Genomic DNA, 88,384 nt, shown 5'->3' with positions numbered 1-88,384 from the left:
GTAGATTTGTCCCATAACAACACCTTATACAGGTGTTGCACTTCGTTTGTGAATTTAGGGAATCCAAAATTTTAAAAACGCAAAAACAAAGCCAATTCCGTGCAAGCAAAAGAAGGCATAAAGCTTACAAGGGATTTTCGGTCACAATCGGTGGGGTCACTACATCAATTTGATGGTAATTCGGTCACAGAATGCCATGTGTGCATTTGATAATGGATTCCCGTCGGAGTTTATCCGCCAAGGCGGGCGGGAATGACAATATTGGTACGGGAAAACCTGATTACTTCACGAAGGCGGTCGGGTCGGTGATGACACCCTTGACGGCCGAGATGGCCGCCGTCGCCGGCGACACCTGATAGATCTCGGGCTCGCCCGCTTCCGTTTGACCGGAACTGCTGTTGGCTGTCGTGGCGAGACATCGCTCCCCCGAAGCCAGCATGCCGCGGGCCGATCCCGGGCAGGCGCCGCATCCGGGCCCGAGCACCAGTGCGCCCGCTTCGACAAAAACGCGGATAAGGCCTTTTTTCAAGGCTTCCAGATATATCGAACGGGATCCGGGATAAATGAGGAGCCGCACATCGGAATGCACGTTCTTGTCCTTGAGAATATCGGCGGCGATGCGCAGATCATCGAAACGCCCGTTGGCGCAGGAACCGATTACGACCTGATTGATCGGCAGACCGGCGATCCGGGCGACATCATCGACACTGGCAATCCCCGAGGGCCCGGCAATCTGAGGTATAATATGATCGATATTGAATTCATACGTCGCTTCGTACTCGGCATCCTTGTCGGCGATAGCCGGACGATACGGCATTTTGGTCCGCCCCGCCAGGAATCGGCGCGTAATCGAATCAAAAGAACAGACCGCCGCCCGCGCGCCCAGCTCGGCCGCCAGGTTGGTCATGGTAAACCGTTCCGAAACCGACATCTGCGATACGGTCGTGCCGTAAAACTCGATGGCTTTCGCATCGGCCACATTTTCCGTCAATTTCCGGGCGACAAAAAGGATTATATCGCGGGCAAAAACGCCGCGCGGTACTTTGCCGTTGATGATAATTTTTATGGTGGACGGTACCGTAAACCGCATTTTCCCCTGTGCCCAGAGGGACGCCATCTCCGCGGCATCGATGCCGACCGCAAAAGAATCAATGCATCCATAAGAAGTCGTCCGCGGGTCGGTCCCGACCGCCAGTTGCCCCGGAAGAATATGCCCTTTCTCCACGACCACCTGATGGCAGGCACCTTCATATATATCATAGAAATATTTAATACTCTGTCTTTTGACGAAGTCACGAATCAATTTATGCGTTTCGGGCAGGCTGTTCGACACAGTGGGCGCGCCATGATCGAGAACGATGACAACCCGATTCGGGTTCCAGATGTAATTCAGACCCATCTGCTGAAACTGTTCGATGACCGCGCCGGTGTTATCATGCGACATGGCCAGATCCGGCTCGACCTCGACAACTTCGCCGACTTCGATTTTGTCCAACCGGCCCCGCTCGGCAAGAATTTTCTGAACGATGGTCTGATGCCCGTATTGATGCTTTCTGACGGTCGTTTTGCCCGGCCCGCCCAGATCCAGTTCCAGCTGCTCCAGCTTAAGGAAAGCCGGTTTATCCTTCAGATCATATTTCCTTCGCCAATTATAGAAGGCCGCTTTGGAAATACCCAGATCCAGACCGCAGCGGTAATCATCGCCGTACCGTTCCCACAAATCCTTGATATCCTGACGGGAGAATTTCGGAAAGGAATGTTTCGGGATATTTTTCTTGCGCCGCCAATATGCCACCAGCTGAGGCGAAACATTGCCCAGCCTCTCGGCAATCTTCTCGTCGGTCTTATACAGCTTTTGAAGCTGAATTAACTCCGATTTGGTCGGGATTTTCCGCCGCGGCATACTTGATCAAATCCTTTTTTCAGTTTTTCATAAATCATATCCAGCGGAAACGAAACCACCTCGGTATCGCCAATGACCGGCATGAAATTGGTATCCTCGGTCCATCGAGGCACCACATGCATATGGATATGCTCGGGCACGCCGGCGCCGGAACCGCGCCCCATATTCATCCCGATATTGAACGAGTCCGGGTGAAATATGGCTTTGGTGGCTTCAACCGTCAATCTGACCACATTGAAAAACTCGGCGGCCTCGACATCGGTCAGATCGCTGAGACAACTGATATGCCTTTTGGGCACCACCATGCTGTGCCCGGAATTGTAAGGAAATTTATTGAGGATGACAAAGGTGTTGTCACCTCTATAAACAATCAGATTTTTGGCATCCGAGCGTTTCTTGATGCGGCTGCAAAATATACACCCTTTTTCTTTCTTGCCGAGAATATACTCCGCCCGCCACGGCGCCCAGATTAATTTTCTGCTCATAACCCAATAATATAAATAAAATCTTCAGGAATTCAATTGGTTTCTCAAATTTGCCCGGTCATAGATGGAAATTTAACCGGGCCAAAAAAAGGCTCCCATCCGAGGGAGCCTCAATATAACAGGAAAAAATACCCTATTTTTCTTTTTTTTGTTTTTTCTTGGGTTTTTTCTTTTCCTTCTTTGGGGGAACTTTACCAGCCATAGGTTTCACCTCCTGTTTAGCGATTATACAAATAACCGGCACAGGCAATCAATATAAAAAATAAACTTTTCAGGATTTTTTTTAAGCGTTGGTGCTGATTTTATCGATATCGATGTTGTACTGCTTTATTTTCAGACGAAGCGTCGATTCGGGTATATTCAGGATTGATGCCGCATGCTTCTTTATGCCGCCTTGCTCGCGAAGCGCCTTGATAATAAATCTTTTTTCGTATTCCGCCAGGTAGTCATACAGAGAAAATTCTTCGTTGAAGTTAATATTGGTATCAAGATTCAATCCCGCCGTCTCAACCCGGCCGCTTTGCTCGAGAATCTTGCCCGATAATAGATCGACATTGATAAGACCGTTCTCTCCGGAAAGCAACACCAGTTTCTTGATTTCATTTTCCAGTTCGCGGACATTGCCGGGCCATTCAAAGGCCACCAGCTGCCGCAAGGCATCGGGCGAAAACCTTACCCGGTCGCCGGCAAAATGTCTGATCAATAGCGGGATGTCTTCCCTTCGTTCCCGGAGCGGAGGAATCCTGAAACAAAGCGCCGTCAGGCGGTAATATAAATCCTGGCGGAAGCGCCCCCCTTCCATTTCCGTCTTAAGATCCTTATTGGTGGCCGATATAATTCTGACATCCACTTTCAGCGGTTTGGTTTCGCCCAGCGGGACGATTTCCTTCTCTTCCAGAATCCGAAGTACTTTGGCCTGGATGGATAAGGGCATGTCGGCGATTTCATCCAGGAAAAATGTCCCGCGGTCGGCTTCCTCGAATAAACCCACTTTGTCTCGATCGGCCCCGGTAAAGGCACCCCGCTTATGTCCGAACAATTCGGATTCCAGCAATGTCTCCGGCAGGGCGGCGCAGTTTACCGATATAAAGCGCTTATCCTTGCGGTTGGAATTATAGTGAATGGTCTTGGCCAGCAAATCCTTGCCGGACCCGGTTTCACCCTCGATCGAAACCGAAATATCCGAATTGACGACCTGCTGCACCCGGGCCAGCATTTCCAGCATTTCCTTATTTTGCGTAATAACATTCGGAAAGGCCGTCTCCTCCATCAATTGCGCTTTCAAACGCTTGTTGTCCTCTTCCAGCGTCAGCCGATCATATTCGGACAGCTTGAGCGAAATCAGATCGGCAAAACCGACCGCAAAATTGAGTTCTTTCTGGCCAAACGGACTGAAGTCACCGTTGGAGGAGACGCGGTCAAGATAGACATAACCGCTGATATCTTTGCCGAGCATCAATGGTACGACAATAACGCTCGAAACCACATTGCCATTCTGGCCGTTAAGAAGATCATTTATGAAAGGATCGCGCCGGCTGTCAAGAATCAGGGTTGGGCCATTCTGGCTGAATTCTTCACCAAGCAATTCTTTGAACTGCTGCAGGAATTTCAACTTCTGGTGCGCCGTCAGACTCATGGTAGTAACCACATCCTGCGAACTGGAAGCTGCGTTGTAAATTAATACCCGATGAGCTTTGGTTCTCTTGCAGAGAATATCGATGATTTCCTGAATCTGCCCTGATTTGAGATTCGAGTATTCGGAATCGCTGAAATAATTGCCGAAAATCTTGAATTCGTTTTCCTGTGACAGCGACGCCTGAACCGCCTGCTTGGATAATTCATTCTTGAAAATACCGATACTGCGAACCTTGGCCTTTTCGGAAATATTGGAAAATATCTTTTCGCTTTCCAGAAGGAACTTAAACCCGGCCGAGATTCTTGAAGTCTGGCAGCAGAAGACCGCCTGCCGGAACCTGACTTCTCCCGACCAGTAGAATAATTTCAGTTTATTGAAAAGTCTGAAGGCCTCATCATATTTTTTGTCGATTCGATTGAAATTGATTTTATTGGATCTGGTATAGATATCGGTAACAGTCATAAGGGCGCGGGCAATATCATACGGATCGCCGACCTCGCGCAGATTATCCAAGCCGTTTTGAACATATTCGATGGCGCTGTCATAATTTTCTCTGGCGGCAAAAATCTCACCGATAATAATCCGGGATAAGCCGATTTCACTCTTTTCACCGATTTTAGTGGCAATATCAAGAGCTTTCTGCGCGAGCCGCAGGGCCTCATCCAGATTGTCCAGGATCAATTCAACCTGAGCCAGCCGACGGTTTATTTGTGAACCAAGCGCCGATTCGGGTCCAAGATCCCGGGCCATTCCCAGGGCCTTACCGAGCGTTCTTTTGGCCTGAACCACATCGCCCATCTCCAATGAAAGCTCACCCTCATATTCGTACATGATGGCTTCATCACGCTGAGCATCGCTTGCCTTAAATACAACCGAAGCAGCGCGGAATTCCCGAAGAGTATCCGTAAATTTACGCTGACGCAGATAAAGGAAACCCAGCGACAGATGATTTCTGGCAACAGTCAATTTCAGATCAAGATGACTGCCCAGCTTTAATGCCGCCTGCAGATGTTCTTCAGCAGAAATCCAATCGCCGTTTAATATTTCAATGCGGCCCAGATTACCGATTTCTTCAGCCAAACGAATGTTGTCACCCTTGGAATTATCAATGGCCTCATTAATGAATTCAATTGCCTTGCCATAATCGCAACGAATAAAGGCGATACGGGCCAGGCCATTCAAGGCACCAACCATTCCGACAGAATCATTACTTCTGCGGAAAAAGGCCAAAGCATCAAGAGCATATCTTTCTGAGAGTTTTAGATCACCGACTGCATAATAATTTCGATAAAGAGTTAAATATAGGCTTCCCACCCAAAAGTGGAACGCCGTTGAAGTTAGAAGCCGGCTGGCCTCGAGTCCGATTTTGATAGAATCCAAATACTTGCTGGAGTAGTACAAAGAAGCCGATTGGAGCGTTTTGTAAACCCCCAACTCCGGTCCCTCGGGCCCAAAACCCGATTCGGCCAGCGATTTCAATGATTCATCAGCAAGTTCAGGCTTTCTTTGGCGGTATAGCTTTTCAATTTCATAAAGCCTGTTATCAAAATCGCCGTTTTGATGTGAGGTAAGGCTCATATTAATGCTTTAGTTAAAGTTTACTACCCTGGTTTTTACTTAACCTCACTGTTTGCATTTGCCCCAAAAGCTCCCAATACTTCAGTATAAAATCCCGGCATGTCATGATAGACAAACAACAAATGTACAGCAGTCACAAAAGTCCCTAAACCCGAGACACCGCCGCCTTGATTCCCCGAAGGCGAAATAGTCAAGAGGACCTTGGTACCACCGTTTGACGTTGTGTCAATAATGATATTGTCACCACCGCCATCGCCACTGCCATCACCATCCCAAGGATGATCACGGGTGCCGCCATCCCAGGAATTAACCACGGGAGCATTGAAGCAAATGACAACCAGGACGACAGCAAATAATATTGCCAAAGTCTTGGTTACCTGCATGGCTTTTGCCTCCATTTAATACTGCCCTGACCTATAGAAAGAGGAACTCTCAACGGTCAAAGCTTTCATTAAAAAAAACACGTTTAAATCATAATATGTTCAATCGGTAATCGCAAATCTTGCTACAACTTTAACTTATTAATCTTCAATTGATTTGTCAAGCAGAATCTGCGTCGGCGCAATATTTGCGCCCAAGAGCGCTTCATCTTATAAATTTACGGGCCAACCATGATTTTCTCACAGCTACAGCCTTTTCCGGACAAAGCTCATGACAGCACCAGCAATTGATGCATAAATCATAATTGAAACCGGGTGTCTTATCCCCATTTAGACGTAATGCACCTGTGGGACAAGAACTTACACAAATTCCACAACCGCTGCAAAAACTCCTGTCTATAGCCGGACGAATCCAGATAAAGGGATCTATAGCCCTGACAAAGATGTTGGGAAGCAATTCCATTTTACGATTCGAGGTCAATTTGAAATCAGAAATCCTGACCTTTTCAAGCGGTAAACCGAGTATAGCGATCATTTCAGGCCAACCGATCCCCAATCCGGCATCCGAAGCAATCCGGGTTGTCGGGACTTTTCCGGGATCGAGACCGATAATTTCCGATGCGATGGCATCGACCGCCACCGGGTCTCGCGAGGCCAGGAGTAAATTCGTCCACCTCGGTTCGCCCGAGGAAGGACCATCTCCTTCCATGGATAAGACTGCATCCATAATGGTCAAAGCCGGGGTTTTGACCGATAGAATATCAACAATGACTTCGGCAAAATCATGCGGTTTGGGAAATTCCTTGTGATAATTACCCTTGCGAAAGCCCGGGATCAGCCCGAAGACATTCTTAACCGCACCGGTCATCAAAGTCAGGACATGGGTTTTGAGTTTGGGCAGATTAATAATTAAATCCGCCTCGACCGCGGGCATGGCCAGATAATAGGCCCGGCCGTTGCAGCGAAATCTCTGAGAACCGGCCGCCTCAAAATTAACCAGCTCCAACCCTTCCCTCTCCGCCATCGCCTTCATGCCGGTCTTCTCCCAAACGCGTTCAATCCCGACTTTGGCTCCTCCGGGAGAATCACCTATAATTGGAGTGGCTCCAAGCTTTCTAACCTCATTGGCCACGGCGGCCACAATTTCGGGATGTGTTGTAATGGCCCGCTCAGGGGCCTTGGCGGAAATCAGGTTGGGCTTCAAAAGGACTTTCATGCCCGGCTTGACATATTGATCCAAACCACCAAGCAATTCAAGAATGCCAGAAATCTTCGACTTAACAGTGTCGATGTCATAACTGTTGCACTCAACAATGGCGACTTTTGACCGAAGCTTGTCCAACATAACGAATATATTACGACGACAAGGGGTAAAATAAAAATAATAAAATTAAGCTATCACTATTATTATTGGATTTGGATTGATTTTTGCATGATGCAGGCAAACCCTTGCACGACTGGAATTCAATTTACAGGGGGGGTGAATCTACAACATCTACATTGGCAATAAGAACAAATATGGTGCGTATTATATGATGTTTTCATTTTGACGAAGACCGGGCTCTTAGCTGCCGGTAATTCGCGCCCCGGAGGAGGACATTTATGATTTACTGACTGACTGAAAGCGTGAACAAGCGTGTCAAATTAACCATCAAAGTTTCAATCCGTAAATCGGATAGTTGGGGTCGTCGCGTTCAAGATTAAAGCCCGCATTCACGAAAAAATTCTCGGGGCCGGTCCAGAGATCATCAACCTTCAGATTCTTTCCCCGGCGGGGAAAGCCCTGGACATATCGAACACCTTTTTTTCTGAGATCCTCAAGAATTTCTTTAAGCATATGCTGACCCAGGCCGATATCCCGATATTTTGTAATAATAAAAAAACAGGTGATCGCCCAGATATCGGAATCATAGGGCAGCCGGTACTCGGTAATTAGTTTGACCAGGCGATCGCGCGGGCCGGCCTGGCACCACCCGATCGGCTCATCCCCGTCATACATCAGGTATCCGTCATATTCGCCGATTCGGAAAAGATGTTCACGCATACTGCGATTATCTTCGATACTGCGCTGGCTCCATCCTTCCCATGTCGGAACCCACCAGGCCACACAATAGCACCAGCCATGCTTATTGTCGTCGGAATGCAGGCGAAAATAATCCCCGCTGGTCTCTTCAGTCAGGGAGCGCACCTTGATATCCATATCAGCCCCTCCAAGTACGAATTAAATAGAGGAATTATAACAAAAGGCGGAACAACGTTGCAGTTCCGCCCCGAAATTCAGATCGGTTTACTCATCCGGTTTCCAGATTTTCCAGACCTTGCCGACCAAATCCGGCCCGACTTTCAGCGTCGGTTTGCCGGGTTCCCACCCTGCAGGACAGGCTTCGGCACCCTTGGTCTTGCGGACATGCTGAAAGGCGTGGATCTGCCTGATCGTTTCGCTAATCTTGCGCCCCACCGGCGGTGTCATTACTTCCATTGCCTGCACCACGCCGTCAGGATCGATCAGAAAACGGCCGCGGATATTGACCCCGCTGTTTTCGTCATACACTCCGTAAACCTTGCCGAGATGCCCGGCGGCATCGGATACCATCGGCCACGGAATACCTCCGTCGGTCATCTTTGAAAGTTCTTCCTCATCCCAAATTTTGTGTGTGAAAATCGAATCGGTACTGATGGACAGGACATTCGTATCGAGTCCCTGAAGTTCTTTATACTTGCCGGCGACCGCCGTTAATTCGGTCGGTCAGACAAAGGTAAAGTCGCCCGGATAGAAACAAATCAGGAGCCATTTGCCCATATAATCCGACAACTTGACACTGGTGAATTTGCCCTTATGATAGGCCGGGGCTTCAAAATCAGGCGCCTTGCTTCCGACTTTGACGGTCGGTCGCGCGCATCCAACAGGTTGATCTGCCATAAATAACTCCTATTGGTATTTTCTCAATCCCTGGCAAACCGGATAATAATAACCCGATTATGGTCTGTTTACTCAACAAAATATAAAACCATGCTAAACATAAGACAAGAAAATAATGAAATTACTGAAATATCAGTATGTCTATGCGTCGGTTTTTGGCCCGCCCTTCATTGGTTGTATTAGTACCGATCGGTTTATCCGGCCCGTATCCTGTAGCACTGATCCTGTCCGCGGAAATCCCCATGGCTTCACGCAAGTACTGCATGATGGCAAAGGCTCTTTTTTCGGAAAGGCGCATGTTGGTCGTGCGCTCACCGAGATCATCGGTGTGCCCTTCGACCATCAGTTTGGAATTCGGAAACATATTCAGGACCTGCTCCACTTTTTCCAATAAAGGTACATGCGCTTCGGTGATCTCGCTGGAACCGCTGGCGAATGAAAGACCGAACAGTCTGAGAACGATATCATCGGTCGCATTCAAAATGACGGTTCCTTCGGTCGGGTTCAGGATAGCTCTGGCGTTTTTAAGCCTTTCTTCCCGCTCCTGACGCTTTTCCAGTTCCGACGCCATCTGCTCGTGCGACGACTCCAGTTCCTGCAGTTTGGCCGCTTTGGCATCGAGCTGGCTGGACAGCCGGCTCTTATCGGCCAGCATTTCATTCACGGCCTTATCAAGCAGAACCGATAATTTGACGGCATCGGTTCCTTCGACACTTATTTCGAGTTTCTTGAAGGCCTCGGTTAATCTACTCGATACTTCCGAGTTGGCTTCCTGCAACTTTTGACTTTTATTTTTAAGATTGGCAACGGCCGCTTTAAGGCTGTCGGCGGCGGCCATCGGGCCGTTATCAAAAGGCAATCGTTCCATCCCCAGTTCCTTGCCGACTTTCTGCATCTCAATTTCATAGAGCAACATCAGTTTTTCCCAGGCCTGGTCGTTGCGCTCCAGCGAACGCACCGACTGCGCTATATTTGAGGCGTGGCGCGCTTCATATTCGGCCACGTGAATATCATCCAGTGATTCCTTGCGGTTATAACGATCCTTGGTGAGGGTATTGTCGCAGCGTGTGTACGCGGTCCGGGCCCTATCAAGAGTGGACAAAGCATACTTGCCCGCTTCATCGGTCACGGCTTTCTCGACCAATCGCGCCGCTCCGCCCATTATATCGGTCTTGATTGCCTGTAATTCAGCCTCGCTGAAAAGGGGTGAAGATTTTTCCGCTTCCTTGAGCCCGCCCTTGACATCGCCATCCTCAACCCTGGTTGTCGCTTTTACGAATTGAGCTTCGGCCTTTTGATACAGTTCCGGAACCAGCACCGGGGCGTTGGCCTTCTTAGCCAGATTCCTCGGCTCAAGATAATCGGCCAGAGTCAGCTTGGCGACTTCAGCGGCTTTCAGGGCATTCTCGGCATACTCGCGTGATTCAGCGACAAGATTATCGACGCTGCCCTGTTTCTTTTGTAGCTCTATGGCGCGTTTGGCCTCGGTGAGTTTGCCCTCGGCTTTTTCATATGCCTTCGGAGCAAAAATATGCGCCTCGACCAGCAAAGTCGAATCAATCAATAATTGCAGGTCTTTTAGTTGCGTAGAACTTTGAGCCCAGCCTGAATTGGACAATACCAGCGCCAGGGTCAAAATACCAAATATGATCATATTCTTTTTCATGGCTTTCCACCTCTTTAAATTATTGCGGATTTTCCACTATTTAATTTTATCGGAATAATTTTGCAACTAAAAAACCATTATGGAAAAAACAGCTACTTTTTTCGAACTGGGACGGAAAGTGGCCTTTTTTGAACCATATAAACACCGGAAATAATCAATATCGCCCCAATTATTAAAAAAATGGAGAGCTGTTCACCCAAAATCGGGATGGCGGCAACAGTAGTCGCAATCGGCTCAAAATACAGAAATACCCCGACATCGGTGGCCCCCTTTCTAGATAAACCCTCGAGCCAGAGCCAGTGCGCCAACCCGAGACAAATAACACCGAGGAATACCAGAACCAGAAAGATATGCCAGGGCAGATGCAGAAATTTCGTAGGGGGGGTTGCCCCCAGAGTATATATGATTAAAATTATTGCCGGCGGCAGCAGAATACCCAATGACACCGCCAGCGGGTTGACCCTTCGAGTAATGTTGCGCGTGATAATAGTATAAACCGACCAGGTAACGCAACTGGCCAGGATGATCCAGTCTCCGGTTGACCTGATCCACCCGAAATCGCTAAAATGACCGTTCGAAATTAATAGAAGAACGCCCACGGTTGCGACCGCAATCCCGCTTATCTTGAAAATATTCAGCTTTTCCTTTAGAAACAGATAGGAAAGAAAAGCTATAAAAATTGGAATTGTCGCAATCAGCCAGGCGGTGTTGGTGGCGGTGGTATAGATCAGCCCTTTCGCCTGAATTAGAAAATGGATACCAAGCAGCATCGATGCTATCAGTATAATCACATAATCGCCTTTCTCGAAATGAAATGCGATCCGCTTGAACCTCATGATAAGAAACAGAACCGGGACACCCAGGAACATTCGGGCGGTGACAATTTCAATCGGCGTCAGGTACGCCAGGGCTATTTTGGTCCCGACAAACGACAGTCCCCAAAAAGTTACTGCCAGCAACAGAAGAAAATTTACCATTATATATCTTCAGCAAATTTCAAAAGGGTGCTCACTTTGCGACATAATTTAGGCCTGTTGAGCAATTATGTCGACATATAAAGTTTACATACGTATATTGCCTGTCAATTAACAGGAAGTCTTATGGTAAAGCAAGGTACGATATATGCCACCCTGTTCGTGGCGACTTTCGCTGTCTCCTGGGCCGCAATACTCATCAAACTGTCCGGTGCCGGCCCGCTTCCAACCGCCTTTTACCGGATGGCCATTGCCTCGATAATACTGGCGGTCCCGGCCTTCCCGGCGCTGAGAAGAGCCATGAAAACGCTGACCGGCCGGCAAAAAATTCTTCTTCTTACTTCCGGTGTGGTTCTGGGTCTTCACTTTGCCGTCTGGGTGACTTCACTTTTTTACACAACCATATCCAATTCGGCTATTCTGGTCGCCACCCAGCCGGTCTGGGTGTTGATTCTGGAAGCATCCCTCCTGAAAGAACGCATCCCCTCGCGCTCGATTATCGGGATGCTTATCGCGCTGGTTGGCATAATTATTATTTCAGGCGCTGATTTTGACATGGGCCGAGACTATATTATCGGCGACCTTCTGGCGCTGGCCGGGGCCGTTTTCGCCGCCCTCTACCTGTTCATCGGTCGGAAGCTGCGCGCCAATCTCGATAATCTCGGCTACATCTTCCCGGTTTATTCGATCGCCGCGATAACTTTGGTCATTATCGCGCTCTTTTACCATGTCAACCTGACCGATTACCCGGCGCGGACCTGGTTCATATTTTTCCTGCTGGCCCTGATCCCGACCGTGGTCGGGCACTCGCTTTATAACTGGCTTCTGAAATTCGTTCAGGCACATATCGTGGCGACCACCGTCCTGGGCGAGCCGATCGGCGCCACCGTCCTGGCAATATTTTTCTTTGACCAGATTCCAGGCTGGTGGACCCTGATTGGCGGCATTTTGATTCTGTCCGGCATTTTCGTGGTCCTGAAGAGAAGAAAAAAAGATAAAATTATTATACCGGAATAACTCATCATTTTATTTATTATCTGCTTATGATGGAATTTCCGATCAGCGGCGTCGAAACATACTGGTGGCTGCCCATGCTGGTGGCCTTCGGCATTTCGACCCTTACTTCAATGGGCGGTGTCTCCGGCGCTTTCTTGATTCTTCCCTTCCAGGTCAGTATTCTCGGTTTCACCGGGCCGGCTGTCAGCCCGACCAATCTCGTGTTCAACATCGTTGCCATTCCCAGCGGAGTTTATAGTTACTGGCATGAAAAGCGCATGGTCTGGCCGCTGACCTGGACCATAATCATCGGGACCCTGCCGGGAGTCTTCCTGGGCGCCATTATCCGCATCAAGTATCTCCCCGACCCGCGTGCCTTCAAAGTTTTCGCCGGACTGGTGCTGTTATACATCGCGATCAGGCTGGTGATTGACTTCATAAAAAAGAAAACCGCCAGGGCATCAGCCGGTGGTAAATTCGAAGTGACGCCCATTGAAAGCAATCTCAAATGCATCGGCTATGAATTCAACGGCGAACCATATAAGGCCTCGACCATGGGCCTGCTGGCTCTGAGTTTTGTGGTCGGTATTGTCGGCGGCACTTACGGCATCGGCGGCGGCGCCATTATCGCCCCGTTTCTGATCGCTGTCTTCGGACTGCCGGTTTACACGGTGGCCGGGGCGGCCCTGCTCGGCACTTTCATAACCTCGGTGGCCGGAGTTGCTTTCTATGCCATCATTGCCCGGTTCTATGGAGATACCGGTCTGGCCATTTCCCCCGACTGGCTGCTGGGCGGGATGTTCGGAATCGGCGGCGCGGCCGGGATGTATGTCGGGGCGCGCATACAGAAATATATCTCAGCACGGGTCATCAAAGTGATCCTGGCCGCGGCGATGCTGTTCATCGCCGTGAAATATATTTCGGGTATATTAAGATAAAAAATTCGTCATTACACAGCCCTGTCAACAGAAAATAAAATCTAATTCAAAACATGGCCGCATTATGCTCATGACAGTTATTGTCACGTTCAAATAAAAGATATTGACATATTGGATTAGGCATACTACATTTATTTGAATCTTTCATTATACACTGTCGAGGGAGGTATTATGCGCATGTTCTTGCGTCTGTCCTTTGTGGTGACTCTAGTTTTAATGACAACCGTTTTTACGTCCGACATATTTGCGAATGACAGCACAGGTTACAGGGGAACTTTCAACTTGAAAGTAGGGCATTATGGCGCCGGGACGATGAAAATAAATGACCGGGAATATGAAACCGATGACGGATTATGTTTCGGCAGTAGCGTGGATTTCCCCGTATCCGGCGATTTTTACCTGGGAGTTGCCGTCGATGCTGCTCAAATCAAAATGTGGCACGAATCTGAATATCTTCTAAATGTCGGTTTGATTTTGAAAAAACGATTTTCCGTGAATAATGGAAGCCTGCTTATCCGGCCGGCGGCCGTAATCGGGCATGCGATGCTTAATGAAATTGCATGGGTGGACAACACTACATATTTGACATTTCAGATTTTCAACGAAGTGGTGGTGGTGTTCGATGGCAAAGTCGGTATGCTCTGGGATGTGGGTCTATTCTGGGCGCTTTCTGGCGGCAACGATAAAAATGATATTTCCGGCGGGCCGTTTTTGTTGATTCGATTTGGCCTGTCGATATAAATTGCTGTTAATCAATCTTTCAAAATATGGGAGGCAGATCATGTCTTTTAAGGTGGGTCGCTTTTTCATTTATCTTTTCATGTTATTTTTTCTGACAGCATCCTGTCATGCAGATAATGTCCCCAAAAGTAAATCTGTATTCGGAATCAAAGTCGGGCTTTGCGGCGAAGCCGACATCAGGATTGATAATCATCGCTATTCGGCGGAATCCGGCACCATCTTCGGCGCCTTTCTTGATTTGCCGGTTTATGGAAAATTTTACGGTGGATTTGCGGCGGATATCGGTAGTTTTGACGTCAGGGTGGAGAACAGTCAATTCCTCGACCTGAGCCTGGTCTTAAAGGCAAAACTGGGTAATTCTGATCAAAGATTATTTTTCCGTCCTGCGATTGCATTTGGGTATGGGATGGTCAACAAAGTTCTTCTTCTTGATGAAACACGATATTTCACTTTTCAGATTTTTGCCGAGATGCTTTTCATGTTTGATGAGCGTCTGGGATTGCTTTGTGATATCGGATGGATGTCGGCGCCTTCGGGTGGTGACGGCACCTATAGTGTCACGACCAGTCCCAGGCTCATGTGGCGGGGCGGGATCGTGTTTTAATATGCAATGATCAAAATTATTCGAATGTTATCTCAAAATAAAGCGGGAGCCGATTAGCTCCCGCTCTTTTTTAATCTTTACGGGCACAGTGGCGCCGGGCCGCCTTTATACAAATAACTGATAAGATATGTCGCATCCAGTATATTGATGGCGCCGTTTCCGTTGGCGTCACCCGCCGGAAGCGGATCGGGCTCCGGGCCGCCCTTATACAGATAGTTGATCAGGTATGTCACATCAAGTATATTTATTGACAATGATCCGTTGGCATCGCCGCAGACAAAATTGATAAGGCTTAAATCGGCCGTTCCGCAATCGGTATAGCCGGGATAAATAGTTCCCCCGCCCATCGCCGAAAAAATGAAATTCCCTGCGGGCGCGACAAAAACAGAATCGAAATCAATGGTCTGTTCGGTGATCCCGGCCGGAATCCGGACCTTAAGCCTGGCCAGCAAACCGCCGGATTGCGCCGGTATTTCATTCGTAACTTCGGCATAACCAATGTGCACCTGCTTTCCGGCGACATCGATCCGATAGCTCGGATCTTCAGGCGCAATGGTCCCCGTCATATCGACCGAGATAATTTCAATGTCATCTGAACTATAACTGAATCCCAGCGAAAATCCGGTTATCGCAACGTCGTTGGTAATATAAATCGGGATCGATACCGTATCATCCACCGAAGGAATAGCTACCGTCATCGGACATCCCAAGCTGACACTGTTGCCTCCGGTCGGCAGGACGCAATCACCGGTCATCTCGCACGGCCCCGGCCCGCCGTTCAGAAAGGCATCCATGAGATAAACCACATCCGAGACATTGATACTGCCGCAACCGTCGACATCACCCTGTCCCAAAAACTCCGGGGCGGGACCATTCAAAAGGATATATTGCATCAGGAAAACCGCATCCATAACGGTCACATAACTGTCGCCGTTGGCATCACCGCAGAAGAATTCGGGCGGGTTGCCGACCGTGACCTTCTGCATTTCCGAGAAGGCGCCCCATTGGTCATCGGCGTCCATCGCGCGCGCTTTGTAATAATAGAAATCCTCGGCTTTACCGCCGATAGCGTACGATGTATCGGTGATGTTCGATGAAAGCACGCTGATCGTTTCGAAATGCATGACCGGATATATATCATCTATAAAAATACCGTACCAGGCATAGTACAGACTGTTATCTTTGTAGGAGAACCTGACATAGACATTTTCACCTTCATAGTCGGTCAGAGGATACAACCCTTCAACCCATTCCGGCGGCCAGGAAGCGCCTCCGGACACGCCGCTTATCCCATGCCCGCGATTATGCCACCAGGGATCAATATCGGTACTCAGGTTGCCGTCAACTGGGATGAAATGGACGCCGTCGGTCGATATCTCGACATAGGCAAAATCAAAGTTATTTTGTATTTCATAATAGGCCCAGAATTTCAGGGTGTCGTCCGGCTTGACAGTATATGGTGTAACGGTCTGTATATATCTTTCCGTCGTACTGGGGTCGCCTGACCAGAAACTCTTGTAGCCCGAGTGATAAGTATATGATTCAGGCACGAATCCGTTGTTGACCCAGTTTCCGAAATTTTCGGCGGCATCGGTAACCTTGGTAAGGTTTGTCATCTCGCACAGTTCATATTTCACGGCCGGGTTATTGGTATCGGCATGCGACCAGTTAATCTCATAGGGAGTAAGCACATCGACCGAATCGGGCACCGTCAGCAGCGGCGCGTCGGGAGCCATCACGCCCTGAATATTACCGACCGCATTGGCCAGATAATAATTGAAGGGCAGGTTTTCCGTCAGAAGTGCCGGGATCCGGCTCGTCTCCGGCCAGAATCCGTCATCATAACCGCCGACCTCTACCGTCATTGAAAGGTTCTTGTTCTTGATCGTCTGCTCGCCATAACCCCAGTCATCGCTGTCGCCGTTGGTCGTATAGAGAATCCACCCCGGCCCCGGCGTATATCCGTTAATCGCCTTGATTTCCTCACCCATGGCATAGTAAATATTCTCATCCGGCGTATAAAGACCGCGCTCATAACTCCACGGCCAGAGAAGAAGGTTCGAATAAGAATGATAATACAACGTGACCACGAACTCATGTGCGCTGATAAAATCACGCATGGCCTGGGTTTCAAGCTCCGAAAAAGGCCCGCTGCCGCGATACAGCGGATCATCGGTATATGGGGATGAACCCTCGTCATCATACCCCCACATATATCCATAATTACGATTAAGATCGATTCCGAATGTCCCATCCCCATTGTTAAAGCGGTTCTTCCGCCACATCCCACCGCCGCCCGGAGTGTTCCAGTCGTTATAGGCATATCCATCAGGATTAATAACCGCCACGAACCACATCTCGCGGTTATCGACAAGGTAAGTCGCCTCGGGATCGGTGCCGTAATTCTCCAGGAGATGCGTAATGAAATCCAGAATAATCAGCGGTGTGATACCTTCGCGGGCGTGGATCGCCCCGGCGTATAAAATTTCCGGTTCATCTTCATCGACATCAGGATTGTCCGAAACTTTCACCGCATAAATGTTCCGGCCTTCATAAGTCGTTCCGATGCTGATCTTGTCGGTAATCAAATCAGGATAAAGAATTTTAAGAAACATCAGTTCCGATTCGATCGAAGATAATGACAAGTATCCGGTATAATCCTTGTCAGCAAAACGCGAACGATAAAATTCGCTTAAATCCTCATGCACGATCTCGACTTTCAATCCAAGTTTCTGCAAATCGGCGATTTCGTCGGCATCGGTCACGATATCGACAGAATGATCACCCTGCCAGACAATATCCAGATGGAGACCTCGGATCAGAAGTATCTGATCCGGCGTTTCAAAAATGATTTTGGCCTGGATATACTTGTCCGCAGAAACAGCCGTTTGGACCATGAGCAAAACCGATAAAATGATTACAAATAGTGAAATCTTTTTCCCAACCATGATGTCCTCCCGGGAAGGTAAATATTTCTATTAGTATATGGGTATGACTTTCAAACCATGAATAATATACAAAATTTACTCATTTTATCAAAGCAGTTTTTTAGCTGAATGCCGGGATTATATGCAATATATGCGATGTAAATAGAAATGATTATCGCTATTCAAACAGCTTCTGCTGATCCGATTTATCGATTTTCAGGCCGAGATGTTTGACCGCCTCGCTCGATACCATGCGGCCCCGTTTAGTGCGCTGGAGAAAACCGATTTTAAGCAGAAATGGCTCGACAACATCGACCAGGGTATCCAGTTCTTCGCTGAGAGTGGCCCCGAGCGCCTCAATGCCAACCGGCCCGCCCTTGTAATATTCGATAATTACCTTCAGGAATTTTCGGTCAAGATTATCCAGCCCGATCGAATCGATACCTTCGGCATCAAGCGCCTTGCGAGCCAGTTCGACTGTTATTTTGCCATCCCCTTTGACCTGCACAAAATCCCGAACGCGCCGCAACAGTCGATTAGCCACGCGCGGGGTCCCGCGCGACCGGCGGGCGATTTCGAGCGCCGAGTCATCATCGATGGAAACCTCAAGCAATTTTGCCGAACGGATGACAATCTCTTTCAATTCTTCGGGTGGGTAAAAATCAATATGGTGGTATAAGCCGAAACGGTCGCGCAACGGCGGCGAGAGCAGCCCCGCCCGCGTCGTGGCGCCGATCAGAGTAAATCTTTTCAGGGGGATATTGATTACTTTTGCGAATGCGCCTTTATCGACCACGAAATCAACCTTGAAATCCTCCATAGCCGGATATATGAACTCCTCGATGGCCGGAGACAGGCGGTGGATCTCGTCGATAAATAAGACATCCCCCTCCTTAAGATTAGTGAGTATCCCCATCAAATCGCCGGTCCGGCTGAGTGAAGGTCCCGAGGTCGCCACCAGGCTGCTGCCCATTTCGTTGGCAATAATATATGCCAGCGTTGTCTTTCCCAGACCGGGCGGCCCATAGAATAAGGTGTGCTCGCAGGCTTCTCCCCGCTTTCTGGCGGCTTCGACCGAAACGCGGAGTTTTTCCTTGAGTTTTTTCTGGCCGATATATTCGTCAAGCTTCTTGGGCCGCAGTGAAAGAATAAAAGATTCTTCTTCCGGCGATATAATTTCTCCCGATACAATTCGTTCCCGGCTCACCTGTTAGTACCCCTTTCGCAAGGCCGCTTCCTGACTGAATATAATGGAAATGAGCTTTTCCGTAGCATCTATTTTCGGATTGGCCGCAATGGCCTTCTCGACCATTCGTTCGGCATCGGCCCGGTGGTATTGAAGCTGCATCAAAACTTCGACCGCCTCGGCAAAGATATCGGCTTTCTCTTTCCTGATTGTTGTCAGCGGCTTGCCTTCTTTGGCCAAAGCAAACCGGGCCATTCGCCCGTTGAGTTCGGCCACAACCTTTTCCGCCAGACGATTCCCAAATCCGGGCAACCGCACCAGCGTGGCGACATCCTTTGTCTCGATAGCCGTCGCGATTTCGTTAATGGGAAGAGTCAGTGATTTCAGTCCTTTTTTGAAACCCAATCCCGACACCGTCGTGAACAGCTGAAAAAACTCCTTATCAAGCATTCTCGTGAACCCAATCAGCCGCGGATAATGATATGACTTCCGGTCGCCGGCCTCGATATAATTCAGGGCATAAAGCGATATTTCGGCGTTGATCGAGCGCGCTTCTTTCAATTCATTATAGAGGCCGGAGGGGATCATCAATTCATAATACAATCCATTAAGCTCCAGAGTCACCTGGTCTTCGGTAAGGTTGCTGATTTTTCCTCTGATTTGAGATATCATTGTTTCCCCAGTAATGCATTATGGTGGCAGAGTGCCACCGCCAGGGCGTCGGCGGTGTCGGCGGAGGCAATATCCATCTTGAGCTTCAATATGGTTTTAATCATTTTCTGAACCTGGCTCTTGCTGGCCCGGCCGTTGCCGGTCAGCGATTTCTTAATGCGTGTCGAAGCATATGACACCACCGGGATTCCTGATTGGGCCGCCTGCAGAAACACCACGCCCCGGGCATGTCCCATGATTATAGCCGTTTTGGGATGAGCGTAATGAGAGTACAACTCCTCGACTGCAATATAATCAGGTTTGAATTGACTGATGATTTTTCCGATCTCGGCGTGTATTTCATTCAATTTGAGTTCGAAATCCCGATTCTGATTGGTCTTAATCACTCCCGCTTCCAAAACCCGGGTTCTGGTCCCGGATGATTCAATTACCCCATACCCGGTAATATGCAACCCCGGATCAATGCCAACAATAACCATCAGGTCAATACATCAAATCAGCCGATCCTAGCCGACCAACTTCTCCATCACCGAGTCGTCGATGTCAAAATTGGCATAGACACTCTGGACATCGTCGTGCTCTTCCAGTGCTTCGTAGAGCTTCAGCATTGTCTCGGCCGGTTTATCCTCGAGCTTTATGGTGTTTTGCGGGATCATGGTCGCCTCGGCGGAAGCCACCGGAATTGATTTCGCCTCGATTGCGGCCCGTACCGTTTCAAGTTCGCCCGGAGGTGTGATGATTTCATATATATCCCCGTATTTGGCGAAATCTGAGGCGCCTGCCTCGAGGGCAATTTCCAGCAGCGAATCTTCGTCGGCAACTTTGGCATCGACATTGATGACGCCTTTCTTATCGAACATCCAGGCCACACAACCATTCTCGCCCAAATTACCGTTATAGCGTGCAAACAAATGCCTGATTTCGGACACGGTTCGCTTTTTGTTGTCGGTCAGGCATTCAATGTAAACCGCCACCCCATTGGGACCATAACCTTCATAAGTGATTTCTTCATAGGAGACACCGGGAAGTTCGCCCGTTCCTTTTTGCACTGCTCTCTTAATATTATCCGCAGGCATATTGGCCGCTTTGGCCGTGGCTATGGCCGTCCTTAGACGCGGATTACCGTCAGGATCACCACCTGCCGCGCGCGCGGCAACGGTAATTTCTTTTATAAGCCTGGTAAACATCCGACCGCGCTCGGCATCGGCTTTGCCTTTTTTACGCTTGATTGTCGCCCATTTTGAATGGCCGGACATTGTGACCTCCTGATATATTTAAATATTTTTATCTTCGACGTAACTTTACCCACTAATTCTAATGTATTTATACCTTTTTATCAAGCGGATAATATCAAAATGATAGAAGAAAGCGGGCGAAAGGCCCGATAATCCTGGTATTTTTTATTGAAATTTAAGGGTCGGTCTTATTTCAGGCTTTTCGGTAAGTTTCCGCGATATCCTCGTTCAGGACAATAATAACGACCCGGCGATTTCGGGGATCCAGCGGGTCATCGGGATAACGGGGGCGTTTATCGGCATTGCCTCGAATTTCGACAATCTGATCCTGTCGCAGACCGGCCGAAGCCATCAATTTTCTGGCGCTGTTGGCTCGATCGGCAGAAAGCTCCCAATTGGAGTAACCATATGTCCCGGAATAGGGCTTGCTATCGGTATGCCCCTCGACAATGATGGAGTTGGGCAGTTTACCCAGTTCGGAAGCTATCGCCGTCAAAAGCAGACTGGTTTGGCTCTTCAACCGGGCGCTGCCCAGATCGAAAAAGTCCGAACCATCCCCTTTTCCCGATTCAATCAATTGAATGCGAAGGCCTTCCGGCGTCATTTCCATTTCGACATTGTCCTTCAAACCGGCCAGTTCCGGAATATTATCGATAGCCGTCTTGATATTATTGCTGGCTGCCAGGAGCAGTTCCCGCTCCTGTTGAAGCTTGCTGGCCAGAACCGACTTGCCGTCCTTGGCCTTAACGGGCGAGGAATCGCCATCATTAAGACCCTGGCCTTTGGATTTCATAAAGCCAACCGGGTCCTGAAAATACCCCTGGACCGATTCCTTGACATCCTCCGATTGGGAAACCAGCCACATCACCAGGAAAAAGGCCATCATGGCAGTCACAAAATCGGCATAGGCCACTTTCCAGGCCCCGCCATGGTGACCGCCATGGTTATTCTTCTTCTTAACTACGATAACCGACTTATTGTTTTTCGATTCTTCCGAAGACATAGACAAAAATCAGCTAAATTATTTTTTGGAGCCGCGGCAGGCTTCTTCCACCTCGATAAATCCGGGACGAACGTCAGAGGGAATGACCCGGCGGGCGAACTCCACCGCGATGGAAGCGGCAAAGCCCTTATGAAATGCCAGAAGCCCCTGTTTCAGACAAATATAATATTTGGATTCTTCTTCGCTCATGGACTGAAGATTCACCGCCAGCGGCTGAACAAAGCCATAGGACAGCAGGACACCGAGAAAGGTCCCGACCAGCGCCGCCGCTACTTTATGTCCGATGACTTCGGGAGGGCCGCCGATCGCGCCCATGGTGATTACGACTCCAAGTACGGCCGCGACGATTCCCAGGCCCGGAAGGGCATCGCCGATACGATTCAGATGCGATGACGGCTGGAGGTTTTCATGATGATGCGTTTCAAGATCCATGTCCAGCATGGCATCCAGATCATGCTCCGGAATACCGCCCATGATAATCAATCGCATGGTGTCCGAAAGAAAATGAAGGGCGTGACTATTCTTTATGAAATAGGGATATTTGGTCAAAATCGGGCTTTCCTCGGGTCGCTCCACATGAGATTCCAGCCCCACCAGGCCGTCTTTCCTGGCCACATTGAAAAGCTCATACATCATAACCAGCAAGTCAATATACTTCTGTTTGCCGGGGCCGGAACCCATTATCTTGGACAACTGCCGGAGCAGCGATTTCATTACTTTGACAGGCGAACCGATTAGGAGTGAACCAAGCGCCGCCCCGCCAATTATAAGAAACTCGGCCGGCTGCATTAACACCATTAAATGCCCCTTTTCCATCATATAACCACCCAGGACGGCGCCGGCGACGACAAGGATCCCAATAATAGCTAACATACTACCCCTAACCGCAAGATATAATTTCTGTTACAATTATCGTCATTTCCCGGGGAAACTGAAGGAATGGACCAAATCTCCCGTAAACCTTAAAAATTGTTGGAAATTATAAGACAAAACGCTATTTTGAGGCCATGGAATGTATATTTTGCCAGATAATCAGGGGTGAAAAACCGGCCCGAAAATACCTTGAAAATAATGAAGTTATCGTTTTCGCCGATATTCTGCCACGGGCTTCTATTCATCTGCTGATCTGCCCCAAGGAACATTTCACCAGCCTCCTGGAACTTCCCGATAAATTGGCGGTTCAGATGTTGGAAACCGCACGCATAATAGCCAAAGATCTTGGATTGGAGAAAAACTTCAGGCTGGTGCTGAATAATGGGGCCGCCGCGGGGCAGATTGTTGCGCACATCCATTTTCATTTTATGTCAAATGCCGGTGGTATTAAAATAAATTACAAACAGGACCAATTTTAGTCGATTTTTCTCTAATCCCGCCGAAATATTATATTGACATCAGGGGTTAAATTGTTATACTTAAATGTTATGGAATATTTTAACCAAATGAGAGTCCGAAGGGAGGGATATAGATGACAGGTGTCAGGGTTCGTGATGATGAATCATTTGAGAGAGCCCTACGCCGCTTTAATAAGTTTTGTGAGAAGACCGGAATCCTCACTGACATAAAAAAGCATCAGCACTTTGAAAAACCGTCGGAAAGGCGTAAAAGAAAACTGAATGCTGCGCGGCGAAAAATGCGCAAGTTGCAACTTTCTGAAGAGTAGCATCTATGTCTCTCAGTAAGAAGATTGACGATGATTTGATAAAAGCCATGAAGGGCGGTGAAAAGGACAAGGTTACCCTCCTCCGGGGCTTAAAATCTGATATCAAATATAGACGCATTGAAAACGGCGATGATTTATCCGAGCAGGATATCATCGCCGTTTTATCAAGTGCGGCCAAGCGAAGACGGGATTCGATTGAGCAGTTCCGCAATGGCAACCGGATGGATCTCGTCGAGAAGGAAACTTTCGAACTGGAAATTATCCAGTGTTATTTGCCCAAACAGCTTTCCGAGGATGAGTTGCGCGACTTGATCACGCAGTCGATTGCGGCCGTGAATGCCGACTCAGCCGCTAAAGTGGGAATGGTCATGAAGGACCTGATGCCGAAAGTAAAGGGTTTGGCTGACGGAAAGCTGATCAGTCAACTTGTCAGCAGGATGCTGTCGGGAGAAAAAGAATAACAGGTGCATGTTTCCCTCGGCACCTGGGAGGAGGTTGAATCATGAATTGGGTCGATATTATCTTATTAATACTGCTGGTGGCGGCGGTCATTATTGGTTCCAAAAAGGGCCTGATCCGGGAATTGATGGCTCTGGCGGTCCTCACGGCAGCCGTGATCGTTTCAATCAACTATATCGACATCATTGCCACGAAAATATATGCACAGTTGGGCGGCTCGCCGCTGATAACCGCGATACTGTCTTTCATAATTCTCCTTGCCTTTATTTATGCGGTATTTAAAATTCTCGGCATCATGTTTTACAAATTTGCCAACTTGCAGCGCCTGGGCAAAAAAGATCAGCTTGGAGGCGCTCTGGTCGGAGCCATCAGGGGCTGGATAATAATCAGCTTTCTGGTTTTCATGATTTTCCTTTTCCCGATGCCGGATAAGTTTTACGTGGAGTTCGACAATTCTTTTCTCGGCTCAACTTTTGCAAAAACCCTCCCGATGCTTTATGAAGGCTCTTCCACCCTGCATCCCAGGAATCCCAATTTTATGGAAAAAGTCGAAAACACGCTTTTACAACGGCCGCCGAGCGATTTGTCCGGCGATGATCTCGCCGATTTATCGAAAAACCGCGAGCAGGTTTACCGCGTTATATATCGGATGGATAAAGTATTCGGCAGCGGAGAAAAAGGAATATAAAATAAGCTGTTTCCCTTTTCGTTACAAATTTTTATATTCAGGCCGGTGGAAATACCGGCCTTTTTATTGTGAATTTATGTTATGCAAGATTTTGACCTACATAGCCTGGAGGTTCTTGAGTACTTCAAGATTATATCCATCTTGAAGGGGTTGTGCGTTACCGCATACGGTATCGACAATGTCGAAAGAGTCGCTCCCGGAACCGACATCGAGGCTATCCGCGAAAGGCTCGATGAAGTCTCCGAAATGAAGGATATTATCCTTTTCGGCGATGCCATTCCGCTATACCGCCTTGATGACGGCCGCGAGATGATCAGAAGGTCCCGAACCGAGGGAATTCATCTTGACCCGGCCTCGATTCTTCGTGTCCGGGAACTGATCGATCTCTCATCCCATCTTCATGACTATGCCAAATCGGAACGTGAACATTTCCCGCTGATCGAAAAATATCTGGCCGAACTTCACCCCTTTCCGGAAATCAAAAAAGAAATCGATCGGGCCATCGATAAAAACGGCGAAATTCTGGACAGCGCTTCGCAAAAACTGAAGCGGATCAGGATGGATCTATACGACCTCAAGCGGAAAATTACCGGCCGGTTGAGTGAGTTGCTCGCCCAAAGGCACAAAACCCCGGGCTGGCAGGATGACACCATCACCGTCCGCGACGGCCGCTATGTTATCCCGGTCATTGCCGGACAGTTTCAATCCGATTCGGGAATAATTCATGATCGCTCCAAATCCGGCTCAACTCTTTTCGTGGAGCCCAATGCCATTGTTGAGGCCAATAATCGGCTCGGTCAGTTGTTCCAGGATGAGCAGCTGGAGATCGATCGGATCCTGCGTCATCTTACCACCCTGATCGGCGAAGCGGCCGACCGCCTTCTGGCCAACTGCGAAATTATCGGCATCCTCGATTCGATTCATGCTTCGGCGAATTTATCGATCAAAATCGGCGGCAATAAGCCGTTAATGAGCAAAAACAGCAAAATCGAGTTGATTAAGGCGCGGCATCCGCTTATGGCCTATCGGGTCGGGAAAACCGATGATATCGTCCCGAACGATTTTTCGCTCAATGACTCCCGGCTGGCCATGATTATAACCGGCCCCAATACCGGCGGAAAAACGGTGGCCCTGAAAACGGTCGGCCTGCTGGTGCTGATGGCCCAATCCGGGCTGCATATCCCAACCGAGGCAAAATCCGAAATCGGAATTTTCAACAGTGTCATTGCCGATATCGGTGATGAACAGTCCATCGAATTGTCGCTCTCGACTTTTTCCTCGCATGTGCGGCAAATTATCTTTGCCGTCCGGAATGCCCGGGAATCAAGCCTGATTTTACTTGATGAAATCGGCGCCGGGACCGATCCCAAGGAAGGCTCCGCGCTCGCCGAAGCCATCATCCTTAAAATGGTGGAATTGAAGGCCAAGCTGATCGTGACCACCCATTACTCACAGTTGAAAACACTGCCGATGATTCAGCCCGAAATCGAGAACGCCTCATTTGAGTTCGACCGCGAATCGCTGGCGCCAACATTTAAGCTGTACACCGGCATCCCCGGCGGCTCCTACGCGGTCGAGATCGCCCAGCGACTCGGCATGCCGCGGGATATCGCGGCTCATGCCGCCAATCTGATCGGCAAAAGCGAGCGCTCTCTGACCGGCCTAATCGAATCACTCGAAAAGGACCTCTCCGTCCTGAAAAAAGATAAAGTCGAACTGGAGGAAAAACTCCGTAATGCCGCCAATCTCGAAAATCATTACAATGAAAAAATCGAGAAGCTGGAAAAGGAAATTGACGAAATCAAAAAACGGCAACTTGAGGAACTCGAAAGGACCCTAAATGAAACCCGCAGCGAGGTGGAACGCATCGTCAAGGAAATCAGGGAAAGCAAGGCTTCAACCGGCACCGTCAAACAGGCCCATAAGTTCCTTCAGGAGAAGAAGGAGACTCTGGAAAGGCTGAAGGCGAAGCATCAACCCAAACCGGCGCCATCCGATAAACTGGAGCCGGGCGACCCGGTTCTGGTCATTTCCCTGCGGGCCGAGGGCGAGTTTGTCGGCATGGCCGGCGATAATAAAGGCAAAGTGCGGGTCGGCAACATCATGAGTACCGTGGATATAACCGACCTTAAAAAAATCATCACGGATGCATCCGACAAAAAGCTGAAAAGCGCCGGCGGCCTGAGAGAGATGTCCGCTCCCGGCCCGGAAATCGACTTGCGCGGCATGACGGTCGAGGAGGCCCGCGAATCTCTGGATAAATTTCTCGATTCGGCCATGCTGTCGGGACTGCAGCAGCTTTATGTTATCCACGGCAAGGGCACGGGTAAACTTCGCAAGGAATTAACCGAATTTTTGAAACGGCATTCCGCCGTCGATTCTATCCGCCTCGGCGACTGGAACGAGGGCGGGGCCGGCGTAACCGTTGTAAAGTTGAGATAATGGCTGGAACCATCCCGGAAAATATCATCGAGCAGGTCCGACAGACCAGCGACATCGTTGACATCATCGGGCAGTACGTCCGCCTGAAAAAAAGAGGGCGGAATTTCCTGGCCCTCTGCCCCTTTCACACCGAAAAGACACCCTCGTTTTCAGTTTCCGCCGATAAACAGATTTATCACTGTTTCGGCTGCGGCAAAGGCGGGAATGTTTTCACTTTTCTCATGGAACATGAAAACATGAGTTTCGTCGAGGCGGTCAAGCTCCTGGCTCAAAAAGCGGGCATTACCATACCCGAAAGAAAAATCGACAGCTCCGCTAAAGAGGAACTGGATCGGTTGTACTATGCCCACCTGTTGGCGCTTAATTATTTCAAATCGATGTTGACCGCCCCGAAATACACGAACCAGATTACGAAGTACCTCAAGGATAACCGCCGCCTGACCGATGAATCGATCGCGTTGTTCCAGCTTGGCCTGGCCGGCGAGGAATGGGACGGCTTTTTGAATTTTGCCTTGAAAAAGGAGCTTTTTCCGAATGAACTGGTCAAGGCGGGATTGATAATTCATTCCGAAAAGCATGATAAGTACTTTGACCGATTTCGACAGCGATTGATGATTCCCATATTCAACCTCAGCGGCAAACCGATTGCCTTTGGCGGGCGCACCCTTAAAAAAGGGGAACCGGCCAAATATGTCAACTCGCCGGAAACAATGCTCTATTCCAAAAGCAATGTCCTCTATGGTCTCAATTTCAGCCGCCAGCTTATCCGCGAAAAAAATGAGGTTATCATTGTCGAAGGTTATTTCGATCTGATCTCGCTGTACCAGGCCGGAATCAAAAATGTGGTGGCTTCGTCGGGAACCGCTTTCACCGCCCAGCAGGCACGGCTTCTGGCGCGCTTTACCGATATGGCCTATTTATTCTTCGATGCCGACTCGGCCGGTCAGACCGCGGCCCTGCGCTCGGTCGATGCTCTCTACGACGCCGGCCTCGAGGTGTTGGTGATGATTCCGCCCGAAGGCGATGACCCGGATTCGGTGGCTGTCAGGGAAGGCGCCGCCGGTATCGATAAATTAAAAGAGAATGCTATGCGTTATCTGGAGTTCCGTGTAAAAAATATCGATCTAAAAAAACAGGGAATCATTGCCAGGGAAAAACTGATCAAGGAACTGGCCGAGTTGGCCGGCCGTATCGGCGATACCACCCGAAGACAGCTTTTTATCGCCGAAGCCGCCGAAATGCTGCAAACCGATGTTCGGACGTTTAACAATCTTTTGAAAATCGATATGGTCCCCAGAAAAGGATACGCCGGAGTCAGACCCCCCAAGAAAGTCGCCGATATCGAGCGGGACCTGCTGTCGCTTATTACGAATTATCCCGAATACATGGAAGATGTCAGCGACCGGCTGATGCCGGAGGATTTTCACACCGAAGCCTATGCCGGGCTTTATTCCCGGATGCTCGTGATATTGAAGGAGCATGGCTCCCTGTCGGCCGGGAGTATTATCAACTTTCTTGATGATGATTCGCTTGTCTCCGAAATGACTTTGCTGGCCGAAATCGACTGGGAAAAAGACCGCGCCCGCCCCATGATAAAAGATTATGTCGAGAAAATACTTTCGTACCGAAGGGAACGGGTTATCGACAAATTGAAGGTGGAACTTAAAGTCGCTGAAGATAAAGGCGACCATGAAACTGCCGGGAAACTGGCCGAGGAAATCGCCGGCCTGATTAAAAGGCGCAAAGAGTAGAAATGCTGAAACACCTCCATATAGAAAATTTCGCCCTGGTCAGCCGGCTCGATATCGAATTCGGGGAGGGTATGAATGTTCTGACCGGCGAGACAGGCGCCGGCAAGTCGATTATCGTGGGCGCTATCGCCCGGCTTCTCGGTGAAAAAGCGGATCAAACCGACATCCGCTCCGGTACCGGACTGGCCGTTATCGAGGCGGATTTCAATATCGGGGACAATGATGATATTATCAAAATACTCGATCAGGCCGAGATAGAGCATAATCGAAAAACGATTTCGATGCGGCGGGAAATCGTCCTCAACAAACCTTCTAAAAGTCTCATCAACGGGCAACTCGTAACCCTGACGCAATTACGCGATATTACCCGTCCCATGGCGGAACTGTTCGGCCAGCATTCGCATCAGCAACTGCTCGACGAAAAAAATCACCTGGGTTTTCTTGATCGTTTTGCGGGATTGAGCGATAAGGTCGATGAGTTGCGACAGGTATTCCATGACTGGCAAAACAGCGCCCAGCAGTTGAAGCGTCTGGAGTCACGCAAGGAAACCGAAAAAAAAGAACGGGAACTGCTGCTCTTTCAGAAAGATGAAATTGAAAAGGCCGGAATCAATATTGGCGAGGAGGAAGAACTCCTGGCCGAGCGAAAAATACTGGACTCGGCCCGGCTCCTGGGCGAAAAAGCCTCGCTTATCCTGCGCATTCTCGATCAGGATGAAAACGCCGCCCTGAATATTCTCGGCACCTGCCGCAAAGAATTATCCGATATGGCCGCAATCGATAAAAAACTTGAGCCGGAAACCGAATTGATGGAGAGCGCCATAATTAATCTTGAAGAATTGCGCACTCGCATCGAAGCTTATCTGTCATCCATTCCGGACGACCCTGATCGGCTGGAGCAGATCAATCTCCGGCTTGATGAAATCTATCGACTCAAGAAAAAATACGGCGGCTCCGAAGAAGCTATTCTGGAAACACTGAGGCAGATCAATTTCCAGCTTGGCCGCAGAATTGATGTTGAGGAGCAGTTGAAAATCCTTCGCGCCGACGAAAAAAAACTGCGTTTACGCTACACCGAAACGGCCCTGGAAATCTCTGCTATAAGACGAAAAGCCTCGCAAAAATTATCTCGGGTGGTCGAGAAAGAGCTTAACCAGGTCGGAATTAATTCGGCCAAATTCGACTTTGAATTTATTTATGAGTCCGATCCCGTCGGATTGGAATTCGAGGGAAAGAGAATTCGACCATTTCCCGAAGGCTTTGAGACCGGTCGTTTCCTGGTGTCGGCCAATCCCGGTGAACCGTTAAAGCCTTTGGCCAGAACAGCTTCCGGCGGCGAAATATCGCGGATTATGCTGGCGCTCAAGGCGGCCGATAAGCAAAAATCAGGAAAATACAAAATGCTGCTGGTTTTCGATGAAATCGATGCCGGTATCGGCGGCCGGACTGCGGCGATGGTGGCCTCAAGGTTGGCCGATCTGGCGAAATCATCACAATTGCTGGTAATTACGCATTTGCATCAGATAGCCTCCCTGAGCGATGATCATTATGCTGTGGAAAAAGTCGAATCGTCCGACCGGTCCAAAAGAAATATAGTGGCCGTCAAACACTTAGGCTCGGCCGACAGGAAAAAGGAAATTGAGCGAATGCTCAGCCTTCCCGAAAATGCCAATGTTTAACTTGACTAATTCTATTGTATTCCTGATGTTAGCCGATTATATGGCATTTTTCATTGAATAAATCAGCCTCGGACAGGTATACCAATTGAGTGTCGCGCAAGTAGAAGATAATATTTTGATTGCGGAAATCGCAGAGGGTGATAAATCCGCAATGAGAGCGCTTGTGGAAAGATATAAGCGAAAGGCATATTATCTGGCGCTGGGAATGGTCGGCAATCGGGATGAGGCTCTGGACATATCGCAGGAAGCATTTATAAGAGTCTTTAAGTCCGCCCGAAAGTTTGAACGGGACCAGAAGTTTTTCCCTTGGTTTTACTCAATTGTCGCCAATCTTTGCAAGGATGATCTTCAGCGCCGCGAAAAACGGGATTCAAAAGCCGTTGATTTGGAAGAAAATGATTTCCTGCTGGTGGATGAATCCAACCCTGAGACAAAAATGATACTTAAGGAACAAGCACAAATACTGCAAAAGGCGCTCGCGCAACTCTCTTTCGAAGACAGGGAGATAATTATGTTGAAACACTTTCGGGATATGCCATATGACGAAATTTCCAGACTGCTGAATATCCCGAAAGGAACAGTAATGTCGCGCCTGTATTACGCGCGCAAAAAATTGGCGAAATTATGTCATGAACTTGCATGAAGAAAAATTCAGTATAATGTTGTCAGGCTTTACCGACGGGGAATTAACCCCCGAGGAGAAGACCGAATTCGAAAGGCATCTTAAATTCTGCCCTGAATGCCAAAAAAAAGTGCAGGTGTTTCAACAACTTAAGGAGGTGACCGGGGCCATGAAATATGCGGATATTCCGGAACATGTCTGGGAAAATTACTGGCGCGGGACCTATCGCAGGCTGGAGCTGGGAATCGGATGGATCCTTTAATTTCTTTCTGAATCAGGCGGAGCCTTTGATTCTCAGAGTCGGAATCGGAGTTCTAATCCTGGGATCAATTTTTCTCTTGGTTTCAATCACTCGGGAACGGATATTTGCTTATCGACGCGACCGTTATAAGGAGATTCAAAGATGATAATAGTTAATACCGAAACAATACCGGGAATGAAAATTGTCAAGATGCTCGGTCTGGTCAGAGGCAACACCATCAGGGCGAGGCATGTCGGACAGGATATCAAGGCATCGTTCCGCACGATTATCGGCGGCGAAGTCGTGGAATATACCAAAATGCTTGCGGAAACCAGAGAACAGTCTCTTGACAGGATGGTCGAAGAGGCCGCCAAACTGGGAGCAAATGCCGTCGTGAATATACGATTCTCGACATCGGAGATAATGAGAGGAGCGGCAGAACTTCTGGCGTATGGGACCGCCGTCGTTGTCGAAAACGACAGTTGAAAAATATTTTATCTATTAAATAAAGGGAATAAACATGACTAAACCGCGCAAAGGATGGCTGGCGGCATTGTTGACATTGCTTATGCCGGGGCTCGGTCATCTGTATTGCGGAAAGCCAATTGAGGCGGCTGGTTTTTTTGTCGGTGCCATTACTGTCGGCTATATTGCTTCCGCAATCCTGATGTATTGGAATTCTCGCCCACTGAATTTCCTTGTTACCGCTATTATTGTCCCGGCCTATTTTATTTTTGCCATTGTACATGCCGTAAAAACCGCCCGGGCGGTCACCGACAGTTTTACACCCCGTTGGCATAAGCGCAAAGGATGGCTGGCGGCATTGCTCACATTATTTATGCCCGGCCTTGGTCACCTATATTGCGGCAAGCCGATCGCGGCCGCCATTTTCTTTGTCGGCGCTCTTATTTTCGGCAATATCGCCGCGGCAATTCTAATATATGTTAATTCCCATCCATTGAATTTTCTGGCGGCTGTCATATTAATCCTGGCATATTATATCATTGTCATTAAACTTGCCCACGGCGCCGCGAAACGGACATCCGGGAAATTTACTCCCGGCTGGTACAATCAGTCCTATGTCTATCTGGGCATCTTCCTCGTCTGCCTGTTCATATCATCCTATGCTTTCCCCGTCTTCCGGAACTACAAAGCCTTCGTCATCCCCACATCAAGCATGGAAAACGCCCTCATCCCGGGCGATTATATTCTGGCCGATTATGGTATCTATAACACGGAAGGTCCCGCCCCCAATGATGTAATAGTCTTCATTTGGCCGGTCGATAGCACGACCATGCATGTCGATCGATGTATCGCCGTTCCGGGCGACATAGTGGAATACAGAGACAAGGTGCTGTTTGTCAACGATGTCGAGGCCGCCCTGCCCTCGACTTCAAAACATATAAGTGATAATATCATCCCCCGCACCGAGGAAATGGCCAACACCCGGGATAATTTCGGGCCCTACCAGGTGCCCTCTGAATCTTATTTCGTGATGGGGGATAATCTTGACAATTCCTATGATTCCAGGTTTTGGGGAGCCGTTCCCAAAGATATGATTGTCGGCAAGGCGATGCGGATTTACTGGAGCTCGGACCTGTCCCGGCTCGGAATGGCTGTCAAATAATTCCGCCCCGAACGTCGTTTATTGTTTTAATTATGAATAAGAGCTGGCGCATGCCGGCTTTTTTCATTAATTATTAATCTTGTGAAGGCGGCAATACGATTGGAGACGAGAATAATTGATGCTTAGAAATAAATTGTCATTCCTGCCCGACAAGGCGGTCGTCTGGCTGGCCGTCTATCTCATGGGTGTCATCTATTTCGCTTTGTTCAGGCTGCTCTTTCTTCTGACTCATCTGCCCCTGGTTGACAATACCCCTCTCGCACTGTTGCTCCATTCTTTCTGGGTCGGGTTCCGCTTCGATAGTTCCATATTATGTATAATCATTCTGCCGCTGTTTTTGATATCACTGTTGCCTTTCGTAAAATTCGCACAAAGAAGGACCCGGACCATTTTCGTTACGGGTCTTTCGATTATCTTTGGAATTATCTTTTTCGCCTCGAGCGCCGACATTCGCTTTTATGATACTTTCAACAGCCGGCTGAATTACTGGGCGGTGGAGTATATCGAGTACCCGGGGCTAATGTGGTACGCCGCTTCGACCGCGGAAGGGGCCTGGTATTTGATTCTCTTGTGGTTCGCCGCCACGGTTTCTTTTATGCTTCTGACAAAAAAACTATTCAAATCTTTTTCATGGCCAGGCGATTACCATGGATGGAAATCAAAGACGGTTTCTTATGTCCTTCTTGCCGTAATCATGACTTTCGGAATCAGGGGTCGCCTGGGAATGACAGGACTTGATTGGGGCCTTGCCTTCTTCAGCGAGAATGAATTCGTCAGTCAACTGTCTCTAAACAGCGTTTTTACGCTGACTCGTTCGATTTATGAAGAGTTAAAGGACGGCAAACCGCTCTTTGGAAAAGAAGAAAACCGGTTGTCGTTTTACGATAATGACGTGGCCTGCATGACCGTCCGCGAAATGCTGGATATAAAAACCGATAGTGCCGCAGCATTTTGCGATCTGAAACAAACTATTGACTCAAACGACAAATACGGATTTCATCCCAATGTTGTCATTGTTATCATGGAAAGCTGGGGCGCCGACAAGACCGGCGCTCTGGGTTCGACACTCGGAATAACACCCGAATTCGACAAACTATGCACCCATGGCATCTTGTTTACCGATTTCTATGCCAACGGCGTCAGGACCAATCGCGGCATCACCGCCATTCTTTGTTCTTTCCCGTCTCTTCCGGGGCGATCAATAATGCAACGCTATGCCGCCGATAATCCCTTCACAAGCATTGCCCAAATCCTGGCTCCCTTCGGCTATGAATCCGTTTTTGCCTATGGCGGCGATATCGAATTCGACAATATGCGCGGATTTCTGAAAGAAGTGGGATACGACAAATTCTTCAGCGAAAGTGATTTTGGTTCGAAAAATGCCCTCGGCAAATGGGGTGTCCCGGATCACGTTGTCTTCGACAGTCTGATCAACTGGATTGATTCCACGAAAAGGCCGTTCAACCTGACCGTCATGACCCTGAGTAACCATGAACCATACCTGATTCCCGATGACAGATTTATGAAGTACGGAGAAGAGCATGAAAACAGCCGGATGTTGAATGCCTGTTATTATTCGGATTGGGCCTTGGGGGAATTCATGAATAAATTAAGGCAGAAACCGGTTTTTGACAGTACCATCTTCATCTTTACCGCCGACCACAGCCAGCATCACAGAACGATCCATCCTCTGGTCCCGGAGCGTTTCCATATTCCTCTTCTTTTCTATGCACCGGCGCTGCTGGGCGACAGCCAGACGGTTATAAGACGAACCGCCAGCCAGGTGGATATTATTCCCTCCCTGGCCGGTCTGCTTGGGATTAAGACAGAAATTTATTCCTGGGGCCGCGATCAATTTGCCCTTAACAGGAATGAGCCCGGTTTTGCCGTTATTTCCGATGAGGAAAAAACCGGGTTGATTGAAGGCTCGCTGTATTATTTGAACTGGATAAATCGTGTCAAAAGGCTTTACTACCTGACCGACGAGCCGTATCTGAGGCATAATATCCGCGATTCATTTCCGAATATTGCGGGTTATATGGACCTTCAGCTGAATTCTTACATGCAGATGGCCAATCTTCTTTCCCGGGGCGGCGGGAAACAAGGCGCCGCGCCCATAAAATAAAATCAGCCCAAAAGCCAAAATTCATTTATAAAAGCGGACTTGACCGGCTTGTTTTATAAGATTATAATATCCTATATTAATCAAACCTGATTCCGGGAAAATATGCCTGAATATCGACAGAATATGGCCACCAAGGAATGGGTGATTCTCTCGCCGGGGCGAGGAAAGCGCCCATCCGATTTTATAAAATCGGCGCCCGCCCGGGAGTCAGCCGCCCCTTATGAAGCGAAATGCCCCTTTTGTCAGGGCAATGAAGATTTGACCCTGCAGCCGTCATATGTTTACCCTGTCGATGGTAAATGGCTGGTGCGGGTTGTCCCCAATAAATTTGCCGCGCTTGATCCCGACCTGGACACACATAGAACCAGAGAAGGATACTTCGTGTCGGCCCATGGTTTTGGTATTGCCGAGGTGGTCGTGGAACACCCGCTTCACAACCCGACCATCGCCACCATGGAATCCGATCATATTCAACATATCCTGCGCGCCTACCGCGAGCGCCAGATCGAGATCAGCAGAAACCAAAAAGTTAATCTCGTCACCATTTTTCGCAATCATGGCCCCCTGGCCGGGACTTCACTGGCCCATCCCCACTCGCAGATAATAGCCACCCCGATTGTCCCGCCTCATGTCCGTTACCCGATGGAACAGGCGGTCCAGTATTATGACACGACCGGCCATTGCGTTTACTGCGATATGGTCAAAGAAGAGCTTAAGCAGGCCGAGCGAATAATTGTCGAGACCGATTATTTTGTGGCCTTTTGCCCCTATGCCGCCCGCTCCCCGTTTGAATGTCGCGTCTATCCCAAGTATCACAGCGCCAGTTACATGCTTATAAATGACAGCCTCATCATCGAGCTGGCGGGGGTCCTGCGTGAGGTGCTGGCCCGATTGTATCACGGCCTGAAAAATCCTGATCATAATTATATAATTCGATCCGCCCCGGTCGGCGACGAGGATACCCGGCATCAGCACTGGTATATGGTCATTATTCCCAAAATTACCACCGCCGCCGGATTTGAGATCGGTTCGGGTATATATATTAACACGATTTCACCCGAGGAGTCGGCGCAATATCTCCGCGAGGTGAAACTTACCGATTAGGAAGCCGCAACAATCAGCCGAATTTTGCGTTAATAGTAACATGAATAGTACAACCGCCGCCATCAGAGTTGAGAATCTCACCAAAATCTACAAGAGCGCCCTGGGCGCCAATGAGGTTCAGGCCCTGACAAATGTCAGTCTCGAGGTGCAGCGCGGCGAAATATTCGGCCTGCTCGGCCCCAATGGAGCCGGTAAAACCACGCTGGTTAAGATTCTTCTCGGTTCGCTAGGGACCACCGCCGGAGCTGCCTTTATCAACGGACACAGTATCGACGACCCGGAAGCCCGCGGGAAAATAGGCTTTCTGCCGGAAAATCATCGGTTCCCATCTTATCAAACCGGTTTGCAGATGCTTCTATGTTTCGGCGGCATGGCCGGACTTTCCAGAGACGAAATTAAAACCAAGGCGGCGCCGCTTCTGGAACTGGTTGATATGACCAAGTGGCGCGATACCGGAATAAAAAAATATTCCAAGGGAATGATGCAGCGCCTCGGGCTCGCCCAAGCGTTGATCAATGATCCCGATATCATCTTTCTCGATGAGCCGACCGACGGGGTCGATCCGATCGGACGGCACCAGATCCGAAACATCCTGATCGATCTCAAGAAACAGGGCAAAACTATATTCCTAAATTCACACCTGCTGGCCGAGGTCGAGTCGATCTGCGACCGGGTGGCGATTCTGGATAAAGGAAAAATGATCAAAGCCGGACCGGTCCACAGCCTGATCACCATGAAACCGACCTACCATGTCGAAACCGCAGAATTAAACGAAGAAATCGAGGTCGAGATAAAAATCGCTTTCCCCGATGCTCGTATCGAGGGAAATTTCATCACCGTCATTTTTGACGACAAGTATCAGATCAACGGGCTGATCGATCTTCTGCGGCAGAATTACATCGACATTCTTGCCGTGACACCGGAAAAAATCAGTCTCGAAGAGAGCTTCATGCAACTAATCAAAGGAGGCGGCGGCAATGCATAAATTCAACGCCATCTTCCTCGATTCTTTGCTGGAGATCAAGAGTCGCAAAATTATTTATATCTATGCCGCCATAACCCTGTTTATGGTTCTTCTCTTCGGATTGATGCCTTCGATCCAGATTCAGGGGCAAAATTTATTCGAAAGCGGTGTTGAGTCCAATGCGCTTCTCGACAATATGCTGGCTCATTTCTTCGATGGTTTTATCGGCTTTGTCATCTTCCTGATGGTATTCGGCTCAGCCTTTCTGATCCCGTCATATCTCGGCAAGGGCCGCGTGGAATTGATGTTTTCCAAACCGATCAGCCGCTGGAAACTGCTGACATTGAAATTTGTTTCTATCTACCTGATACACATTATCATCCTGGTCCTCATGGTTCTCCTGATCTGGCTGACTGTTTCCTTCCGCGTCGGAAATATCTCATGGGGAATTTTGTTCGGCTCGATGTTTTCTTTCGTGCATTTCCTGTTTATTCTTATTTTTGTTTTCTCGATAGGGGCCCTGACCCGCTCCGGCGCGATTGCCATCATGGCCTATTTCATTATCCGCTTTGCCTCCGGTCTGCTCGAAGGGCGGGAGGCTGTTTATAATTTCCTGGGGGAAACGGTCTGGACCAAAATTCTTGACTGGATGTATTATATATTTCCCAAATTCGGCGAAGTGGGCGCAAATTATGTTTCACTGACGAACGGTGACGGATTTATCAATTTCTTCTCAATTTATACCACCCTGATTTTCTGCGCGGTGATTTACGGCGCGACTTTGTATCTTATCTCCCGCCGGGATTATTAGCATATTTAAAAAATACCAAAATTAAAGGCGTCCCCGCATAACAGGGGCGCCTTTTGTTGAGACCTTCCTCATAAATGAGGCGAATGGGTATTATCTTCTCACGCGGCCATCGACATAGGAAATGCTCACGTCGCCCGAACCGTCATCGATAATATCAACATCTCGGCTGACGTGGCGAATGTTGATATCGCCCGAGCCGTCATCGACCGCAACACTTCCGCCGACTTTCCTTACCACAATATCCCCGGAACCGTCATCAATATCGACGTCGCCGGTGACATCCTTAATGCGGATTTCTCCCGAACCGTCGTCGATTATCACCCGGCCGTCGATATTGGACACAACCAGTTCGCCGGAGCCATCGTCTATATTAACATTGCCGTTAATAAATTCTATTTCGAGATCACCCGAACCGTCATCGAAATCGACATCACCGAAAATATTCTCGATCCTCGAATCGCCGGAACCGTCGTCAATCTTCAAGCCCATATTTTGGGGAATTTTGATAACCAGATTGATTAACGCAGACTGTCTCCCGAATGAAAACAACGTCGTCGGCATCGAATTATCGAAATAGCTGGTCAATACGGCCTTTCCCTGCTTCTCGATCAGATCCAGCCGGAGATATTTATCCATAAAATCCCGCGCCCGGCTTTCATTAATGCCCTCAATGATAATTTCAGCCTCAACTTCGATATTCGTGAGCCCCTCGACACCCCGAATATAGAGATTCCCCGCCCCGCAGTCGATTTCAAACATCCTGATATCGTCTGCAACCAGGTTAAGTTCCCGGTTTTCGGTCAGATCGGCAAAAGCCGGGGTGAACAAAATTATATTGATCGCGAGGGAAAGCATAAATCCCAATAAACTTCTCATCTCGGCTCCTTTCTTTATCGGTGATTCGCTTAATTAGACGACAATCTGATTGAAATGTTGCAGGAGCTGCAGAAATGAGAGATTAGACTTTGGGAGGAATGTTTTCCCTGATCGTCTCCGGGATATACTTGAAAGCTATTAAGGCGACTACCAGGCACAGCAGCCCGCCGGCATAAAACGGAAGCTGGAAAAATATGACGCCCAGAAAACCGGCCACCAACGGCCCGACCGCCATCCCAAGACCGAAACCCATGGTAATCACGCTCATCTGGCGCCCTTCTCCCCCAGCTTTGCCCAGATCGGCCACCAGCGCAAAGGCGGGCGCGGCGATTCCGGCCGAGGCGACTCCCTGAATCATCCTCAAAATGACCAGTTGAGTCAGGGTATTTACATTGCCTATCAGGGCCGAAGCCGGGGCCAGAAGTATCAATCCTCCGATTATCAAAGGCCGCCGTCCGATGCGGTCCGAAAGCCTCCCCAGCGGCACCTGAAGCAGTATCCGCCCGACCATCATCGAACTGATGGCAATGCTGAAGCCGAAAGCGTCGATGCCCAGCTTGGCATTGAATTCATTTTGCAGTGTGGCCAGCATCGAAAAGCAAAAGGCCATGACAAACGTGGCCAGCCCGGCCGCCGTGATGGCCGGACTCAGAAGCGACCGATCGATAATTTTGAAGCTGGTATTATTATTGTTGACCGGCACATCTTTGACCCACATCTGAACCAGAATCGTGGCCAGGAATATGAAAGATGCTCCGGTAAAAAAGACCTCGTTGAATCCGAAATGTACCAGGATAAAGCCGCCGACCAGCGGCCCGGCCGAAAATCCGATCATCCGCAGCATCGAGTAAATACCCATTGAGCCGCCGCGCGTCTCTTTCTTCGTCACCGCCGCCATAAGCGCCATCGAAGCCGGTATTGTTATGGCGATGCCTATTCCCTGTAATCCGCGCAGCGCCAGAAGATGCAGGTAGCGTTCCGCAAATACAAAACCGAGCGTGCCCAGCCCCATGATGGCCATGCCGGTTTGTATGAGAATCTTGCGCCTCCCCAGACGGTCGCTGACGGCGCCCATAACCGGCTGAAGGGATGAATTAACCAATCCAAAAGTGGAAATCAGGATTCCGACCAGAACGGGTACCGCGAAATGCAATGTCAACGACGGCAATTTTGCGACATAAAGAGGGATGGCTATAAAGAGAATACTGTTGCCCATGGCTTCGGCCATGCGGGCAATGGAGAGGGCGACCACCTGCCGATTGCCGCCGATGGAGGTAAAAAACTTCGAATTCATATAAGCGGATAATTTATTCGAAGTTTTTTAAAAAGCAAGAGGCCGAATTAACGGGAATATTCATTTATCATATCAGTAATTTTCGACAAATGGTGATCGTCGTGCTCGGCAATAAACAAAGCATGGTCGATCATCCGCATCTGCGTATCCAGCCGCCGGTGATAAGCCGACATTTTCATATGCTTATTCGTCATCTCGTCAAACCTGTTCACCAGATGCTCCCGCGACTTCCGAAAGGCCCCCAGGAGTTCCTCAACCGAAGCGCTGTTGTGATCGGCCTTATTTGTTACCGTGTTGGTTATATTGGCCGGCCGAAGTTCATCCAGATTTTCAAGGTAATCATCGATTCGCCCGTGCCAGAGAGCCTCGACATCGCCCAGATGCCCGATTACCTCAAGAATCGACCAGGCATTGCCCTCCTTATGCCGCAGGATATCATCCGGCAGCGGGGCGATTTTCTCCTCCAGACGCGCCGGCACGCCGCGCAAACGTTCGACCACAATGGGAAACATCTCGACCGGAAGATCCAGCTTGAATTTCCGTTTGACCCAGATAATTTCGTTTTTCATATTCCCCTCTGCATTGACAACAGTGTCATTGATCAGGCAAACTAATTATTGTCGTGTCAGGTCCTGATTCCGCCGAGGTCGGAATTATGACCTGACGCCATTCACGTGGACGACAGGCGTCCCAATCCACCCATGATAATTATATCCTCCCCTCTCGAGAGGGGTGCCCGAAGGGCGGGGTGTGTTCTTCAGATTGCAGCATACCTACACACCCCTGAATCCCCTCTCAAGAGGGGACTAAGACGGCGCCTAATACGAAAAAACCCGCCCTAAATTCCAATGTCATGTCAGGTCCTGTCCTAAGGTTTACCGAAGGATGTGATCTGACACCAGATAAATCCTCTACCCTTGCAATCAATGTCGTGTCAGGTCTTGATTCCGCCGAGGTCGGGATTGTGACCTGACACCAACACAAATCAACTACCCCAGCGATCCTATCTCCTTCTCGACTTCTTCAAGAATCTCGCACGATTTGACCAGTTCCTTCATCCTCGTATGATCAGGGTAAAGTGGACGGTCGATTTCGAGAAAATCGACATACTTGCGAATGATATCTTTGGCCTTCGTCGTTCCCTTGCCGAATTTATATTCGCGGAAATCGAGCGCCTGAGCCGCCGCCATCAGTTCGATACCGAGCACACCATAAGCATTATCGAGTATCTGGAAATTCTTGATGGCGGTATTCATCCCCATCGAGACAAAATCCTCCTGGTCGGCCGCGGCCGGAATCGACTGGACCGAGGCCGGCGCCGAAAGAATCCGCTGCTCGACAATTTGCATGTCGGCGGTGTACTGCGAGAGCATCATGCCCGAAAACATCCCCGCCCCTTTGGTCAGAAACGGCGGCAGACCGACACTCAGGGCCGGGTTATTGAGACGATTCATGCGGCGTTCCGACATGACCGAAACCATGGTGATACAGTAACCGGCCATATCCATCGGCACCGATACCGGCGACCCCTGGAAATTGGCCCCGGAAAGCTGTATATTTTCATCAGGGAAAAATATCGGGTTGTCGCCGACACCATTCAGCTCGATTTCGACTTGCGAACGGGCATAAGCCAGAGCATCATGGGCCGCCCCGACCACCTGCGGTGTGGAACGCATCGAGTAAGCATCCTGTACCTTGCACTTGATCCGCCCGTCAACCAGGTCGCCGCCCGCCACCATCATGAGAATCGACCGGGCCGATCTGACGGCGCCCTTGAAACCGCGCACTTCATGCAGTTTCGGCGTGTATGGTTTCATGTTGGCCTTGAGCGCCTCGAGCGACATCGCGGCCGCAATTTCGGCCTGTTTAAGCCAGCGATTGGCATCATACAGAAATATGGCACTCATCGCGGTAAGAACATTGGAGCCGTTGATTGTGGCCAGCCCGTCACGCGCTTTCAATCCCGGAATCGGAATCCCCGCCCGGTTAAGCGCTTCTTTGCCATCCAGCAATTCACCCTGATAATACGCTTTCCCCTCGCCCATCAATAACAATGCAATCTGGGACATCGGGGCCAAATCGCCGCATGCCCCGACTGATCCTTTCTGACAGACAAACGGCGTGACGCCTTTGTTGAGCATATCGATCAGTGTCTGAGTTATTTCCAGGCGGCTTCCCGAGTTTCCATGAGCATGCACATTTATACGCGCCGCCATGGCGCCGCGAACATACTCGATCGGCGCCGGGTCGCCGATACCGGCCGCATGATTGTATATTAAATATTTCTGAAAATCCTTGACCTGCTCGTCCGAAAGTACAACCTCCGAGAACTCGCCGATACCGGTATTGACACCGTACATGATTTCCCTGGCCTCGATTTTCCTCTCGAGCATGGCGCGGCATTTGTTGATTCGCGTTATGGCATCCGGGTGAAGCTCCACCTTTTCATTATACCGGGCAATCCTGACCAGTTTTTCTATGGTCAGTCCTGAACCATCCAGAACTATAGTCATTTATACCTCACAATCATTTTACACATTAAACGGAATAAATTTTCTTGGTGAATAAAGAATTTCTCAGCCGGGTTATTCATCCTGAAGACCGGATGAACTCTTCGGCTGATAACGGGCAATGTGACAAACCGGATGCGTATCCGGTTTCGGATGATCATCGTTATTGCTTTTCCATTCGTTCATAACAGATATAATATAGCGCCGCCGCACTAAAAGTCAATCACTTTCGATAAATGTAACACTATACCGCACAATCACATACCGCAACACCCAACGACAAGACCGGGCCGGACTGCGATAGATATCGCTGGTTTATTCAAAGCCATTTGATAATTAAACATTAGACATTATTCCGGTTTTTCATTATAAGTGAAACATCGATGTTGAATATTGGTTTTTTTAATGTAAATCGAGATAATCAATGGAATTGAGAATTGAATATGTCATAAAAAGTTCAATAAACATTGAAAGGAGAGAAAATGGAAAAAGCAATGGAATGGCTGTGGGCCTATGGCACGGCCTATGGTTTGAAAATCATCGGCGCCATCCTGATCTTCGTGATCGGCCGCATGGTCATCAGCGTTATCAGCCGTGTTCTCAAACGTGCTTTTGAAAAGAAGGCCACCGATAAAACCCTGGCAAAATTCGTCATAAGTCTTACCCGAATCATGCTGCTGGTCGTGGTCGCTCTGGCCTCATTGAGCACACTCGGCGTGGAAACGACATCCTTTATTGCCATCCTCGGCGCCGCCGGTCTGGCGGTCGGTTTTGCACTACAGGGCTCACTGTCGAATTTCGCCGCCGGCATCATGCTAATCATTTTTCGGCCTTTCGAGGTGGGCCATTATGTCGAAGCCGGCGGTAGCAGCGGCTCGGTCGAAACCATACATATTTTCCGGCGGTAATATTATTAATTACATTGCCGAGGAAACCCGCCGCATCGATTTGGTATTCGGTATCGGCTATGGCGACGATATCAAAAAAGCCAAAGATGTCATGGAGGGAATTATTAAAGCCGATCAGCGCATACTCAAGGATCCCGCCCCCACCGTGCGCGTGCTCGAATTGGCCGACAGTTCGGTCAATTTTGCCGTCCGCCCCTGGGTAAAAACAGCCGATTACTGGGCGGTTTATTTCGACCTGATGGAAAATATCAAAATGGCCCTGGATGCCAACAATATTTCGATTCCGTTCCCGCAGCGTGATGTTCACCTGTTCCAGGAGCAGAAAGCATAAACAATAAAGGGCGGGGTCACACCCCGCCCATTTGATTTGCTAAAATAATTCCAGTTGCTCGTTCTCGTCGATGATTTTTCTTAATACGCGCCAGATATTGCGGGCATCATCGATTCCGCGATGATGCGTCCCCGCGAACTCCAGCCCGCTCTTTCGGACGGCCCGGCTGAGACCGAATTTCCTGTTTTGATGCGCTTTCGAAAAGAACTTCTTGATATCGAAATGAGTCGGAAAGGGATATTCCATCTTATGGAAGGCACAGTCATTCTGAAACTGCCATTTGTCATAACCGCTCCATGAAGCGAAGGTATATTCATCCGGATCACCGGCCCACTCGAGAAATTTCGGAAAGACTACCGGGAATGTTTCCGCCTGATCGACATCTTCCTGTCGGATCGAGGTCAGATTTTTGCAAAAATCCGACAAAATGGAATTACGTACCGGCCGGATAAAAACATCATATTCGCGGACACTGTCGCGATCATTCAAATCGGCTAAGACTGCGCCGATCTCGATCGTCTCCATCTCTTTGAACAAGCCCTTATTCTCCCAGCAGGTCGCTTCGAGATCGACAATGAGAAGTTTGTTTTTTACCCCGGGAATCAGCATGATTCAATATAATAAGATATTGCATAGATTCCATAATTGTTTTAAATAAAGGGCAGATCGAAGAATCATGGGAGGAGTCATGCCGCACAAAATAACGATACATGATTACATCACACCCATCAAAGAAATTCTGGCGGGGAACAGCGCCGATAAAAAACAAAAATTACATAAACTGATTTATTCCCTGCGCAAAGTTAACAATCATCATCTGGAAAAACGGTACAACGTTGACCAAACCGTGGCAAAACTTCTCGAACCGAATTGGCGCGCAAAAATTAGAAAGTTCGATCCGGCCGAGTGGCAAGCCGCCGCGATTGATATCTATAAGAGAGCCGTCAGATTGCTTGGCAAAGTCACGCCACCGGAAATAATTCTTTTTCCCGGCTTCGGCGCTTTCAACGGCCGGGTGTACAAACTCGATCACAGACCTGTTATCGGATGCTCGCCTGATTTCCCCGGCACCGTCGGAAACAACCTGATGGTGCTTCTCGCCCATGAGTATGGTCATTATATCCGATGGCACAAAACCGGTATCCGCAATGACAAAGGCCCGATATATTTATTTATCTATGAGGAAGGCTTTGCGACATGGCTTTCGACAAAACTGCTGCCGGAGTATGATCTTAATCATCTCTTTATGGCGAACCTGCATAAAAGCATCAACATGCCCAACCCGAAAGGCGGCTATTTCGCCTGGTGCCGCAAGAACCTGCCCGAGTTGATCTCTGAATCACAAAAGGCGCTCCGGTCATGGGATCGCAGTGACCTCGGCCGCTTTTTCCAATGCCTGCGTTACAAGGATGATACAACGCCGATCCGCACCGGCTATTACCTGGGTTATCGTTTGATTGAAATGCTGTCTGAGGAAATATCGCCGCGCAAAATGCTCACCATCAAGCCGACCGCCAAAATGATTTCCGGCTGGTTGGAGGAATTGTGATAGGGTAACTAGATCATTATTGACGGTAGCTCTAAAAAGGAAGGTCATCGACTGTTGTATCTATTCTTATATCATAGTCAAAATTACTTTCAGATGTCATTAGTCTTAAAATACTTTTTCCTATTATTCTGTAAGAATCCTTCAACGCTTCACCTTGATATGCCCTTGCCAATATTTTTATTGCCTTGAAACTTACTTGAGCCCACGAGTTGCTTGCCATCTTGCGTATAGGTGAATTTAAAAAATGACGCTTATGAAAATCTGGAAGATCTGATTTTGCAGATGGACATAATTTATCGTCCTGATAAATATCCCAATCAGTAGACGTATAAAAGTAAATGGCTTCAATTTCGGAAGAAGTCTTTTCGAATTCGTTAAGCAAATCAATTTTAAAATAAATGGAACCCTTAGCAATGTATTCAGTTTTATCCAATTCGCCGTAAATGTTTTTTAAATGCACTTTTATCAGACTCTTCCTAATATTTTCTATTTCATTTTTGGCCCAATTAAGTTCTCTAGTCAGCGCAACCCTTAATTCCTCAATAGAATTACCATATATGATATGCCGTTTATCCTTAAGATCGAAAGGTATGTCATTAGCATCTGAGGTCAAATGAATACATAATTTCCCTTTTGCGTGGGCATAGCCAATTTCATAAAACACATTTGGATTTTGCCCCGTCATATCAGCAATTATAATATCGGCTATTTCAATTTGTCTGTAAATTCTCTCCAAAATACCTTCCTTATATATCTGTTCATCTACCCGTTCAGCCACTATATTCAGATCTTTAGCCGGTTCTTTAATACCGAATTTATATATATCAGCAAATTCTGGTGCAAATGGTATCAAGACAAATGCAAAGATAGGTTTTTCCTTCATTAATTCTTCCCGAAATTAAATATTACTAAAATAATAGGCTGCAAACCTATGATGATTATATGGTATAATCAATTACTATTTATGCTTTTTAATTGCCCGGCCCTTTGTCATTACCGCATCACCATAGGGAGTCAGTTTCCAATAAATATTCGTGTCTTTAGCGCTGCGTGGTTTATTGCCTTGGACTATTAACCCGAGTGAACGTAACTGCACTTTTATTGTCTGAAAATCATCACTGAATACTACAACATTACCTATTTCATATTCATAATCCTCTGGATCCTTCTTTTGAGAGAGATCTCTATTCAAAATCATCTCATTTAATTCTTTTATCAAATCTTGTTCCGACACTTCATCTAACATCATAGGCGCGATTCTTAGAAATATCTCATTCCATGTAAAATCATAGCTATCAGCCACATCCTTCTGATAGCCATCCACTACACTCACACCAGATACATCACACACATATCTCATTTCGAATAAATCATCGCCCTGCGCTAATTCTTCAGAGCCTAATGGTGGTTCATTTCTTAATAATTCCAACTGATTTTCAAGTTCAGCAACCTGCCTGCTTAATTCAAGTATTTCTTTGTCAGCAGATTCATCTGGCACCAAATCGGCCTTCACCCAACCAATGGCGGGATGTGCCTTGATAAGCTTGATAATGCTGCGACTTACGGCACCGCCCAATTCTGCCGGCGAAGTCCAATATTTACAGAGCTTTTTTTCCATCAGCGCCCGAAATTCCATTAGATTTCTTTTGCCTTTATCGCTCTTTTCCGTTCTCTCATTTGGAATTTTACCAATATCTTGATGCAGAAAGGCAATAACTGGTTTATTTACGGAAATCGCATACTCATATTCCATTTGAGTATAACTTTTACCATCTGCGCCAATGGAACCATAACGCCCGGCACTAATTACTATGTAATAATCACGGTCATCTATCACACGCTTTATGAGCGTCCACTGGTCTTCATCCGCCGCTGGAAATAATTCCATCCCGGACGGAATGCAATCCAATTCCAGCAAGGCCTGAATGACTTCCTGCCGCTCGGCACGCAAATCTTCATAAGTCGAACTGACAAAGACCTGATATCTCTTGTCCATATAATTGCCTCAATACCAATAACTTAATTTACACCGACATGCATCAGACTAACAAATTAGCCTGAGTCATATCTCAATTTCAAGAATTACCGACATCGCAATCTATAAACAAAAAGAACTTTATGCAAACTAATTATGATTAAAATATTAAGAAACCCAAAGCTGCAAATCCGACCCAATTATGTATGTGGCCCGCCATGTGGGCACATCTGCCAGCCTTTTATTTGCCGAATCCTCACTCCCCTCTTCCTCCCGGCGTTACGCCCTGATCCGTGATATATGCCGTCACCAGCGCCCGCGGCGTGATATCGAAAGCCGGTGAATAGACTTTGACACCATCCGGCGCTGTCTGCACCCCGCCCCAATCGGTGATCTCTGTTGAAGAGCGCTCCTCGATCGGGATATCATCACCGGTCGGAATATTGTTATCGAAGGTCGAGTACGGCAATGCCACATAAAACGGAATATTATGCTCTCTGGCCAGCACCGCCACGCCGTATGTGCCGATCTTGTTGGCTACATCGCCGTTTTTGGCCACCCGGTCGGTGCCGACAATCACTTTATCGATTTTGCCCTGTTTCATCACCATCGCCGCCATATTGTCGCAGATCAAAGTAACATCGATTCCTTCCTGCATCAATTCCCACGACGTCAACCGCGCCCCCTGCAGCAGCGGCCGGGTCTCATCGGCATAGACTTTAACATTTTTCCCCTGATTTTTGGCCGCATAGATAACCGCCAGCGCCGTTCCGATACCGCCTGTCGCCAGTGCCCCGGCATTACAATGCGTCAGCACCGTGTCGCCGTCATTGATAAGCGCGGCGCCGTTTTGTCCGATTTTATCGCACAGCTCTTTATCCTCTTTTAAGATCGCTTCGGCTTCGGCCCAGATGTGCAAGCGAAACTCCTTGATATCCTCACCCTGATAATCTTCGATCACTTTCACCACCCGGTCCACTCCCCAGCCCAGATTAACCGCCGTCGGCCGCACCGCCTTGATCTCTTCCGCCACCTGCGCCAGGATAATCTTGTACTGCCCGACACTCATATTGACATCGACTTCAGCCGCCACCGCCACCGCAAAAGCGCCGGCGATGCCGATCGCCGGAGCGCCCCGAATTTCGAGCCTTCGGATCGATTCCATGATATCGCGGTAATCGTTGTACTGCTTGTAAATCAGCTTGGTCGGAAGCTGTGTCTGATCGAGTATTTTGGCCGTTTTCCCGACCCGTTCGATTACGGTAAAATTCATCGTTAGTCTCCCATTATCTGTACTATCAGCCGGCGGCTGCGGTTACGGTTATCGAAATCAAGAAAGACGACATTCTGCCAGGTCCCCAGAAACAGTTCGCCGTCGCTGAATGGTATCGTAATATCCGGTCCGATCAGCGCCGAACGCATATGTGAAAAACCATTGCCGTCATGCCAGGTCATGTCATGATGATACGGCACTCCGGATGGAAGTATTTTCTCGAAAAACTCCGGTAAGTCTTTGAGCAATCCCGGTTCGAATTCGATCGTGGTCAGGCCGGATGTGGCTGATGGTGAAAAAATAGTCACAATGCCCGCCTTGATGCCGGACTCGCGCACAAGACCAGCGATCCGGTCGGTGATATTGACAATATGGCAATAGCCTTTTGATTCAAAGCGGATTTCTTCGGTCCTGACCATTTTCTATTGATAAAACCTTCTTTTGATTTTTCTGGTCGAAGTTTTCTCGAACTCATCGAGGCGGATTTCAAACTGGGTGATTCTTTTATAATCCGCCATCCGGCTATTGGCCGCATCGATCTCCTGCTTGATAATCTGCCTTATTCGCTCCGACGTTATTTCAGCGCCCGGCTTCCCCTCCAATAACTGGATCTGTTCCATATCGGGAACGATAACGGCCCAGATATCCTCCCCGGCCTTCTTTTCTTTGGTCCGTCCCACCACCACTGATTCGAGAATATACAGTGAGACATTCAATTCGGCCTCGATTTCCTCGGGATAGATATTTTTTCCGCCGCCGCTGATAATAATATTTTTCATACGGCCGGTTATAAAAACACGGCCATGCTTGATTTTGCCCATATCGCCGGTAAACAGCCAGCCATCTTTCAAAAGCTTGGCGGTGGCCTCCGGATTGTCGATATAACCCGGCGTATTGTTCTCACCCCTGACAATGATTTCGCCGACACCATCCGGGGCGGGGTTGTCAATTTTCACTTCAATGCCCGGAAGCGGCCTCCCGACCGATCCGAAGTCGATATCCCCCGGTCGGTTGAATGAGACCACCGGCGCACATTCGGTCAGGCCGTAGCCGCTCAGAAAAATAAAACCAACCATGGTAAACCACTCGGCGACCCGGGGCGGAAGCGGCGCGCCACCGCAAGCCATCAGGCGAATCGACTCGAGACCGGCTTTTGTTCTTAGATCCTTGAAGAGTTTTATACCCGGGCGCCTTTTGAATTTCCAGCCCACCTTGCAGACGCCATATAGCGAGTTAAACAGCGCCCTTTTAATCGGGTGTAATTCGGAGATCCGTTTATTGATGGCGGCATACATCTTTTCAAAAAGCAAGGGAACACCGATCATAAATGTAATTTTATTGTTTTTAATATCCGTCATAAGATCCCGTGACTTGAGAGACCGGGAATATTTCACCGTCAACCCGGTACAGAGTGGAAAAAGAAAACCGACCGTGGCCTCGAAAGTATGATGAAGCGGCAATACCGACAAAAGATTATCATCCTGATAGATCATCAGGCTTTTGACGATGGATTCGATATTCCTCAGAATATTGTTGTGGGTCAAAATAACCCCCTTGGGATCGCCGGTGGTGCCGGAAGTATAAATTATAACTGCAATATCACTACGACTGACCGATTTTTCGAAATATGGGTCGGAATCGGCCAGCCCTTTCAATGTTTCGCCCTCATCAAAATTCATGGCCACCGTATCCACCCGAAGACCGTTAAGGGCGATCATATCGTCCGCCTCTTTTTTCCAGCGGGGCGAGCAAATAAGAGCCCTGGCTTTGGAAACTCTTAACATGCGGCTCAGCTCATTCGGCTTAAGCGAAACATCCAGCGGCACAACAATGCATCCGGCCGCCATAGCGGCCAGGTATGAAATCCCCCATTCGGGACAATTTTCAGCGATAATTGCCACCCGGTCGCCTTTGGAAAAACCCTTTTTGCGCAGGCCGCCGGCAACTCTGCCGACCAGATCGCCGATCTCCCCAAAGGTATAGGCTTTGCCTTCACCGCCCTGGGCGACCAGGGCCGGTTTATCGGCCAATCGCCGGCATGTGTGTATGACGGCTTCATGGATAGTATCCGTGAGCCGGAAATCCTTCTCATTTAGAAGCGGCATGCCCGCAATTTAACTAAGTTTTTCGAAGAAACCACAAATTTCTGGAAAAATTTAAGGGCCATCCGCTGGCTAAGCGGATGACCCTCTCGAAACAAAACAGGAGTAAAAACTAATTGCTTATTGAAACAGTATTTGTCAGCGTTATATTTCCGCGCGGGTCGATATCCTGAACGGTCACCGTAACCTGGCTGACCGAATCGGCCGCGGGCGGCGTATTGAGCGTAAACCCTCTGGCCTCACCATACATATCGGTGGACTGGGTGCCGTTTGAGATCGAGCCGCCGCCGGTTACTGAAGCCACCAGCGTGTGATCGCCGAGCGGATTGTTCCAGCGATCCTTGATGGTCACTCCGAAGGCAACCTGGCCGTCGGCATTGGCCGAGGAAACGATATCAAGCACGCAGTTGGGCGTATAGGCCGGGCCTGTCAAAAGTGTGCACGGAATAGTTTCTACCAATAAATTGGCATAATTGGCCGTGACATAATCGATGGCGCCGATGCCATCATCCGACACGCCATTCATGGACCGATCATATTCCAGAGTCACTGAGGTAATAGAGCCCTTGACGCGCGAAGCCAGACAGCCATCCTGGACGGCGCCGCCGGAAGCGCTCAGGAGACCGGCTTCAACTTCGATTGCGGTCCCGCCGGCAACATAGTTCATATTATAATCGCGAACTTCGATATAAAAAGATTTCTTTTCCTTGCCATCGGCATTGATCGTGGTCGGAAAAACCGGGAATCCTGAGGCCGGATCGGTAATAAACCAGAAATACACCGGACTCGAAGTATTCAAAAAGTAACTGGTATCGGCCAGATCGCCGCCATTGGTTTCGGCAATAATCTCCACGACACCGTCGGCCAACGGATCATCATAACCCGAAATCCAGTAACTGGAGGCAATGCCTTCCTCGCTCTGGGTCCGCAGTAAATGGGCCATCATCGTGCCTTCATCACAGGTGAAGTAAACTGCTGTCGAATCGGCCACCGGATTATGATAAACATCGGAAACCAGGGCCACGACACCGACTCGCTCATTGATAACATTCCAGGTCGGGGAATTGCATTTTTCGGCTCCGATCGTCATGTAAGCCGGCGGGCCGGCATGAACCATAATCTGTGTCGCCGCCGAAAGAATGGTTTCGGCATAGGCGCGAATTCTTACTGTTCCAGAGACTGTCCCCGATGAAATCGGACAGGTGGCCACACCGCCGGCGTTGGTGGTGGCTATATAAGGACCATAGCCGACCGTGCCCAGATGTTCGCCGCCGCCCGGTCCGTCTGTGATAACAAACGAAATTTCGAGGCCTTCCGGTACCCGATTGCCATTGGCGTCATAGCCGGTGGCATAAAGGGTGGCCGCTTCAATACCGCCGGTAGCAACCACGGCCATATGAACCTCATCGCAGGCAAGTGATATGCTGCTGATGGAGGCATCTGGAGTAAGCTGCAGGCTGGTTTCGGTATACCCCTGGAAGTTATTTGCGGTGACTGTCGCCCGAATATAAACCGTTACCGCTTCGGTTCCGGAAATATACTGAGCGGTCGCCTGACCGTTGCTTCCAAGAACATAGGCCATTGAGGGAACGATACCGATGGGATCCCACTGATCATTGGGGATGGCATCATAAATTACGCTGTCGATCCCGGCCGAAAAATAGCCATTGCCGTCGATATCATCGAATTTTTCACCGGCGGCAAACATGACTATGGTCGATTCCGGGGCCGGATTGCCGGCGCCGTCACGAACCGTAACCGTCAGGGTCGACGATGAAAGCCCGTCCGCCAGAAGAAGTGACGGAGTCGTGGCAATATCAATATTACCGCTGCTGGGCAGCGACGAAGAATTAATCAGTACATTAACCGTCTGATAAACCGTCTCGGAAATTCTGGCGGTAACCACCGCAAGCCCGGATTGAACCGAGGTAAAGACGGTTGCGGCCACACCGTTTTCGTCGGTGGTGTCGACCGCCGGAGTGCAATATCCATATTCAGCGGGGACGGTGAAAGTGATAATCCTGTTGGGCAGCGGAGTAGAACCATCGGTGACAACCGCTTCAATAACGGTGGTGCTGCCGACTTCGACGGTGGACGGACTGGCCACAACAGTCTCAATTGTCAGACCGCTGGAGCGTTCCGAGTCATTCGAGGAACTGCTGCATCCTCCGATCAGATTGACCATAAGCATGGCACAAAACGCAAAGACAGCAATACCGAGTGAATACTTGGTGACTTTCATAATTACTCCCGATATGTTTAAAATTAGACTGAATTTCTCCCGTAATTTTCGAGATATTCTCTCATTAGTTTTATCGGAAAATCAGGGTTGTCTCTTAACCAAAAAAAACCCGCCTGAAGGCGGGTTTTTATCTGTATCTAATCAATGCGCTTAAGGAGCTGTTTCAACGCCCGCAAGATCATTCTCGACGATCGTCGGGGTCACGAAAATGACCAGGTCACGATTTTCCGTGCTTTTGGTGGTATAGCGGAAGATCGCACCCAGCAACGGAATGTCCTTCAAAATCGGTATTCCCGAGACCGCTTCCACTTCATCCTGGGTGGTCAGGCCGCCGATGACCGCTGTCTGACCGTTATTTACGACCACATTGGTCTCGGCATTATTGGTATTGATAACAATACCGCTCGGATCCGGCTCAAGGGTGCTGCGTTCCGGCATCAAATGCATAAGGATCTGATTGTCGGCCGTAATATGCGGCGTGACCTTGAGAATCGTTCCGACTTCTTCAAATTTGATTACGACATTGCCCGCCTCGTCAAACTGCTTGATCGGGACCTTTTGCCCCATCTGAATGCGGGCTTCCTTGTTCTCCACTGTGGTGATTTCCGGATGGGCAATAATCTTACCTTTACCCTCTGAGACAACTGCTGAAACAATGGCATCAACAGTCCAGCCGCGTCCAATTAGCCCAAGATCATAGGAAATAAACGGGTTGGTAACCTGATTGCCGTTTTGAGTACCGGTTTGAGTGATGGAGCGGGCATTATCGGCCCCATAGGTACTTATTCCGTTAGCCGTCCAATCAACACCGAACTCAAAGTCGTCATTACTATAGATTTCCAGAAGCTGGGCGGAGATACGGATTTGCCGCGCCGGTTTGTCCAACTCTTTAATGAAATTCACAACACTCGGGAGATTTTCCGGAACTTCCTGGATAATCAGAGAGTTGGTGTGTTCATCGGAGTCAACCTTACCCCGGTCACTCAGAAGCGATTTGACCGATTCTTTAATATCCGCGGCGGCGGTATTCGCCAGCCGGACGATTTTCACTTCCAGCTTGGCCAGCGTTACCTGCTCAAGTTTGTGCTTATTGATGTCACTCTGCTCGGAACGATATTTATCGGCCTGAAGAATCCGGATATACCCGGCTTTTTCCCAGACTACGGCCAGATTATAATTGCTGCCGATAATCTCAAGTGCCTGTTTCCAATAAACATTGCGAAGATTGATTGTAACGCTTCCCTGCACATCGGGCGCCACAACCACGTTTACCTTACCGTAATCAGCCAGGAATCTGATGACTGACCGAATTTCTGCCGCCTGAAACGACAGGTTTTCAATCGGCGCGCCTGGATCTTCAATCTGTGCTACAACCGTTCCGACCGGTCCCGAAGCAATGATAAGAACCAGGACGACCCAAAGATATTTGCTGAATTTAAGACTTTTCATATTTTAACCTGCCTTTCATTCGTTGTCTTCGAGATGAAGCGCCACGGTCCGGCTCCACCCGTATTCGAAGATTTGAAACAGTGCTTTATCGGAATAAATCTGTGAGACATATCCTTTCTTGACCTTATCTCCCGACTTGAGAATAAATCCGTATCCTTCCATATCCTCCAGCAGGGCCCGATTCTGGCCGTCGCTCGACTCCAAAACACCAACCAGATGGGTGGTTTCCACGTCCGGAATCCTTTTGTCCATCGGACCATCCGACTGCTTCGTCTCATCCATCAATGAGGCAAAGGGATCGCGGGATATTCCGGGAGTGTACTTAATAACCATTCGTTTCGGGAATTCGGCTACAATCGTACCTTTCAATTTTGCTGGAAAAGCAGGTTGACGACGGAACCGTGAGGTCGACTTTTCGTCTTCCTCATCCTGCTCCTCTTCCGGCTGTTCCTGAACCACCAGCTGGGCCGGATTTTCCTGGGCAGGAATATTATCCGCCGATTCGGGCTGCGCTTCATCGGTCTGTACCGGTTCCGGATTTACGACCGGAGCAGCCGCCTTATTATTATTCTGGGCCGGACTCGAACCTGAGGCCGCCAATTCGGTCTTGAGAGCCGCCTTTTCGGCGGGTTTATTTTCTTCCTTTTTCACCGGCTTATCAGGACTTGTCGGCTGACTTGTTTTTATCACTTCGGCGACAGGCTTGGCTGTCTCCGATGATTGAGCTGTCACTTTCTTCTCGGCGGCCGGCTTTTCTTCCGCTTTAACTACTACCGGCTTCTGTGCTTTCGGCTGCAACCAGTCTTGTTCAACAGGACCCGAACTCTGCGGTTTGTAGAAAGTAGTCTCGGGGGCAGCGGCCACTTGCGGAGTCTGCTTGGCTTCTTCCTTCGGTTTAGTTACAACTGCCGCGGTCTTCTGCGGCTTCGGCTCTTCCTTTTTGACCAATATCGGAGGTTTTTCGGCCGGGCTTTGCAGCTTTAAATTATCCACACTCGACCAAACCGGGAAATCGCTCCCCTTCGAATCGGGGATATAGACAAATACTGAATTGCCGGTTTTCTCTATTCTATAAACGGATTCCTCGTTCAAATCCAGAACCACTCGAACCGTTTTATTTGGATCGACCGCATACTGGCTGGATCTTATTGCCTTGACCATTTTCGGCGGCAGATCAAAGAATGATTTCTGACCAAGCTTGTGAATCGCCGGGAAAAGATCAATGATAACGCGGAACGGCTTGCCATCCTTGGCTTCTTCGGTCTGGTGCGTAAACTGGAACTGGGAAGAAGCGTCGATCCGGAAGACAAGTTCTCCATTCTGTCGATTCAACTGCACTGCGTCGATTTCGGCATCGGCGAAAGCCGCGGGGACAGCCAGCAATAATAGACAGATTATATAAAGTGTATTTTTCATCTTTATTACTCCTCCCGCTGCTTATATAGCCAGTTCCTGCAAACGCTCCTCCGGCTTGACAAAATAGGTGGAGAGAACGAATTTTGCATTGATGGTCTTCTTCTGACCGATAGTCTTTTTGTCATCGTTGCCCGGCGCCTTGTTGGGCGCCAGCGCCGCCGTTATCTCAACATCGGAGATATTGGCGATAAACGGGAAATTTGCCACATAACCAATGAATTTGCCGAAATCATGATAACTTCCGGTCATTTCAATCTGGAACCCGGCCACATTATAGAAATTCTCGGGCGCTGCCGGCTTGGGCTCGATCTTGGTGATTTTTGTTCCGGTCAATGAGGAAGCCGTATGCAACTGCACCAGAAATGACGGAATCTGTTTCACTTCGGGCAGAAGCTGTTCAATCTCATGATAACGACCAAGCAGGTCTTCATATTCCAGCTTGAGGGCATCAAGAGATTTAGACTTCATTTCGACATTCTTCAGATTGGTTATCATCGTGGAATACTCCTGGGTCATCTGAGTCAGACGCTGGTCATATGATGTATATAACCGGCTATACCAGAAATATGCGACAACCGCAAAGGCACAAACACCCATGAGTATTTTCTGAATTTTGGGATCTCTGAAATCCATGATGCCTCGCTAATTTATTTTTGAGTTAGGATCGGGGTCTTTTTGACCATATATCTTTATATCTTTTCCAGATCTTCGTCCGACAGATAATGAACATTACAACTTAACTTGAAATTGTATGCCTTCTGTTTTCCGAAGGTGAATTCTTCCGTATTAACAAGGTCAATATTATCAAAATAGTCCGATCTCATAAGTTTTATCATAAATGAGGCCAGGGCGTTAAGAGTAAAACCGAAACCTTCTATCTCGGCCGGTTTAATCTCTGCATTCACCTGTACCTGAGCCGCCGAAGTATCGTTGGCGGCTTTTTTCTGCTTTTGCTCCGTAAATTTCGCCAGCCAGATAAAATCCGGAACGTCTTTGGAAAGATCTTCAAGAATACGCACCCAGGCGCTGCGATGGCGATCCAGACGCTCGACGGCTTCAAGACGGTTGGTGATTTTGCCCTTGATATCCATCAAAGCATCGACCAGCCTGATATCCTTTTCAAGCTGAACCGTCCTGGCGCGGGCAATCTGCATCTGGCCGTCAAGTTCATTCATCTTGTAAAGCTGCCAGGCCGATACCGCCCCGAACATTAGCAGAATACCCACACCCGCAATAATCGTGTAGATACCGTGCTTGCCGAGTGAGAACCCGCCCGACCGTTTGCTGAACTGCTTTGGCAGAAGATTTATTTTAATCATGGTTGTCATGGCCTTACCTCACTTTTCTCATCGCCAGGCCGACCGGGACAGTCAGCATCGGTGCAATCTTCTCTGGTTCGAGGTACTGAAACATTTCCGGATCATAATCAATGTTGCGAAGAGGATTGAGAATTTCCAGAGGGATACTCAGCTTGGACTGGAGAAATTCCGGCAGATAGGGAACCAATGATCCGCCCCCGGCAAAAACCATCCAATCTATTTTATCGACTTTTGCCTGCGTTCTGAAGTAGGAAAAGGCCATTTCGAGACCGGATATCAGCTCCTCGGTCGATGATATAATCGTCGCCTTGAGCATATCCTGGTCGATCGAATCCTTCATCTCGCCCTTGATGGCCTTCCCGGCCAGCTCGGCGTTCAAACGAAATTCCTTCTGAATGGAATTATAGATTTCCCGGGTACCCGCCGAAATATCACGGGTCGAATGATACAATCCGTTGACGAGATATAAAATGTTTGTAACATCATAACCCATATTTACCAGGACCGTAATCCGCTCGGGGTCGATATCATAATTGTGCGCATAAGCATTCAATAGAGCAAAGGCGTCGATATCGACTACCACCGGACGCAGCCCGGCATCAAGAATCAACTCGATATACGAGTTGAGGAATTCGTTTCTGGCCGCGACAAGAAGTATTTCCTGCTTCTTGGTTTCTTCATCAACTCTGATTACATGATGATCCAGCGTAACATCTTCGACGTCGAAGGGCGATCGTTGCTCGGCTTCGAACAGGATAGCCTGTTCCGCTTCCGATCCGGATTTCTTGTCGATCATAAACTTATCGGTGATGACACCATACCCGGAAATCGACACGACAACATCTTTGATTTTGGGATCAACTTCGTCGATCAGGGACTGAATATTGTAGATTACCGCATCGCGATCCTTGATTTCATCCGAGACAATTGCCTCCGGAGGAAGTTCACGAATCCCAAGAGCGGTAACGGAATGGCTGCCCTTGCTTCTCTCAAGCTGAACCAGCTTGATCGAATTGGCGCCAATATCCAGCCCGACGGTGCTTTTACTACTTCGTGTGAATAACATAGGCGTCTCTTTATAATTGTCTTGTTTTATTCATCTTTACTATCTTATCGTCATCTATTTATCAAAATTTACTGCCGGATTTAACCGGCCGCCAAAATCGGCCCCAAAATTAAAGATTCTTAAAAAACCTATTTCCTTCTTTATCTTATCGGACGCGACCGTCCGTATATTAGCCCGTTTTTATCCTAAATTAAAAAAACCCCCGCATATTTCTGGCGGGGGTCTACCGGAGGATGAGAAAGAGGGAGCATCAATAATTATGAATATATTCTACCTTCGACTTGCCGGTGGATGCTAACACACTGGCAGATGAGGTGTTAACTATGCTGTTGCTGAGCGCTATCATGTAAATATAGCCGGAACCCGATGCCGACCCGTTCGGCTGGAAAATAACCGCCGAATTTGTAAATGTAGCATAGAGATAGATCATTTCCGGCGGCAGTGAATCGGCCATTATAAGAGAATCGGAGCCATCATCATAGGTGTAACTGGTCAGATTGGCCTGGTCCTGGAAAAAACTGATAATTCTTGCTTCGCTGTCAAAATAAACCCCAAAAGGCTCTTTCTTTGTAATAGCTTCGGAGCGGGCCGTCCGCAATAGCGAAACAACATCCTTGGTTTTACCGCGAAACTTTATTCTCTGAACACTTCTCTCAAATGACGGGGCCGCCATCGCCGCCAAAATCCCGATTATTACTACACTGGCCATCAATTCCAGCAAGGTTATACCGCGTTTAGATAATAGTCTCTTCATTTTCACCATTCCATCCATTTGTTATCTGTTTGATTAAGCATTTTGCATAAATTGTGCCTCGGAGCCCAAAATAATGGAGGCATCGAATGAAATAGATTAGCGCCTTGGCCGATAAGAAGTTATAATGAGTGGAAGATTAGAGAAATTCAGGAACCCTATCGGCTGGATGCCTGTTTTTCATAATATGTGTAGGACATCCCCCATATTAATTGCTTATTGCCAACAAATAATTGACAATCCGCGCATTTTATGTAAATTGATTAATATAGCCTACTTACCTGCTTGGAGATAAAGACCTGAAAGGACAAACCATGAAATCCCTTTTAAACAATTTACTCGCCGCTATTTTGATTATTATTACATATAGCGGGAGCGGTTTCTCTTTTGAAGCCGACTACCTGCAATCGGAGCCGGTTATTCTCGAAAAACCTCAAATGGTCCTCTCTGATGCCGCGGGTGATTATTTAAAAGCTATGGATAAAGCACGGGTCAAAGTATGGATCTTTTTCACCGACAAAGGAATAACCGATATCAGCCAGTTTCAAAAAGCCGCCTCCGGGATTACCTTTTCGGAACACGCCTCCAAGCGCCGGTCAAAAGTCGGACTGGATCACGTAACCTTCGCCGACCTGCCGGTTTCCACGGATTATGTCGACCGCATCAGAGATTTCGGCGGGGAACTGAAACGGGTCTCACGCTGGCTCAATGCCGCCAGTTTTGAAGTTGATATCAGTTCGCTCGAGACCATAAAAAATCTTTCTTTCGTTTATAAGATATCCCCGGTCTCAACTTTTAAAAGAGCTGAGATATCCGAGAATCAGGATGATGAACAGACCGAAAATCTAAAAATATCCCCGGACAGCAATGCACCTCTCGATTACGGGCAATCATATACACAGAATCAGATGATTAACGTTCCGGCCATGCATCTCATGGGGTACAACGGTCAGGGTGTTATTGTAGCCATGCTTGACGGCGGCTATCGGAAAACTCATGCCGCCTTCACCGGGATTATGAATGAAGGAAGAATGCTGGCCGAATATGATTTTATCTTCAACGACGGCAATACTCAAAATGAAGCCGAAGATACTCCCTCCCAGCATAATCATGGCACTTCAACCTGGTCGACGCTTGGCGGCTTCGCACCCGGAACCCTTATCGGGCCGGCCTACGGAGCCTCATTTCTGCTGGCCAAAACCGAAGATATGCGAAGCGAAACCGTGGTGGAGGAAGACAACTGGGTGGCCGGAATGGAATGGGCCGACTCGCTCGGCGTCGATGTAATTTCCACCTCCCTGGGATATTCCGACTGGTACACTTATGAGGATTTCGACGGCGTGACCGCTATCACCAGCGCCGCCGCCAGCACCGCCGCTTCGCTCGGCATTATCGTCTGTAATTCCATGGGCAATTCCGGCCCGGATTCGGGAACCTTAACCCCCCCGGCCGATGCTTTCGATATTCTTGCAGTCGGCGCGGTCAGTTCGTCGGAAATTATAGCCTATTTTTCCTCGAGGGGTCCGTCCTATGACGGTCGAACCAAACCGGAAGTCTGCGCCATGGGTGTCAGCACTCGCTGCGCCGAAGGTACCAGCGATACTTATTATACTTATAAAAACGGAACTTCGCTGTCAACGCCGCTGATCGGCGGAGCCTGTGCCATCCTGCTCTCGGCCAATCCTTCATTGACCCCGCTGCAAATAAGAAAAGCGCTGATGGAGACCGCCGACAATGCTGCGGCTCCCGATAATACTTACGGCTGGGGTATTATTGACGCCCTTCAAGCCTTTAATTGGGGCGCCAATTTCACCGCCGACACCACCCTGGGCCATGAAAATCTGACGGTCAATTTTCAGGACAGTTCAAGTGTCGATGTCATTTCCCGAAAGTGGTACTTTGGCGACGGCGATTCCTCGACTGCGGTGAATCCGACACATACGTACGACGCGGTCGGACGTTACAATGTCACCCTGACCGTTGTATCATCATCCGACGGTACCCTTACCCGTGCCAAAGAAGACTTTGTCACCGTTGTCGCCGATACCCTTTCATTCGTCAGTACTGCGGCCAATCCGGGCGATACCGCCGTCATGTCGGTTAATCTGGTCAACACCCAGGCCCTCAACAGCCTTATCATTCCGGTCAATTATGATGTCAATCCGGGTTTTCGCCTGGTCCGATTTTCTTCCGGCAACCGAACCAAAAATTTCGATACCATAACGGAATTGTACCATGACACTCTCACCGGTCAGCTCGTTTTTCAGTTAAAAGCCGATACCACCCTCAAGGGCATTCAGCTCTCCCCCGGTTCGGGCGAAGTGGCCCGTCTGCTGTTTGAAATCGCCGATGACGCCGTGCCCGGCGCCATTATTGAAGTGGATACCGGCTTCATCGACAATCAGGAGATTCTGCTGTCGAATCCCTCTCTTTGCTACGGGCCGGTTGTTTATTCCGGGGAAGTCTCTGCCATTTCCGCCCTGCGCGGCGATGCCGACAATTCCGGTGCATATAATCTGATGGACATCATTTTTCTGATAAATTATCTGTATCAGGGCGGCCCGGCGCCGGTCAGTCTGTTGGCCGCCGATGCCGATTCCAGCGGCTCAATAAATTTACTTGATATTATATTTTTAATTAATTATCTCTACCGGGACGGGCCCGGGCCCGGTGAATAATTTGCAAGAAAAAAGCCCTGTCATGCGACGGGGCTTTTTATTTGCCTGAATCAAGGCATTAAATCGTAAACTTGCCATCTTTGTAAAAGACCTTGCCGTCGGCAGCAATCTCGCCGCCCTTCTTCAGGTCGCAGACCATGTCCCAGTGAATGCCGGAGCGATTGACCCCGCCGGTTTCGGGATAAGCGGCGCCGACCGCCAGGTGACAGGTTCCGCCGATCTTTTCATCGAATAGGGTGTTCCGGGTGAACTTGGCAATCTCGTAGTTGGTCCCGATAGCGAACTCGCCCAGGCGACGCGCGCCTTCATCGGTGTCAAGCATCGCCAGCAGGAACTCCTCGTTCTTCTCCGCCGTAGCCTTGATCACTTTGCCGTCTTTGAAAGTGAAGACCACACCATCGGCCTCGCGTCCGGCCATAAAGGCAGGGAAAGTATATTTTATCGTTCCGTTGACCGAATCCTCGATCGGCGTGGTAAATATTTCACCATCGGGGAAATTCTCCTTGCCGCAGCAGTTGATCCACTTGCGCCCTTTAACACCCAGCTTCAAATCGGTTCCATCGGCCTTCAAATGAATCTGCTCGGCCCGATCGAGAATTTCGATCAGCCGCTGCTGTTCCTTTTCCATGCCCTTCCAGAAAGCCACCGGGTCATCATCATAAAGATGACCCGCGCGGTAAACGAACTCCTCATAATCATGCAGCGACATCTCGGCATCCTGGGCATGAGCTTCGGTCGGATACTGCGTCCCGGCCCAGTGCAGCTCGCCGCTTGCGGCCCGCGCAAAGAACCGGTTCATATATTTTTCATTGGCCTTGCCGAATATCTGCTGGCGCTTGGGATCGATGCCGCTGAGATACTTGGTATTGGTCGTGGCCCAGATACCCAGATAAGCATCAATTTTCTCGATTTCGAATTCACGGACGGGAGAAATATATTTCAATTGATCGTCGTTTCCATTCTTGAAGAAAAGTTCGTCGAGCTCAATCAATCGGATATCCGTATATACATTGGCGCCGATCTTCAGGGCTTCATCATATACCGCTTTGACCAGCGGCACCGCGACCGGCTCCGCCTTGATCTTGAACAACTGCCCCGGCTTGATTCCAAGCGAGTAATGCACAATAACCTTTGCAAGATTCTGCACTCTAATATCCATCATGACTCCTTTTTATATTTATTAAACTGCGCCCTCGAGTTTATTACAGGCGCTAATTGTTGTTTACGTCCCTCGATGTAATTAGTTCACAGCATTGTTTCTAAATGCACTGATTATACTCTAATATTTCATTCGTCTAATAGCGAATACCATAAATAAAGAGTGTATAAGGACCTGAATGGTGCAAACGGCCCGGCCAGCTTCTCCACCTTTTCATGAGTCGGATTATTTTTAAGCTTATACATATTTTTAACGGCCCGATGCAGACCTGAATCACCTAATGGCAGACAGTCCGCATGCCCGGCGCCCCTCATCAAAATATAATTTGCCGACCAGATACCGACACCGCGAATAGCCAATAAATCATTCAGGGCCTCATTATAATCCAACTCCCCTGATTTTTCAAGCTCCAAATTTCCTTCGGCAACTGCTTTCGACAGACCCAGCAGGTATTCCGCCTTGCGGTTCGAGAACTGCATCCCCCGCAATTGACTTACAGTCGCCTTAAGAAACTTCTCGGGCTCGGGGAATAAGGAATAGTCCCGGCCATTGATGCTTATAACTCGCCCATACTTTTGGGTGACTCTCATCTTAAGTGTGTAGGCAAAGTTAAGATTCACCTGCTGTCCCATTATGGCCCACGCCGCCGATTCAAAGATACTGGGCGTCAGGATCGGTTTTAATCCACGGAACCTGTTGATGACACTTTGCATGCGCCCTGACTTTGATGCCAGTTTATAAAACGGCCCCAGATCCAGACTGGATGAAATGATATGCCGCGCCAGTTTCAGGACTTCTTTTTTATCCACAACCCCGCCTTCAGGAAAGGACCACTCGACTGTCCCGGTCGGTTTTTCGATAGGGCCGGCAGTGGTAATAGTCAGAAGCACCGGCGTTCCGGCAATATTGATCATCCGATGAAAGCGGCCCTCGGCGCAATCGGCCTCTGATTCGAAACGGCAGGCGGTGGCAAACTTCAACGACAGTTTCATGTCGAACGGCGGATTAATCTCGATTTTCGCCCTGGCCATTACAATATTATCCGGATACTATTTAAGGATTGTCAGCAACTCGGCAAGACTTTCGATTATCATGTCCGGCCGGCTGGCCTCCAGGTCGCCATCCATGCCGAATGGCGAGTGGACCGCCATAACCGGCAATGAGGCGCCGCGCGCGGCAAAGACATCATTGGCGGTGTCGCCGATTACCACCGTATCATTCGAATTTCCGGACATCTCCCTGAGCAGCTTGATAAAAACTTCCGGATTCGGCTTGACCTTCACGACATCATCGGCCCCGGCATAAAAATGAAAAATGTCCTGCCAGTTATGCTTGCGAAGGATTTTCTCAATATGAATCCGAATCTTGGTCGTTCCTATGGCCATTTTGTAGCCGCGTTTCGACAGTTCCCGAATTACATGATCGACACCATCCAGCGGCACTGCCGAAGCCACCACTGTCTCTTTCGCTTTTTCCTGGAAATGTTTCCAGAACTCGGAATATGATCCGATCGAGAAAGCGCGAAACATGTCCTCGAGGGGATAACCGATATATTTCCTGATTTCCGGCCCCGATCTCTCTTCCTCGCCGAGTAACCGAAGCCCGTAATTGGTCGCTTCAATAACTCCTTCGGATGAATCAATAAGCGTCCCGTCAAGATCAAAAATGAGGTTTTTTATGCCGTTCAAGTTCATTTATATAACCTTTGTTTCATACTGCCGAACCTTAAAGGATTCCAAGATAGGCATGCCCGAAGGCTATGTCAACGCCGTTTCTCCATACAAAACAACTAATATATGATAAGGGATTGAACAATATTTCTGCAGATCATTGCATAATATTTGAATTTTTCATTGTCCGGCAACAGGATAATCCATTTTATATGGTGCATTTTCCATTGTTTTATTATAAGATTTATACCCGTTGCTCGGACACGGCTGCAATATCAAATATCGCAATGATTTATATTTATTGAGGGACCCGCAATAAAAAGTGAAACCAATTGTGCCTTATAAATGTTAAAAATACAAGAAGATAGAGCAGTAATATGGTGCCTATCTTGCTTGACAATAGTTATAAATAAGATAGATTGCCTTATGGCATCAAATTGGAGGTCAATGGAATGAAAAGATTCTCACTTTTGATCATATCTCTGACGGCATTCATGCTCGGTCTGATCTGGGCTGTCGGTTCCGGAGAAGCTTATCAGGGAAACCGTGCCACCGCTTCGAATAACTGGATTTTTGCGGATACGGTCAAAATCAATGTCGATGATGAAACCGCCGCCGGGGGATCAGAAGTTGAGCCCGTGGATTCCCGGGAAACCCTGCTTAAGGAAATTCGGAAATTGAACAGTGTCGTTTATGATATCAAAAACCGGTATATGGAAGAAGTTGACACCAAAGATTTGATCAATGCCGGAATCGAAGGCATGCTTCAGAATCTGGATCGTTTCTCCGTTTTGATGGAAAAGCAGTCGTATGACCGGCTGATGGAAAGCACTCACGGCAAATATGAAGGCCTCGGGATGGAAATAGATTCCCGTGATGACTATATAATTGTCGTCACTCCAATGGAAGGCACCCCCGCATATAACATGGGATTGCATCCGGGCGACCAGATTCGTGCCATCGACGGCGAATCCACCTACAAAATGACCACTTCCGACGCCTCCAAACTCATGCGCGGAACGGCCGGAACAAAAGTCAATCTCACGATTATGCGCCCGGGTCTGGCCAGCCCGCTTGACTTCGACGTCGAACGAGCCGTCATCGAACTTAAATCAGTGAACTATTACGGTGTCGTCGAAGGTACCAATATCGGTTATGTCAGGCTTTCACGCTTTGCCGAAGAGACCACCAATGAATTGATTGATGCCATTTCGGACCTTAAGAAACAGAATGTGGATGGTTTGATTTTCGACCTGCGCTCCAATGGCGGCGGACTGCTCCAACAGGCGGTTCAGGTGGCCGGTCTTTTTATGCAGGACGGGCGATTGGTCGTTTATTCCAAGGGCCAGTTCCCCGGCTCCGAAAAAAGATATTATTCCGGGATGAACGGCGCCACCACCGGTCTTGACACCACCCTCTTCCCGGAAAAACCGCTGGTGATGCTGGTTGATGAAGGAACCGCTTCCGCTTCCGAAATCGTTGCCGGCGCCATCCAGGACTGGGACCGCGGTGTCATAATGGGACATCGTACTTATGGCAAAGGCCTCGTCCAGCAGCTTTTCCCGGTCGGCGACGATGATGATAATCACCTCAAGCTGACCACCGCCCGATACTATATCCCTTCGGGCCGCTGTATTCAGAAACCGGAAGTCGAAAAGAAGGGTGATATGCATGCCGGTCTGGACGACATGGAACCGGAAGTCGATACGGTCGTTACCGATACTGTAAAATTGTCCGATAAAGAAGTTTTTTACACCAACGCCGGACGAACCGTCTATGGCGGCGGCGGAATCCTTCCCGATCTCGAGGTCGATGAGGCCCGCCCCTATGAACCGATCGAGATTAACCTCGAAAGAAAGACGATGTTCTTTGACTTCGCTGTCAAGTACGTAGCGGAGCATCCCGATGCGACCCGTAACATTGTCGTCACCGATGATATCGTGAATGACTTCAGATCGTACATTAAAGAAAAAGATTTCGCCTATAAAACCGCTTTGGAGGTTTCGCTGGATGAGATGAAGAAAATCGTCGATGAAGAAAAAAAGGACGATCTTTTCTCCGGCGCCCTGACTGAATTCTCCGGTCTGGTAGAGAAGGAAAAAGAAGCCGACTTTACCAAATCGATTGATTATATCCGGAAGGCCATCAAGCGGGAAATCGTGTCCAAGATCGGCGGCCAGCGGGCCGTTTACGAGGACGTTATTCTCAAGACTGATCCCGGCATTCTTAAAGCGGTCGAACTGCTGAAAAACAAATCGGAGTATTCCAAGATTTTTGAAGCGGGCCGTGATTACGGACGCAAGGCCCCCGATGAAAATTAAAAATTATTAGTGATAAAAAAGCCCGCCGGATGGCGGGCTTTTTTTATTTCAAATCAAATCGCTTCAGGTACCATTGCTTGTGTATCTTGACCAGGGTCATCTCCACCGGACGGCCGCCGTCGGTACTGTCCGCCAGAATACTGAATTGCACGATGGCTTTATTTTTGGTGTAATCGAAATTCCTGTTGCCGAAAGTATAGAAGGCATCGCGGCCCTGATATATGTCCTCGAGTATTTTGGTCGAATTGTATCCCTCATCATACGCCTCGGCAATGGTCATGGAATCGATCAGCGCCGCATTGTAATCTTTGACCGCCTGCTCGAATTTGGCCAGAAAATTCTTGATAATCGGAATCTCATCGCGAGGCGGTGCCTTCTCGTCACACCCAAGCGCTATCAATAACATGGAAATTGCAATCAAAACAATCGTACGTCTTGAGATACTCATTATTAATAATCCACTATTTGAAAAATGTAAAGATTAGCTTCCGGTTTTATCTTCCCGTCTTTTTCGAATTTATCAATCAGCTTTTCCGCCACATAACTCCAGAACCAGTAGCGGGCGCTCTTGGCCGCCGGATCATTGGCATTGCCGCCCCAGATATTGTTGAAGCTGGTGCGAAGCGTTTCGATATAGGCCGGGATGCCCTGTTCCAGCACCGTCAGGGCCTCATTGCACTTGACATCATTATAAGTATAGTACAACGGCTGCCGGTCCTGCGCAAACATCGAATTGATCGGATACCTGCCGCCGGCTTTAAGCTGCGGACTGCAGGTCACGTAAGAATCGACCACACCGCTGACAAATTTCTTTCCCTGGGGATCATTATCATAAAAATAAAAAGTCTTCGTCGAATATGTCGAATCGCCGACCACCAGATACATAAAGTCGCCGATCTCGACATCGCACAATCCGAGTCTCCTGTAACCGGAAAACGGCGCGCCGTTATTGAGAAAACTCTTTCCGATTCTATCCCAGAGAGAAATGGCCGTTATGACCGGGTGCTGATGATACAGCACCGAAGCGCCGTCGAAGAGATCATTGGGATCGCCCGTCATCTTACCCTGCTGAACCATTTCTTTAATTTCGTCATCAAAGGCCGGCAGATTGGCCATAATTATGTCATACAGGTTATTGATCGCAGGCGACGCCAGTTCCTTCAAGGCGGCCGCCTTATCGGTATCGATGACCGCCACGTTCGGCTTGAAAACATTGTTTTCCTGCTTAATGTAGTTCAACCCGATCAGGTCGGTAACCGTCTGCTTGACAAAGCCGGGATCGGTATTGAATGCCGCGGCGATGTCCTTGATATTCTGACCTCTTTGAAGCTGCAGGAGAATCAGCCGGTTGAAAAGATTGTCGAAGACTTCCGATTGCTCGACAAATAAGGGGATCTGAATGCCGGTATGCACCAGATTCGCCACCGGAGCAGGAACTTCCATATTAAGCGGAATATCCGTGCTGAAGATTAACTGCCTGGGCAGAGTATTATCCAGCGTATCGACGACATCATATATTGCGACTTGCACCACGCCCTTGCCGAATCCGCCCGGTATCCTGATTGGAATATCCAGCGGAAATGTCGTATCCGGGCCAATGATGAAATTCGCCTTCGAATGCCGGCTGGTCTCCTGGGACTGGCCCGAGAAAATGACCTTTGCCTCGGCATGTATAAATTTATAGTCGAGTTCATGGCTGGTTAATACGGCAGTGATTTTTTGCGGCCCCCACTGCATTCCGGATACTTTTAAATCACTGACTTCAAATTGAGAAGCAAACAGCCCCGGCGCCAGGATGAAAAAGATCATGCAGACTGTCACATTCCTGATTACACGCATCATTAACTCATGTCCTCCTCAAAATGTTGTGCCTTGCCGGCCAGTTGACCACAGGCGGCGGCAATGTCAAGCCCGCGGCTCTTGCGAACCGTAACCGCCGGAGCCAGAGGGTACAGGTACTTCCCGAAATTATCGACCTCTTCCTCCGAAGGACGTTTATAAGGCAGATTATCTATTGGATTATATGCAAGAATATTGATTTTGCAAGGAATTCCTTTGATTAATTGCGCCAGCGTGTCGGCATCCCCGGTCGAATCATTGAAATCCTTGAATAGAATATACTCGAAAGTCACCCTCTTTTTTCGCTGGTCGGCGAAATATCGGACCGCTTTCATTAATTCGTCAAGACCGTATTTCCGCGCGATCGGCATGATTTTCCGCCGTTTATCATCATCGGCCGCATGCAATGAAATCGCCAGGTTGACCTTCAGATCCGAGTCAGCCAGCGCGTAAATCTGCGGCACAATACCGACCGTCGATATCGTAATTTTCTTGGCCGAGACCGACAGCCCCAGTTCCGAAGAAATTATTTCGACCGATTTGATGACATTCTCATAATTGAGCAGCGGCTCACCCATGCCCATAAAAACAATATTGCGGAAAGCCTCTTCGCCGTACTTCTGTCTCAAAAAAAGCAACTGCCCGATAATCTCCCCGACCGTCAGATCGCGGCCGAAGCCCATCAAGCCGGTGGCACAAAAAGAACATTTAAGCGGGCATCCCGCCTGGCTGGAAATACATACCGTCCGCTTCTGCCCGTCCGGAATAAGCACCGACTCAATCAATTTTCCGTCGGACAGCCGAAATAAGTACTTCTCCGTGCCGTCCGATGATACCGCCACATCAGCCGCATCCAGGCCCTTGAAAAAATATCTCTTGGACAGCTTTTTTCTCAATTTTACCGACAAATCGGTCATCCGCTCAAAATCGCTTTCAAGCAGATTGTAGAACCATTTAAAAAGCTGGCGACTCTTATATTCCTTCTCCCCCATCTCCATCATCATTTGTCCCAGTTCGGAGAGAGAGACGCCGAGAAGATTTGTTTTTTCCATAAATAGCAATTTAAGGCCGAAAGGCCGTTTTTCAAAATATTTCGTGACTGATTACGATCAAGATATAAAAAAATGGCAGAGAATCTGCCATTTTATAAAAAATATCGGGGCTTTTCTATTTGCCCTTTTTTTCAAGCTTCTGATTAAGTTCGTCAACCTTCTTATTAAGGCGCTCCAGTTCCGCCATGATTTTCTTCTGCGGCATGTTATCGACCGCCTTTTTGATCTTGTCGAGAACTTTGCCGGCCTCTTTCTGGATCCCTGACGTCTCCTTAACGATCTTATCCTTCATTTTGCCGGTCGATTCCTCGGCCCGATCCAGAAGTTCCATAATGGCCTGCTTGCGGTCCGACTTGGAGATATCCCCTGCCTTGATCAGCGAATCAATAATCTCCTCGGCTTTTTTCTTGGTCACATTGTAAATACCAATTGAGGCCAGGAATGTGTTTTTCAAAATCGACATAGACTTTTCACCTCCTCTATTTATTACTTCGATTAAAACATCCTTCGATTCTTTAATATCCTCCCACCGGCGCACTTCTCCGACCAGAAGCTGGCTCAGGACGGCCAGCGTTATATCCGCCTCGCTTTCGCTGTCCACTATCTGAAACGGCATTCGCGAGCGAATGATATGACGCAGCTCATTATGCGTAATATACTCTTTTCGCTCGGTATCATAGAGGCGCCGGTTCTTATATCGCTTGATTATTCTCATAACAGTTATACGCTTCAGATACTAATAATATAGTGCGCCGCACAATAAAGTCAACAAAAAAAATTATTTTTAATGCTTGGCGGTCGACATCAGGATAATATTGATAATTTCGAGCAGTCTTTCGCAGGAGAACGGCTTCTTTATAAACATATCGCCGCCGACCTTGAACGAGCGCCCCTGGTCGTCGGAACGGTCCTTGCCGGTCAGAAAAACGACCGGGATATCGGCTGTCGGCGGATCACTTTTTAATTGATTGCAGATGCTGTAGCCGTCCGCGTCGGGCATCATTATGTCAAGAAGAATAACATCAGGCTTCTTTTCGCGGGCCTTCCTCAGGCCGTCCGTAGCCGTATTACCGACAATAACCTCATGACCGGCATTGGTCAAAAAAGCCTCGATTATCTCGGTAACCTGAGGTTCATCATCGATAACTAATATTCTTGACGTTTTCACTTTCTCATTCAAACTCATTGACCCACCCTTTTATTACATTTCTCTTCTGTCTCTATCGGCAAAAAAGAACTTTTATTGATAAGAACTTTCAATAATTCATAAAAGAATGGCAAAATATGAGGTTTCGATGACGGCCTGACAGGCTCATTAATAGAATTCGGGATGGCGGTCGGAAAATATCTCGTTGCGCGGTGTAATTTGTTTATTATCAGCCAGTTGAGGATCGATCTCCATCTCCAACCAGCCGACCTCATTCTCTTCAAGCCCGCCCAAAATACGGCCGTCGGGTGCAATAATACGTGATTTTCCGATAAATGTCAGTGATTGGCCGGTTCGATTCTCTGTGCCGATCCGGTTGCAGGTTATGGTAAAGACGTTATTTTCCAGCGCCCTGGTAATCATGGCGTCGGGGCAGTGCGGCAGGACCAGGTTGGACGGATGGCAGATTATTTGGGCTCCGTCAAGCGCCAGCCGGCGGGCCGCTTCGGGAAAACGCCAGTCGAAACAAATCATCAGGCCGATTTTCGATCCTTTATATTCAAACACTGAAAAACCTTCCCGGCCCGGCTCAAAAATCTCTTTTTCAGTGTTGAACAGATGGATTTTTCGGTATTTATGATAGCGCCCATAAGGAAAAACGGCTATCGCCGAATTAAATAACCGCCCCTTATCGACTTCCGGAAATCCGTAGACAACCAGCGCCTTCCTGTCGGCGGCTAGTTTTTTCATTTTCTCATAAGTGAAACCTTCGCCGGCCGGGTCGGCCAGAGACAAAGCTTCCTCGACACTGATAAATTGATAGCCGGTGGCAAACAGTTCAGGCAGAACAAGAAGATCAAAATCCCGATCCTCCGAGGCCGCCAGCATCGAATCAATGTTTCTTTCTATTTCGCCGAATGCCGGAGAGTTCTGAAATAATGCAACTTTCACCAAATACTCCCATATACAGGTCATTATATATTATGAAAACAACAATTTAATTGCAACCGCTAAGGTATAAATCTATATTGGATGGAATGACTGAAGAAAAAGCCAAAGAACGGAATATCATCACCAATCGTAAAGCTTTTCGCGATTATGAGATAATCGAAAAACGCGAGGCCGGAATTGAGTTGATGGGCAGTGAAGTGAAATCGCTTCGCGCCGGCAAAGTAAATCTGTCCGACAGCTATGCCGTGGTCGAAGGCGGCGAAGTGATTCTCTACCATTTGCATATTTCACCCTATGAATTTGCGGGCCAGGAAGGTCATGATCCGATGCGGCCCAGAAGGCTTCTCCTTCATAAAAAAGAAATCAGGCGCCTTCTGGGGGCCGTCAACGAAAAGGGCTTCACGCTGGTACCGCTGCGCATTTACTTTAAGGGGCCGCGTGTAAAAATCGAACTCGCCACCGCCCGGGGGCGTAAAAAATATGACAAACGCGACCAAATAGCCAAACGTGAGGCCGACCGGGCCATTGAAAGGGCACATCGCAGAAAATTATAAAGAGATATTCATGAGAAGATTTTTACTCCTGACAATTTTAATACCTTTATTGTCAATCGCTGTCCCGCAGGCTTCGGATATCACCGTCCAGCTATCCGGCGGCCTGGAAAAAATAGAATCTTTCGAGGAATTCAATCTCGATTATTTTTCGATTTCTCAATTATCGGAGATTCTCGGTGAGAGAATTAACTGGGATATTGTCGGTATTTCGGCCGTTTTGGAAACTGAGGGACATCGCGTCGTCTTTTTCATAAATTCGCCGTATATCAGAATCGACGACTCGGTCAAAAATCTCACTTATCCGGTCCAAACGCGCCAGGGCGCATTGTTCGTGCCGGCCGGAATATTTCTTCCCATGTTCGATGTCATCCGTCCCGAGTTAATCACCTGGGATGTAGAATCCCGCCGCATAAGAATCGATTCGGACTGGTATAGCATAACCGATCTGGCGTTGTCGCCCAAAGCCAATGGTTTGCTTATTGAGATTTTTGTCACCGAGCCGAGAGGTTATGAAATTTATATCTCCGAAGGCAACTGGCTCAACGTGACCGTGCCGGGCGGGACCGTCAACCAGCGACAGGTTCTCAGCCGTCGCAATAATAAATACCTGAGAGATATCAGCGTCTCCCAATTCGAGGAAGCCGCCCAGATTTCACTGCGGCTCCGGCAGCCGATCGGCAAGTACACCCATCGCTTTCAATCCAATCCCCCCCGTATCCAGATATCGATGATCGATACCATGGCGGCTCCGATCGTGCAAAACAAAGTTGACAACGTCGGACCCGACGAGAAAATCGATAAAATCATAATCGATGCCGGTCATGGCGGCACCGACTTCGGCGCCATCGGCCTCAAAAAAACACAGGAAAAAGAAATTGTCCTTGATATTGCCAAACGTCTGGCCAAAATTATCCGGAAAGAAAAACTCTTTGAAGTTGTCATGACCCGCGAAAACGATAATTATGTCCCCCTTGAGGACCGCACCCGCATCGCCAATAATGGCGGCGGCGATGTTTATATATCCGTTCACGCCAATGCCTCCCCCAATCGCTCCGCCCAAGGCTTCCAGGTTTTTTTCCTCGCCCCGGCCAAAAATGATGCCGGCCGCGCCGCCGCCCAGCTCGAAAACGCATCATTCCTGGCCGAAATGTCGAACAATTCCGGGCAGTCGGGCGATAATCTGAGCATCATTCTCAGCGATATGATCCAGACCGAATTTCAGGTTGAGTCGGCCGATTTAGCGGCGATGGTGGACAAGGAATTCCGGTCAAAATTATCGGATTTTACAAAGGCCCGGGGTATCGACCAGGCAGGATTCATCGTCCTCAACGGCGTTTACATGCCGTCTATTCTGGTCGAGGCCGCATTTTTGACAAATCAAAATGATGAGAAATTGCTGAAAAGCAAAAATTATAGACAGGAAGTCGCCGAGGCTATTTATGCCGGGCTTAAAAGATTTAAGGCCAAATACGAGAAGAAATAATGACACATGAAGAATTACAAAATAAACCGATCGGGGTGTTTGATTCCGGAGTCGGCGGCTTGACGGTGGTCGCCGAGATTTTCAAACTGCTCCCGGGGGAAAATATCGTCTATTTCGGAGACGTCGGCCGTTCACCTTACGGCGGGCGCTCCAAAGAAACAATTATCAATTTTGCACGCCAGGATGTCCGGTTTCTCATGGAACATCAGGTCAAGATTTTAATCGTTGCCTGTAACTCGGTCTCGGCCGTAGCGCTGGATACGCTTCAGGAAGAATTCGATATCGATATCCTGGGAGTGATCGAACCGGGGGCCGAGGCCGCCATGAATCAATCCAAAAACAACCGGATCGGCATTATCGGAACCAAGGCAACCATCGGGTCAGACAGTTACGCCCGCGCCATACAACGCCGGCGACAGGAAACCAAGGTCTTTTCGCTGGCCTGCCCTTTGTTCGTGCCGCTCGCGGAAGAAGGATATATCGAAAAAGAGGCGACGCATCTGATTGCGCACGACTACCTCAAAACTCTCCTCGACCTCGACATCGATACTCTCATTCTCGGCTGCACGCATTACCCGCTCCTCAAGACGGTAATCGGAAAAGTGATGGGTGAAAATGTCAGGCTGATAGATTCCGCCGAAGAAACCGCCCGCGAACTGGCCGCCGTACTGTCGGTCAGGAACCTGCTTCGTCCATCGGGCCGGGAGGCGATGCATAAATTCTATGTCTCCGATGTGCCCGACAAATTTTCGCAGATTGCCGAGCGTTTTCTGGGGCGTCATATTAACAATATCACCAGAGTGGATATTACAAGGTATTGATATGGATCTGATCAAAGCCAAAATCGAACAAGCGATTGATATTCTTAATGAACTGGATATCGATCTCTGGCTCATTTTCTGCCGCGAATCAAGCATGATGGCCGACCCCGCCCTCGATCTGGTCGTGGGACATAAGGTCGTCTGGCAGTCCGCTTTCTTTATTTCCAGAACGGGCGATACTCTGGCGCTGGTCGGAAATTTCGATGCCGCCGACTTCGAAAAATCGCGCCGATTCGGGACGGTGCAACCTTATGTCGAAGATTGCGGCAAAGAAATCAAACGCGTCGTCAAAAAATTCAATCCGGGAAAACTGGCTCTCAATTATTCCGTTAATGACATCGCCGCCGACGGCCTTTCACATGGCATGTACCTTCTGTTGCTCGAATATCTGAAAGGCACGCCATATCCGGAGAGGATCGTGTCATCGGAGCCGATTATCTACCTGCTTCGGGGACGAAAAATTCCGCAGGAAATCAGCCTGATTTCAGCCGCCGCCTTTATGGCGACCGATTGCTGGCGCGAATCGATTGGGCAAATCAAAACCGGCCTGACCGAAATGGAAATCGCCGGAATCATCGACGCCAACATCCGCAAGCTGGGCGGTGTTAATTCCTTCGATACCATTGTCAATGCCGGAGCCAAAACCAGCCCCGGGCATGGGCATCCCACCGAAGCGGTCCTGGAGCCGGGCGATCTGCTCCACATCGATTTCGGGGCCAGAGTGGAAGGCTTTTGCTCCGATATCCAGAGGCTCGCCTATTTCAAACGGGCCAATGAATCAAGGGCCCCGGCTGTGCTGACCAAAGCCTTCAACAAGATTAGAAGCATTATTGATGAAACATCAAAACTTTACAAACCGGGCGTGAAGGGATTTACCATCGATGCCGCCGCCCGCAAAATGCTGACCGATGACGGTTACCCGGAATACCAGCATGCCCTCGGCCATCAAATCGGCCGCTCGGTGCATGACGGCGCCGCCATCGTCGGTCCCAAATGGAAACGCTACGGAGTTACCCCGAAAATTCCGCTTGAAGAAAATAACGCCTTTACCGTCGAACTGGGCATCGAACTGGAAGGTATCGGATATGTGGGGCTTGAAGAGGACCTGGCCGTTACGCAGAATGGAGGCAAATTCCTATGTCCAAGACAAACCGAATTAATTGTCATATAAAATTATCAGTCGCTGTCATTCTTATTCTTGCACTATCTGTCGGCTGCGGAGCGCCGCCGCAAAAAATTACCAAACTGATACCGACCGAATGTACTCCGATGAATCTGACCGTCCAGCCGAATGATCGGCAGCTATATCTCAAGTGGAACACCGACTGCCCCGACAGCATTCTCCTGTCCGGCTACTATATCTATATCTCCGACAAACCGCTTTATGAAAAATACGGGCAGGGCAAACCGCCCCGCTCTCCGAAGCCGTTCAATGACGCGGTCTATCCCGGTGATACCGATCCGGAAGATAAATTCGAGACAATCACAATCGATAATCTGGATAATGGCGTCGAGTACTATGTCTCGGTCAGAACTGTCCTGGCCGACCAGTCGGTATCGATGTCATCCAATGAAGTCGGCATCATTTGCCGCCCGGAAGGCGAATTCATCCTTGCCTTCAGGTACAGCGATTTGAATGACGGCTTTTCCTTTGCATTGGGGACGGCCATTCGAGCCGACGGTGAAGAGAATGATCTTTATTTCTACAGTAAGGACGGTGTCGATTATATCGCCTCGCCGCATCGCCTGAACGGCTTCTTAAGAAAATCCGACTTTTATTCACTGGGAAAAACAAAGGACATCTATCAGTACCCGGAATTTACGCTGGATATCCCCCCGGTCGACCGGATGCCTGTCCGCGAAGGGGAATCGTACCTTGTTAAGACCGCCGAAGGCAATTTCGCCAAAATGAGAATAGAAGGCATTGCCGGAGAAGGTAAAAGCCGGGCCATGAAGATTCGGTACATCTATCAAACGATCCCGGGTCTGATGCGTTTCTAAATTAAATTTGACTCGTTTGTAAAAAATTCGGAGGATTGCATATCCATACCGACAACAAAGAAAGCAAGTCTATCCTGTGGCTTATTATCGCCGCGGGAGCCGTCGCCCGAATTATTACGGCGTTGATTTCCGACAATATTAATCATCCCGACGAAATCTTCCAGGTGCTCGAGCAGGCACACCGTGTTGTCTTCGGCTATGGTATTATCCCCTGGGAATACCGCCTCGCCGCCCGCTCCTGGCTTGTCCCCGGTATTATGACCATTTTTCTTTATCCCTTCAAAATCCTGGGTCTCGATAATCCTGCCATCTATATTCCCGGCATTAAAATTATCATGTCCCTGATTTCCCTCTCGGTAATACTCTCCGCTTATTATATCGGGAAAAAACTTGCCTCTCACCGCGCCGGACTTTGGGCCGCCTTTTTCTGCGCCGTCTGGTACGAAGTAATTTATTTTTCCATCAGGCCGCTGAGCGAAGTCTGGGCGGCGACTTTCTTCATGGCCGCCATTGCTCTTTCGTTGAATGCGGCTTCCCGCCGTGTCCTGATCATGGCCGGTTTTCTGGCCGCCGTGCGTCTCAATTACATCCCCGCCGCAGCCGCCTTGATCGTTATGATTTCGATCAAAATGGATCCGGCGGGCAGAAAAAACTATCTGGCCGGTGTCGCGGCCGGCATAATTTTCGTCGGACTCTTCGAAACCATTACCCTGGGCGCGCCGTTTATCTCTTACATAAATTTTTACCACTATGATAAGTCATTCTTCATGACCGGTTCGGTCGGCTCGGCTTTCAGCATCGAATATTTTATGTATCTGGCCTATGCTTCGCTTTTTCTGTACTGGCTGATTATTGCCGGAGGATTTGCCACATGGAAAGAGAACCGCTTATTGATGGTCATCGTTGTGGTACTGCTGATTTCGCATATTCTTATCCCGGCCAAAGAACATCAGATCGACTACCGCCACATTTATGTCATAATCCCCGTTTTGATGGTCGTCGCAGGTGTGATCACCGATAAAATCATCACAGGATTAAAATATTTCCGCCCGCTTTATGCTCTGTTTGCAATTTCGTTCCTGGCACTGTCGTCCGCCGGTTCCATGGCCGCCCTGCCGTTTCAGAACAAAATCTACCATGACAAAACATTCGCGGTGTATGACCAGAATATCTTTCAAAAGAACGGGCGGCTCCGGGCATATCTTTACTTGCACGATATGGGCAATGTCCACAGCGTATATGATAACGCCGGCGAATGGTTTTACGGCGGGGGGTATTATTACCTGCACCGGAATGTGCCGTTGTATTTGAAAAATACACCGCCGCCGACCCCCAAATATGTCAGCCACATGCTCTCGCGAAACAAGCTGGTCATTTCAAGCGGCATCAGGCTTTATAAATCATTCGGCGATTTCCACCTGCATATCCGAACCGATACGAATTATATATATCCGATTGATTCCGGCTACAATTATTACATTCCGCAACCGGGAATCGATGACACCCTCGATTCGGAACTGGAAATCAAATAGATGATGATGATAAGATACTGACAGTGAAAATTCGGTAAATTATTATACAAGGACTTGTAAAAAACAGGGAATTTGCGTAAATTTAAGTAATTACACCTCACCGGGCACCCTTTTATACCATGCCACAGGGAGTTTTATTATGATATCAATGAAATCGATCTTTGCACTCTTATTTTTATTGTTTGCCAATTCAATCTGCCTGGCTTTTTATACCGGCGAAGATGCCTCCTCGACATCTTATCAGCCGAACAGCCTCATTGTCAAGTTCAAAGACAGCCGCGTTCCGCGGATAAATCCCGGAAAACAGGGGACGGCCGCCGTCGGTTTGAAATCAGCCCAGGCCCTGAATGCACAATATAACGTCACCGGGATATCGCCGCTCGTGGGAAAAAGCTCAGCCGCGGCTTCAACTCAAAAATTCGGCTCGGTTTATCTTTTGACTGTCGCCGATGGCGCCGATATTACAGGGCTGCGAGATGCCTATGCCCGGCTTCCCGAAGTCGAGTATGCCGAGATCAACCAGATCGTTGAGTTCCATGAGCAGCCCAATGATTCATTGTATCAATTTCAGTGGAGCCTGAATAACACCGGCCAACCGCATTACCATGTCGTTAGAAATTACGGCAGTTACAATGATGAATTGGTGCTCATAAATGGCGTGCCCGATGCCGATATCGACGCCGGAGAAGTTTTCGACAATCCTCCGGACAGAACCGTCACGGTTGTGGTCGCCATTATCGATACCGGCGTTGATATGGTTCACCACGATTTGATCGATCATATCTGGATCAACCCGGGAGAAATTCCCGACAATGGGTTTGATGATGACCACAATGGCTATATTGATGATGTCAACGGCTGGGATTTTGCCGCCTCGATGGATCCTCTCGATCCCGGCGATAATGACCCTACCGACAATTTCGGCCACGGTACTCACTGCTCCGGTATTATTGCAGGGGTTGCCAACAATATTATCGGCATGGCCGGTGTCGCCGAAGACTGCCGGATAATGGGCCTGAAATTCGATCCGCTTCCCCTTGTCTCGAGAATCGCCGCCGCCATCATTTACGCCGCCGATAACGGCGCCGAGGTAATCAACATGAGTTTCGGCTTCAATTACAGAAGCGATTTGATAGAGGATGCCATCGAATATGCCCGCGACAAGGGTGTCATCATGTGCGCGTCGTCCGGTAATGAAGGCACTTACAGCCTGGTTTACCCGGCCGGCTATGCCGCCACCATCACTGTCGGGGCTTCCAACGATTCCGATCAGGTTGCCACTTTCTCGACCTACGGTAGCCATCTCGACCTGGTCGCTCCGGGGCTGTCTATTTTGTCGCTCCGGGCCGGAAAGACCGACATGTACGCCACCGGCTACCCGTATGAACCCAAGGTGCATATTGTTGATTCCCTGTACTATATGGCAAGCGGGACCAGTATGTCCTGCCCTCATGTTGTCGGTACCGCCGCTGTTTTACGGGCGGTATCGCCCGGCATTACCGCCGACCGGGTTAAACAGATATTGCAGCAGACGGCCGATGATATCGTCGATCCGTACGGTGTCGGCTGGAACCTTCCCGGTTTCGACCAGTACAGCGGCTACGGGCGCTTAAACCTATACCATGCCATGCAGGCGCTTCCCAAAATCAGGGCGAAAATCAGTTCCCCACGCTACAATGAAATCGTGTCGGGCAATGTGGAAATTCGCGGTATTGCCGACGGCGCCGACTTCACCGGATACACCCTCGAGATCGGGTCGGGCGACAATCCCGACACCTGGACCGAAATATACAGCGCGACCGATTCGGTCACCGATGGAACGCTGGTCTTCCTGAATACCATCGGCCTGAGCGGCCGCCAGACTCTTCGCCTTACTGTCGGCGGTGAGAATATTTCATACGTTTCATTTTTTGTCGCCAATGACACGCAGGCGATGCTTACTTCGCCGACCGACGGCCAGACCGTCGCCAATTTTGTCGCGATCAAAGGCAGTGCCGCCGCACCCGCTTTCAGTCATGCCGTTCTGGAGTATAAACCGGATACTTCGGCGAACGCCTGGACCCTGATCGACACCTTTACCGTGCCGGTCTTTGATGATGTCCTCGGCGGCTGGTTCCTTGAAAGCGTCCCCACGGGAAATTATGATCTCAGGCTGTCGGTGTACTCTTACGGCATCCTGCTGGTCGCCGACACCGTTTCAGTCATGGTGCAGTCGATCTTCGAAACCGACCGGGCCTGGAAAGCCGACCTCGTGGCTTATCCGACGATCGTTCCCACCTATTGCGATTTCGATAACGACGGCGCCAACGAAATCCTGACCGGTACTTCCTCCGAAATCATGGTTTTCAATCTTGATGGTACCCTCAAAACCGAAGGGATGCCCGATTTCCCGCGGAATAATTACATGATACCGATCGCCATCGGTAATCTTGATGATGACGGTGTCGATGATATTGTCGCGGTCGGCTATGATCCGCCCAAGGTGTACTGCTATCGCTCCACCGAGGGAAACACCGAAAATTATCTCGGCATCTTTCCGCCGGTCGGCAATTTTTACCGCACCGAACATGAATTTCCCAAAGTGATGCTTAAGGACATCGATAACGACGGCCGCGATGAAATTCATGTTTTTGTCTATAATGGTTATCTTTCGGAGACGTTTCTCTTCGAGTCAAATGGAGATTTTATCAGAAAATTCGATTATTTCTCCGAATCACTGCCTCTCGATCTCGACGGCGACAGGACAGATGAGTTTTATGCCGCCAGCCGCTCGTTTGGCATGATCTGGCAGATAGACTATGCCACCGGCACGGTAACCGACAGCCTGCTGATAGAGATGAACGGAAGCAGTTTCAATTGCGCCGGGATGTCGGGTTACGATATCGATAATGACGATCAATATGAACTTATCGTATATGGTTATTATCAGGACTTTGGCTACTGGATTTATGCATTCGACGGCGGTTTGAATTTGATCGACGGCTGGCCGCATAATATGGGTGTCGATGCTTACGAGGTTCCGACCGATCCCATCTTTGCTGATATCGACGACGATTCGGAACCGGAGTACATGACGACCTTCTTCGACATAAGCAACAGTTATATCCTCGTCTGGAATCTGGATGGTTCCTCGTATCTGTCGTCGAGCCCGAACGGCTCCTTCGTCTCGACACCGGAACCAAGCGTCCTTAATATGCTTCTTCTGGCCGATATGAACGGCGACGGCAGTCCCGATATAGTCGCCTGTGCCAATAATGACCTTTTCAACACTTATGAGCCGCAGCGAATATATGCCTGGGACAATCAGGGCCGGCAGTTGGATGGTTTCCCGCTTATTATATCGATCGGAACCTTCACCAGCGACCGCTTCACGCCCGCAACCGGAGATATCGATGGCGACGGCAATGTCGATTTGACTATCGCCACGCCGGACAGTGTCCAGATATTCGTCAACTTTCCCGGCGCCACTTATGATGTCTGCAGCAATCCGGTCCCCTTCTGGAGATACAACCGCAAAATGAACAACTGTGCGCCGCTCCCATCAGACTGCAATTCCACCGACGTGACCGACAATGAGAATCAATTGCTTCCCGAATCTTTCAGCCTCCTCCAGAATTATCCCAATCCGTTCAATCCGTCCACCACTATTGAATATTCACTGCCGCACAGAACCCATGTTGTTATTTCTGTCTATAATCTTCTGGGGCAAAACATTAAGACATTGATTGACGAAACCATGCCGGCCGGTAAATATTCGGTCATTTGGGACGGGCGCGACCGGGCCGGCCGACAGGCGGCCTCAGGCATCTATTTCTATCGCATTAAAGCGGGCGAATTTGATCAATCCAGAAAAATGCTCTTGCTCAAATAAGCAATATCCCGGCGGGTCGGAATCATTAAAATTCCGGCCCTCTGATTTCAATCGAAATATCGATATTTCCCGCCAGAAAATCCGGCCTTGACAGCAGGAATGGATTGAATATATTAAGTTAGTTGGCCGGTTAGACGAATGCATCTCTGCTGTTTGCTATTACATCTGGTCTTCCTGCTGATACAGAGACTCTTTTCTTTACTTCGACCATTAGTTTTTGAAAAATAAATATACAAGATAGCTCTCAAACCACCTCAAGTAAGGAGAGACAAAATGGGCGGGAGAAACCACTTGTCAAGGCGAATTCCCCATGTCGCCGCTATCACCGCAATTGCCCTGCTGTTTCTGGTACTCAATACCGTCTTTTCCGCGGTCGGAGAGAATGGCAAGGAATCATCGGCTGAACCGATCTGGATTTTTGATTCCGATCTTGATGTCAGGCTTGTCGCCACGGCCGATCTTAACGGCGATGGAACCGCCGACGTGATCGCTGCCGAATATAATAATACTTACTACGGCAATATTTCCTATGTCCATGCCGTTGACGGCAAAACCGGCATTGAAATATGGAATTATCCGGTCGATGACGGCATTCGCTCCATGACCATCGGCGATCTGACCAATGACGGCGTCATGGATGTCATTGCGGGCGCCTCTTATGACGGCGCCAACACACCCGACGGGAGGGTTCATGCCATTAACGGTCTGGATGGCTCGCGCTTATGGGTATTTTATAACGGCACCACCAATAATGCCATTACTACCGGTCATTTCGATGGTGACGAATTCCTTGATGTCGCGGTCGGCTGTTTTGATGACCATATCTATGCCATCAGCGGGCGCAACGGGGCGCAGATCTGGGCAAGGAATATCGGCAGCCTCTGGATCAATGCGGTCGCCGCGGGCGATGTCGACAACGACGGCATCGATGATATCGCCTTTGCGCATGAATATCTGGCCGGATTCGATAACTATATCGGAGTGCTGGACGGCAATGACGGCTCCGATATCTGGGCCCTAACCGTGCCATACCTCGGTATGGATGTCATTATGGATGATATCGACAACGACGGTACTCTCGAGGCCGTTTTCGGTGTCATTTATTCCGATGATCACGGTGAGATTTTTGTCCGGACCGCCCTTGACGGTACCGTCGAATGGACCTTCAATCTGGGGAGTGTCAACCATTCCAACGGCGAAATCATTATCCGATCCTTTAATCTGGATGAAGACAGCGATCTTGATCTGATTGTCGGTACCTATCTGGGGGATCACCGCATTTATGCCTTCGACGGTGAATCCGACGCCACCATGTGGATTTCCGATCCGCTTGACGGCAACGTCAAGGACATTTCATTCGGTGACGTTACCGGGGAAAAAGACATCGATGTGGTCGCGGCAACCTCAGACCGGGTCGAAGTCGTCGACGGCACCAATGGAGCCAAATTATGGTATTATGCCGTCAATGGCAATATGAGCGGGGTCAGCTGCGCCGATTTCGATGAAGATGAAATAATGGATGTTGCCGCCGGCGGCGGCGCCGACCATGTCGGAACCGATCCCGGAAAAACCGTCTGGGCCCTGCGCACGGTGCAATCACCTCTTCTGTGGGAATATGCTTTCGGAGAATACGGCAACGGCATCGCCGTGGCTGACCTGAACGGCGATGGGTTTGACGATCCGGTCGCGGTCTGCTCAGTCGATGATCAGGCCATCGCCGTCAATGGATTGACCGGTCTGGAACTATGGCGATGGACCGGCACCCAGAATCTTTATTCGGTGACAACCGGCGATTATGACCATGATGGTACTGCCGATGCCGCGGTCGGCGGTTATGATGAGACAGTAACTGCAATTTACGGCAAAACCGGTACGGCTATGTGGCAGTTCACCACGCCCACCGCGCAAATTTACCGCAAGTGTCTGGCCTCGGCCGACTTGAACGGCGACGGGGCGGATGAGGTCATTGCCGGCAGTGACGACGCACGAGTCTATGCCATCCAGACCGATACCAAAAGTGAGTTCTGGTCGGTGGGTGTCGGCGCCGCTGTCAATGACATCGAGCTGGGCCAGGCCAATACCGGCCCATTGGATGTTTATGTCGCCGTTGGTGGCGGAACCTACGGCAAGAAAGTCGTCTGTATCGATGGTTCCAACGGCGCTATTTTATGGGAAGCTCCTTGCCCCGATGCCGTCGAACATATCGCCGTCGGCGATGTCAATGATGACGGCGTTCCTGATGTTGCTGCCGCGATCACGCCATATTCCAAGCAGGTCGTCATGATCGACGGCGCCACCCAGACAACGATCTGGGCCCAGCCGGTTGATATCGCCTCGAACGTTCAGAGCATTGACTGCGGCGATCTCGATGGAGACAAAAATCCCGATGTGGTCGTTCCCGGCGGTTCCACCGACCGCAAGGTTCACGCCTTGAGCGCGGTGGACGGCCATGAACTATGGAGTTTCGAAACGGGCGGCGAGGTGAATTGTGTGATGGTGTATGATGTCGATCTCGACGAACAGAATGATGTTATTGCCGGCTCCGATGATCAAAATATATATGTTCTCAATGGCCTCACCGGCGCCTTAATGTGGAGCTACAGTTGTGCGGATGATGTCATGGATATCGATGTGGGCGACATCAGCGGCGATGGTCTGCCCAATATGACCTGCGTCACCTTTGGATCCAGCGGCGTTATATATGCCTTTAAATCTCTGGCGACCGCTCCGACATTCTTATGCGGCGATGCCAACGGCAGCGATGATATCAACATTCTTGATATCACCTTTCTCATCAATTACATCTATCGTGTAGGCGCCGCCCCCTGATCCGCTGGAATCAGCCGACGCCGACGGCTCCGGTGCCATCAACCTGCTCGACATAACCTACCTGATCAACTACATCTACAAAGGGGGGCCGGAACCGATCTGCTGACCTGTTTTCGATAAGAAATCAAAAGGACAGCCTCATGGCTGTCCTTTTTTATGGCCTGAGATTTACGCAAGAATTGGCTTCAAGACCATCCGAATTCGTGAATATCTACGAAGCCGGCTGATCCATCATCTTGCGAGATTTAATAACCCAATGAAATAGAATACCTTAAGAGCACCGTTCGGAGCCCGATGGAGTCTGGCACGGGATTTGATACTTAAATGGCAAACAACCGGAAGTCCGTTATTATTACGGATTTGCAGGAATAATCCTGCGACCGCGCAAGGCAATAGGTAGAACGTTTTCAATTCCAATTACCCGCCGAAACGTTCTATCAGGCGAAGGGAGCTCTGATGGGAAGAGTAGCGATAACGCTTCTGTGTTTTATGGCGATGTGTCTGCTGTTTCCGGCTATTAGCGCCATGGAAGACATCCATGACAATACCGGGACCCCGCAAGTGGATGACTCTTTGTCCGACCAGCCCGATGTTGCCAAAATTACAGAGGAATCCGAGATCCGCGGCCTGTGTCCCTCGATTCTCGAAATGCCGCTGATGCTTGGGAAACCTGCCCCCTGCATGGCTACATACCCGCTGTTTTGATTTATAAATAAAAATTGGCAGTATTAGAGAAATCGACCGCTACTTTATCAGAACCATTTTTTTGGTTTCTGAAAAATCTCCGGCAATAAACCGATAAAAATAAATCCCCGAGGCTGTTTCACTGCCGCTGTTGTCGTATCCGTCCCAGCGGAGCACATGCGCCCCGGCATGCTGCGAATCAAAATGCCATTCCTGCACCGCCTGCCCGAGAATATTATAAATCACGATCGATACCGCCGAGTGCCGCGGAAGAACATATTCGATACTGGTTGACTGATTGAACGGATTCGGATAGTTCTGGGCCAGTTCATAACCCGAAGGCAGAAGATTCGGATCATTTTCGAATATCGGTGTCGCCGTACCGTCCAGCTTGATCACGTAAACGTCCGAGCCGCCGGTTGAATAGGAGTAGCTTTCGCCGACCAAAATATAGTCGGTCGCCGCCTCCTGGAAAATCATCCGCCCGTAATCGGTTTTGCTTCCTCCATAGGTACGGGTATATATGGCAGCACCGAGAGGGTTTGCCTTTATCAAATAGATGTCGCCTTTTCCGGCGCCGTATGAGTCGGTCGTCCCGGTCAGCATGATGGTTCCATCCATGGCCAGGCAGATCGAATAGACACGATCATCCATCGCCCCGCCGTATGTCTTCTCCCATGCCACATTGCCGTCGGCATCTATTTTGACCAGGTAAGCATCCGTATAGCCGGCACCGAACGATGCAGTACCGCCGGCCAGCAAAAAGCCGCCGTCACCGGTCAGTTCCACCGTGTAGCCGTTGTCCGCTTTGGCGCCGCCATATGTTTTCGCCCAGAGCGAATCACCATCGGCATCGACCCGAACCACATAAACCGAGCTGTACCCCTCGCCGAATGAACCGGTGGAGCCGATCGCAATAAACCCGCCGTCGAGGGTTTCGCGGACGGCGTTGCCCGACTCGCCTCCGGCACCGCCGTAGGCGCGCGTCCAGAGCGTGTCGCCCAGCGAATCGGTTCTTATTAAATATATGTCGGAATAGCCGTGGCCGTACGAATCGGTCGTGCCGCAGATGATAAAACCATCGTCAGAAGTGCGCCTCACCGAGCGGGCCTGGTCACTTAATATCCCTCCAAAGGACTTCGACCATACAGCATTGCCCGAGGCATCGGTGCGAATAAGATACATGTCACGATCGCCGCTTCCGAACGACCGCGTGGAACCGGCCAGGATAAAGCCGCCGTCGGCCATGTGATCGATACTGTACCCCTGATCCGATTCGACGCCGCCGTACGTTTTCGACCAAAGCACGTTGCCGGCATTGCCGAGCTTTACCAGATAGACATCATATTGACCCGCGCCGAAGGAGTAAGTGCTTCCGAGAACGGCATAGCCGTTATCGGAAGTCGGCACGCCTTCGAAACTGCCGTCATTATATATGCCGCCGTAATTGGCCGCCCAGACATAATCCTGCGCTTGTACATGAGTTGATATCGCGCCGATAAGCATCGCGGCGAGTAAGATCGCTGAGAATCGATTTCGGATCATTCTTTGACCCATGGTAAATTCCTATTTTATCTCGCAACTGTTTAATTATTGAACAGCCGCTGTCGGTTGGTGTATCGGAACATCCCCACACTACTTTAGCATCCTTCCAAAAATATTTTTCCGAATCTTTCTTTAAGTGCCCTTCTATCAGTAAAATACCGACGCCCGGCGGACCGAGTGAGCGGAAGCAATGCCGGAGAATGGCGAGGGCAGGCTGACATATCTTATAATCGTTTGTCTTGCATGCAGATACTATTCTGCCATATGGGGCGTTTCCAATACCGCTTTATTTTTGGACCGGTTATGCCACTTCCATCCACCCCATAACTTGTTGAGAAATAGCATCTTACAATAACCGCAACACCCCGGCATCATGATTGCAATCTTAAAGCGCAGAAGATTTTGAAAAAGGGAGATTTTGGAATGAAAACGACCAAATTTATTCTGATTCTTGTGACTTTGGCGCTTCTCACCGGAACGACAGTTTCGCTGCATGCCCAGGAAAGCGCCACTATTCATGCCACAGCCACCGTCATTGCGGGTATTGTCATTACCGGAGAACATGACCTTATGTTCGGAACCGTTTTACCGGGGATCGACAAAACCGTCGATAAAGGCGATGTCGGCTTTGCCGGCGAATGGCACATCAACGGCGACAACGGCGCCGAGATTACCCTTGATTTCACCCTCCCCGATTCCCTGATGCATCAGGATTCGGTTGCTTATATGCGCGTCGATTTCAATAACACCGATGCTTCTTATGATGACGGCACCGGCGGCGGACAAACCGTCCCGGTGGCGGCCATCAATCCCAACGGCCCGGAGACGCTCGTTCTCGGGCCGGCCGGCCAGATGGATGTCTGGATTGGCGGCATGGTCAGGCCGGGGCTGACACAGACCGGCGGGAATTACTCGTCTGAAGTAATTCTGACCGTCGCCTACACCGGCAATTAGATAATTCTATCGCGCAGTTGCCTCTCCTCAAGGCCGGGAGCCCTCCTCACGGGGCTCCCGGTGTTTTTGTTTGCACTTTCTGTAATAATGTGGTGTCCTGATAAGATTTTATTTGGGTAGGTCGAAATTGAGGTTCCCCCGATTTAGTGGACAGTTATATAAGCATATTCATTTTCTTTTTCAAAGTCAACTGGACTGACGTAACCAAGGGTAGA

General features: G+C 49.1%; 75 protein-coding genes and 2 pseudogenes. 33 read left to right on the top strand and 44 right to left on the bottom strand.

Annotated features, from left to right (window positions below):
* Positions 1-280: 280 nt before the first annotated feature.
* From CVT49_11820 to CVT49_11775, 10 genes are all read right to left on the bottom strand, one after another.
* Positions 281-1,903, bottom strand: a complete 1,623-nt coding sequence (locus CVT49_11820) for a 3-isopropylmalate dehydratase large subunit (GenBank protein PKK82871.1) — start codon at positions 1,901-1,903, stop codon at positions 281-283.
* On the bottom strand, positions 1,867-2,388 hold the full coding sequence (locus CVT49_11815; GenBank protein ID PKK82870.1) for an HIT family hydrolase: 522 nt from the start codon (positions 2,386-2,388) through the stop codon (positions 1,867-1,869). The genes CVT49_11820 and CVT49_11815 overlap by 37 nt, the downstream gene beginning before the upstream one ends.
* A gap of 283 nt (positions 2,389-2,671) precedes the next feature.
* Positions 2,672-5,602 (bottom strand): hypothetical protein, encoded by a 2,931-nt coding sequence (locus CVT49_11810; protein PKK82869.1) that lies wholly within the window; start codon positions 5,600-5,602, stop codon positions 2,672-2,674.
* A 35-nt stretch (positions 5,603-5,637) separates the two neighbouring features.
* On the bottom strand, positions 5,638-6,000 hold the full coding sequence (locus tag CVT49_11805; protein PKK82868.1) for a hypothetical protein: 363 nt from the start codon (positions 5,998-6,000) through the stop codon (positions 5,638-5,640).
* A 187-nt stretch (positions 6,001-6,187) separates the two neighbouring features.
* Positions 6,188-7,327 (bottom strand): hypothetical protein, encoded by a 1,140-nt coding sequence (locus tag CVT49_11800; GenBank protein PKK82867.1) that lies wholly within the window; start codon positions 7,325-7,327, stop codon positions 6,188-6,190.
* Between the two features lie 306 nt (positions 7,328-7,633).
* Positions 7,634-8,182: a hypothetical protein gene (locus CVT49_11795; GenBank protein ID PKK82866.1), complete on the bottom strand. Its 549-nt coding sequence runs from the start codon at positions 8,180-8,182 to the stop codon at positions 7,634-7,636.
* Between the two features lie 87 nt (positions 8,183-8,269).
* Positions 8,270-8,665 (bottom strand): alkyl hydroperoxide reductase, encoded by a 396-nt coding sequence (locus CVT49_11790; GenBank protein PKK82865.1) that lies wholly within the window; start codon positions 8,663-8,665, stop codon positions 8,270-8,272.
* A gap of 63 nt (positions 8,666-8,728) precedes the next feature.
* Complete coding sequence (locus CVT49_11785; GenBank protein PKK82864.1) at positions 8,729-8,902, bottom strand: peroxiredoxin; 174 nt, start codon at positions 8,900-8,902, stop codon at positions 8,729-8,731.
* 121 nt (positions 8,903-9,023) lie between these two features.
* Positions 9,024-10,568: a hypothetical protein gene (locus CVT49_11780; protein PKK82863.1), complete on the bottom strand. Its 1,545-nt coding sequence runs from the start codon at positions 10,566-10,568 to the stop codon at positions 9,024-9,026.
* A gap of 92 nt (positions 10,569-10,660) precedes the next feature.
* On the bottom strand, positions 10,661-11,545 hold the full coding sequence (locus CVT49_11775; protein ID PKK82862.1) for a hypothetical protein: 885 nt from the start codon (positions 11,543-11,545) through the stop codon (positions 10,661-10,663).
* 123 nt (positions 11,546-11,668) lie between these two features.
* On the opposite strand from CVT49_11775, the gene CVT49_11770 reads away from it, so the two are divergent.
* From CVT49_11770 to CVT49_11755, 4 genes are all read left to right on the top strand, one after another.
* Positions 11,669-12,559, top strand: a complete 891-nt coding sequence (locus tag CVT49_11770; GenBank protein ID PKK82861.1) for an EamA family transporter — start codon at positions 11,669-11,671, stop codon at positions 12,557-12,559.
* 29 nt (positions 12,560-12,588) lie between these two features.
* Positions 12,589-13,476 carry a hypothetical protein gene (locus CVT49_11765; GenBank protein PKK82860.1) on the top strand — a complete coding sequence of 296 codons (888 nt, stop codon included), beginning with the start codon at positions 12,589-12,591 and terminating at the stop codon, positions 13,474-13,476.
* A gap of 312 nt (positions 13,477-13,788) precedes the next feature.
* On the top strand, positions 13,789-14,217 hold the full coding sequence (locus CVT49_11760) for a hypothetical protein (GenBank protein ID PKK82859.1): 429 nt from the start codon (positions 13,789-13,791) through the stop codon (positions 14,215-14,217).
* A 40-nt stretch (positions 14,218-14,257) separates the two neighbouring features.
* Positions 14,258-14,821, top strand: coding sequence for a hypothetical protein (locus CVT49_11755; protein PKK82858.1), 564 nt, complete (start codon positions 14,258-14,260; stop codon positions 14,819-14,821).
* A gap of 77 nt (positions 14,822-14,898) precedes the next feature.
* Here the strand turns inward: CVT49_11755 and CVT49_11750 are convergent, their stop codons facing one another.
* From CVT49_11750 to motA, 7 genes are all read right to left on the bottom strand, one after another.
* Positions 14,899-17,769, bottom strand: a complete 2,871-nt coding sequence (locus CVT49_11750) for a hypothetical protein (GenBank protein PKK82857.1) — start codon at positions 17,767-17,769, stop codon at positions 14,899-14,901.
* Positions 17,770-17,926: 157 nt separating this feature from the next.
* Complete coding sequence (locus CVT49_11745; protein PKK82856.1) at positions 17,927-18,955, bottom strand: Holliday junction branch migration DNA helicase RuvB; 1,029 nt, start codon at positions 18,953-18,955, stop codon at positions 17,927-17,929.
* A gap of 3 nt (positions 18,956-18,958) precedes the next feature.
* Positions 18,959-19,606, bottom strand: coding sequence for a hypothetical protein (locus CVT49_11740; GenBank protein ID PKK82855.1), 648 nt, complete (start codon positions 19,604-19,606; stop codon positions 18,959-18,961).
* Positions 19,603-20,085: a crossover junction endodeoxyribonuclease RuvC gene (locus CVT49_11735; protein ID PKK82854.1), complete on the bottom strand. Its 483-nt coding sequence runs from the start codon at positions 20,083-20,085 to the stop codon at positions 19,603-19,605. Before CVT49_11735 ends, CVT49_11740 begins: the two co-directional genes overlap by 4 nt.
* A 27-nt stretch (positions 20,086-20,112) precedes the next feature.
* Complete coding sequence (locus CVT49_11730; GenBank protein ID PKK82853.1) at positions 20,113-20,862, bottom strand: YebC/PmpR family DNA-binding transcriptional regulator; 750 nt, start codon at positions 20,860-20,862, stop codon at positions 20,113-20,115.
* A gap of 172 nt (positions 20,863-21,034) precedes the next feature.
* The gene (locus CVT49_11725; protein ID PKK82852.1) at positions 21,035-21,844 is read right to left on the bottom strand and encodes a hypothetical protein; all 810 of its coding nucleotides are present in this window, start codon (positions 21,842-21,844) and stop codon (positions 21,035-21,037) included.
* Between the two features lie 18 nt (positions 21,845-21,862).
* Positions 21,863-22,717: a flagellar motor stator protein MotA gene (gene motA, locus CVT49_11720; protein ID PKK82851.1), complete on the bottom strand. Its 855-nt coding sequence runs from the start codon at positions 22,715-22,717 to the stop codon at positions 21,863-21,865.
* Between the two features lie 134 nt (positions 22,718-22,851).
* Here motA and CVT49_11715 point away from each other — a divergent pair, with 134 nt between their 5' ends.
* From CVT49_11715 to CVT49_11645, 15 genes are all read left to right on the top strand, one after another.
* Positions 22,852-23,196, top strand: a complete 345-nt coding sequence (locus CVT49_11715; protein PKK82850.1) for a histidine triad nucleotide-binding protein — start codon at positions 22,852-22,854, stop codon at positions 23,194-23,196.
* Between the two features lie 113 nt (positions 23,197-23,309).
* Entirely contained in the window at positions 23,310-23,504 is a 195-nt protein-coding gene (rpsU, locus tag CVT49_11710) for a 30S ribosomal protein S21 (GenBank protein PKK82849.1), read from the top strand.
* Between the two features lie 5 nt (positions 23,505-23,509).
* Complete coding sequence (locus CVT49_11705) at positions 23,510-23,965, top strand: hypothetical protein (GenBank protein PKK82848.1); 456 nt, start codon at positions 23,510-23,512, stop codon at positions 23,963-23,965.
* 41 nt (positions 23,966-24,006) lie between these two features.
* On the top strand, positions 24,007-24,651 hold the full coding sequence (locus CVT49_11700) for a hypothetical protein (GenBank protein ID PKK82847.1): 645 nt from the start codon (positions 24,007-24,009) through the stop codon (positions 24,649-24,651).
* 81 nt (positions 24,652-24,732) lie between these two features.
* Entirely contained in the window at positions 24,733-27,093 is a 2,361-nt protein-coding gene (locus tag CVT49_11695) for a hypothetical protein (protein PKK82846.1), read from the top strand.
* Positions 27,093-28,844 carry a DNA primase gene (locus CVT49_11690; GenBank protein ID PKK82845.1) on the top strand — a complete coding sequence of 584 codons (1,752 nt, stop codon included), beginning with the start codon at positions 27,093-27,095 and terminating at the stop codon, positions 28,842-28,844. The genes CVT49_11695 and CVT49_11690 overlap by 1 nt, the downstream gene beginning before the upstream one ends.
* A gap of 2 nt (positions 28,845-28,846) precedes the next feature.
* The gene (gene recN / locus CVT49_11685; GenBank protein ID PKK82844.1) at positions 28,847-30,523 is read left to right on the top strand and encodes a DNA repair protein RecN; all 1,677 of its coding nucleotides are present in this window, start codon (positions 28,847-28,849) and stop codon (positions 30,521-30,523) included.
* A gap of 85 nt (positions 30,524-30,608) precedes the next feature.
* Positions 30,609-31,166, top strand: coding sequence for a hypothetical protein (locus CVT49_11680; GenBank protein PKK82843.1), 558 nt, complete (start codon positions 30,609-30,611; stop codon positions 31,164-31,166).
* Entirely contained in the window at positions 31,153-31,407 is a 255-nt protein-coding gene (locus CVT49_11675) for a hypothetical protein (protein PKK82842.1), read from the top strand. The genes CVT49_11680 and CVT49_11675 overlap by 14 nt, the downstream gene beginning before the upstream one ends.
* 141 nt (positions 31,408-31,548) lie before the next feature.
* A complete protein-coding gene (locus CVT49_11670) occupies positions 31,549-31,872 on the top strand; it encodes a hypothetical protein (protein ID PKK82841.1) in 324 nt (107 codons plus the stop codon).
* Between the two features lie 34 nt (positions 31,873-31,906).
* A complete protein-coding gene (lepB, locus tag CVT49_11665) occupies positions 31,907-33,013 on the top strand; it encodes a signal peptidase I (GenBank protein ID PKK82840.1) in 1,107 nt (368 codons plus the stop codon).
* 118 nt (positions 33,014-33,131) lie between these two features.
* Positions 33,132-35,138 carry a hypothetical protein gene (locus tag CVT49_11660; GenBank protein ID PKK82839.1) on the top strand — a complete coding sequence of 669 codons (2,007 nt, stop codon included), beginning with the start codon at positions 33,132-33,134 and terminating at the stop codon, positions 35,136-35,138.
* Between the two features lie 102 nt (positions 35,139-35,240).
* Positions 35,241-36,242 (top strand): galactose-1-phosphate uridylyltransferase, encoded by a 1,002-nt coding sequence (galT, locus tag CVT49_11655; GenBank protein ID PKK82838.1) that lies wholly within the window; start codon positions 35,241-35,243, stop codon positions 36,240-36,242.
* A 40-nt stretch (positions 36,243-36,282) separates the two neighbouring features.
* Entirely contained in the window at positions 36,283-37,227 is a 945-nt protein-coding gene (locus tag CVT49_11650; GenBank protein ID PKK82837.1) for an ABC transporter ATP-binding protein, read from the top strand.
* Positions 37,220-38,017, top strand: a complete 798-nt coding sequence (locus CVT49_11645) for a hypothetical protein (GenBank protein PKK82836.1) — start codon at positions 37,220-37,222, stop codon at positions 38,015-38,017. The genes CVT49_11650 and CVT49_11645 overlap by 8 nt, the downstream gene beginning before the upstream one ends.
* A gap of 90 nt (positions 38,018-38,107) precedes the next feature.
* Here CVT49_11645 and CVT49_11640 read toward each other — a convergent pair whose 3' ends face one another.
* The 4 genes from CVT49_11640 to CVT49_11625 form a co-directional block, all read right to left on the bottom strand.
* Positions 38,108-38,893, bottom strand: a complete 786-nt coding sequence (locus tag CVT49_11640) for a hypothetical protein (GenBank protein ID PKK82835.1) — start codon at positions 38,891-38,893, stop codon at positions 38,108-38,110.
* An 82-nt stretch (positions 38,894-38,975) separates the two neighbouring features.
* A complete protein-coding gene (locus tag CVT49_11635) occupies positions 38,976-40,187 on the bottom strand; it encodes a hypothetical protein (protein PKK82834.1) in 1,212 nt (403 codons plus the stop codon).
* A 47-nt stretch (positions 40,188-40,234) separates the two neighbouring features.
* Positions 40,235-40,756: a DinB family protein gene (locus tag CVT49_11630; GenBank protein ID PKK82833.1), complete on the bottom strand. Its 522-nt coding sequence runs from the start codon at positions 40,754-40,756 to the stop codon at positions 40,235-40,237.
* A gap of 420 nt (positions 40,757-41,176) precedes the next feature.
* Positions 41,177-42,700 (bottom strand): phenylalanine ammonia-lyase, encoded by a 1,524-nt coding sequence (locus CVT49_11625; GenBank protein ID PKK82832.1) that lies wholly within the window; start codon positions 42,698-42,700, stop codon positions 41,177-41,179.
* Positions 42,701-43,179: 479 nt separating this feature from the next.
* On the opposite strand from CVT49_11625, the pseudogene CVT49_11620 reads away from it, so the two are divergent.
* Positions 43,180-43,936: pseudogene (locus CVT49_11620) on the top strand (mechanosensitive ion channel protein).
* Between the two features lie 39 nt (positions 43,937-43,975).
* Here CVT49_11620 and CVT49_11615 read toward each other — a convergent pair.
* Complete coding sequence (locus CVT49_11615; GenBank protein PKK82831.1) at positions 43,976-44,545, bottom strand: exonuclease; 570 nt, start codon at positions 44,543-44,545, stop codon at positions 43,976-43,978.
* 79 nt (positions 44,546-44,624) lie between these two features.
* On the opposite strand from CVT49_11615, the gene CVT49_11610 reads away from it, so the two are divergent.
* A complete protein-coding gene (locus CVT49_11610; protein PKK82830.1) occupies positions 44,625-45,485 on the top strand; it encodes a hypothetical protein in 861 nt (286 codons plus the stop codon).
* A gap of 583 nt (positions 45,486-46,068) precedes the next feature.
* Here CVT49_11610 and CVT49_11605 read toward each other — a convergent pair.
* The 12 genes and pseudogenes from CVT49_11605 to CVT49_11550 form a co-directional block, all read right to left on the bottom strand.
* Positions 46,069-46,368, bottom strand: a pseudogene (locus CVT49_11605) (hypothetical protein).
* A gap of 75 nt (positions 46,369-46,443) precedes the next feature.
* The gene (locus tag CVT49_11600) at positions 46,444-47,481 is read right to left on the bottom strand and encodes a hypothetical protein (GenBank protein ID PKK82829.1); all 1,038 of its coding nucleotides are present in this window, start codon (positions 47,479-47,481) and stop codon (positions 46,444-46,446) included.
* Positions 47,482-47,716: 235 nt separating this feature from the next.
* A complete protein-coding gene (gene mtnA / locus CVT49_11595) occupies positions 47,717-48,733 on the bottom strand; it encodes an S-methyl-5-thioribose-1-phosphate isomerase (protein PKK82828.1) in 1,017 nt (338 codons plus the stop codon).
* A gap of 2 nt (positions 48,734-48,735) precedes the next feature.
* Complete coding sequence (locus tag CVT49_11590) at positions 48,736-49,152, bottom strand: secondary thiamine-phosphate synthase enzyme (protein PKK82827.1); 417 nt, start codon at positions 49,150-49,152, stop codon at positions 48,736-48,738.
* Between the two features lie 3 nt (positions 49,153-49,155).
* Positions 49,156-50,838 carry a hypothetical protein gene (locus CVT49_11585; protein PKK82826.1) on the bottom strand — a complete coding sequence of 561 codons (1,683 nt, stop codon included), beginning with the start codon at positions 50,836-50,838 and terminating at the stop codon, positions 49,156-49,158.
* 109 nt (positions 50,839-50,947) lie between these two features.
* Positions 50,948-53,077, bottom strand: a complete 2,130-nt coding sequence (locus tag CVT49_11580; protein PKK82825.1) for a hypothetical protein — start codon at positions 53,075-53,077, stop codon at positions 50,948-50,950.
* A gap of 150 nt (positions 53,078-53,227) precedes the next feature.
* Complete coding sequence (locus CVT49_11575) at positions 53,228-54,526, bottom strand: hypothetical protein (protein ID PKK82824.1); 1,299 nt, start codon at positions 54,524-54,526, stop codon at positions 53,228-53,230.
* Between the two features lie 15 nt (positions 54,527-54,541).
* The gene (locus tag CVT49_11570; GenBank protein ID PKK82823.1) at positions 54,542-55,942 is read right to left on the bottom strand and encodes a hypothetical protein; all 1,401 of its coding nucleotides are present in this window, start codon (positions 55,940-55,942) and stop codon (positions 54,542-54,544) included.
* Positions 55,943-55,963: 21 nt separating this feature from the next.
* Positions 55,964-56,575 (bottom strand): hypothetical protein, encoded by a 612-nt coding sequence (locus CVT49_11565; protein ID PKK82822.1) that lies wholly within the window; start codon positions 56,573-56,575, stop codon positions 55,964-55,966.
* A gap of 56 nt (positions 56,576-56,631) precedes the next feature.
* Positions 56,632-57,270, bottom strand: coding sequence for a hypothetical protein (locus CVT49_11560; GenBank protein PKK82821.1), 639 nt, complete (start codon positions 57,268-57,270; stop codon positions 56,632-56,634).
* A 4-nt stretch (positions 57,271-57,274) separates the two neighbouring features.
* Positions 57,275-58,327 carry a hypothetical protein gene (locus CVT49_11555; GenBank protein ID PKK82820.1) on the bottom strand — a complete coding sequence of 351 codons (1,053 nt, stop codon included), beginning with the start codon at positions 58,325-58,327 and terminating at the stop codon, positions 57,275-57,277.
* Between the two features lie 250 nt (positions 58,328-58,577).
* A complete protein-coding gene (locus tag CVT49_11550) occupies positions 58,578-59,099 on the bottom strand; it encodes a hypothetical protein (GenBank protein ID PKK82873.1) in 522 nt (173 codons plus the stop codon).
* Positions 59,100-59,392: 293 nt separating this feature from the next.
* Between CVT49_11550 and CVT49_11545 the strand changes: the two genes are divergently transcribed.
* Positions 59,393-61,756 carry a hypothetical protein gene (locus CVT49_11545; protein ID PKK82819.1) on the top strand — a complete coding sequence of 788 codons (2,364 nt, stop codon included), beginning with the start codon at positions 59,393-59,395 and terminating at the stop codon, positions 61,754-61,756.
* A gap of 58 nt (positions 61,757-61,814) precedes the next feature.
* On the opposite strand, the gene CVT49_11540 is transcribed toward CVT49_11545, so the two are convergent.
* The 3 genes from CVT49_11540 to CVT49_11530 form a co-directional block, all read right to left on the bottom strand.
* Entirely contained in the window at positions 61,815-62,918 is a 1,104-nt protein-coding gene (locus CVT49_11540) for an aminopeptidase (GenBank protein PKK82818.1), read from the bottom strand.
* Positions 62,919-63,043: 125 nt separating this feature from the next.
* On the bottom strand, positions 63,044-63,946 hold the full coding sequence (locus tag CVT49_11535) for a hypothetical protein (GenBank protein ID PKK82817.1): 903 nt from the start codon (positions 63,944-63,946) through the stop codon (positions 63,044-63,046).
* A gap of 18 nt (positions 63,947-63,964) precedes the next feature.
* Complete coding sequence (locus CVT49_11530) at positions 63,965-64,609, bottom strand: hypothetical protein (GenBank protein ID PKK82816.1); 645 nt, start codon at positions 64,607-64,609, stop codon at positions 63,965-63,967.
* 428 nt (positions 64,610-65,037) lie between these two features.
* On the opposite strand from CVT49_11530, the gene CVT49_11525 reads away from it, so the two are divergent.
* Positions 65,038-66,906: a hypothetical protein gene (locus CVT49_11525; protein PKK82815.1), complete on the top strand. Its 1,869-nt coding sequence runs from the start codon at positions 65,038-65,040 to the stop codon at positions 66,904-66,906.
* Between the two features lie 43 nt (positions 66,907-66,949).
* Here the strand turns inward: CVT49_11525 and CVT49_11520 are convergent, their stop codons facing one another.
* The 6 genes from CVT49_11520 to CVT49_11495 form a co-directional block, all read right to left on the bottom strand.
* On the bottom strand, positions 66,950-67,312 hold the full coding sequence (locus CVT49_11520; protein PKK82814.1) for a hypothetical protein: 363 nt from the start codon (positions 67,310-67,312) through the stop codon (positions 66,950-66,952).
* A gap of 44 nt (positions 67,313-67,356) precedes the next feature.
* Positions 67,357-68,748: a hypothetical protein gene (locus CVT49_11515; protein PKK82813.1), complete on the bottom strand. Its 1,392-nt coding sequence runs from the start codon at positions 68,746-68,748 to the stop codon at positions 67,357-67,359.
* The gene (gene rlmN, locus CVT49_11510) at positions 68,748-69,797 is read right to left on the bottom strand and encodes a 23S rRNA (adenine(2503)-C(2))-methyltransferase RlmN (protein PKK82812.1); all 1,050 of its coding nucleotides are present in this window, start codon (positions 69,795-69,797) and stop codon (positions 68,748-68,750) included. Before rlmN ends, CVT49_11515 begins: the two co-directional genes overlap by 1 nt.
* Positions 69,798-69,912: 115 nt before the next feature.
* On the bottom strand, positions 69,913-70,512 hold the full coding sequence (locus CVT49_11505; protein PKK82811.1) for a hypothetical protein: 600 nt from the start codon (positions 70,510-70,512) through the stop codon (positions 69,913-69,915).
* Positions 70,513-70,581: 69 nt separating this feature from the next.
* Positions 70,582-70,983 carry a response regulator gene (locus CVT49_11500; GenBank protein PKK82810.1) on the bottom strand — a complete coding sequence of 134 codons (402 nt, stop codon included), beginning with the start codon at positions 70,981-70,983 and terminating at the stop codon, positions 70,582-70,584.
* 129 nt (positions 70,984-71,112) lie between these two features.
* Positions 71,113-71,895 carry a hypothetical protein gene (locus tag CVT49_11495; GenBank protein PKK82872.1) on the bottom strand — a complete coding sequence of 261 codons (783 nt, stop codon included), beginning with the start codon at positions 71,893-71,895 and terminating at the stop codon, positions 71,113-71,115.
* An 86-nt stretch (positions 71,896-71,981) separates the two neighbouring features.
* Between CVT49_11495 and CVT49_11490 the strand changes: the two genes are divergently transcribed.
* The 9 genes from CVT49_11490 (at position 71,982) to CVT49_11450 (ending at position 85,691) form a co-directional block, all read left to right on the top strand.
* Positions 71,982-72,449 carry an SsrA-binding protein gene (locus CVT49_11490; protein PKK82809.1) on the top strand — a complete coding sequence of 156 codons (468 nt, stop codon included), beginning with the start codon at positions 71,982-71,984 and terminating at the stop codon, positions 72,447-72,449.
* Positions 72,421-73,932, top strand: a complete 1,512-nt coding sequence (locus tag CVT49_11485; protein ID PKK82808.1) for a hypothetical protein — start codon at positions 72,421-72,423, stop codon at positions 73,930-73,932. The genes CVT49_11490 and CVT49_11485 overlap by 29 nt, the downstream gene beginning before the upstream one ends.
* Positions 73,932-74,753 carry a glutamate racemase gene (locus CVT49_11480; protein ID PKK82807.1) on the top strand — a complete coding sequence of 274 codons (822 nt, stop codon included), beginning with the start codon at positions 73,932-73,934 and terminating at the stop codon, positions 74,751-74,753. Before CVT49_11485 ends, CVT49_11480 begins: the two co-directional genes overlap by 1 nt.
* Complete coding sequence (locus CVT49_11475; protein ID PKK82806.1) at positions 74,656-75,924, top strand: aminopeptidase P family protein; 1,269 nt, start codon at positions 74,656-74,658, stop codon at positions 75,922-75,924. Before CVT49_11480 ends, CVT49_11475 begins: the two co-directional genes overlap by 98 nt.
* A complete protein-coding gene (locus CVT49_11470; protein PKK82805.1) occupies positions 75,891-76,754 on the top strand; it encodes a hypothetical protein in 864 nt (287 codons plus the stop codon). The genes CVT49_11475 and CVT49_11470 overlap by 34 nt, the downstream gene beginning before the upstream one ends.
* A 35-nt stretch (positions 76,755-76,789) precedes the next feature.
* Positions 76,790-78,286, top strand: a complete 1,497-nt coding sequence (locus tag CVT49_11465) for a hypothetical protein (GenBank protein PKK82804.1) — start codon at positions 76,790-76,792, stop codon at positions 78,284-78,286.
* 139 nt (positions 78,287-78,425) lie between these two features.
* A complete protein-coding gene (locus CVT49_11460; GenBank protein ID PKK82803.1) occupies positions 78,426-82,157 on the top strand; it encodes a hypothetical protein in 3,732 nt (1,243 codons plus the stop codon).
* A 273-nt stretch (positions 82,158-82,430) separates the two neighbouring features.
* Positions 82,431-84,986 (top strand): hypothetical protein, encoded by a 2,556-nt coding sequence (locus CVT49_11455; GenBank protein ID PKK82802.1) that lies wholly within the window; start codon positions 82,431-82,433, stop codon positions 84,984-84,986.
* Between the two features lie 456 nt (positions 84,987-85,442).
* Positions 85,443-85,691 carry a hypothetical protein gene (locus CVT49_11450; protein PKK82801.1) on the top strand — a complete coding sequence of 83 codons (249 nt, stop codon included), beginning with the start codon at positions 85,443-85,445 and terminating at the stop codon, positions 85,689-85,691.
* Positions 85,692-85,730: 39 nt separating this feature from the next.
* On the opposite strand, the gene CVT49_11445 is transcribed toward CVT49_11450, so the two are convergent.
* Positions 85,731-87,227 carry a hypothetical protein gene (locus tag CVT49_11445; GenBank protein PKK82800.1) on the bottom strand — a complete coding sequence of 499 codons (1,497 nt, stop codon included), beginning with the start codon at positions 87,225-87,227 and terminating at the stop codon, positions 85,731-85,733.
* A gap of 390 nt (positions 87,228-87,617) precedes the next feature.
* Between CVT49_11445 and CVT49_11440 the strand changes: the two genes are divergently transcribed.
* Complete coding sequence (locus CVT49_11440) at positions 87,618-88,169, top strand: hypothetical protein (protein PKK82799.1); 552 nt, start codon at positions 87,618-87,620, stop codon at positions 88,167-88,169.
* Positions 88,170-88,384: the final 215 nt, after the last annotated feature.

This window comes from candidate division Zixibacteria bacterium HGW-Zixibacteria-1, assembly GCA_002838945.1.
Lineage (GTDB): Bacteria > Zixibacteria > MSB-5A5 > GN15 > PGXB01 > PGXB01.
Note: the sequence above shows the minus strand (reverse complement) of the source record. Positions and strands in the feature narration are given on the sequence as shown.

Excerpts from the sequence above, each read along its gene's own strand:
- CVT49_11820 (PKK82871.1), bottom strand. The coding sequence starts at position 1,903 with ATGCCGCGGCGGAAAATCCCGACCAAATCGGAGTTAATTCAGCTTCAA.
- CVT49_11815 (PKK82870.1), bottom strand. The coding sequence starts at position 2,388 with ATGAGCAGAAAATTAATCTGGGCGCCGTGGCGGGCGGAGTATATTCTC.
- CVT49_11810 (PKK82869.1), bottom strand. The coding sequence starts at position 5,602 with ATGAGCCTTACCTCACATCAAAACGGCGATTTTGATAACAGGCTTTAT.
- CVT49_11805 (PKK82868.1), bottom strand. The coding sequence starts at position 6,000 with ATGGAGGCAAAAGCCATGCAGGTAACCAAGACTTTGGCAATATTATTT.
- CVT49_11800 (PKK82867.1), bottom strand. The coding sequence starts at position 7,327 with ATGTTGGACAAGCTTCGGTCAAAAGTCGCCATTGTTGAGTGCAACAGT.
- CVT49_11795 (PKK82866.1), bottom strand. The coding sequence starts at position 8,182 with ATGGATATCAAGGTGCGCTCCCTGACTGAAGAGACCAGCGGGGATTAT.
- CVT49_11785 (PKK82864.1), bottom strand. The coding sequence starts at position 8,902 with ATGGCAGATCAACCTGTTGGATGCGCGCGACCGACCGTCAAAGTCGGA.
- CVT49_11780 (PKK82863.1), bottom strand. The coding sequence starts at position 10,568 with ATGAAAAAGAATATGATCATATTTGGTATTTTGACCCTGGCGCTGGTA.
- CVT49_11775 (PKK82862.1), bottom strand. The coding sequence starts at position 11,545 with ATGGTAAATTTTCTTCTGTTGCTGGCAGTAACTTTTTGGGGACTGTCG.
- CVT49_11770 (PKK82861.1), top strand. The coding sequence starts at position 11,669 with ATGGTAAAGCAAGGTACGATATATGCCACCCTGTTCGTGGCGACTTTC.
- CVT49_11765 (PKK82860.1), top strand. The coding sequence starts at position 12,589 with ATGGAATTTCCGATCAGCGGCGTCGAAACATACTGGTGGCTGCCCATG.
- CVT49_11760 (PKK82859.1), top strand. The coding sequence starts at position 13,789 with ATGAAAATAAATGACCGGGAATATGAAACCGATGACGGATTATGTTTC.
- CVT49_11755 (PKK82858.1), top strand. The coding sequence starts at position 14,258 with ATGTCTTTTAAGGTGGGTCGCTTTTTCATTTATCTTTTCATGTTATTT.
- CVT49_11750 (PKK82857.1), bottom strand. The coding sequence starts at position 17,769 with ATGGTTGGGAAAAAGATTTCACTATTTGTAATCATTTTATCGGTTTTG.
- CVT49_11740 (PKK82855.1), bottom strand. The coding sequence starts at position 19,606 with ATGATATCTCAAATCAGAGGAAAAATCAGCAACCTTACCGAAGACCAG.
- CVT49_11735 (PKK82854.1), bottom strand. The coding sequence starts at position 20,085 with ATGGTTATTGTTGGCATTGATCCGGGGTTGCATATTACCGGGTATGGG.
- CVT49_11730 (PKK82853.1), bottom strand. The coding sequence starts at position 20,862 with ATGTCCGGCCATTCAAAATGGGCGACAATCAAGCGTAAAAAAGGCAAA.
- CVT49_11725 (PKK82852.1), bottom strand. The coding sequence starts at position 21,844 with ATGTCTTCGGAAGAATCGAAAAACAATAAGTCGGTTATCGTAGTTAAG.
- motA (PKK82851.1), bottom strand. The coding sequence starts at position 22,717 with ATGTTAGCTATTATTGGGATCCTTGTCGTCGCCGGCGCCGTCCTGGGT.
- CVT49_11715 (PKK82850.1), top strand. The coding sequence starts at position 22,852 with ATGGAATGTATATTTTGCCAGATAATCAGGGGTGAAAAACCGGCCCGA.
- rpsU (PKK82849.1), top strand. The coding sequence starts at position 23,310 with ATGACAGGTGTCAGGGTTCGTGATGATGAATCATTTGAGAGAGCCCTA.
- CVT49_11705 (PKK82848.1), top strand. The coding sequence starts at position 23,510 with ATGTCTCTCAGTAAGAAGATTGACGATGATTTGATAAAAGCCATGAAG.
- CVT49_11700 (PKK82847.1), top strand. The coding sequence starts at position 24,007 with ATGAATTGGGTCGATATTATCTTATTAATACTGCTGGTGGCGGCGGTC.
- CVT49_11695 (PKK82846.1), top strand. The coding sequence starts at position 24,733 with ATGCAAGATTTTGACCTACATAGCCTGGAGGTTCTTGAGTACTTCAAG.
- CVT49_11690 (PKK82845.1), top strand. The coding sequence starts at position 27,093 with ATGGCTGGAACCATCCCGGAAAATATCATCGAGCAGGTCCGACAGACC.
- recN (PKK82844.1), top strand. The coding sequence starts at position 28,847 with ATGCTGAAACACCTCCATATAGAAAATTTCGCCCTGGTCAGCCGGCTC.
- CVT49_11675 (PKK82842.1), top strand. The coding sequence starts at position 31,153 with ATGAACTTGCATGAAGAAAAATTCAGTATAATGTTGTCAGGCTTTACC.
- CVT49_11670 (PKK82841.1), top strand. The coding sequence starts at position 31,549 with ATGATAATAGTTAATACCGAAACAATACCGGGAATGAAAATTGTCAAG.
- lepB (PKK82840.1), top strand. The coding sequence starts at position 31,907 with ATGACTAAACCGCGCAAAGGATGGCTGGCGGCATTGTTGACATTGCTT.
- CVT49_11660 (PKK82839.1), top strand. The coding sequence starts at position 33,132 with ATGCTTAGAAATAAATTGTCATTCCTGCCCGACAAGGCGGTCGTCTGG.
- galT (PKK82838.1), top strand. The coding sequence starts at position 35,241 with ATGCCTGAATATCGACAGAATATGGCCACCAAGGAATGGGTGATTCTC.
- CVT49_11650 (PKK82837.1), top strand. The coding sequence starts at position 36,283 with ATGAATAGTACAACCGCCGCCATCAGAGTTGAGAATCTCACCAAAATC.
- CVT49_11645 (PKK82836.1), top strand. The coding sequence starts at position 37,220 with ATGCATAAATTCAACGCCATCTTCCTCGATTCTTTGCTGGAGATCAAG.
- CVT49_11640 (PKK82835.1), bottom strand. The coding sequence starts at position 38,893 with ATGAGAAGTTTATTGGGATTTATGCTTTCCCTCGCGATCAATATAATT.
- CVT49_11635 (PKK82834.1), bottom strand. The coding sequence starts at position 40,187 with ATGAATTCGAAGTTTTTTACCTCCATCGGCGGCAATCGGCAGGTGGTC.
- CVT49_11630 (PKK82833.1), bottom strand. The coding sequence starts at position 40,756 with ATGAAAAACGAAATTATCTGGGTCAAACGGAAATTCAAGCTGGATCTT.
- CVT49_11625 (PKK82832.1), bottom strand. The coding sequence starts at position 42,700 with ATGACTATAGTTCTGGATGGTTCAGGACTGACCATAGAAAAACTGGTC.
- CVT49_11615 (PKK82831.1), bottom strand. The coding sequence starts at position 44,545 with ATGCTGATTCCCGGGGTAAAAAACAAACTTCTCATTGTCGATCTCGAA.
- CVT49_11610 (PKK82830.1), top strand. The coding sequence starts at position 44,625 with ATGCCGCACAAAATAACGATACATGATTACATCACACCCATCAAAGAA.
- CVT49_11600 (PKK82829.1), bottom strand. The coding sequence starts at position 47,481 with ATGGACAAGAGATATCAGGTCTTTGTCAGTTCGACTTATGAAGATTTG.
- mtnA (PKK82828.1), bottom strand. The coding sequence starts at position 48,733 with ATGAATTTTACCGTAATCGAACGGGTCGGGAAAACGGCCAAAATACTC.
- CVT49_11590 (PKK82827.1), bottom strand. The coding sequence starts at position 49,152 with ATGGTCAGGACCGAAGAAATCCGCTTTGAATCAAAAGGCTATTGCCAT.
- CVT49_11585 (PKK82826.1), bottom strand. The coding sequence starts at position 50,838 with ATGCCGCTTCTAAATGAGAAGGATTTCCGGCTCACGGATACTATCCAT.
- CVT49_11580 (PKK82825.1), bottom strand. The coding sequence starts at position 53,077 with ATGAAAGTCACCAAGTATTCACTCGGTATTGCTGTCTTTGCGTTTTGT.
- CVT49_11575 (PKK82824.1), bottom strand. The coding sequence starts at position 54,526 with ATGAAAAGTCTTAAATTCAGCAAATATCTTTGGGTCGTCCTGGTTCTT.
- CVT49_11570 (PKK82823.1), bottom strand. The coding sequence starts at position 55,942 with ATGAAAAATACACTTTATATAATCTGTCTATTATTGCTGGCTGTCCCC.
- CVT49_11565 (PKK82822.1), bottom strand. The coding sequence starts at position 56,575 with ATGGATTTCAGAGATCCCAAAATTCAGAAAATACTCATGGGTGTTTGT.
- CVT49_11560 (PKK82821.1), bottom strand. The coding sequence starts at position 57,270 with ATGACAACCATGATTAAAATAAATCTTCTGCCAAAGCAGTTCAGCAAA.
- CVT49_11555 (PKK82820.1), bottom strand. The coding sequence starts at position 58,327 with ATGTTATTCACACGAAGTAGTAAAAGCACCGTCGGGCTGGATATTGGC.
- CVT49_11550 (PKK82873.1), bottom strand. The coding sequence starts at position 59,099 with ATGGATGGAATGGTGAAAATGAAGAGACTATTATCTAAACGCGGTATA.
- CVT49_11545 (PKK82819.1), top strand. The coding sequence starts at position 59,393 with ATGAAATCCCTTTTAAACAATTTACTCGCCGCTATTTTGATTATTATT.
- CVT49_11540 (PKK82818.1), bottom strand. The coding sequence starts at position 62,918 with ATGATGGATATTAGAGTGCAGAATCTTGCAAAGGTTATTGTGCATTAC.
- CVT49_11535 (PKK82817.1), bottom strand. The coding sequence starts at position 63,946 with ATGGCCAGGGCGAAAATCGAGATTAATCCGCCGTTCGACATGAAACTG.
- CVT49_11530 (PKK82816.1), bottom strand. The coding sequence starts at position 64,609 with ATGAACTTGAACGGCATAAAAAACCTCATTTTTGATCTTGACGGGACG.
- CVT49_11525 (PKK82815.1), top strand. The coding sequence starts at position 65,038 with ATGAAAAGATTCTCACTTTTGATCATATCTCTGACGGCATTCATGCTC.
- CVT49_11520 (PKK82814.1), bottom strand. The coding sequence starts at position 67,312 with ATGTTATTGATAGCGCTTGGGTGTGACGAGAAGGCACCGCCTCGCGAT.
- CVT49_11515 (PKK82813.1), bottom strand. The coding sequence starts at position 68,748 with ATGATGCGTGTAATCAGGAATGTGACAGTCTGCATGATCTTTTTCATC.
- rlmN (PKK82812.1), bottom strand. The coding sequence starts at position 69,797 with ATGGAAAAAACAAATCTTCTCGGCGTCTCTCTCTCCGAACTGGGACAA.
- CVT49_11505 (PKK82811.1), bottom strand. The coding sequence starts at position 70,512 with ATGAGAATAATCAAGCGATATAAGAACCGGCGCCTCTATGATACCGAG.
- CVT49_11500 (PKK82810.1), bottom strand. The coding sequence starts at position 70,983 with ATGAGTTTGAATGAGAAAGTGAAAACGTCAAGAATATTAGTTATCGAT.
- CVT49_11490 (PKK82809.1), top strand. The coding sequence starts at position 71,982 with ATGACTGAAGAAAAAGCCAAAGAACGGAATATCATCACCAATCGTAAA.
- CVT49_11480 (PKK82807.1), top strand. The coding sequence starts at position 73,932 with ATGACACATGAAGAATTACAAAATAAACCGATCGGGGTGTTTGATTCC.
- CVT49_11475 (PKK82806.1), top strand. The coding sequence starts at position 74,656 with ATGTCTCCGATGTGCCCGACAAATTTTCGCAGATTGCCGAGCGTTTTC.
- CVT49_11470 (PKK82805.1), top strand. The coding sequence starts at position 75,891 with ATGTCCAAGACAAACCGAATTAATTGTCATATAAAATTATCAGTCGCT.
- CVT49_11460 (PKK82803.1), top strand. The coding sequence starts at position 78,426 with ATGATATCAATGAAATCGATCTTTGCACTCTTATTTTTATTGTTTGCC.
- CVT49_11455 (PKK82802.1), top strand. The coding sequence starts at position 82,431 with ATGGGCGGGAGAAACCACTTGTCAAGGCGAATTCCCCATGTCGCCGCT.
- CVT49_11450 (PKK82801.1), top strand. The coding sequence starts at position 85,443 with ATGGGAAGAGTAGCGATAACGCTTCTGTGTTTTATGGCGATGTGTCTG.
- CVT49_11445 (PKK82800.1), bottom strand. The coding sequence starts at position 87,227 with ATGGGTCAAAGAATGATCCGAAATCGATTCTCAGCGATCTTACTCGCC.